The organism is Sphingomonas sp. GV3, from assembly GCF_031082075.1.
Classification (GTDB): domain Bacteria; phylum Pseudomonadota; class Alphaproteobacteria; order Sphingomonadales; family Sphingomonadaceae; genus Sphingomonas; species Sphingomonas beigongshangi.
Genome location: NZ_JARWLE010000001.1, coordinates 3,331,837 through 3,436,925 on the forward strand (window position 1 = coordinate 3,331,837; position 105,089 = coordinate 3,436,925).

Below are 105,089 nucleotides of genomic sequence, written 5' to 3' on the forward strand. Positions count from 1 at the left end.
GCGACGATGCCGAGCTGGACGCGGCCTCGCCGGAGCACGGCAAGCAGGTCGCCCGCCGCGCCGGGGCCCTCGGCGTCGTCATGATCGGTGGCGACCGCCGGAAAGGGCGTGAGGCGGATGAGCAATGCCCAGAACAGCACGCCCAGACCGATGGTCAGATAGGGGATCTGAACCGCGGTCGCGCTATGATCGTCACCGTTCGAAAGGATGAAGGTCCGGCCGATCAGCACGCCCGCGATCGAGCCAAGCGGATTGAACGCCTGCGCGAGATTGAGGCGCCGCGCGGCGCCCTCCTCGTCGCCCAGCCGTGCGATCAGCGGATTGGCGGAGGTTTCGAGGAAACCCAGCCCGCTGGCGATGACGAACAATGCGACGAGGAAAGCCGGGTAGCTCGCCGCCCCCGCCGCTGGCCAGAACAACAGGGCGCCGGCGCCGTAAAGGCACAGACCGAGCAGCACTGCCGCGCGATAGCCGAAGCGGCGCATGAACAATGCCGCAGGGATCGCTAGCGTGAAATAGCCCAGGTAGAAGGCCGACTGCACGAGTCCTGCCTGGAAGTCGCTGAGCGTGAACAGGCGTTTGAAGTGCGCGATCAGCACGTCGTTCAGGTTGTTCGCGACTCCCCACAGGAAGAACAGCGCGACGATCAGGACGAGGGGAGCGAGCGGCGTCGCGGCGGCACGGTTTTTCATCGATCCTCCCCAAGGCATGCTGGCGCGCGCCGCATTCGGCGTCGCAAGGCGAAGTAGCAGAAGCAATCATCATGTGAAACGCGATTTTACGAATGAATTTACTTCCCCTTGCCGCGAGCGGCGTGTGCTCGCTACAGGTGCGGGAGTTTCTGACGGCGACGGATAGGCGAGATGGGACGGTTGAACGGCAAGACGGCGATCGTGACCGGCGCGGCGCAAGGCATCGGCCGGGCCGCGGCGGAACTTTTCGCGCGGGAAGGGGCGGCGGTGATCGCGGTCGATCGCAACGCGGGGGCGCTGGCGACGCTGGTCGGCTGCACCACCCATGTGCTCGATCTTACCGACCGAGCGGCCATTGCGGCGTTCGGCGAGGCGACGGGCGGCGTCGATGTCCTGTTCAACTGCGCGGGCTACGTCGATGCGGGCACGCTTGAGCGGACGGAGGACGCCGGCTACGACCTGTCGTTCGACCTCAACGTCCATGCCATCACCCATATGCTGCGCGCGTTCCTGCCCGCGATGATCGCCAAAGGCGGAGGATCGATCGTCAACATGGCGTCGGTTGCCGGCCCGATGATCGGGGTCGCCAATCGCTATGCCTATTGCGTGACCAAGGCGGCGGTGGCGGGCATCACCCGCTCCGTGGCCGTCGATTACGTGGGTGCAGGGATCCGCTGCAACGCGATCTGCCCGGGAACAGTCCAGTCGCCGAGCCTCGACGAGCGCTTGGCGGCGACGGGCGATGCGGCTGCGGCACGGGCCGCCTTCGTCGCCCGCCAGCCGATGGGCCGGCTCGGCGACGCCAGGGAAGTCGCGCTGCTTGCGCTGTATCTGGCATCCGACGAAAGCGCCTATACGACCGGTCAGCTGCACGCGATCGACGGGGGATGGACGATGGCCTGATCCCGCTCAGACGCGGTGATCGGCGAGCAGCAGCGCGGCCGATATCTCGGCGGTCGCGGCGCGCAGGTGGCGCACCACCGTGTCGATCGGCATCTGCTCCCCGTACGTCTGCACGAAGGGCACGGTCAGCACGGCCGCCGCCGACGTGCCGCGCAGAATCGGTGCGGCAAGGTCCGTGATGCCGGGGGTGAAGCTGCTCTTCGCTTTCTCGAAGCCGCGGAGGCGGACCCGTTCGGCGCGTGCGCGGAATTCCTGCAACCGCGCGCCCTCGCTCGCCTCCGCCTGTGCAAGCCAGTGTTGCCGGTCGAAATCGTCGAGGAAGGCGAAGTGGACGACCGCCGAATTGGACTCGAGCATCGGCCGACGATGGCCGATCCGGACGGAGAAACCGATCTGTTCCGACGATTCGATGCGCGCGACGACGACGATATCCCCGCCCGATCGCATCGTCAGATGGCAGGATTGGCCGATACGCCGCGACAGGTCGCGCATGACCGGCAAGGCGGTTTCGAGCAGCGACTTGACGGGGGGCTGCTCCATGCCGAGCGCGAACAGTCGCTCGGTGGGAACATAGCCGCCGCCCTCGCGCGCCTGCCGGATGAAGCCGCGATATTCGAGCACCTGGATCATGCGAAACAATTCGCTGGTGGACCGACCAAGCCTTTCGCCGATCGCGACCGCGGTGAGCGGGCGGCTTTCGCGGGCGAGCAGTTCGAGGATGTCGAGCCCCTTCTCCAGCGCCGGCGCGCGATAGCGCGGCGTATCGCCGTCGCCGTCCTGCGGCACCGATGGCGGATGTTGCGAGGAGGGAGAGGGGCGCCGAGCCATGGCGCGATGCTAGGCAGCCGTCGGCGCGAAGACAATGGCGCAGCGCGATGCCCCCGATTGACCGCATAGGGGCGTTCTTCTAATGAAATAAGCGTTTACAGGTGAGAGGCGAATGAGCGGCATGCAGGTCGCGACGGCGGGGCAGGAGAGCGGACCGATCGCGCGCCGGCCGATCGGGCGGACCGGCTTGTCGGTCACCGAGCTCGGCTTCGGCGGGGCGTCCCTCGGCAACCTCTACCGTGCGATGTCCGACGCCGACGCGCAGGCGACGCTGCAAGCCGCGCTCGATACCGGCATCCGCCACGTCGATACGGCGCCGCATTACGGACGCGGGCTGAGCGAACGGCGGGTCGGGGATGTGTTGCGCCAGGTCGATGGCGTGGTGCTGTCGACCAAGGTCGGTCGGTTGCTGGCGCCGGATGCGACTGTGGTCGACGATCGGATGCGCGACGGCTTTCGATCGGCCATGCCGTTTGCGGCGCGCTACGACTATAGCCACGACGGCATCCTGCGCAGTCATGCGGACAGTCTGCAGCGGCTGGGGCTGGCGCGCGTCGACCTACTCTACGTCCATGACATCGGAGGCTATGCGCACGGGGACGCCAGCGAGGCCTACTGGCGCCAGCTGACCACCGGCGGCGGCTTTCGGGCGCTGGAGCGCCTGCGGGACGAGGGCGCGATCGCGGGCTTCGGCATCGGCGTGAACGAGGTCGCCGCGTGCCTCGACGCGATGCGCGAGACGCGGCTTGACGTGATCCTGCTGGCGGGGCGCTATACGCTGCTGGAACAGGCGCCGCTCGATGACCTGATGCCGGCGTGCGCGGCATCGGGGACGTCGATCGTCATCGGTGGTCCCTATAACAGCGGTATCCTGGCGACGGGCACGCGCGGCGGCGGCCCTTTGCACTTCGATTATGGCGAGGCGCCTCGGGACGTGGTGCACCGCGTCGCGGCGATCGAGGCGGTGTGCGGGCGCCATGGCGTGCCATTGGCTGCCGCCGCGCTCGCCTTCGTGCTCGCCCATCCGCAGGTGGCCAGCGTCATCCCTGGCATCGACAGTGCCGCGCGCGCCGCAGAGACGCTGGCGCTGTACCGCCACGCCATTCCCCCGGCCTTGTGGGGCGATCTGCGCGAGGCGGGCCTGATCCGCGTCGACGCGCCGGTTCCGGAGACCAGATCATGAGCATAGATGCGGCGATCCGTCTTTCGCCGGAGGACAATGTCGCCGTCTGTCGGCGCCCCGTGACGAAGGGCGAACGAATCGCGGTCGACGGGATCGCCCTGATCGCCGAGGACGATGTGGCGCTGGGCCACAAGCTGGCGCTGGTGCCGCTCGAAACCGGGGACAAGGTGCTCAAGTACGGCATGCCGATCGGGTCGGTGACCTGCGGAGTCAGGCGGGGCGGCTGGGTGCATGTGCACAATATGAAAAGCGACTACATTCCCGCGCATCTGCGCGATGCGCACGGAGATCATGCATGAGCTGGCTGGGGTGGCAGCGGCGCGACGGCCGCAAGGGCATCCGCGACGTGATCCTGGTCGTTTACCTCGTCGAATGCGCGCACCATGTCGCGCGGCGGATCGTCGAGGGGGCGAACGATCCGCGCGTCCAGCTGATCGGTTTTCCCGGCTGCTATCCCAACGATTATGCGCTGGGCATGATGAAGGCGTTGACCACGCATCCCAATGTCGGCGGCATCGTGCTGGTGTCGCTGGGCTGCGAAAGCTTCAACCGCGAGGCGCTGGCCGAGACCCTGTCCGCGGCGGGGCGGCCGCACGACACGGTCGTGATCCAGCGCGCCGGCGGCACGCGGGCGGGCATCGCCGCGGGGCAGGCGGCGGTCGAACGGGTGCGCGCAGCCGCGGATGCGCAGGCGGTGCGCGTGCCGATGGGCGTGGAGGAGCTGGTGGTCGGCACGATCTGCGGCGGCTCGGACGGGACGAGCGGCATCACCGCGAACCCTGCGGTCGGACGTGCGTTCGACGCGCTGGTCGATGCGGGCGCAACCTGCATCTTCGAGGAGACGAGCGAGCTGATCGGCTGCGAAGGGCACATGCGCTCGCGCGCGGCGAGCGCGGAGGTCGGCGCCGCGATCGTCGCATCCGTGGAGCAGGCGGAGCGTTACTATCGCGCGATGGGATACGGCAGCTTCGCACCGGGCAATGCCGAGGGCGGCCTTTCCAGCCAGGAGGAGAAGTCGGCCGGCGCCTATGCCAAGTCGGGCGCGCGCCCGATCAACGGCGTCATCGTGCCGGCGCAGCAGCCGCCGGGCGCCGGCCTCTACCTGCTCGACGTGGTCCCGCCGGGTGACCCCAAGTTCGGGTTCCCCAACATCGTCGACAATGCGGAGATCGGCGAGCTCATGGCGTGCGGCGCGCATGTCACGCTGTTCACGACGGGGCGGGGGTCGGTCGTCGGGTCGGCGATCGCGCCGGTGATCAAGATATGCGCCAATCCGGAGACCTATGCGCGCATGCACGAGGATATGGATGTCGACGCCGGGCGGATCCTCGACGGTGCCGCGACGCTGGATGCGGTCGGTGCGGAGATCGTGTCGCTGATCGAAGCCGTCGCGGGCGGCGCCGAGACCAAGTCCGAGGCGCTGGGCCATCGCGAGTTCGTTCTGACCTACAAGGCGACGGGCCCGGCCGGGCCCTCGTGCCTGGCGGCCTGAGCCGATGGGGCGCCGCGTCTGCTTCGCGCTCGATCTGGTCGACGATGCCGCGCTGATCGCCGCCTATGAATCCGCGCACGCCGCGGGGGCGGTGTGGCCGGAGGTGGTCGAAGGCATCCGCGCGACCGGGTTCGAGGCGATGGAAATCTGGCGTGCCGGCGATCGCATGGTGATGGTGGCGGAGGTCGCGGACGACTGGCCGCGGCCGAAGCCCGCGCGCCTGGCGGCCGCCGACGCGCGCTGGGAAGCGGCGATGGACGGGTTCCAGAAACGGCTGGCCTTCGCGCCGCCGGATCAGAAATGGGTGCCGATGACGCGGCTCTTCGCGCTCGACGAACAGCAAGATCAGGGAGTGACGGATCGATGAAATTGTGTCGCTATGGCGCCGCCGGCGCCGAACAGCCCGGCCTGGTCGACGCCGAAGGGCGCGTGCGCGATCTGTCGGGTCACGTCGCGTCGATCGACGGCGCGCTGCTCGCCGATCCCGTGCGGCTGGCGGCGGTGGCCGCGCTCGACCCGGAGAACCTGCCGCTGGTCGACGGCACGCCGCGCTACGGCGTGCCGGTCGCAGGGACGCGCAAGTTCATCGCGATCGGCCTCAATTACGCCGACCACGCCGCCGAATCGAACCTGCCGATCCCCGACGAGCCGGTCGTCTTCAACAAATGGGTCAGCTGCCTGCAGGGACCGAACGACCCCGTCGTCATACCGCGCGGATCGACCAAGACCGACTGGGAGGTCGAATTGGGCATCGTCATCGGCCGCGGCGGGCACGACATCGCGCAAGCCGACGCGATCGAGCATGTCGCGGGCTACGTCTGCGTCAACGATGTGTCCGAGCGTCACTGGCAGCTCGAACGGGGACCGACCTGGGACAAGGGCAAGGGTTTCCCCACCTTCGGTCCGGTCGGCCCGTGGCTGGTGACGCGCGACGAGGTCCCCGATCCGCGCGCGCTGTCGATGTGGCTGGACGTCAACGGCGAGCGGATGCAGGACGGCTCGACCGCGACGATGATCTTCGGCGTCGAGGAGATCGTCAGCTATTGCTCGCGTTTGATGCAGTTGGAGCCGGGCGACATCATCACGACGGGGACGCCGCCGGGCGTCGGCATGGGGCAAAAGCCCGAGCCGCGGTATCTGAAGGCGGGCGACGTCGTGACGCTGGGGATCGGCGGCCTCGGCGCGCAACGTCAGGACGTCGTGGCGGCAGAGGCGCGGGGCTGAGTCCGCGCATGGGCATGCCGCCGCGCCTGCTCGTCACACGCCGCCTGCCGGAGGCGGTCGAGCGGCGGCTCGCGGCGTCATATCGGGTGACATTGAACCCGGACGACCGCGCGCTCGGCCGTGACGAACTCGCCCGCGCGCTCGTCGAGCAGGACGCCTTGCTCGTGACGATAACCGACCGGATCGACGCCGGCCTGATGGCGGTGCCGGGACGACGGACGCGGATCATCGCGAATTACGGCGCGGGCACCGACCACCTCGATCTCCCCGCCGCCGTGCGCCAGGGCCTGCCCGTCACCAACACGCCCGACGCGCTGACCGACTGTACCGCGGAACTCGCGCTGTTGTTGATGCTGATGGCGATGCGGCGGGCGGGCGAGGGGGAACGCGAGCTGCGGGCCGGCGCATGGACCGGCTGGCGGCCGACGCATCTGATCGGCTCCGGACTTGCGGGCAAGACGCTGGGCCTCGTCGGCTTCGGCCGGATAGCGCGCAGCCTCGCCCGGCAGGCAAGCGCAATGGGCATGCACATCTGCTATCACAGCCGCCGCCGGGCCGACGCGGCGACGGAAACGGCGATGGGCGCGCGCTATGTTCCGATGCTGCACGAGCTCCTCGGCGCTGCCGATGTCGTGTCGCTCCACGTGCCGGGCGGCGACGCGACGCGCCACCTGATCGACCGGGCCGCGCTGCGCGCGATGCGGCCGCATGCGGTGCTGATCAACACCGCGCGGGGCACGGTGGTCGACGAGGCCGCGCTGGCGGAGGCTTTGGCGGAAAAGATCATCGGGGGTGCCGGGCTCGACGTCTATGAGCGCGAGCCGAGCCTGGACGCGCGACTGCTCGATCAGCCGAATGCCGTATTGCTGCCGCACCTCGGCAGCGCGACGATCGAGACGCGCACCGCCATGGGCATGCAGGCCGCGGACAATCTCGACGCCTATTTCGCCGGCCGCGCGCCGCCGAACCGTGTCGCCTGAAACCATCCTCGGCGACCGGATCGCGGCCGCGCTCGCCGCGCGCGTCGGCACACGCCCGCTCGTCGTCGGCGTGTGCGGCGCGCAGGGTAGCGGCAAGACGACGCTCGTCGCCCGCCTGGCGCAGCGGTTTCCCCGCTCTGCGACGCTGTCCCTGGACGACCTCTATCTGTCACGGGCGGCCCGACGGGCGCTGGCCCGGGACATCCATCCGCTGTTCGCGACGCGGGGGGTGCCGGGCACGCATGACGTCGCCCTCGGACAGGAGGTGCTGGCGCGCCTCGGCGCCGGCGAACCGGTACGATTGCCGCGGTTCGACAAGGCCCGTGACGACCGTCTGCCAGAGGAAGATTGGCCGCAGGCGCGCGCGGACTGCGAGCTCGTGCTGTTCGAGGGATGGTGCGTCGGCGCACGGGCGCAGCCGGCGGCAGCGCTCGCGGTGCCCGTGAACGCACTGGAGGCGGAGGAAGACGCTGACGGGAGGTGGCGGGTCCATGTCAATTCGGCACTGAAGGGGGACTATGCGTCGCTGTTCGGTCGGCTCGATCGTCTTGCCCTGCTCGCCGCACCCGATTGGGCGACGGTGCCACGCTGGCGGATGCAGCAGGAAGAAGACCTCCGCCGGCGTGCCGGCGCGGGGGCGGGGATCATGGCCGATGCGGAGATCGCGCGTTTCACGGCCCATTTCGAGCGCTTGACGCGCTGGATCCTGGCGGAGATGCCGGCCCGTGCGCTGACGCTGTACCTCGACGCGCAGCGACGCCCCGTCGCAATGACGGACGGTGTCGGGGAGTGGCCCGAATGATCGACGCACATGTGCATGTCTGGTCGCTTTGCGCACCGGGACACGAATGGCCGACCGCCGCGGAAGCCGCGATCCACCGCGACTTCGACCTCGACGACCTTCGCGCCGTCATCGGCGACCTTCCCGTCGAGGGGGTCGTGCTGGTGCAGTCGCAGCCGAACGACGGCGAGACCGATCGGCTGCTCGACCTGGCGGCGCGCGACACGCTGGTACAGGGCGTCGTCGGCTGGGTCGACCTCGCCGCGCCCGCTGCGGCGGCGCGTATCGGCGACCTGGCGCGGAACGCCAAGCTTCGCGGTCTGCGCCCGATGCTGCAGGGAATAGAGGATACCGACTGGCTCCTCGCACCGGCGCTGGAGCCTGCGATCGCGGCGATGCGCGACCACGGACTGCGGCTCGATGCGCTGGTCCAGCCGCGGCATCTGCCCATGCTCGCGCGCTTCGCGGCGGCCTGGCCGGATCTGCCGATCGTCATCGATCACGGCGCCAAGCCTTATGCGGCGACGGGGACGCTGGACCCCTGGCGGGGCGAGATCGCGGCGCTGGCAGCGCGCGGATTGTGGTGCAAGCTGTCTGGCCTGCGCACCGAGCAGGCAGCCGGCCAGCCGGCCGATGCGCTTCGGCCCTATGTCGCGCATCTCGCCGCTTATTTCGGGGACCGGTTGATGTGGGGCAGCGACTGGCCCGTCATCGGCATGGCGGGCGAACGCTACCGCGACTGGTACGACGCTGCGATACGGCTGGCCGGCGGGCTCGATCGCACGCGGCTGATGCAAGGCGCGGCGCGTGCCTTCTACGGGCTTGCCTGAACGCGGAGAGGTCTGAACGGAGAGAAAAATCGCGCGTCAACTCTGTCGGTTCAGCGTGGCGTAGGCTAGGGATGCGAAAGGGGGCATTCGTCATCTGCCAGCGCAAGAGGGCCTTCATACCGATATGACCGTTTCGTACTTCCCCGTTTCCGGCCGTCCTGCCGCGCGGCTGCTCGCGTCGCTGGCGATCGGCGGGCTTGTTACCGCCCCGCTTGCCGCGCAGGTCGCACCGGCGACGCAGCCCGATACCGCGCGCACAGCGCCCGCGGTGACGCCGCCGGCGGTGGTGCAGACCGTCACGCCAGCCGTCGCGCCGCTGCCGACGCTGACGCCGGAACAGGCCCGCCAGCTCGCCGGGCTCGTCGCGAAAGGGGAAGTGGCGCAAGGCCTGCGGCAGGGCCCCGCGCGAGATCTGTCCGCGCTCGCCCCCGCGGCCCTGGTCCGCACCGCGCTGGATTACGCCCATGCGGTGCATGCCGGGCGGCTGGATACCGTCGACTTCGGCAAGGACTGGGGCATCAGGCCGCAGCCGTACGACCCGCTGCCGGGCTTCGCCGAAGCGGTGCGGCAGGACCGGCTGGCGGCGTGGGCGGCATCGCTGCCGCCGCCCTATGCCGGCTATGACACGCTGGTGAAGGGGCTGGCGCGGTATCGCGACATCGCCGCCGCCGGCGGCTGGGGTAGCTTACCCGCCAATGCGTCGATCCCGTTCGGATCGAGCGGGCCGCTCGTCGCGCAGTTGCGCCGGCGACTGGCCATGGAAGATCCGGCGGTCGCGGCGACGGGGGCGACGTTCGACGAGGGGTTGCTTGCCGGCGTTCGTCGCGCGCAGCGGCGCTACGGCCTCAATCCGGTCGGCACCGTGGGCGCACAGACCATCGCCGCGTTCAACGTGCCGGTCGCGCAGCGTGTGCGCCAGATCATGGCGAACCTGGAACGCTGGCGGTGGCTGCCGCAGCAGCTCGCCGCGAAGCGCGTACAGGTGAATATCGCGGCGGCGGTGCTGACGGTATTCGACGGCGACGAGCCGGTCATGTCGATGAAGGCGGTGACGGGGCGGCCCGGCAACGAGACGCCGATGCTGGTGTCGCAGATCAACAGCATCGTCCTCAACCCGCCGTGGAACGTGCCGAGCTCGATCGCAACCAAGGAACTTTGGCCCAAGGAGCGTGCCAATCCGGGTTATCTGAGGCGCAACGGCTTTCGCGTGATCGACGCGGGCAATGGCGAGAAGCGGCTGCAGCAGGCGTCGGAGAAGAGCGCGCTCGGCCGTTTCAAGTTCGATTTTCCGAACGATTTCGCCGTCTATCTGCACGATACCCCCGCCCAGTCGGGCTTCTCCAAGTTCGACCGGCTGGCGAGCCACGGCTGCGTCCGCCTGGAAAAGCCCGCCGATCTGGCCGCGCTGATGCTGAAGACGACGCCGCAGTGGCAGCCCGAAGCCGTGGATGCCGTGCTGGCGTCCGGCAAGACGGTGCGCGCCACGATGGCGGAGCCTGTGGCGGTCTATCTGCTCTATTGGACGGCATTTGCCGGTTCGGACGGGCAGGTGGGCTTTCGCGAGGATCCCTATGGCTGGGACGCGCAGCTCGCGAGCAAGATCGAGGCGCGCTCCGCCGAGCGTGCCGCCAACCAGCAATGATCCGCCGACGGGGAACGACGATGATGAAGACGTATCGCACGCGCGCGCTGGTGCTTGGCGCTGTCGTGATGGCTCTGCCCGCACTGTCGGGCTGTTCGCGCTCACCGTCGGAGGAACCAGCCGCCGAAACCGTGCAGAACGATGCGAGCGTTACCGAGGTCGCGCCCGCCGACACGATGCCTGCCGCCGCCAACATGGCGGAGCCGGTGCCGGCCGCGAATGCCGCCGCGATCGACGATGCCCCGCCACCGCCGCCCGCGCGCAGCGTCGACCAGCAGATGCTGGACGATGCCTCCGCCACCGGGATGACGGCGCGCGCCCAGCGCGATGCGCCGCCGGCCGATGCGCCGCCCGCCGAGGACGCGCCCGCCGGCAACGGGGAATAGCTTGCGATCCAGCGAGGCTGGATCGGGGGGGGGCGCCGGCCTTCACGTACGTGGAGTGGGCTCTCGCAGTGACGGGGCGGGCGCTGGCCTGTCCCGCCTCCGCCTATCGGCGTGTACCCGGCGTTCAGCGTCCGTCGGTCGCCCAGTCGCCGCGACGGCTGGAATCGGTGTCGCTGGGGGCGACACGGGTCGCCGCGGCCTGAAGATGCAGGATGGTCCAGTCGCCGCGCACGTCGCGCGCCTGTTCCCGCGCACCCTGAGCGACATAGGCGTCCACGACCTTCTGCGCCTGGTTCGAAAGCAGTCCAGCGAGCACGATCGTCGCGCCCGGCGCGGCGATGCCCGCAACCTCCGGCGCCATTGCGATCAGCGGGCCGGCAAGAATGTTGGCGATGACGAGGTCATAGGGCCCTGCCGCCGCGATGGCGGGATCGCGCGTGCCGTCGGCGACGATCAGGCGCACCGCCTCGACGCGGTTGAGCGCCATGTTCTCGCGCGTGACGTCGATCGCGATCGGGTCGATGTCGGTGCCCGTCACGGCGGCGTCGGGCCACAGATGGCGCGCGGCGAAGGCGAGGAGCCCGGTACCCGTGCCCAGGTCGATGATCCGGTCGTAGGAGCGTCCAGCCAGGGCCAGACCATCGAGCATCGCGAGGCAGCCGCTGGTCGTGCCGTGATGACCGGTGCCGAACGCCTGTCCGGCATCGATCAGGAAGGCACGCTCGCCGGCGGCAGTGGCGACCTCGACGGGGTGCGCGCTGGTATGGACGATGAAGCGCCCCTCGCGGATCGGCTCCAGCCCCTGCTGGCTCAACGCGACCCAATCCTCGTCCGACAGCGCCTCGACGACCGGTTCCCGGCCGCTCGCGCTCGGCACCAGCGCGTGGATCGCCGCGATCGTCGCGGCATCGGGTTCGTGGTCGGTATAGGCGTCCAGGCGCCAGCGCTCGACGTCGTCCTCGACTTCCTCGGTGGTCATCAGCACCGCGTCGATCGCCAGGTCCGACGCCGCGTCGATCGCCTCCGCCTCCGCACGGGTACAGGGCAGGGTGATCTTCCAGCTGGTGGGATCAGCGGACATAGCTCGCTCCGTTGACGTCGATCACCGCGCCGGTCATCGATGCGGGCGCTTCCAGCGCGCAATAGCGCGCGACGCTGGCCACCTCGTCCGGCGACGCGACGCGACCTAGCGGAATGTCGGCGAGCAGCCTGTCGCCGCCGCGGCTGGCCAGATAGTCTTCCGCCATGCCGGTCATCGTGAACCCGGGGCAGATGGCGAAGGCGAGTATGCCTTCGCTCGCATAGCCCCGCGCGATCGTCTTGGTCATCGCGACCATGCCCGCCTTCGCGGCGGCATAATGCCAGTGCGCCGGGCTGTCGCCGCGATAGGCGGCGCGGCTCGCGACGTTGACGATCCGGCCGCCGGTGCCGCGCTCCTGCCAGTGCCGCACCGCCAGCCGGCAGAGTTCGGCCGCGGCGGTCAGGTTGATGCGCAGCGTCCGCTCCCAGTCGGCGACCCAATCGTCATGCGCGCGCGACAGCGCGTTCGCCTCGAAGACGCCGGCGTTGTTCACGAGGACGTCGATCGTGCCGCCCGCCTGGTCGAGCGCTGCGTCCCAGAGGGCGCGTGGTGCGGCGGGGTCGGCGAAATCGGCGGCGATGCCGCTGCGCGTGCCGTGCCCGATGACGGCGGCGCCGGTGCCGGCAAGGGCGCTATGGATCGCAGCGCCGATGCCGCGGCTCGATCCGGTGAGAAGGATGGTCATGACCCCGCCTTACGGGCGGGGCATGGACAGGGCAACCGAACCGGACGTCCCTCCCGTGCGCGGGCGGTCCGTGAAAAGGGCCTAGGCGGCCACCTTCGCGACGAAATCGCCGGCGCTCGTCTTCAGGCTCGCGAGTCGTCCGTCGAGGCGGTCGAACCCGCGGCCGACGCCGTCGATCTCGGTGGCGACGGTTTCGGTGTCCTCGCGGATCGCCGCGATCGTCGTCGACATCGAATCGGCGGCCAGCGCGGTCTCGTCGACCGCGGCGGTGATCGCCGTGACGGTCTGCGCCTGGGCCTCCATCGCATAGCGGATGCGATCGGCGGATTCCTGCACCTCGGTGACCGTGGTCTTGATCGACGCGTTGGTGTCCACCGTCGAGCGGGTCGCGGCCTGGATCGACGCGATCTTCGCGGCGATGTCGTCCGTTGCGCGGGCCGTCTGGTTGGCGAGGCTCTTCACCTCCTGCGCGACGACCGCAAAGCCGCGGCCGGCGTCGCCGGCCCGGGCCGCCTCGATCGTCGCGTTGAGCGCGAGCAGGTTGGTCTGGCCCGCGATGTCGCGGATCAGGCCGAGGATCGATTCGATCGACTTGGCGTGATCGGACAGCGCCTCGGACATGCCGACGGCATTCGTCGCCTGCACGCTCGCGCGCTGGGCGATCTCCGCGGCGGCCTCGACCTCGGTGCGCGCATCCTCGATGGCCCGGATCAGGCCGGCCGCGGTCTGGGCGGCCTCGCGCATTGCGACCGCGGATTGCTCCGCCGCCGCGGCGACTTCGCTCGCCTTGCCGAGCATGCCGCGTGCCGAACCGGAACTGCGCTCCGCCTGGGCGCGCAGCGACTGCCCTTCGATCGTCGCGGTCTCCACCGCGCTCGCGATGCCCTCGCGGAACTCGATCGCCAGCCGGTCGCGGGCCTGGCGCTCGCTATAGGCGTTGAACCCCGCGAACAGCTCCACCGTCAGTTCCGTCTCCATGCCGAACATGCGCATCAGCACGTCGACGAGCATCGGTCGGCGCGGATCCTCCGGCGACATGCGGTTCATCAACGCCTTGAGCGCCGCGCGATCGGAAGCGCAGGACATGGCCAGCACCTCCATCGTCGACACGCCTGCGGCATAGGCGGACGCGACCGCGCGCTCGAGCGACTCGACCCATTCCCGGCCGTTCAGGTTGCAGAACCGGTTGCGCAGATAGGTGATGCCGATCGCGACCCGGCGTTCCTTTTCATGGATCGACCATTCGGGCGCGCCGGGGTTTTGCCGGCGCCAATGGTCCCAATACGCCTCGACGACCTCCGCCGCATCCGGCTCGATGATCGACCACAATTCGGCCGCGTGCGACACCAGCGTGTTCTCGCCGCCGTCGAACGCCTTGATGCGGCTGGAGAGATCGATGCTCGCTGAGATCGTCGTGGGCTGGGGAAGGGCGATGTCGGGCAAGGCGAACTCCGGAAGGCCAGAGAAAAATGGGCGATGATCCGCACCGCTACCGCCGATTGGTTAAGGCTCGGTTAGAGGCTTTTCGAAAAGATGGCCTCGCCGCACGGGCCTGTTCAGAGCCTTCGCGCCGCATGCCTTCACCCGCCGCGGCGCCTTCGAGCGGCTTGCATCCCGCGCTTTGCTGCCTAATAGGCAAGGGCAATCGTTACCCGAGGACCGTTTATGGCATCCCGTACACCGGCCCGCCCGAAGAGCCCGCATCTCTTCGCCGGCTTCATGAAGCTCCATTATGCCTGGGGGCCGCACATGCTGGTCTCCATCCTGCACCGCGCCACGGGCACGGTGATGGCGACGCTCGGCACGGTCATGCTGGTCTGGTGGCTGGGCGCGCTCGCCGCCGGCGCGGACGCTTATGCGACGTTCCTCGACGCGTTCACCACGTCGGCAGGCCATCTCAACGTCGTCGGCTGGATCGTCGGCGTCGGTCTGAGCTGGGCCTTCTTCACGCACATGCTCAACGGCATCCGCCACCTGGTGATGGATGCGGGCGCCGCGTTCGAGCTGAAGCGCAACAAGATGTTCAGCCTGGCGGTGCTGGTCGGCGGCGTGCTGCTGACCGTGTTGTTCTGGCTCTATCAGGGGATCAAGTGATGGGTTCGGGCACCAGCATCGGCCGCGTCCGCGGCCTTGGCAGCGCCAAGGAGGGCGCGCATCACTGGTGGCGTCAACGGGTCACCGCGGGGTCCAACCTGTTCCTGATGCTGTGGTTCGTCATCTCGATGGCGCGCCAGCCGGCGTTCGACTACGCCAGCATGCGGATGTGGCTGTCGTCCGCTTGGGTCGCGGTGCCGATGATCCTGCTGGTCGCCTCGGTCTTCTGGCATTTCCGTCTGGGCCTGCAGGTCGTCATCGAGGACTATGAGCATGACGAGCGTCGCGTCGCCGCCCTGCTCGCGCTCAACTTCTTCACGGTGGGCACCGCCGCCGTCGCCATCTTCGCGATTCTCAAGGTCGCTTTCGGAGCTGCCGCATAATGGCTGATGCGTACAAGATCATCGACCACACGTACGACGCCGTGGTCGTCGGCGCGGGCGGATCGGGCCTGCGCGCCGTCATGGAATGCGCGCAGAACGGTCTGAAGACCGCCTGCATCACCAAGGTGTTCCCGACGCGTAGCCATACGGTGGCGGCGCAGGGCGGCATCGCGGCATCGCTGGGCAACATGGGGCCGGATCACTGGACCTGGCACATGTACGATACCGTCAAGGGGTCCGACTGGCTCGGCGACCAGGACGCGATCGAATATATGGTGCGCGAGGCGCCGGCCGCGGTCTACGAGCTGGAGCATGCCGGCATGCCGTTCAGCCGCACGGACGAGGGGCGCATCTACCAGCGCCCGTTCGGCGGCATGATGCAGAACATGGGCGAGGGCCCGCCGGCGCAGCGCACCTGCGCCGCGGCGGACCGTACCGGCCATGCCATGCTGCATACCCTGTATCAGCAGTCGCTACGCTACGACGCGGATTTCTACGTCGAATATTTCGCGCTCGACCTGATCATGGAGAATGGCGCGTGCCGCGGCGTGATCGCGCTGTGCATGGAAGACGGCAGTATCCATCGCTTCCGCAGCCATAACACGGTGTTGGCGACGGGTGGCTATGGCCGCTGCTATTTCTCGGCGACGTCGGCGCATACCTGCACCGGCGACGGCGGCGGCATGGTGCTGCGCGCCGGCCTGCCGCTGCAGGACATGGAGTTCGTCCAGTTCCATCCGACCGGCATCTACGGCGCGGGCGTGCTGATCACCGAGGGCGCGCGCGGCGAGGGCGGCTATCTGACCAATTCCGAGGGTGAGCGCTTCATGGAGCGCTACGCCCCCTCGGCAAAGGACCTGGCGTCGCGCGACGTCGTGTCGCGCTCGATGGCGATGGAGATGCGCGAAGGCCGCGGCGTCGGCCCGCACAAGGACCACATCTTCCTCCACCTCGATCACATCGATCCCAAGGTGCTGCACGAGCGGTTGCCGGGCATCACCGAGACGGGCAAGATCTTCGCGGGCGTCGACCTTACGCGTCAGCCGCTGCCCGTCACGCCGACGGTCCATTACAACATGGGCGGCATCCCGACGAACTTCCACGGCGAGGTCGTCCAGCTCAAGGACGGCAATCCGGACACGGTCGTGCCCGGCCTGTTCGCGGTGGGCGAAGCGGCGTGCGTGTCGGTCCATGGCGCGAACCGTCTGGGATCGAACTCGCTGATCGATCTCGTCGTGTTCGGCCGCGCGACCGGCAAGCGGATCGCCGACATCACCAAGCCGAACACCAGCCACAATCCGCTGCCCAAGGGGTCCGAGGAACTGGCGCTGTCGCGTCTCGACACGTTCCGCCACGCCTCCGGCGGCACGCCGACCGCGGAGATCCGGCTGGAAATGCAGCGCACGATGCAGAAGCATTGCGCGGTGTTCCGCGACAATGCGCTGCTGAGCGAGGGACAGACGCTGATCCACGGCATCTACGATAAGGTCGCTGACGTCGGTATCCAGGATCGCAGCCTTATCTGGAACACCGACTTGGTCGAGACGCTGGAGCTCGACAACCTCATCGCGCAGGCGGTGGTGACGATGGAATCGGCCGCGAACCGCAAGGAGTCGCGTGGCGCCCATGTGAACGAGGATCATCCCGACCGCGATGACGCGAACTGGATGAAGCACACGATCACGACGTTTGACGGCTGGGGCGGCAAGGGCGGTACCACCGAGATCGACTATCGCCCTGTTCACGATTACACGCTCACGGACGAGGTCGAGTACATCAAGCCGAAGAAGCGCGTCTATTGATCGCGTCGCGCCCCCCCGGCGCACCGCGGGGGGGCGCGACGAAAGCGTATCAGGGAAGGTCGGGCAGTTGCTCGGCCAGAGACCGGATCGCCTGACCCTTCAGTTCGACCACCGTTCCGCTGTCGAGCGGGACGGCCCGCTCGGGCGTCAGCACCGCTGCATCCTGCGACGCGGTGTCGAGCGCCAGCCACGTCCGCGCGGCACCTTCCAGGCTGGTCACTTCCGGCAGGTCGCAGTCGCCGCGCGCGACGTTGGCGAGTCTCGCGCTCATCCTCCAGTCGATCTCAGCCAAGGTCGTTCTCGCTGATAACGACCCGTCCCTGATTGGGATCGCGGGCCAATGCCCGGGTCGCGGCGGCGGCGATCTCATCGCCGTGGCGCTGGAATAGCGGAACGGGGTCGGTCGGGATTGTACCGGCCAGTGCTTCCAGAACGTCATATTGCAGGGCGAAATCATACGTTTCGCCGCTTGCCTCCCCGCTGAACTCGATCTGGCGGTTGTCGACGTTGTCGAACGGAGTAGTCGGGTCGATCGTGATCTGCGATTCGGCCATGGTCATTCCTTCTTTCTATGGTCAGGCGCGGCGCCGTATGGCGATCAACGCGCCGACGCTCGCGGCGATGCCGAGCCCGACCGCGGTGATCGCGGCGGGACGGCGTGCCGCCGCGGTATAGAGGCTCACCGCGCGCGCATGATGCTCCCCCGATCGGACGTGCCCTGTACGGACGCTGCCGAACAGGTTGCTCGGTTGCGGCTGTGGTTTGTCGGGATCGACGAAGCCGGCGGCCGCGGCCTTTGGCGCGATCTTGCCGAAGAGGCCGGGGAAGTGTGCGGCGAACAGCGTTTCGGCGCGGCCCACGCCGCCTACGGTGATGGCGCGCCGGGGGCGGACGGCGCAGGCAAGGATCGTCTTTGCCACGAGTTCGGGATCGTAGACCGGCGGCGGCACCTGCGCTTCGCCGCCCGCATGGTTCGCGGCGTGCTGGGCGATCGGCGTATCGATTCCCGACGGCTTCACCAGTGTCACCGATATCGGCAGGCCCGCGTCGGCAACTTCCATGCGCAGCGTATCGACATAGGCATGGACCGCATGTTTCGAAGCAGCATAGGCGCCCATCAGCGGGCTGGGCATGTCGCCCGCGATCGAGCCGACGGTGATCAGCGCGCCGCCGCCCTGCAAATGCGGGATGGCGGCGAGACAACCATGGACGGTCCCGAAATAGTTGGTGCGGAACAGCTGCGTATGCTCGTCGTCCGGTGTGTCGCGCAGGGTGCCGTAGATTGCGACGCCCGCGCAATTGATCCAGGTGTCGATCCTGCCGAATCGCTGGGCGGCATGCGCCGCGGCTGCCCGCAAGGCGTCGGCATCGCCGACATCCGCGGCATAGGCGTCGGCGGTGCCGCCCTCCGTCGTGATCCGTGCGACGATCGGACGGAGATCGTTCTCCTCGCGCGCGACCAGCAACACGCGCGCGCCGGCGCGCGCGGCGGCTTGCGCGGTGGCAAGGCCGATACCGGAGCTTGCGCCGGTGATCACCATCACCTGTTCTTCGATCGGCTTGAGCGATAGGCGCATGCGGACGGTCCAGGACGTTGGTCCGCTCAAGCGCCTCAGGTGGGGTGCGGGTTCCGGCCCGATCGACATGCAAGGGGGTTGCGCGCGGGCGACGAAAGGCATAGCCGCAACTGCAGCATTTCGAAGGAGCGCTGCGGCAATGGCCGACTTCACCCTGCCCAAGAACAGCAAGGTTCGCGCCAAGGGCAAGGTCCATAAAGCGAAAGCGGACGCGAAGCGGGTCAAAAGCTTCAAGGTCTATCGCTACGATCCCGATACCGGCGAGAACCCGCGTTACGACACGTTCGAGATCGATCTGGACACCTGCGGTCCGATGGTGCTCGACGCGCTGATCAAGATGAAGGGCGAGCAGGATTCCTCGCTCACCTTCCGTCGGTCGTGCCGTGAGGGCATCTGCGGATCCTGCTCGATGAACATCGACGGGCGTAACGGTCTGGCGTGCACCACCGCGATCGAGGACATCAAGGGGGAGGTGAAGATCACGCCGCTTCCCTCGATGGACGTGATCAAGGACCTGGTACCCGACTTCACGCATTTCTATGCGCAGTACAGCTCGATCAAGCCGTGGATGCAGACGGTCAGCCCGCCGCCCTCCGGCAAGGAGCGGCTGCAGTCGCCGGAGGACCGCGCCAAGCTGGACGGCCTGTACGAGTGCATCCTGTGCGCCTGCTGCTCCACGTCGTGCCCGAGCTATTGGTGGAATGCCGACAAGTTCCTGGGTCCGGCGATCCTGCTCCAGGCCTATCGCTGGCTGGCAGATAGCCGCGACGAGATGACGGGAGAGCGGCTCGACACGCTCGAGGATCCGTTCCGGCTGTATCGTTGCCACACCATCATGAACTGCGCGAACACCTGCCCGAAGGGTCTCAACCCGGCGAAGGCGATCGCGGAGATCAAGAAGATGGAAGCCGAGCGCATCCTCTGATTACGGTCGGTCTCCCGTTGGGCGAAGGCCGGATCTCGGCCGGTAACGCTGTGCTTGCCTGCAGCAACGTCGCGATGCCGGCCCCTTGCCTGCGCGGGGGAAGGCGCACGGCGGCGTGAGCGACGGGTCGGACGCGCTCTTTTCCTATGGTGACGATCCCGCGCTGCCCGGCTGGAAGCGTTGGAAACTCGGGGACGAGAGTCGTTTCAATGCCGTCTTCGGCGCGATCCATGTGCGCGTCGACGACGGCATGGCGCTTGTCCGCATGACGCCCCGGCGCCAGCACAGCAATCTGCGCGACCAGATGCATGGCGGTGCCCTGCTCGGCTTCATCGACTGCGCGCTGTTCGCCGCCGCGCGAGGGCTCGGCGTGTTGCAGGCCGGCGGTGCGGTGACGCTCGACCTTGCGACACAATTCATCGGAGGGGCCGCGCTCGACCGTCCCGTCGAGGCGCGGGTCGAGTTGCTGCGGGAGACCGGGCGCCTCTTGTTCCTGCGTGGGCTGATCGCGCAGGACGAAACGCCAACGATCGCGAGCTTTTCCGCCACGCTGCGCAAGTCGACGCCGCCGTCCGCTGCCTGACCCTCGAGTGTTCGCTTGACCAGAGTCCTTGCCGCCTATGACGCGCTCATCGCCGCGGGCGAATTGCGCCCCGATGCCGAACAACGCGAGGCGGCCGAATGTCTCGACGCGCTCGCCGCGACGCTGGAGCAGCCTCGCCGCGGCGGCATCTTCGCCCGGCTGACCGGACGCCGGACCGCGCCGCGCGGGGTGTACATGTGGGGCGACGTCGGACGCGGGAAGTCGATGCTGATGGACCTGTTCTTCGCGCACGTCGACGTTGCGGCGAAACGGCGGGTCCATTTTGCCGAGTTCATGCTGGAGGTGCATGGCCGCATCGCGATCGAGCGGCGCAAGGAAGCCGGCGACCCCATCGCGCCGGTCGCGGCGGCGCTTTCCGCCGAAACCAGGCTGCTTGCGTTCGACGAGATGATGGTGACGAACAGTCCGGACGCGATGATCTTGTCCCGGCTGTTCACCGCGCTGATCGCGGCCGGGGTGACGATCGTCACCACGTCCAACCGCGCACCCGCCGATCTCTACAAGAACGGCCTCAATCGCGAGCATTTCCTGCCGTTCATCGCCCTGATCGAAACCCATCTCAACGTCGTCGCACTCAACGGACCGATCGATTATCGCCGCGACCGCCTCGGCCAACAGGATACGTGGCTGGTGCCGAATGGGCCCAAGGCGACCGCGGAGCTGTCGGCCGCCTTCTTCCGTCTCACCGACCATGAGGTCACCGAGCCGATCCCGTCGGAGGATATCGCGGTCCAGGGCCGCGTGTTGCACGTGCCCAAGACACTGAAGGGCGTCGCGGTCTTCTCGTTCAAGAAATTGTGCGGCGAGGCGCGGGGCGCGGCGGATTATCTCGCCGTCGCGCGCCGCTATCACACGGTCATCCTGGTCGGCATCTCCGAACTCGGCCCGGAGAACCGCAACGAGGCCGCGCGGTTCGTCCAGCTGATCGACGCGCTCTATGAGCACAAGGTGAAGCTGCTCGCCGCCGCAGACGCGGAGCCGGACGCGCTCTACCCCGAAGGAGATGGGCGCTTCGAGTTCCAGCGCACGGTCAGCCGGTTGGAAGAGATGCGCTCCGAGGCCTATCTCGCCGAGGGTCATGGCGTGGCGGCCGAGGCGGCTTAGCCGGCGGTCGCGGCCTCCGGCCCCTGGGTGCCACCGCGTCGCCCCGAAATGTTAACGCCCGCGCGCTATCCGCGTGACCATGTTCCCGCGCCGCGACAGCATGCTCGACGTGATCCGTGGCATCGCGATCCTGTGGGTGCTGCTCTTCCACCTGCGCGTCGCGACCGGCTCGGCGACGCTGGACCGATTGCTTCGGCCGATCATCGATGTCGGGTGGGTGGGCGTCGACCTGTTCTTCGTGTTGAGCGGTTTCCTCGTCGGGGGGCTGGTGTTCGACCAGCTCGCATCGCCCGCCGGCTTCTCGCGCCGCCGGTTCTTCGCGCGCCGCGTGCTGCGGCTCTGGCCGGTGCTCTATCTGTATCTCGCGATATTGCTTCTCGCCGGCGGAACGCCGGCCTGGACGATGGTGCTGCCCGTCGTCGTCCACCTGCAGAATTTCGCGACCGGCGTCCCGAACCATCTCTGGTCGCTGGCGGTCGAGGAGCACTTCTATCTGGCCGTCGCGTTGCTGACTCCCTGGTTGTGGCGGCGCGGCGGACCCGGCGGACTGGCGATCGCCTTGTTTGTGCCGCTCGGCGGCTGCCTCCTGCTACGGTTGGGCGCGCTGGCGGCGGGCGCTGCGCCGGTAGCCGTTCAGTGGCAGACGCCCTATCGCATCGACGCGCTCGCCGCGGGGATGCTGGTCGCCTGGGGCGAACGTAACGGCTCGCGGGTCCTCGTCTGGCTGCAGGCGCGTCGCAGCGGATGCCTCGCCATCGCGGCGGCCGCCTTTGCGGGGCTCGCCGCGATCGACGATCCCCGCATCCGGTATGGATGCGGTCTGACCGTCGCGTGGATGGCGGCCGCGCTGGTGATCGTCGCCCTGCGCCGCGTGCCGCTGCCGCGCCGTGCGGGGGCGCTCCGGCTGCTCACCTGGCTGGGCGGGATATCCTATTCCGCCTATGTCTGGCACGTCAGCCTCGGCCGGCTGGCGGACGCGACCGCGCCCTTCGCCGCCGCGCCCGCCGTCACGGCCTGGCGCTACGCCGTCGTTCTGGCCGGCGCCGCGCTGATCGTCAGGCTGGTCGAACGGCCTTTCATGCGCCTGCGACCCGGCGCGACGACGGCAGTCACACCTCGGAAAGCGCGGCTCGGCACAGCCTAACGCTACTGCGAATAATTATCATCAATTATCTTAACGATCCGCCGTTATGCGGTTGTGCCATTGCCCCAATAGGCCTATGCGGCGTGACCAATTCATGCCCTCATCACGGAGAAGGATTGGATGGCTCGCAAGAAGATCGCGCTGATCGGCGCCGGCAACATCGGCGGCACGCTCGCGCACCTCGCCGCCCTGAAGGGGCTGGGCGACATCGTCCTGTTCGACGTCGTCGAGGGCGTGCCGCAGGGCAAGGCGCTCGACCTTTCGCAGTGCGGTCCGGTCGAGGGTTTCGACGCGAGCATCAAGGGCTCGAACGATTATGCCGACATCGCCGGCGCGGACGTGATCATCGTCACGGCCGGCGTCGCGCGCAAGCCCGGCATGAGCCGCGACGACCTGCTGGGGATCAACCTCAAGGTCATGAAGGCGGTGGGTGAGGGCATCAAGGCGAATGCGCCGGACGCGTTCGTGATCTGCATCACCAACCCGCTCGACGCGATGGTCTGGGCGCTGCGCGAATTCTCCGGCCTGCCGGCGAACAAGGTCGTCGGCATGGCCGGCGTGCTTGATTCGGCGCGCTTCAGCCACTTCCTCGCCGAGGAGTTCGGCGTGTCGGTGAAGGACGTGAACACCTTCGTGCTCGGCGGCCACGGCGACACGATGGTGCCGGTGCTCGAATATTCGACGGTCAGCGGCATCCCGGTCAGCGATCTTGTTGAGATGGGTTTCTCCACGAAGGAGAAGGTCGACGAAATCGTCAAGCGCACGCGCGGCGGCGGCGGCGAGATCGTCGCCCTGCTCAAGACCGGCTCGGCCTATTACGCGCCCGCCACCAGCGGCATCGCGATGGCGGAAGCCTATCTGTACGACCAGAAGCGCATCCTGCCGGCCGCGGCGCACCTGTCGGGTGAATATGGCATCGACGATCTCTATGTCGGCGTGCCTGTCGTGATCGGCGCGGGTGGCGTCGAGAAGATCGTCGAGGTCAAGCTGTCGGACGAGGCTAAGGCGAACCTTCAGGTCTCTGTCGACGCGGTCAAGGAATTGCTCGTCGCCTGCAAGGGCATTGACGAGACGTTGAACTAAGGGAGCTTTTGCCACCCCGGCGAACGCCGGGGTCCAGTTGGGACGTCCCCAGCGATGTACGGTGCCGCCTATGTCTACATCATGGCGAGCGCTCGCAACGGGACGCTCTATATTGGTTCGACGGTCGATTTGGTGCGACGCATCTGGGAGCACCGCAATGGCGTCGTCGAAGGCTTTACGAAGCGCTACGGTTGTCATCTGCTCGTCTGGTACGAGGCGCATGAGAGCTGGGAATATGCACGGCAGCGTGAGCTGCAGATGAAGAATTGGAGGCGGAACTGGAAGCTGCAGGAGGTCGAGGGGTTCAATCCCGAATGGGAGGATCTTTACGACCGGATCGCGCTGCCATGACCGCCTTCCCAACTGGACCCCGGCGTTCGCCAGGGTGGTAAGGACGAACAGCGAATGAGCATCCTCGTCAACAAGAACACCAAGGTCATCACCCAGGGCATGACCGGTGAGACCGGCAGCTTCCACACCAAGGCGGCGCTGGATTACGGCACGCAGATGGTCGGCGGCGTGACCCCGGGCAAGGGCGGCACCGAGCATCTCGGCCTGCCGGTGTTCGACACCGTCGCCGAGGCGGTGACCAAGACCGGCGCCGACGCGTCGGTGATCTACGTGCCGCCGCCCTTCGCCGCGGACTCGATCCTGGAGGCGATCGACGCCGAGGTGCCGCTGATCGTGTGCATCACCGAAGGCATTCCGGTGCTCGACATGGTGCGCGTCAAGCGCGCGCTGTCGGCGTCGAAGTCGCGGCTGATCGGCCCGAACTGCCCGGGCGTGCTGACGCCGGGCGAGTGCAAGATCGGCATCATGCCGGGTTCGATATTCAAGAAGGGTTCGGTCGGCGTCGTGTCGCGCTCGGGCACGCTGACCTATGAGGCGGTATTCCAGACGTCGAATGCCGGCCTCGGCCAGACCACCGCGGTCGGCATCGGTGGCGATCCGGTCAACGGCACCAACTTCATCGACGTGCTCGAGCTGTTCCTGGCGGACGACGCGACCGAATCGATCATCATGATCGGCGAGATCGGCGGCTCGGCCGAAGAGGAAGCGGCGCAGTTCCTCCGCGACGAGGCGAAGCGCGGCCGCAGCAAGCCCATGGCCGGCTTCATCGCCGGCCGCACGGCGCCTCCGGGCCGCCGCATGGGCCATGCCGGTGCGATCGTCTCCGGCGGCCAGGGCGGCGCCGAGGACAAGATCGCGGCGATGGAAGCTGCCGGCATCAAGGTCGCGGCGTCGCCGTCGGAGCTGGGCTCGACCCTGCTCGAGGTGCTGAAGGGTTGATGTAACGCCCTCCCTCTCCTGCCGGGAGGGGGAGGGAGCCGCCGACAGGCGGCGGAGGGGTGAGGGTGTGGCGCACCCGTTACCCTTACCCTCCCACCCGCGGATGCGGGCGGGCCCAGTTCTGGGGTGAACATTGCCCCGCAATGTTCAGGCCACGCCGGGGGCATGGCCGACCCCAAAACTCTCTCCCGACGGGAGAGGGAAAAAAGGACGAAGACGATGGGCTACGAAGGCCAGGATTTCAGCGACATCGCGCAGGGCGTCAGCCCGGCGTTCATCGAGGCGCTCTACGCCAGGTTCCAGGCCGACCCGACGTCGGTCGAGGGCGGCTGGCAGACCTTCTTCGAAGGGCTGGAGCGCGGTGCGGGCGGTCCGAGCTGGACCAACAAGCGCTGGCCGCTGACCACGACCGATGACCTGACCGCGGGCCTCGACCCGACGCAGATGGAGCCCGCGCCCAAGCCGGCCAAGGGCGGCGGCAAGCCTGCCGCGGCCGCCGCGGCGACGCCCGCGCCGTCCAAGGAGGACATCATTAAGGCGGCAGGCGACGCGATCCGCGCGCAGCTGCTGATCCGTACCTATCGCGTCCGCGGCCACCTCGCCGCCAACCTCGATCCGCTCGGCCTCGCCAAGCGCGAGATGCCGGAGGACCTGCGCACCGACTATCACGGCTTCACCGATGCCGACATCGACCGGCCGGTCTATCTGGGCGGCACGATGGGCTTCGAATGGGCGACCATCCGGCAGCTCGTCGACACGCTGCGCAAGAACTACTGCGGCAACGTCGGCCTCGAATACATGCACATTGTCGACGTCGAGGAGCGCCGCTTCCTGCAGGAGCGGATGGAGGGCCAGGACAAGGCGATCGAGTTCACCACCGACGGCAAGAAGGCCATTCTCACGAAGGTCATCGAGGGCGAGCAGTGGGAGAAGTTCCTCGGCAAGAAGTACGTCGGGACGAAGCGCTTCGGCCTCGACGGCGGTGAGTCGATGATCCCGGCGCTCGAGTCGGTGATCAAGTACGGCGGCCAATATGGGGTGCGCGAAATCGTGTTCGGCATGGCGCATCGCGGCCGGCTGAACGTGCTCGCCAACGTCATGGGCAAGCCGCTGCGCGTCATCTTCCACGAATTCGCCGGCGGTTCCGCCAACCCCGAGGATATCGGCGGGTCCGGCGACGTGAAATACCATCTCGGCACCTCGTCGGACCGCGAGTTCGACGGCCATACGGTACACATGAGCCTGGTCGCCAATCCCTCGCACCTCGAGGCGGTGAATCCGGTCGTGCTCGGCAAGACACGCGCGATCCAGACGATCGCCGGCGACCTTCAGGACCACAGCGCGTCGCTGCCCGTGCTGATCCACGGCGACGCCGCGTTCGCCGGTCAGGGCATCGTGTGGGAATGCCTCGGCTTCTCCGGCATCCGCGGCTACAATACCGGCGGCTGCGTCCACTTCATCATCAACAACCAGGTCGGCTTCACCACCAGCCCGCAGTTCGCGCGTTCTTCGCCCTACCCGTCGGACGTTGCAAAGGGCGTGCAGGCGCCGGTGTTCCACGTCAATGGCGACGATCCCGAGGCGGTGACCTTCGCGACCAAGATGGCGATGGAGTTCCGCCAGAAGTTCCATCGCGACATCGTCATCGACATGTGGTGCTACCGCCGTTTCGGCCATAACGAGGGCGACGAGCCGGGCTTCACCCAGCCGCTGATGTACAACATCATCCGCAAGCACCCCGGCGTCAGCGAGATCTACGCCAAGCGGCTGATCGCGGAGGGCGTCGTCGACCAGGCCTGGGTCGACCAGAACATCAAGCAGTATGTCACGCGCTGCGAGGGCGAGTTCGAGGCCGGCCAGGGCTACAAGCCCAATAAGGCGGATTGGTTCGCCGGCCGCTGGTCTGGCCTGTCGGCGCCGAAGGAAACCGATCAGGGCCGCCGCAACGTCGAAACGGGCCTTGACCGCAAGCTGTTCGACGCGGTCGGCCGAAAGCTGACGACGGTGCCGGACAGCGTCCAGATCCACAAGACGCTGGCGCGCGTCCTCGACGCGAAGCGGCAGATGTTCGCCAGCGGCGAGAATTTCGACTGGGCGACCGGCGAGGCGCTCGCCTTCGGCTCGCTCCTGTCGGAGGGCTATGGCGTGCGTCTGTCGGGCCAGGATTCGGGCCGCGGCACGTTCAGCCAGCGCCACGCCGTCTGGGTCGACCAGACCGACGAGCACAAGTACGTGCCGTTGCAGACGGTCGAGCACGGCCGGTTCGAGGTGCTGGACAGCCCCTTGAGCGAATATGGCGTGCTCGGCTTCGAATATGGCTATGCGCTTGCCGATCCTAAGACGCTGGTGATGTGGGAGGCGCAGTTCGGCGACTTCGTCAACGGCGCGCAGATCATGATCGACCAGTTCATCACCAGCGGCGAGTCCAAGTGGCTGCGCGCCAACGGCCTGGTGATGCTTCTGCCGCACGGCTACGAAGGGCAGGGGCCGGAGCATAGCTCGGCGCGTCCCGAACGCTTCCTGCAATCGTGCGCCGGCGACAACATCCAGGTCGCGAATTGCACCACGCCGGCGAACTATTTCCACCTGCTGCGCCGACAGATGCACCGCAACTTCCGCAAGCCGCTGGTCGTGTTTACGCCCAAGTCGCTGCTCCGTCACAAGCTGGCGGTGTCGAAGGCGGAGGACTTCCTGGGCGACAGCCATTTCCGTCGCCTGTTGTCCGACACCAATGGTGCGGCCGATGCGGAAACGAAGCGGCTGGTGCTGTGCACGGGCAAGGTCGCCTACGACCTGATCGAGGCGCGCGACGCGGCGGGCGATACCAGCACGCAGATCGTGCGCGTCGAGCAGCTCTATCCCTTCCCGACCGACGCGCTCGCGGAGCGGATCGCCAAGCTGCCTAACCTCGAGGACGTCGTCTGGGCGCAGGAAGAGCCGAAGAACAACGGTTATTGGTTCTTCGTCGAGCCGCTGATCGAAGAGGCGCTGGCCATGGCCAAGGCACGCGTGGCGCGCGCCCGCTATGCCGGCCGCGCGGCGGCCGCTTCGCCGGCAACGGGCCTTATGAAGCGGCACACCGCCGAGCAGGGTGCGCTGGTCGCGGATGCGCTCGGCCATAATGTGCGCGAGGAAATCCGCCGGACGCGTGCCGAGGGCAGCACGACGACCGCGCGGCCCGCGCAGGCGCCGACGAGCTGATAGGGTAGGTACGTAGCACCCCGGCCGTGCCGGGGCCCAGTTGGGAAAGCAGATGTAAACCGCGCAGCGCCTGACCCGGACCGTTGCGCAACTGGGCCCCGGCCATCGCCGGGGTAGAAGGATAGAGACAATGGCGACTGAAGTTACGGTGCCGACGCTCGGCGAATCGATCACCGAGGCCACGCTCGGCGAATGGCTCAAGCAGCCCGGCGACGCGGTCGCGGTGGACGAGCCGATCGCCAGCCTGGAGACCGACAAGGTTTCCGTCGAGGTGCCGAGCCCCGTCGCGGGTGTCATGGGACAGCACGCGGTCCAGGTCGGTGACACGGTCGAGGTCGGTGCGCTGCTCGCGACGATCGAGGCTGGGGACGCTGCGCCGGCCAAGACGCCCGCCGCCGAACCCGCCGCGACCGCGATCCCTGCGGCGCCCGCGCCTGCCGCCGCCGCGCCACAGCCGGCAGGCGATGCGGCGGCTGCCCTTTCGCCGTCCGTGCGTCGCGCGGTGCTCGAGCATGGCGTCGACCCGTCGACGATCCAGGGCACCGGCAAGGACGGCCGCCTGACCAAGGAGGATGTCGCCGCCGCCGCCTCCGCCAAGCCCGCCGCCCAGAGCGCGCCGGCCGCGCAGTCCGCTCCCGCGCCGGTGGCGACCGCGGGCCGCAAGGAAGAGCGCGTCAAGATGACGCGCCTTCGCCAGACGATCGCCAAGCGCCTCAAGGAAGCGCAGAACACCGCCGCGATGCTGACGACGTTCAACGACGTCGACATGACCGCGGTGATCGAGGCGCGCGCCAAGTACAAGGACCTGTTCGAGAAGAAGCACGGCGTCCGGCTCGGCTTCATGGGCTTCTTCGTGAAGGCCGCGACGATGGCGCTGAAGGACATTCCGTCCGTCAACGCCAGCATCGAGGGCGACGAAATCGTTTATCACGATTATGCCGACATCTCGGTCGCGGTGTCTGCGCCGAACGGCCTGGTCGTGCCGGTGATCCGTGACGCGCAGGACCTCTCGGTCGCAGGGATCGAGAAGACGATTGGCGATTTCGGCAAGCGCGCCAAGGACGGCACGCTCAAGATGGACGAGATGAAGGGCGGCACCTTCACCATCTCCAACGGCGGCGTGTTCGGCTCGCTGATGTCGACCCCGATCATCAATCCGCCGCAGTCGGCGGTGCTCGGCCTCCACCGGATCGAGGAGCGCCCGGTGGTCCGCGACGGTCAGGTCGTCGTTCGCCCGATGATGTACCTCGCGCTCAGCTACGACCATCGCCTGATCGACGGCCGCGAGGCGGTGACCTTCCTCGTCGCGCTCAAGAACGCGATCGAGGACCCGACCCGGATCCTGATCGACCTGTAAGCGCATATCCGACGTGCCGGGCCGACGAGGGTCGGGGCGGCACGTGGGGATGCCAGATGTAATCGGGGCTGCGCACTCCCACATCCGCCCCGTAACTGGACCCCGGCGTTCGCCGGGGTGGAGATGATAAAATGGCTGACGAACAGCAGTACGACTATGACGTCCTCGTGATCGGCGCCGGCCCCGGCGGCTATGTCGCCGCGATCCGCGCGGCGCAGCTGGGGCTGAAGACGGCATGCGCCGAGAGCCGCGAGACGCTGGGCGGCACGTGCCTCAACGTCGGCTGCATCCCGTCCAAGGCGATGCTGCACGCCTCAGAATATTTCGACGCCGCGGCCAACGGCGCGATGGCGAAGATGGGCATCAAGGTCACGCCCGAGCTCGACCTGGAGGCAATGCACGGCCAGCGTCGCGACGCCGTCAAGCAACTGACCGGCGGTATCGAATTCCTGTTCAAGAAGAACAAGGTGGAGTGGCTGAAGGGTCGCGCCAGCTTCACGGGCAAGGACAGCGTCGACGTCGCGGGCCGCACCGTCCGCGCGAAGAACATCGTCATCGCGACCGGCTCCAGCGTCACGCCGCTGCCCGGTGTCACCATCGACCAGAAGGTCGTGGTCGACTCGACCGGCGCGCTGGAGCTGCCCAAGGTCCCCGAGCACATGGTCGTGATCGGCGGCGGCGTGATCGGGCTCGAGCTCGGCAGCGTGTGGCGTCGCCTGGGTGCGAAGGTCACGGTCGTCGAATTCCTCGACCAGATCCTGCCCGGCTTTGACGGCGACGTGCGCAAGGAATCCAACAAGATCTTCAAGAAGCAGGGTCTCGAGTTCAAGCTGTCGACGAAGGTCACGGGCGTCGCCGTGAACGGCGACGTCGCGACGCTGACGCTGGAGCCCGCGGCGGGCGGCGAGGCGCAGACGATCGACGCGGATACGGTGCTCGTCTCGATCGGCCGCAAGCCCAATACCGACGGGCTCAACCTGGAGGCGGCCGGCGTTGCGCTCAATGGCCGCGGGCAGGTCGAGATCGACCATGACTTCCGTACCAACGTTCCGGGCGTCTGGGCGATCGGCGACGTCGCGCCGGGCCTGATGCTCGCGCACAAGGCGGAGGACGAAGGCATCGCCGTCGCGGAGAATATCGCGGGCCAGCACGGCATCGTGAATCACGATGTCATTCCGAGCGTCGTCTACACCTGGCCCGAGATCGCCGGCGTCGGCCTGACCGAGGAAGCCGCGAAGGCTAAGGGCGAGGTGAAGGTCGGCAAGTTCCCGATGCTCGCCAATAGCCGGGCAAAGACCAATCACGAGCCCGACGGCTTCGTGAAGATCATCGCCGACGCCAAGACCGATCGCGTGCTCGGAGTCTGGGCGATCGCCTCGGTCGCCGGCACGATGATCGCACAGGCGGCGCAGGCGATGGAATTCGGCGCGACCAGCGAGGATATCGCCTACACCTGCCACGCCCATCCGACGCATTCGGAAGCAATCAAGGAAGCCGCCATGGCGGTGACCGGCAAGCCGATCCACATCTGATGTCCGGCGGCGCGGCGCAGGGTCCCGAACCGGACCGCGCCGCGTTGGAGGCGGCGTGGCTGCGCCTGACGCGCGTCACGCTGCCCGACCTTGCCCGAGAGCGCGGCTGGCCGGTCCGGGTGGACCATTGTTTCCAGCGCATCCTGCTCGACAATGCGGTCGGCGGCCGATGGTATGACGCGGTGGCACGGCGCCCGGCCTATCGCCACATCGCGGCGGCAGCGCTGATCGAGGCCGTCGCGCTCGGCGAGGCGGCGATCGCCGGCACCGTCGATCTCGCGGCACTCAACCGGCAGTCGCTGCGCTGGCGCGGCAAGCGGGCGTAAGCGCGGTACGGAACGCACCGCCGCGCAACGAAGCGGCACGGTCAGAACAGCTTGCGCACGCCGAGCTGCACGGTACGCCCGATGGGGTCGAGATAGCCGGGCTGGAAGCCGTTCGGCGTCGCGCCGTTGCGATCGCGGACGTCGATGCGGTCGTTAAGCCAGTTCTGAACGAGCAGGTTGAGCGACAGGCTCTTCGACCATGGCTTGTGCAGCATCTTGTCGAGGTCGATCTGCGTCCAGCTGCCGATGATCGTCTTGCCGGAGAAGGTGAGATCCGATGTCGCAAGCAGGCTGCGAACCCGCGTCGCGCCCTGCGCCTGGATGAAGGTGCCGATGTTGAGCGCCCCGACGGACAGGCCGGCATTGGCGTTGATCTCCCACCGGGGCCGGCCGCCCGACCCGTTGAGCGTCGCCCCGTCGAGCAGGTCCAGACTGGCCAGCCCGTCCCGCAGCACGGCCCGATCCGACAGGCGCAGCGTGGTGGTGACATAGGAGAAGACGTGGATCGGCTCCTTGGGCGGGGGAGGGGGCGGAGCGTCCTTGGCGGGCACTCCCGGCTGTGCCGCCGCCGGCGCGGGCTTCTTGCCGATCTGCGTCCAGATGGCGGTGACGAATTGCAGCTTGCGCTCGGTCTCCCGCGCGACGTTCACACCGCGCAGGTCGACCTGGGTCAGTCTGCCCGTTCCGTCGCGCAGGAACAGGTCGGGGAAAGCCGCCTGGATCGTGGGCGTCGCGCCGGCGAGGTTCGTCGTCTGGTCGGCGATGCGCGTCTCGATATAGTCGACCGCGAGCCGGATCGAGCCGCGATCGTCGCGCATCGGATGATAGGCGAGGCCAAGCTCCGACACGCGCCGCCGCTCCGGCGTGAGCGCGGGATTGCCGCCGGTGACTGCGGTGACGAGTCCGGATGTTCCGGTCGCGAAGTCGAAGAACGGCACATTGGGTGTCGTCAGCACCGGGTTGGTGAGCAGCGCGATCGCTGGCGCGGTCTGCGTCTCGTTGACCGACGCGTGCAGCTGGAAACGCGGTTTCAGGGACCAGGATACGCCATAAGCCGACTGGAGCAGGCGGCCGTAGCGCGACACGTCCGAGACTGCGAGCGTACCGTTTAGCGACAGGTCGCCGAGGAAGGGGAGCACGCCCTGCTTGGCGGCGGCAACGGGAACGGTCGCGTTGATGCTACCGGATTTCACCGTGCGCGCCAGTGCGGCGGCCGACCCGTCGATCTGATCGTTGCGGTTGGCGGACCGCGTATAATCGGCCGCGGCGGTGATGAGGACATCGCCCGCGGGCAGATGGGCGAGCGGACCGTTCAGCGTCGCCTTGCCGTTGGTCTCGTCCGTCACGCTCTTCTGGCGTTGTGCGATCCGCCGCGACGCTGATGATGCGTCGATTGGTGTCAGCGGGTCGGCACCGGCCAAGACCGCGGCCTGCAACGCGGCGGTCGGTACGCCCTGTTCGGCCAGCCCCGTCGCCCGCAGGCGGTTGTAGCCACCTGTCACCGTCCAGGCCCAACGCCCGATCACGCCCTGCACCGCGCCGCTGCCGGACAGTTTGAGACTGGCGTTGCGTTGGGCGAGAACGACGTCGGGCAGATAGCGGTAGACGAGCGTGTCGCCGGCGAAGGGTAGAATGCCGCCGCCGGGCACGCGTAGCACCGTGGTCGCGAGTCCGTTGCTGCCCGCGCTGCGCGTCGCTTCCATCGACAGGGTCACCGAACCGCTGAGCGTGCGGCCGAGCGGGCCGGCCAGCGTGGTATTGGCGGCCAGCGTGTCGCTGGTCGGCAGCAGGGTGCGGAAACGACCGATATCCGTCACCGCGGGGCGATCGGCGGTGGCGACGTAGCTGCCGAGCTGCTGCCGCGCCGCGCCATCCGCGGGAATGGCGGCGACGGCCACGGGCCTGCCCGCGAGCCGGTCGAGCGCGGCATCGATGCTGCCGCCGCCGATGGCGGCAACATTGCCAGCAAGCGCGTAGAGCGCCGTCGTATCGGGCAGGATGTTCCGCTGGCTCTGCCGTATCGCATCCTGATGCTGGTAGCTGGTGTTGATCGTCAGGCGGCGGGACCCCGAAAGGCGGGTGGTATTGAGGAACAGATAGTCGGTGCCGTTGCCGCCATCGGTCGCGCCGCTGACGGTATTTTCCGCGACGATGGACCGGAAGTTCTTCTTGGTGATGAAATTCACGACCCGCTGGGTCGGTGGATAGCCGAAACGGGCAGCATCCTGCTCGGTAAGGATTTCGGTCCGCTCCATCGCTTCGGGAGGCAAGCCGTAGACATCGTCCATGCTGGCGACGCGGCGACCGTTGAGGAGGAAGACCGGGGGGCCGCCATTGGCGCCGGTCGTCAGCCCCTGCAGCCGCTGCATCAGATCCTTGATGGTGGTCGCGCCGAGCGTCCGGATGGCTGCGGCGTCGAGTACCGCTATCGGCTCCGCGTCGCCGATGGCGGAGCCGGATACGCGGCGCGCACGGACGACGATTTCGCTAGTCCCCTCGGCCGGCGGCGACGCTCCTCCGTCCTGTTGCGCAAGCGCGGGCGCACTGCCCAATAGCGCGGACCATGCGAGCAGGTAGCAAGTCGTGCGCGTCATGAATGAGCGGTCCGATAAAGGGCGGGGGCGTGCGTATCGACCGACGCAGATGCCATCGCCGGAAGATGCTTCATCCTGCGCATGAAAGACGGCGGAATTAAGAACAGTTCGGCCAATAGCACCGACTGTTGCATTTTCATCTCAAATAATACTGGATAAGCGGCGCCCTCGTAGGAACCAGCGAGGCCGGATCGTACGGGCGCCGCCGCTTCCACGCACGTGGATCAGACGCTAAACCGATGTTCCGCCAGTGTTATCGATGCGGACCATGCGGGTTCGCCGATCGACCCGCACCGCCACGCCGCGCGTCTGCAACACGAAGCCGTCCGCATCCGCCCAGGCCGTGTCCGTCATGGGCATGCCCGCCAGGTCGTGCCAGCACGAATCAGGATAAGGTGCTGGGTCGCCCAGGCCGGCTGTCGCCCGCGCCTGCGCGAGGGCGGCGACATGGGCCTCCAGCGCCTGGTCGCGCCCGGCCCAGTCGACCCAGCCGATCGGATTGTCCTGCGCATAGGCATTGTTGTTGCCTTGCTGTGTCCGCCCGAATTCGTCGCCCGCGGTCAGTAGGATCGTGCCGCGCGAGGCGAACAGGGTGCCGAGCAGCGCGCGTCGGTCGGTGTCGCGCGCGGCGCGCACCGCGGGATCGTCGCTCGGTCCCTCGACGCCGTTGTTCCAGCTGTGGTTGTCGCCATGGCCGTCGCGATTGTCCTCGCCATTCGCCTGGTTATGACGCTCGGCATAGGCGACGGTATCGGCGAGGGTGAAACCGTCGTGGGCCGCGATGAAGTTGACGGTCCGCGTGCCCTCCCGGCCGAAGATGTCGTCCGACCCGGCGAGCCGTGTCGCCAGCACGCCCGCGCCCACATCGCCCCGCCAGAAACGCCGGACGTCGTCGCGGAACCGGTCGTTCCATTCGAGCCAGCCGTGAGGGAAATTGCCAAGCTGATAGCCGCCGGGGCCGATGTCCCACGGCTCCGCGATCGTCACCCGTGTCGCCAGAAAAGGGTCGGCCGCGATCTCGTGGAATATCGGCGCGGTCGGCGAAAAGCCCGGACCGCGCGCGAGGACGGTGGCGAGGTCAAAGCGGAAGCCATCGACGCCGAGCGCGGTGAAGTGGCGCAGCGCGTCGAGGATCATCTGCCGTACCTCGGGACGCGCGCAATCAAGGGTGTTGCCGGTGCCCGTGTCGTTGATCAGCGTGCCGTCTGGCGCATGCGCGAAATAGAGCGAGGGTTCGAGCCCGCGCAGCGCCAGCGTCGGACCGTGTACGTCGCTCTCGCCATTATGATTGAAGACGAGGTCGAGGATGACGCCGATCCCCGCCGCTCGCAGCGCCGCGACCGTCTCGCGCAGCTCGGCGACGCCGCCCGGCGCCAGCCGGGGATCAAGCGCCATCGGGACGACGGGATTGTAGCCCCAAGCGTTGCTAAGGCCGAGCGGGGGCAAATGCCGCTCATCGATCCAGGCGACGATCGGCATCAACTCGATGGCGTCGACGCGCAGCGATCGAAGATGCGCGATGATCGCCGGATGCGCCAGCGCGGCGATCGTTCCGCGCTGCGCCTCGGCTATGTCGGGGTGCAGCATGGTGAAGCCGCGGACGTTGAGTTCGTAGATCAATCCGCCGGGGGCGAAGAGCGGCGGACTTAGTTCGTCGGGGAGTGGCAGGGGACTCGGCACGATCGCGCGCGGGACGAGCGCGCCCGTCTCGACGCCGGGGAGGCCCAGACGCGGGTCATGGACGAATGGCCGGTCGAGGATGATCGCATAAGGATCGACGAGCAGCTTTGCCGGATCGGACGCGCAGCGATAGCCGTACCGCTGCCCCGCGCCGACGCCGGGCACGCGCGCACGCCAGATGCCGTCGCCGTCCGGCACCATCGGGACCTGGCGTTCGCCCGTGCCATCGAACAGGCACAGCGTCACCGGCGCGGCGGCGCGCACGGCAAAACGGGTGCAATCGCCCGCGACGACCGCACCGAGCGATGCGGCACTGACCGCCATGTCCGTCACCAACAGGTCCAGCTGCCGCGCCCGGTTGTCGAGCGCCCCATCACGAGCGGGCGGCTTCGGAACCGCGCTGGAGCCGACCCTCGTCGACGCGGGATGCGCGAGCCGTCGGGTTCGTGCAAGGCCATGGGCGACCGTCAGCAGGCAGGAGCGGCGCGGCTCACGTTACCACGTCGGGCGCATGGCGTCCGGTGTGCCGCGCGATCCCGGCGATGGCGTCCGCCGCCGCGACGATGTCCGCCAGCATCGCACCCGTATCGGCGTCGAGGCGGCCGTCCGCCGGCTCGTAACGTTCCAGGTAGACGCGCAGCGTCGCGCCGCTGGTGCCGGTGCCCGACAGGCGGAAGACGACGCGGCTGCCGCCCTCGAACAGGATGCGCACGCCCTGGTTGCGGCTGACCGAGCCGTCGGTCGGGTCCTCATAGGCGAAGTCGTCCGCGCCCGCGATCGTCAGCGGCCCCACGACGCGGCCCGGCAGATCGGCCAGGCCGGCGCGCAATTCCGCCATCAGCGCATCCGCCCGCGCGCTGTCCACGCCCTCGTAATCGTGGCGCGCATAGTAATTGCGGCCATAGGTCGCCCAGTGTTCGCGTGCCAGCGCATCGACCGACTTGCCGCTGGCGGCGAGGATGTTAAGCCACAACAATACGGCCCACAGCCCGTCCTTCTCGCGGACATGGTCGCTGCCGGTGCCGGCGCTTTCCTCGCCGCAGATCGTCGCCATGCCGGCATCGAGCAGGTTGCCGAAGAACTTCCATCCGGTCGGCGTTTCGAAGGCGGGGATGCCCAGCCTGTCCGCCACCCGGTCCGCCGCGGCGCTGGTGGGCATCGATCGCGCGATGCCCTTCAGCCCGGCGGCATAGCCGGGCGCCAGATGCGCATTGGCGGCGAGCATCGCCAGGCTGTCCGACGGGGTCACGAACCGGCCCCGACCGATGATCAGGTTGCGGTCGCCGTCGCCGTCCGACGCCGCGCCGAAATCCGGGGCGTCGGCTCCCATCATCAGGTCGTACAGATCCTTCGCGTGGACCAGATTGGGATCGGGGTGATGGCCACCGAAATCCTCCAGTGGCGTGCCGTTGCGCACGGTGCCCGGCGCGAACCCCAGTCGTCGTTCCAGGATCTCGGTAGCATAGGGACCCGTCACCGCGCTCATCGCGTCGAACGCCATGGTCAGCCCCGCGCCGCGGATCGCGGGAAAATCGAACAGACTTTCCATCAGGGCGGCGTAATCGGCGACGGGATCGACCACCTCGACCGTCATGTCGCCGACCGACACCTCCCCCAGCGCATCGAGGTCGATGTCGTCGGCGTCGATCGTCCGCCATCTGTCGATCGTCTTCGTACGGGCGAAGATCGCGTCGGTGATGCCCTCGGGTGCGGGACCGCCGTTGGCGATATTGTACTTGATCCCAAAATCCTCGGTCGGGCCGCCGGGATTATGGCTCGCGGACAGGACGAGGCCACCCAGCGCCCTGCGGATGCGGATCATGTTGCTGGCCGCCGGCGTCGACAGAAGACCGCCCCGGCCGACGACGACGCGACCGAAGCCGTTCGCCGCGGCGATGCGGATCGCCTTCTGGATCACCTCGCGATTCAGGAAGCGGCCGTCGCCGCCGATCACCAGCGTCGCGCCGTCCTTCCCCTCGATGGCGTCGAACACCGCCTGCACGAAATTTTCGGCATAGTTCGGCTGCTGGAAGACCGTGACCTTCTTGCGCAGGCCGGACGTGCCAGGCTTCTGGTCGGCATAGGGGGTGGAGGTGACGGTACGGATCATGCGATCAGGCTCTTGTAGAGGTCGGCATAGCGGCGGCCGCTCTCGGTCCAGGAAAAGTCCGCGCGCATGCCGTTGCGCTGGATGGTGCACCACAGATCGGGTCGTGCATAGGCCCGGATCGTCCGCATGATCGCGTGCGAGAGGCTGTGATCGCTGACCTCGCCATGCTGGAAGCCGGTCGCGACGCCGGCCGCGAGCGCCGCCTCGTTGGCGTCGATCACCGTGTCGGCGAGGCCGCCGGTCCGGGCGACGACGGGAACGCAGCCATAGGCGAGACCGTAAAGCTGGGTCAGCCCGCATGGTTCGAACCGGGACGGGATGAGGATCGCGTCCGCGCCGCCCTGGAGCAGGTGCGACAGCGGTTCGTCATAGCCGATGCGGACGCCGATCTTGCCCGGGTGACGCGCGGCGGCGGCGAGGAACGCCTGTTCCAGCGGCGCGTCGCCCGACCCCAGGAGCGCCAGCCGTCCGCCCGCCGCGACCAGCATGTCGAGGCAGTGCGCCAGCACATCCATGCCCTTTTGCCACGTCAGCCGGCTGATCACGGTGAATAGCGGGCCGTCGCCGGACGCCAGGCCGAACATCTTTTCCACGGCGCGCTTGTTCGCCCGCCGCCGGCCCAGCGCGCGCACGGTGTAACGCTGCGGCAGAGCGGTATCGATCTCCGGGTTCCACACCGCCGGATCGATACCGTTGACGATGCCGTGGACGCGCGCGCCCCGTGCCTCGATCAGCCCCTCGAGCCCCATGCCGAAGCGGTTCTCGCGGATTTCCGAGGCATAGGTCGGGCTGACCGTCGTGATGGCCTCTGCCGCCTCCAGTCCCGCCTTCAGGAAGCCTACGCCCCCGTAATATTCGACGCCGTCGATTCCCCAGGCGGCGTCCGGCAGGCCCAGCGCCGGGAAGATGTCGGCCCCGAACTGACCCTGGAAGGCGATGTTGTGCACCGTCATCACGCTGCGCACGGCCGTGCCGGCATAGCGCAGATAGGCGGGGGCAAGCGCGGCCTGCCAGTCATGGGCATGCAGCAGGTCGTAGCCGCCGTCCGCCGCGACGTCCGCCGCCGCGCGCGCGAGCGCCGCGAACCGCCGCCAGTCGTCGGCATGGCCGTACAGGCCGCCCGCGCGATTGAACAAGGCCGGCGCATCGAGGACGATCAGATCGTGGTCGCCGATCCGCCCCGCCAGCAGCCGCGCCTCGGTGTCCATCAGATCGGTCCAGCGGCGGACGACCTTAGCCCCCTTCATCGCCTTTCCGACGACGGGATAGCCGGGGATCATCGTCGTCGTCTGGACCCCGTGGGGCGCAAGCGCGTCGGGCAGCGCGCCGACCACATCGGCGAGCCCACCCGTCTTGACCAGCGGAAACGCCTCCGACGCGAGGGAAAGGACGCGCATCAGATTGCCCGCGAAAAGCCGCCGTTCCCAGGCCCAGGCCAGGAAACGGGCAGGAAAGCCTCCGCCGCGGACGCGCTGCAAGCCGGATCGATCACGATTTCAACCGGTCGATCATCGGCTGGGTGATCAGACATACCCCCTTGTCGGTGCGGCGGAAGCGGTGCCCGTCGCTCACCGGATCCTCGCCGACGACGAGATTGTCGGGGATGATGACGCCGCGATCGAGCACCACCTTCTTGAGCCGCGCGCCGCGGCCGATATGGCAATAGGGGAGTACGACGGCCTCATCGAGCATCGAGAAGCTGTGTGCCCGCACGCCGGTCGACAGCAGGCTGCGATGGATCGTCGATCCCGAAACGATGCAATTGCCCGATACGAGGCTGGACACCGCAGACCCGCGCCGCCCGTCGAGATCATGGACAAACTTCGCCGGCGGGGTGATCTCGGAATAGGTCCACAGGGGCCATTCCTTGTCGTACAGGTCAAGCTGCGGGATGACGTCGGTCAGGTCGATATTCGCCTCCCAATAGGCATCGACCGTACCGACATCGCGCCAATAGGCTGCCGGTTCCTCGCTCGACCGCACGCAGCTGGCGGAAAAGCGGTGCGCCTGTGCCTTGCCGTGCTGGACGAGGTAGGGGATGATGTCCTTGCCGAAATCGCGGCTGGACCCAGGCGTGTCCGCGTCGCGGCGCAGTTCCTCGAACAGGAACTTGGTCGCGAAGACGTAGATGCCCAAGCTGGCGAGCGCGACGTCGGGCTGTCCGGGGATCGACGGCGGGTCGGCGGGCTTCTCGACGAAATCGATGATCCGGTCGGTCTCGTCGACGTGCATCACGCCGAACGCCCGGGCCTCCATCCGCGGCACCTCCATGCAGGCGACGGTGACGTCGGCGCCACTGTCGCAATGCTGCTGAAGCATGATTTCATAGTCCATCTTGTAGATATGATCCCCGGCCAGGATCACCATGAACTCGGGACCGTAACTCTCGATGATGTCGATGTTCTGGAAGACGGCGTCGGCCGTGCCCTCATACCATTGAAATTCCGACACGCGCTGGCTGGCGGGCAGGATGTCGAAGCTCTCGTTGCGTTCGTCGCGCAGGAAGTTCCAGCCGCGCTGAAGATGGCGGATCAAGGAATGCGCCTTGTACTGCGTCGCGACGCCGATCCGGCGAATGCCCGAATTGATCGCGTTCGACAGCGCGAAGTCGATGATCCGGCTCTTGCCGCCGAAATAGACGGCAGGCTTGGCACGCGTGTCGGTCAGTTCCATCAGCCGGCTGCCGCGTCCGCCGGCAAGCACATAAGCCATCGCGTCGCGCGACAGCGGGTGGCGTCCTATGCGGTCTACCATCGGCCCCTCTCCATCATCCTTGTCATCGTATCAGCCTTCGAATTCCAGCATCACCGTGGCGAGCGGCGGGAGCGTCACCCAGGCGGCGCCGTCCTTCGCCTCGACCCCGCCTAGGTTGCCCAGGCCCGAGCCCCAATAATCCTGTGCGTCGGAATTGATGATCTCGCGCCAGCGCCCGTCGTGCGGCAGCGGGACGCGATAGGGCGCGCGCGCGACGGGGGTCAGGTTGGCGATCACCGCGACCGGCTTCGCATCCGGTGCCTTGCGCAGCCAGGCGAAGACGGAATTCGCGGCATCGTCAGCGATCAGCCATGCAAAGCCGTCCTGTTCGCAGTCGCGCGCGTGAAGCGCAGGCGTGTTGCGGTAGACGCGATTCAAGTCGCGGACCAGCTTGCGCACGCCTTCGTGCGAATGGGCGCAGCGCAGCCCCCAGTCGAGCGCGCGATCCTCGCTCCATTCGCGCCTCTGCGCGAACTCCTGCCCCATGAACAGCAGCTTCTTGCCCGGATAGCCCCACATGAAGGCATAGAGGCTGCGCAGGTTGGCGAACTTCTGCCAGTCGTCGCCGGGCATCTTTTCCAGCAGCGTGCCCTTGCCGTGCACGACCTCGTCATGACTGAGGGGAAGAACGAAATTCTCGCTGAAGGCGTAGACGAGCCCGAAGTTGATCTCGCCATGGTGATGGCGCCGATGGATCGGCTCCCGCGCGAAATACTGGAGCGTGTCGTGCATCCAGCCCATGTTCCACTTGAACCCGAAGCCGAGGTTGCTGCGGCTCGCCTCGTCGAGCGCGGGCGCGGAGACGCCTGGCCAACTCGTGGACTCCTCGGCGACGGTGAAGATGCCGGGATGCTCGCGGTAGATCGCGCGGTTCATCGCGCGCAGGAAGTCGACCGCCTCCCAGTTCTCGCGACCACCCTCGGCATTGGGGATCCACTCGCCCTGCTTGCGGCTGTAGTCGCGGTACAGCATCGAGGCGACCGCGTCGACGCGAAGCCCGTCGATATGATAACGCTCCGCCCAGAACAGCGCATTGTTGACGAGGAACGCCTCGACCTCGCGCCGCCCGAAATTGTAGATTGCGGTGTTCCAGTCGGGGTGGAAGCCCAGCCGCGGATCCTCGTGCTCGTAGAGCGCGGTTCCGTCGAAGTGATCGAGCCCGTGGGCATCGGTCGGAAAATGCGCCGGCACCCAGTCCAGGATCACGCCGACGCCGGCCTGGTGCGCACCGTCGACGAAGCGGGCGAAGCCCTCATGATCGCCGAAGCGGGCAGAGGGGGCGTAGAGACCGGTCGTCTGATAGCCCCAGGACGGGTCGTAGGGATGTTCGCTGACCGGCAGGAACTCGATGTGCGTGAAGCCCAGGTCGACGACATAGGGGATCAGGCGATCGGCGAGCGCGTCCCAGCTAAGATACCAGCCGTTGTCGTCCCGATCCCATGAGCCGGCATGGACCTCGTAGATGCTGATGGGGGTGCGACGCGGGTCGACTTTCGTCCAGGCTTCGCGGTGCGCCGCATCGTGCCAGACATGCGTCGGTGGCGCAGTGGTGATCGATGCCGTCTTCGGCCGCAGTTCCGCGGCAAAGGCAAAGGGGTCGGCCTTCAACGGCTGCAGCGATCCGTCCGCGGCGACGATCTCGAACTTGTAGGCGCGTCCGGGTCCGATGTCGGGAAGGAAGATTTCCCAAACCCCGACCGCGCCGCGCCGCCGCATGACGTGGCGCGCGCCGTTCCAGTCGTTGAAATCGCCGACCACCGATACACGTCGTGCGTTGGGCGCCCAGACCGCGAAGTGCGTGCCGCGCGCGCCCTCATGCTCGATCCAGTGGGCGCCGACCTTGTCCCACAGGCGCAGGTGCGTGCCCTCCGCCATCAGATAATCGTCGGTGGGGCCTAGCACGGGGCCGAAGCTATAGGGGTCGGTCAGCCACCATTCGGTGCCATAGCCCTGCGCCTTGTAGCGCAAGGGCTGCGGATCGCCGGGCAGGGAGCCTTCGAAAAGCCCTCGATCGTCGACCCGCTCGAGCATGCCGAGCGTGTGGCCGGCGAGATCATGCGCCTCGAGAGTCTCTGCCCCGGGTACCAGCGCGCGCGCGAAGCTCCCCTGCGGCCCGGCGAATACGCCGAGCAGCGAGAAGGGGTCATCGTGGCGACCCTCGACCAGAGCGTCGATCGCGGCGCGCGGCGGCTTCACCTCACGCCCCAGATGTCACGCGCATATTCCCCGATCGTCCGGTCCGACGAGAACCAGCCCATGTTCGCGACGTTGAGGATCGCGGATCGCCCCCATGCGGCCGGATCGCTCCAGCGCGCGTCGACCGCACGCTGGGCGGCCGTGTAGGCGTCGAAATCGGCGGCGACCATGAACCAGTCATGGTCGTACAGGCCGCCCATCAGCCCCTTGTACCGATCCGGGTCGTCGGGAGAGAAGACGCCCGAGGCGATCGCGCTCACCGCCTGCGCGAGTTCGCGCGACCCTTCGATCGCGGCGCGCGGATCATAGCCGGCGGCGCGCCGCTCCGCGACTTCGTCGGCGGTCAGGCCGAAGATGAAGATGTTGTTGTCGCCGACATGGTCCTTGATCTCGATGTTGGCGCCGTCGAGCGTGCCGATGGTCAGCGCGCCGTTGAGCGCGAACTTCATGTTGCCGGTGCCCGACGCTTCCATGCCGGCAGTGCTGATCTGTTCCGACAGATCGGCGGCCGGGATCATCCGTTCCGCGAGGCTGACGTTGTAGTTGGGCACGAAGGCGACCTTCAGCAGGTCGCCGACGGCCGGATCGGCGTTGATCCGCTTCGCAACGTCATTCGCCAGCTTTATGACCAGCTTGGCATTGTGATAGCTCGACGCCGCCTTGCCCGCGAAAAGCTTGACGCGTGGCGTCCAGTCACGCTCCGGATGGCTGCGAATCTGATCATAGAGCGCCACCGTCTCGATGATGTTGAGCAGCTGCCGCTTGTATTCGTGGATGCGCTTGATCTGAACGTCGAAGATCGCGTCCGGATCGGCCCTCAAGCCCATGGTTTCCTTCAGGTAATTGGACAGCATCACCTTGTTCGAACGCTTGGTCGCGGCGAAGCGCTCCCGGAAGGTTGCGTCATCGGCATGCGGCACGAGCGCGGTCAGCGCCTGCGCATCGTCGTGGAAGCCGTCGCCGATCGCTTCGGCAATCAGGGTCGTCAGGCCGGGATTGCATTCCAGCAGCCAGCGGCGCGGGGTGATGCCGTTGGTCTTGTTGTTGATCCGGTCCGGAAACAGGCGATGCAGGTCGGCGAACACCGTGCGCTTCATCAATTCGGTGTGCAGCGCCGCGACGCCGTTGACCGAATGACTGCCCGCAAACGCCAGGTTCGCCATGCGCACGCGGCGTTCGCCACCCTCGTCGATCAGGCTGATCGCGGCGATCGCGCGGTCGTCGACGCCGGCCACCTTGCGCGCGTCGCGCAGCAGCTTCGCGTTGATCTGGTAGACCAGCTGCATGTGCCGCGGCAGGAGCCGTTCGAACAGCGGCAGCGGCCAGCTTTCGAGCGCCTCCGGCAGCAGGGTGTGATTGGTGTAGCCGAAGGTCGCGCGGGTGATGTCCCATGCCTCGTCGAAGCCGATGTCGTGGAAATCGACCAGCAGCCGCATCAGTTCGGCGACGGACACCGCGGGATGCGTGTCGTTCAGCTGGATCGCCGCCTTGTCCGGCAAGGTGCGCACGTCGCCGAAATATTGGACGTGGCGACGCACGATGTCCTGGATCGAGGCGGAGCTGAAGAAATATTCCTGGCGCAGGCGCAGCTCCTGGCCGGCCGGCGTCGAATCGTTGGGATAGAGGACGCGCGTCAGCGTCTCCGCGCGCAGCTGGCCAGCGAGCGCACCCTGGAAATCGCCGGCGTTGAACTGGTCGAGGCGGATCGGGTCGAACGCGCGTGCGCGCCACAGCCGCAGCGTGTTGACGCGCTTGCCGCGCCAGCCGACCATCGGCGTGTCATAGGCGACGGCCTGTACCGCTTCCGCCGGGCTCCAATGGACAAGACCGCTTGCCTTGGTCGTGACTTCGCCGCCGAAGCCGACGAAATAGGCGCTCTCGCGCCGTTCGAATTCCCACGGATTGCCGTGCGCCAGCCAGGTCTCGGGCAATTCGACCTGCCAGCCGTCGTCGATCCGCTGGCGGAACATGCCGTTCACGTAGCGGATGCCATAGCCGTATGCGGGCAGATCGAGGCTGGCGAGGCTCTCCATGAAGCACGCCGCCAGGCGTCCGAGGCCGCCGTTGCCCAGCGCGGCATCGGGCTCGATCTCTTCGATCTCGGCAAGGTCGACGCCGAGCGAGGCGAGCGCGTCCGCCACGTCCTGTGTGTGACGCAGGTTGGACAGCGCGTCGCGCAGCAATCGCCCGATCAAGAATTCGAGGCTGAGGTAATAGACGCGTTTGGCCCCGGCGGCATGTGCGGCCTTGGTGGACGCCATCCATCGCTCGATGATCTCGTTGCGCAAGGTCAGGATCGTTGCGGCCAGCCAGTCATGCGGGCGCGCCGCCTGCGCGTCCTTGCCGATGCGGTGGACCAACGTGTCGACGATGGTCGCCGCGAGCCCGCTGGGCGAAGTGGGGAGGGAGGGGGGCGTGGAGGAATCGTTCACGACAAACCCATGCTGCTGAATGCCAGGCCGTATACTAGAGGGGTGAACGGCCCGTCTGTCACCGCAAAAGCGTCGGTGCGGATCAAAACATGCCCCACAATAAAGTAAGATTGAGGACGACGATGACCGTTGCGATGATCCAGGCGAGCGCCCGGAGCCACGCCGGGCTGGCGAAGCGTCCCATGAGCGAGGCCCGACCCGTGAAGGCGACAAGCGGGATCACCGCGAACGGCAGTTGCAGGCTGAGGATAACCTGGCTGAGGACGAGCAGCCGCGTCGCGCCGCCATCGCCCATCGCCCCCACCACGAGCACGGCAGGCACGATGGCGAGAAGCCGCGTCACCAGTCGCCGCAGCCACACCGGCAGGCGAATGTCGAGGAACCCCTCCATGACGATCTGGCCGGCGAGCGTCCCGGTAACGGTCGAATTCTGCCCCGAGGCGAGCAGGGCGACGCCGAAGACGATGCTCGCCGCGCCAACCCCCATGGTCGGCGCGAGCAGGCGATAGGCCTCGTCGATATCGGCGACACCCGTGCGGCCCGAGGCGTGGAACACCGCGGCCGCGAGGATCAGGATCGCGGCGTTGATGAAGAAGGCGAGCCCGAGCGCCAGCGTGCTGTCGATCGTCGCCAGCCGCACCGCCTCCGTCTTGCCCGCGTCGTCGTGCGCGAAGGCCCGTGTCTGGACGATGGAGGAGTGGAGGTACAGATTGTGCGGCATCACCGTCGCGCCGAGGATGCCGATCGCCAGATACAGTTTGGACGGGTCGGTGACGATACCCGGCGTCGGTACCAGTCCGGCCAACAAACCACTGACGTCCGGTCGCGCGTGGAACAGTTCGAAGGCGAAGCAGCCCGCGATGATCAGCAGCAGCGCGACGATGAACGCTTCTATCTTACGGAAGCCGTACCGTTGCAGCGCCAGGATCAGGAACACGTCGAGCGCGGTGACCAGCACGCCCCAGACCAAAGGCAGGCCGAACAGCAGTTTGAGCGCGATCGCCGTGCCCAGCACCTCCGCCAGGTCGCAGGCGACGATCGCCACCTCGGCCAGCGCCCAGAGCGCGATGGCCACCGGGCGACTGTAATGCGCGCGGCACGCCTGGGCGAGGTCCAGTCCCGCCGCAATGCCCAACCGCGCCGACAGCGCCTGCAGCACCATCGCCATCAGGTTCGACAGCAGGATGACCGACAGCAACGTGTAACCGAACGCCGAACCGCCGGCGATGTCCGTCGCCCAGTTGCCCGGGTCCATGTAGCCGACCGCGACGAGGAATCCCGGCCCCAGGAATGCCGCCAGCCTGCGCCCCTTCGTCCCGCCGACTGGCAGCGCGACGCTGCGATGGCTGCCGATCAGCGAGGGAGTGGAAGCGGGGGGCATCGGCCCGGAGATGTGGCCGATGCGCCGCTCACGGGCAAAGAGAATGTTTTTTCATGGCAAGCGGAACCAAAAGGCAGGAGCGGCGTGCGATCGGACCTGGCCGGGTCGACGCCGTGCCTCGTGATGCCTTCGTCGTTGCGGCCATGCCGCGCGGGGCCACGCCTCAGACCGGCGCCTTGTCGTCCGGTCCCGCGCCATAATGGTGCCAGGTGAAGATCGCCAATGCGCCGCGGTGCGGGCGCCATGCCTCCGCCAGCTCGCGGACCCGCTTCTCCGACGGGCGCGCCTCGTGCCCGAGCAGGCGGCCGACCTCGATCTGGACCGCCAGGTCACCGGCGGGCCAGATGTCCGGTCGACCCTCCGCGAACAGCAGATAGATTTCCGCCGACCAGCGTCCGATACCCTTGACGCGCACCAGATGCGCGATCGCCTCCTCGTCGTCGGCGGGAAGGTTGTCGAGATCGAGCCGCCCGCTCGTCACCTCCTCCGCGAGGCTGCGGGCATAGGATGCCTTCTGCCGCGACAGGCCGGCGGCACGCAGCGTCTCGTCGCTCGCCGCGAGGATCGTGTGCGGGTCGCTGGGATTGCCGACCAGCGCCGCCAGCTTGCGATAGACCGCATTGGCGGACTGCACGCTGACCTGCTGGCCGATGATGGTACGGAGCAGCGTGTCATAACCACGCGCGCGGATCCGCGGCGCTGGATAGCCGACACGGGCGAGACCGGCGGCGAAGGCGGGTTCGACGGCGGCGAGCGCGTCGAGGCCGGCGCGCAATTGTGCCTCGCTCAGCCCCATGCTTGATCCGGGGCGTCGGCCACGGCTAGGGCGCGGGCACGGTTTCTGGAGAAGATCATGGCCAAGCTTATCGTCGTCACGCGATCGGGGGAAGAACGCGCAATCCATGGCGAGGACGGTCTGTCGGTCATGGAGGTGATCCGCGACGGCGGCATCGACGAGATTCTTGCCCTGTGCGGTGGATGCTGTTCGTGCGCGACCTGCCACGTCCATGTCGATCCGGCCTTTGCAGACAAGCTGCCGCCGATGAGCGAGGACGAGAATGACCTGCTCGATTCGGTCGACGACCGCGACGTGACCAGCCGGCTGTCCTGCCAGTTGCCCTTCGGCCCGGCGCTTGACGGAATGCGCGTCACGATCGGCGCGGACGAATAAGCCCGCCGCGCCCCCTCCCGCATGCGGGAGGGGGCCGTGCCTTACCGCGCCGCGACCGCGTACAGGGCGATCGCCGCCGCGTTGGAGACGTTCAGGCTCTCGACCTTGTGGCTGATCGGCAGCTTGGCGAGCTCGTCGCAATGCGCCTCGGTGTTCTGGCGCATGCCTTCGCCCTCGGCACCCAGCACGATGCAGATGCGCTGGTCACCCATCGCCTGCGCCAGCGTCTGACTGGCATGGCCGGTCAGGCCGATCCGCCAGAAGCCGGCCTCCGCGATCTCCTCCAGCGCGCGGGCCAAATTGACGACGCGCACCCAGGGCACCGTCTCGAGCGCACCCGATGCCGATCGGGCGACGGTGCCGCTTTCCGGCGGCGCGTGGCGGTCCTGCGTGACGATGCCGAGCGCGTCGAACGCCGCCGCCGAACGCAGGATCGCGCCGACGTTGTGCGGGTCGGTGACCTGATCGAGCACGACGAGCGGGCGCCGGTCGTCCTGTCCCTCGATCAGCAGGTCGCCGAGCCACATGTCCTCGAGCGGCTCGACCTCTGCGACGAGCCCCTGGTGCGGCGCGTCGGCGGGGACGAGCCTGCCGAGATCGGCGACGTCCGCGAAGGTCACCGGCAACACCGGCGGCAAGTCGAGCGCGGCGAGCGCCTCGCGCGTGCCCCAGACCTTGCGGACGACACGGTTGGGGTTGGCGAGCGCGGCGGTCACCGCATGCCGGCCCCAGAAACGGGGGCGGTTGGCGGTGCCCGTCGACGGGCGATGGCCCCGGCGCGCCATCAGCGGGCGCTCCGGCGAGAGATTTGAGCAAACGGATCAGTCATCATCGTCACTATAGGCAAAGGGATCGGTCGCCACCGGCCTGGTCGGCAGCGGCGGGCGTGGCAGCGCCTTGTCCGCATTGGCGGCGGAGAGCAAGACGCCAGCGAGCACGATCGATCCCTGGCGCATGTCCTCCGCCTTCAGGTGGTCGAACGTATCGATCGAGCTGTGGTGGACCCGGCTGCCGTAATCGAGCGGGTCCTGGATGAACTGGAAACCGGGGACGCCGACCTGCTGCATGAACACGTGGTCGGTCCCGCCCGTCTGCCGTGCGACGACGTTGCCCGCGCCCATCGAGGCAAAGGGGGCGAGCCATTCGCGGAAGATCGGAACCACCGCCGGATTGTTCTCCGCATACAGGCCGCGCAGCTTGCCCGACCCGTTGTCGATGTTGAAATAGGCCGCGAGGTCGTTGTAGCCGGGCAGCGGCGTGATCGGCCAGCGATCGGAAAAGCCGTAGAAGCCCTTCATGCCGCCCGGCATCGCTTCGCCGGGCGCGCCACGGCGGGCCAGATGCGCCTGCACATAGGCCATCGAACCGAGCAGGCCCTGCTCCTCGCCCGCCCAGAGCGCGAAGCGGATCGTGCGCTTCGGTCGGACGCCGCTCGCCGCGAGGATGCGCGCCGCCTCCATCACCTCGGCAGTGCCCGCGCCATTGTCCGCGGATCCGTCGCCGGCCACCCAGCTGTCGAGATGCGCGCCGGCCATGACATAGCCCGCCTTGGGATCGGTGCCGGGAATCTCGGCGAAGACGTTGTACGCCTGGGGATCGGAGTCGTCGAAACGGACGTCGCTGGCGATCTCCAGCGTCGGAGCCGGGCCGGTCCGGGCGAGGCGAGCGAGGCGCAGATAATCCTCCTGCGCGAGCTGTACGCTCGGCAGCGACGCGGTTTCCCCCGTGCCGAACAGATAGCCCTCACCCGACACGAGCTTTCCGTCGCGATACGACATGGTGGCGATGGCGACCGCGCCTTCGCCCTTCAGGAAGGCGTCGAGCTTCTTGGTGAAGTCGAGGCGCTTCAGCCGCCGGTCGGTCGCGGCGGGATCGTAGTTGGGCTGCTGGAACTGGTCGAGCTTGCCGATATCCTCGCCCGACAGACGTCTGAACGGCGGCTCGGTGGCGTCGCCGGCCGCACGGGGCAGGGTGACCATGACGATCTTGCCGGCCAGCTTTCCGCGGAATTTCGCGAAGTCGGACTCCCGCGCGATCGGCGCGACGACGACCGGCGCGGTGATCGTGCCGTTGGTACCCGGCGTCCATGCCACGGGAATCGCGGTGACCTGGACGACGCGCGGCGTCAGCATCCGGACGCTCGCACGCTCGATCGACCAGCCGCGGCCGAAGGCGAAGCCCTCCTTGTGGACGTTCCTGAGCCCCCATTCGCGGAACTTGCCCTGCGTCCATTCCTCCGCGCGGCGCATTCCGGACGAATTGGTCAGGCGCGGCCCGATGACGTCCGACAGATGCTGGGCGATGGGCATGACCTCGCTGTGGTTCGTCCCCTGGTCGATGATCGCGGCGGTGGCCCCACGATCCTGCGCGGTGACCGGCCCGGCAAGGGCAACGACGGAGACGGCGAGCAGAAGGTGACGCATGAATTCCCCCAGAACGGCGTGATCTGCGGTTGCTACGGTCGGGGGGCGGGGGATGCAAGCATGGCCGTTGACAGGCGCGTTTCGCTTCGCCAATAGGCCGCCTCCGCTTCGAGGAAGCGGACACCCCGGAAGGGTGGCCGAGTGGTTAAAGGCAGCAGACTGTAAATCTGCCCACGCAAGTGTACGCTGGTTCGAATCCAGCCCCTTCCACCAATTTCCGCTCCGGCGGTTCCCGATAAAGCTGCAAACGACGTTTTCCGCCCGGCGCATGGCGAAGGCGTTCTGCCGTGCCGGGGCCATGTAATTCAGCTTCCGTCCACCCTTGCGGACTATAGGGCGGCGCATGGCGAGAAGATCGACCAGATCGCGGCCCCGCGGCGTACGACGGCCTGCGCCGCCGCAGCGGCAGACCTGGTGGCAGCGCCTGAAGCGATGGCTTCGCGTGCTGCGGACCGGCTTCTGATCCGGATGCGCGAGGGCGATGCCCCGGCGGCGCGCCATGGACGCCACGCCGGCCCGCGTCGCCGTCCCGCGGTCGAGCGCCTGACGTGCCTCGCGACCGATCGCATTTGTGAACCATTGTTTAGGCGCTGTTTACCAAGTCGCTGTAGCGCCGAGGTGTCGCTCGGAATATCGTAGCGCGTTGTTCAGGGATATGCCGTGTGACGAAGACGCTCAACGCGATCGATATCGACCACCTGATTGCCCGCATAACCGAATGCGTCGGTGACGCGGATGCGGCGGGCCTTGCGGTCGTCGCGGCGCATCTGGAAACCGCGATCCTGTCGATCCCGCGGCAGCCGGCGCGAGCGCCGCTCGAGACGGCTTTCCCCTCGTATCTGCTGAACTGACCTACTGATCGCCCCAGCCGTTCAACTCTCGCTGGGACCTGATGACGTTGGTGATGACCGCGCGCATGCGATCCTGACCTTCCGGACTCAGGGCTGCGCGCCCGTTTCCGATCTCGACAAGCCCTTCCGCGGCCACGGCGGCAAGCCATCGTCTCACCAGGATGGGCGCACTGGCGACTTCCATTTCCAGCTTGGCGAATGGCGCCTCGAAATTCGGCGACAGATACAGAACCAGAAGGCATTCCAGCGCGGCATCATGGATCAACGCAGCGGGCAGGGCACCGTGCAGCGCACGCCGCGCGATCAGCATCGACGTCGCGACGCGTCGCAACTCGACCTCTTCGAAGGGCGGCTGCCGCCCGTCCTCGTGCCAAACGCTAGCCATTCGCAATGTCCCCGTTCCGGACTTTACCTGAACGACTTGTCACAAAGCTTCAAGCCACACGAAAGTTGCTGTGCTTGAATCATTAATAGAGCTGGCTGGTATGCAACGAGGAATGGGCCGGACCGGTATATATTGTCGGGATCGATCCCCCCGGAATCATGATGGCGATGGCTGGTCCCGCCGTCGGTCGATCAGGCCACGCCGGCATTGATCTCGGCCCCGCGCAGGTGCATCGCGGCTGTCATCGACCTGATGATGGAGCATTCATGCGCCTGTTCGCCGCCACCGCCACGATCCTGATGATGTCCTCCTCCGCATTTGCGCAAGGTATCGCACCGACAGTCAAGTCCGTCGGACAGGGCGGGGCGGCCGCGCTGCCCGCGGCCAATCCCTTTGCGCGGCCCAGCGCGTTGCCCTTCGAGGCGCCGCCCTTCGACCGTATCAAGAGCAGCGACTATGGACCGGCGCTGATCGCCGGCATGGCGCAGCAGCGCGCGGAGGTACAGGCGATCACGCGCGCGCGCAGCGCTCCGACGTTCGACAACACGATCGCCGCACTGGAACGATCGGGGCGCCTGCTGGAGCGCGCCAGTCTCGCTTTCTACGGGGTGGTGGGCGCCAATACGGACGACACGTTGCAAAAGACCCAGGCCGATCTTGCGCCGGCGTTCGCCGCGCATCAGGACGCCATCAACCTCGACCCGGCGCTCTTTGCCCGGGTCAAGACGCTGTACGATACGCGGCAGTCGCTTGGCCTGACGCCCGAGCAGCTTCAGGTGTTGACGCTCACCTACCAGAATATGGTGCGCGCGGGCGCGGAACTGTCCCCCGCCGACAAGGTGACGCTCAGCAAATACAATGCACAGCTGTCGACGCTGGAAACGGCCTTCCAGCAAAAGCTGCTTGCCGCGGCAAAGGCTGGTGCGCTGGTCATCGACGACAGGGCCAAGCTCGCCGGACTTTCCGATGCCGAAATCGCCGCCGCCGCGGACGCCGCGAAGGCGCGGGGGCTGCCGGGCAAGTACGTGCTGACGCTGCAGAACACGACGCAGCAGCCCGAGCTCGCGACGATGACGGATCGCGCGACGCGCGAGGCGCTGTTCAACGCCAGCTGGACGCGCGCGGTGAAGGGGGACGCCAACGACACGCGCGACACGATCGCGCAGATCGCGCTCTTGCGCGCGCAGAAGGCGAAGCTTCTCGGCTTCAGGACCTGGGCGGATTACGTGCTCCAGGACCAGATGGCGAAGACGCCGCAGACCGCGCTTGGCTTCATGCAGCAACTCGGCACGCCGGTGGCGGCGGAACAGCGCCGGGAGGCTGCAGAACTGCAGGCGCAGATCCGTGCGACCGGCGGGACGTTCCAGCTCAAGCCTTGGGACTGGGACCATTATTCGGAACAGGTGCGCAAGGCGAAGTACGACCTCAACCAGGACGAGCTGAAGCCTTATTTCGAGATCAACAAGGTCCTCACCGACGGCGTGTTCTACGCCGCCAACCAACTTTACGGGCTGACCTTCAAGCGTCGTACCGACATCCCGGTCTATCAACCGGACGTGATCGTGTACGAAGTGTCGGAGGCGGATGGCACGTCCGTCGGCCTGATGTATTTCGACTATTGGAAGCGCGACAACAAGAATGGCGGCGCCTGGATGTCGAACTTCGTCACCCAGTCGAAGCTGCTCGGCACCAGGCCGGTGATCTACAATGTCGCCAACTTCACCAAGCCGGCAGCCGGCCAGCCCGCGCTGGTCAGCTTCGACGACGTGACGACGATGTTTCACGAATTCGGCCATGCGTTGCACGGGCTGTTCGCGAACCAGGTCTATCCGTCGGTATCGGGTACCAACACGGCGCGCGACTTCGTCGAATTTCCGTCGCAGTTCAACGAACATTGGGCGCTCGATCCGAAGGTGCTGCCGCATTATGCCGTCAACTACCGGACGGGCGCAGTGATTCCGGCAGCGCTCGTCGACAAGATCAAGCGCGCCGGCACCTTCAACTCGGGCTATTCGTTCGGCGAGGCACTCGCGGCGGCGGAAATGGATATGAGCTGGCATTCGCTGACGGCGGCCGACGGCAAACAGGATGCGGATGCGTTCGAAGCCAAGGCACTCGCCGCGACCGGTCTGGATGTCGCCGACGTTCCGCCGCGCTATCGGTCGAGCTATTTCCTGCACATCTGGGGCAACGGCTATTCAGCGGGCTATTACGCCTATAGCTGGACCAAGATGCTCAGCGCGAACGCATTCAACTGGTTCGAGCAGCATGGCGGCATGACCCGCGCGAACGGACAGCGTTTCCGCGACATGATCCTGTCGAAAGGCCATACGGAAGACTACGCGCCCATGTTCCGCGCATTCAACGGCGCCGATCCGCAGGTCGGCCCGCTGCTCAAGGATCTGGGCCTGAACGCCGATGGGTCCCGGATCGCCGGCGACGGCGTGACCGCGCCCGCGGACGGAACGGCCGGCACCTCGGCCAAGGCGGGCAAGTAGGCGTAACGATCGGCCACCTCTCCTTCGGGGGAGGTGGCATTCGTGAAGCCGACGAGGCTCCTCAGGCAGGGTTCCAGGGCCCCTGGCGAAACCACTTGGTGATGACATATTTGGCGCCGCGCAGCACCGGCTTGCCTTGGTGCAGCGTGCGGGGGTTGGGGCGACCATCCGGGGTGAGATTGTTCCAGCACAGCATCGTCCCGAGTTCGGGTGTGAAGCCGTGGTCGAGGTGGTGGAAGAACGTCTCGCCGCCCTCCTCGGGCTCGTTCAAATAGATCATCGCGGTCCACGTCCTCTGGCCGCAGCGGCTGACGTGCGTGATGGCGTCGTCGTGATGCGCCGCGAAATAGTCGGCGTGCAGCTTGAACTCCTGGCCGACGCCATAGCGCTGGCCCTGGTTGGGCTCCCCATTCACCGGGTTGATGCCGAGGAACATCGACAGGCGCAGGTCGAGCAGCTGAACGACGGGCTCGCTGGGATCGAAGGAGCAGGTCTCGCTCGTCCGCCACGCAGCGTCGCCCTCGACGACGGTCGACGGCACGCGATTGCGATCGATGAGCGATACGAGGGCACCGCACTCCGCGGGGTCCAGAAATGCAGGTGCGACGTAGAGCTCGATCTGTTCGTCCGGCCAGCGCGTCGCGCCCTGGAACTTGAACGTCGCGAGTACGTCCGCGTCCAGCGCGGCGAGTGTGCCCGCGATGGAACCCTGTATCGTCATCTGCGCCCCTTTCGTCCTGTGTGCGATCGTCTGGCGATCGATCCCTGAACGAGGTCTAGCGGGATGTGGTAAAGCGCCCGTTAACGGGACGTGGGTGGCGAGGCGGCCTACATCCAAAGCAACTTTCTCATTTATCTAGATAAAGTCAGGGGTGAAACGACAGGAACGGGCCAGGATAGCGGGGGTTGGGAGCGCATCGCCGATGGGAGATGCCGATGACGACCCCCGCAGACGTCGCGCAGGACGACGCGCCCGCAGCCTCCTCGAAACACGATGCCGCCGCTGCCGTCACGGAGGGGCTGGCGGAGGGCAAGGGTAGTTCGGTTGCCGGACGTGCGGTGACGATCAAGCGGCCTGTCGAGGAGGTCTTCGCCTATTTCCGCGACTTCGCGAACCTGCCGCATTTCATGGAGAACGTCGTCTCCATCACCGTGGCCGACCGGCAGCGGTCGCATTGGGTCGTCAAGGCCCCCGGCGGTGCGACGGTCGAATGGGACGCGCGGGTCACCGAGGAAGAGGAGAACCGACTCATCGCCTGGACGTCGGAGCCGGGCGCCGATGTCGCCAATAGCGGCCGCGTCGCGTTCCGTGATGCCGGTGCGCGCGGCACGGTGGTCACCGCGACCATCGCCTATGATCCGCCGGGCGGCCTGATCGGCAAGGTGATCGCCAAGATGTTTCAGCGGGAACCCGCAATCCAGGCGCGACGCGATCTCAGGCGGTTCAAGCAGCTGCTGGAGACGGGCGAGATCGCCACGCCGGCGATGAATCCCAAGCAGTTCGAGGAGATGGGTCTGTGAGAGCTCTGGCCTGGCACGGCAAGCACGACGTGCGCATGGATACGGTCGACGACCCGGAAATCGTCAACCCGCGCGATTGCATCATCAAGGTCACATCGACGGCGATCTGCGGGTCGGACCTCCATCTCTACGACGGCTACATCCCGACGATGCAGGCTGGCGACGTTCTCGGTCACGAATTCATGGGCGAGGTGGTCGAGGTCGGTGCGAAGTCGACGCTGAAGAAGGGGCAGCGCGTCGTCGTGCCGTTCACCATCTCGTGCGGCAGCTGCTATCATTGCAACAAGCACCAATATTCGGCGTGCCCGAACGGCCTGCCTGCCGATAATCAGGACATCGCGATGTCGCTGTACGGGCAGGAGATGTCGGGACTGTTCGGCTACAGTCACATGACCGGTGGCTATGCCGGCGGACAGGCGGAATATGTCCGCGTGCCGTTCAGCGACGTCGGCCCCATCGTCATTCCCGATGGGGTCGACGACGACAAGGTGCTGTTCCTGTCCGACATCCTGCCCACTGGATGGCAGGCGGCGGAATATGCGCAGATCGAGCCCGGCGATACGGTCGCCGTGTGGGGCTGCGGACCCGTCGGCCTGTTCGCCGTCCAGTCCGCCTTCCTGATGGGGGCGGAGCGCGTGATCGCGATCGATCATTTCCCCCACCGGCTCGAGCTGGCCAGGCGGTTCGGCGCCGAGGTCGTCAATTTCGAGGAAAGCGCGACCTACGAGGCGCTGATGGAGATGACCGGCGGCATCGGCCCCGACGCCGTGATCGACGCGGTGGGGCTGGAGGCGCACGGCCTGTTCGTCGACAACGTCATCGACCAGATCAAGGCCTCGACCTTCCTCGGCACCGACCGCCCGCATTCGATCCGCCAGGCGATCATCGCCTGTCGCAAGGGCGGCCGCGTGTCGATGCCGGCGGTCTATGGCGGCTTCGTCGATAAATTCCCGCTCGGCGCGTTCATGGAGAAAGGACTGACGCTCAAGACCGGTCAGACCCATGTGCAGCATTACATGCCCGGGCTGCTCAACGCGATCATGGAAGGCAAGATCGACACCGAATTCCTGATCTCGCACCGACTGCCGCTCGAGGACGCGCCCAAGGGCTACAAGATGTTCCACGACCAGCAGAACGAAGTCACCAAGATCGTGCTGAAGCCGGGCATGGCGACGGCCTGAATCGCCACGCCTGGGCCGGAACGACGAGACGAAAGCGGAGAGGAATACAGCAATGGCCAATGGATTCGCGATCATCACCGGGGCCTCGACGGGCATCGGCTTCGAACTGGCCACGCTGGCGGCCAAGAACGGCTACGACATCCTCGTCGTCGCGGACGAGCCGCTGATCGATGCGGCGGCCGAGGACTTCAAGCAGTTCGGCACCGAGGTGCGGTCGGTACAGGCGGACCTTTCGACGATCGACGGCGTCGACACCCTGCTCGCGGCGACCGAGGGGCGGCAGGTCGACCTGCTCTGCGCCAATGCCGGGCACGGTCTCGGACGCGCCTTCCTCGACCAGGACGTGCGCGACTGGCGTCTCGTCGTCGACACGAACATTACGGGCACCGCCTATCTGTTGCAGAGGGTCCTGCGCGACATGGTCGCGCGCAACCAGGGCAAGGTGCTGGTGACGGGGTCGATCGCGGGCTACATCCCCGGTGCGTTCCAGGCGGTCTACAACGGGACCAAGGCGTTCATCGACAGTTTTGTCGCGGCGATCCAGAACGAGATCAAGGACGCGGACGGCGTCACGTTGACCAACCTGATGCCCGGCCCCACCGACACCGAGTTCTTCGCGCGGGCGGACATGCTGGATACCGATGTGGGCACCGACCCCAAGAAGGCGGATCCGGCGAAGGTCGCGCAGGACGGCTGGGACGCGCTGATGGCCAGCAAGGCCGCCGTCGCGTCCGGCCTGAAGAACAAGCTGCAGTCGGCGATCGCCAACGTCACGCCCAATGCGGTGCTGGCGGAACAGCATCGCAAGATGGCCGAGCCTGGCACCGCCAAGAACTGACGCATCCACAGGAGGAAGACGCATGAGACGCATGTTCATCGCCGCGGCCGTCATCGCCGCGCCCGTCGCCGCCGCCGTCGCACAGGCGCCGACGAGCGGACCCGCCTATGTCGCCAAGGCGGGCGCGGGGGATCAATATGAGCTCCAGTCGAGCCGCCTGCTGCTGCAGACAACGCACAACGCGAAGCTGCGCGACTTCGCCAACATGATGATCCGCGACCACACCAACAGCACCGCGAAGGTGAAGGCGGCGACGCAGCGGGCCGGTATCACCGTGCCACCACCCCATCTGGATGCGATGGGTACCCGCAACGTCGCGGCGTTGCGCGGCGCCAAGGGCGAGGCGCGCGATCGGCTCTACGTCACGCAGCAAAAGGCGGCGCACCAGCAGGCGCTGGCGCTGCACCAGGGTTATGCCGCGCACGGCAGCGTACCGGCACTGAAGGCGGTCGCCGGCGAGATCGCGCCGGTCGTGCAGACGCATCTGACCGCGCTTCAGTCGATGTAGGCACCAGCTGCGCGCGAAGGCGCAGGGAGGCTCGCGACCGGCGCTCCACCGCCGGGAGCGAGCCTTTTTTCGCGACCGGGCGCGCGTATCGGCCTTGGCAGGGTTCCCGTCGTGGCGGCTGTCGCCGGCCGGCCGACCCTTCGGCGATCGTCAGTGGTGCGGACGTGGAGCGGGTAACGGGAATCGAACCCGTGTATTCAGCTTGGAAGGCTGCTGCACTACCATTGTGCTATACCCGCAAACCCGCAGAAAACCGTCGTTTTCTAGGCTTCCGCAGCTTTCATTCCAACATTCATTCCGTTGGAATTCCAACATGCGGTGGCGGGCATCTACCCAAACGATGCCCGCCACGCAAGCTTCAGGCGCTCTTTGTTTCGCGGCCGATCTGCTTCGGCGCGCGGTCGTGCGTCAAATCCATGGCTAGCATCGCCATCCCCGTCGTACGTGGCAGGTATGTCTCCAGGATCTTCTTGACCGTCTCCAGCCGGTGGCCGGTGATCGCCGAGATCAAATGATCGGGGATCCCGCGCTGCCCCATCGTCACCACGCACGTGCGGCGAAAGTCGCGGAACTGGAGGTCGGCGATCTCGGCCGACAGCTCGTCGTCTCCAGCGGCCGTGAGGGTGGCAACCGCATGCGCACGGATATCGCCGAAGCTGCGCTGGAAATAGGCCTGTCTCGTCAGCCGGGTCGCACGCTCGTTGCTGGTCCAGGTCTGGCTGCGTTCCTCGTCGTAGAGGATCGTGGTTAGCTGCAATTTGCGAGCGCCGGCGATCGCCAGCTCGAGCTGCTGTCGGGCCTCGCCGGTGACGGGTACGCCGACCCAGCGGTCCGTCTTGCCCTGGCGCATACGGATGCCCATCACCCGGCCGTCGGGTTCGCGCGCCGCGAGACGGGCGTAGACGGCGGGATCGTCAGCCTCATAGGGCTGGATCTCGTCATACCGGCTCTGGAGCATCTTCAGCAGATCCTCTTCCCGCTGGCCGATCGACCACGCTAGGATCATCGCGGCCGCCATGTTGGGTAGGCCCAGAGCGTTTGCGGCGTCGATCAGTGCCTGGCGCCCGAGCGCACTGGCGAATTGCTGACGTGGTTCCGGCGTCGATACGTCGAGATCGCCGGCCGCCGGGTTCGTCGGGATGTGCTCGTTCCGGTGCGCCCAGTCCCATAGGGTACGAAGCACCTTCAGCGTGTTGTAGGCGGTGGTGGCGCGGACCTTGCCGTCCTTGCGGGGCGCGTAGAGCACGTCGCGCAGCGCGATGATGTTGGCGCGGGTGATCGCGTCCATCCGCTCTTTGCCGGCCCACCTGCTGATCGTCTTAAGCTTGGATGCGTACTCGCTCTGCGTCTTTTCCTTCAGCTTCGGGAAGCGGTGCAGCCGGAATTGAGCGATGACGTGGTCGACGGTGTGCCGTTTGTCCATCTTCCGCACTTCCTGCGGCGAGGCACTACCTTCGCGCCAGGCGGCCACCTCCGCGTTCCGCGCTCGCGCCGCGGCGATCGCGGCGCCCTCCTCTTGGCCCAGGACGAGGGGTTTCCATCCCGCCTTCTTCAGCGTTGCGGAGGGCTGCCAGTAGTAGCGAATGCCGCCGGCTGTCTTTTTGGCGACCAGGCCGGGAATAGAGATTTTCGCCATGGCGGGGGCTCCTGTGGCGGGTGGAAGTTTGCCGCTACGGCGGCAGTTTCATCAAGCGACCTTGCTCAGCGGGATCTGGGCAGCGGCACGCGCAGCTTTCGCCTCGGTACAATTGGAGAGCCACAGCAGGTCGTGCCACTGTTCGATCAGTAGCAACCGTCGCTCCGCCTCGCCGGCCTCCATCTGTCCGGCCGCTACCCGCTGGGGATAGTATTTGCGGCGCAGGGTGATCTCGCGCCGCAAGCAGTGCACCATCTCAGACCAGGTCGCGATCGGAAATCCGGGGCTATGCGGTACGGCACCCCAATCCTCGGCGATCGCCCGCGCCACGCGCAGCTCGCGATCGCAATCAACCCGGGACATGCGACTTTTTGCCACCCGGCCCGGATAGGTAAGCATCCGCTGGTTGAGCGTGTCCAGCGCCTCCTGTTTCATCGCTGACCAAAAATCAGGCTCCGGACTTGTACCGAGCGGGCGATCGTCGCGGAAAAAGGCGAAATCCGCAGCGAAGGTCATGGGTACCCCCAGCTTTCGGAAATCCGCAGCCATTCAGCCCATCCTTCAGGATTGCGGCCAGCGTTCATGGCGTTCCCGTCGGGGCGGATTGCGCCGTTGTCATACCGCCGATCGGCGCAGGCTTGGCAATACGGATGGTCGGCGATCATCTTAACGGTTGCATACCGCTCGCCTTCGCCGCCACCGCAGCCAGCGCACCAAGTAGGATTAGCCATATCGATCTTCCGAAGAGACGATGGTCATGAACTCAGCGTGCGAGATCTGGCGGCCGGTGCCGGCCTCGTACATCAGCTCGCCGCTGCCGATGCAGCTGCCGGCCGGACTATTGAGGCCACCACGGCCGATGCCGCCGCAGGTAGTGCAATTGTCGCCATTGTCGCGAACACCATAGCCGCCACAGTGCGGGCACTGACGGAAGTCTATTCTAGTCACGACCGTATCCCCCATCTGGCTCCATGAGCTTTGCAATTGCGCGCTTCCGCCATGCCGCCAGCAGGCCCTCGTCTTTGGACCAGGTGCAGGTCGCCTGGACGCAGGCGACGCGCAGCGAATTGGTGACGCCAGAGGAGCGAAATAGGGCGCGGTGTTGTCCCACCAATTCGGCAATGATGGTGGCCGCATCCATATGATCGCTTGCTCTGAGAAGAACGTGATCGAACGCCGCCTGGAGGCGGATGCGTGATGCGGGACTCATGCTGCCTCCTCGCCTTCGATCTCAGCCACCGCCTCGGCATAGGCATCGCGGATCGTCGCGACGGCCGCCGCCTGGACGCCGGTTGCGTCCTGGGCGGCACGGGTGCGGAACTCGCTCAGCCATTCGTCCTGAGAGCGCGCGAGGATGTCGGTTAGCAGATGCAGGCTCAGTCGCTCGTCGTGATCGAGCACGACGCCGGCGACGCCCATGAACAGCGAGCCGCTGATCTTGATGACCTGGCCGCGGAAGGCGGTGCCGATCGCGGTCAGCACCACCCGGGTGCGGCGATCGCCATTGCGTTCGTGCCATTTGCGGACGGTGCCGACATTGTTGATCTGGCCCGGCTTCATCCGCTCCGGATCCGCCGCGCCAGTGAAGGCCAGGCCTGCGTCACGCAGCAGGCCGGCGAGGGCGATCGCGCGCTCGTCACCTGATGTCAGTGCAGCGTTATACAGCGCATAAGCGGTCAGCGGCCGCCGGGCTTGGTTCAGCTCGACGAAGACGGCCGCCTCGTCGGCGGGATCGCCGGGGTGGAAGATGACACAAGGCAGCTGGACGATGTCGCCGCGGATCCGCGCCGCTTCTAGGCGGTGCTGGCCGTCGACAACGAACAGCGTGTCGTCCCGCCGGCGAGCGACGACGAGCGGCTGGAACAGGTTCCAGTCCCAGCCGGCCGCGATCCGCGCGATCAGCTGCCGGCTTTTGCCGTCGAGCTCGCGCTGATAGCTGGTGTCGACGGCGAGCTGCGCCGGCGCGCAGAATTGCAGCACCGGCATGGTCCCCTTGGGGCTGGCCAGCGCCTTCATCACAGCACCCAGACGGTAACGGGGTGGCCATCGCGGCGGACGGTGCGGCGCTGATAGCCGGACCGCTCCAACATGCGGCTGGCCACCCGGACCCGGTTCTGCGACTGCCCGCGCTTGATGCGGACGATAACCTTCGTCTTCATGGCAATTTCCTCCGGTAGATGATGTCGCCGGCGTCCGCCGGCAGGTAGCTGCGGTTGAAGCCGCACCGGCGCAGGATCCGCGATGCGATCTGGCCGTCGATCGTCACGCCTGGCGCGACCTGGCCGGCGATCTCGACCGCCTTGGTCAGCGGCATCGAGACGAGGTTGCCCTGCTCGATGTAACCACCGAGGTAGGCGGTCATCAGGTCCAGGTCGTAGACCGTCGGGTAGGTCACCATTGCTGGTTCCACCAGCAGGGGGCGCAGATGCCGTCCGGGTGCTCCTCACAGCGCTGGCAGGGGCGCTGCCAATGTCGAAAGCGGCGTATGAGGCGCCGCACCCATTCGATCGGGGCACTAAAACGGGACGGCATCGTCGTCCTCCAGCGCCTTCGTTGCGTGATCCAGGCCGGCGCAATCGACGAGGTGGGTGATCCCTTCGATCGCCTCGTTGTCGCGGATCCCGTTGCGCTGGATCAGACGCAGCGCCCGCTCTGCCATCGCGGGATAATTGCTGGTGCTGGCGCAGGAATGCCGCACTTCAGGCCTTAGAAGCGCATCGATCATCGTGTCGATTTCGCTGCTGTCGAGATCTAGGCGAAACTTGCCTGCGAGCCGGTTGCTCGGCTCCTGCTGGACGAGCCTGAGGCGCGCCAGAAGATCCTCCCCGCTCATGCCGCGCGATCCAGATCGACCGCGACGCTGGCGCCGGCGGGCAGGTGGTCTAGATAGTCGATCGCTGCCCAGATCAGCGCGGCCGCTTTCACCAGGTTGGCGCGCGCGGTCGGCTCCGGCCGCCAGCCTTCGGCCGGCCACGGGTAGGTCGGTTCGGGCTCTCCTTCCGGCGAGATCCTGATGCCGGCGAGCTGATCGGTTGCCGTATTGGCGTAGCTGATGCCGGCGAGCGCGAGATCCAGCAGCTCGTTCTTCTGATCCGCTGCGATCGTGCGGCCGTGGACGTCGACCTGCTTGACGCGCTCGGCGATCAGGGCGGCCAGGCCGGCGCCGGTGAGTACCGCTATGCCGTCGTGGCTGATCGCGCGATCGACAGGGAAGGGGGCGTGAAACGTTAGGGCGGACATGCTTCTTCCTTCAGCTATGGCCCGACGCCGATCTCCGCGGCGTAGGCTTCGAGTTGCGCCAGCGTGTGGCGGAGATTGGCGATACGGCGGGGGAGCTGGCGCCAGAGGCAGTCGCGAGCCGCCTCGATGCGATGCAGCTCGGCGATCTCGCCGGCAGACATGCGCGCGACCGGCTGGCGGCGAAGCTGCGCCAGACGGCGATCGTGCGCCTGGAGGCGCGCGAGGGTCACAGCAGCCCGGTTTGCCATGCGACCAGGATCCGGATCACCATCATGGCGAACAGACTGGCGGCGCCGACCAGTGCGGCCGCACTCGTCGCATCTTCGCTGCCCTGGGCTGCGCGGATGACGGCGACGACCCAGGCAGGGGCGGGGCGGGGCTCCATCATGACAGCACCGGCGCGATCGAGAGCGCGATCAGGCCGACGAGGATCCAGCCCAGGATGGCCACCCCGACATATGCGCGGATGACATGCCGGCGCGTCATCGCCCGGCCGCCTTGCGAATGGCGGCGTCGGCCGTCTTCGCCGCCTCACGCTCGAACATCGTTGCGATGGCGAGCAACTGGTCGGCGAAGATCCGAAGATGCTCGACGTCGACCGGTACCATCAAAGCTACCGGCATCACGGCGTGCTCGATGACGATCGCGGGCGTCTCCGCTCCCGAATTCAGCAGGATGGTTGCCGCCATCAGATTGCCGCCTGCCGACACGTGGCGCGCCCCGCGGCCGAAATCGGCCACGTGGGGCTTGATCTGCGGTACCATGTCCATGCTGAGCGTCGCGCATTTGCGCGTTACGGGCGTCTCTTTCATGCGACGTCCTCGAACAGGCTGTGGAGGTTCGTGTTGAGGCGGCTATCGACCTCGACGCGCCCGGCGACGGCGCCGGCGTCGCGGGACCCAGGCGGCAGTTGGCCATCGAACCACAGATCGACGGCTGCGCGGCACCAGCGGCTGTCGCGCGTGACGCCGGACGCGAGCTTGCCCGCCTTCAGAACCGGATAGGCCTTCGGGAAACCGGCCTTCTCGATCAGCTGCTCGATGTAGTCGCTCAACCACTTGGGCTTGCGGTGCGCCTGGCCCAGGCGGCCGGCTACGTCGTAGATCCCGCACGTCGCGGCGTTGCGGGGATTGCTACCGGCCAGCGCCGCCCGTGCAAGGGGGGTGGGCAGGATCGCGACTTTTGGCATGATCCGTCTCCGTTCAACAGTGAACGTGACGAATTATTCCCACAGCTTATATTATGTCAATAGCTTATATTTTAGCGCCACCAGCTATTGATAATCGGCGCCGCGCCATAAGCAGCCTCTCGGCGTCCACCCAATCACGCGACGCCATTGGCTGCTCGAATGATGGGTTCCGGCTCCACATCGGGGCAGCGGCAAGTGAGCGCTCCGCTTTCGCCCGATCACGACCGCATTTCGAAAATGTCACAGCTAAGTCGCCGACACGGTACGGCCGGCGTGAACGATCCATCTCGATCGTCCGAGCAATGCAATCCCGGTAAGCTCTATAGGACGAGACGAATTCTCGATCGCCTTTGTAGTCGCCGCCAATCGCATCACCCATGGGAACATCCGCACCCTGAACGGTGGGATCAGACATGGTCCAGCCTAATTTGGCAGCATCGTATGCCCACTCCGCAGCACACAACTCAACAGGCTTAACATCTTCGATGTAAAAGCTTGCGCAGTTGACGCCGCTGGCCGCGAGGAGAGCGGCAAGCACGATCACGCGGCGCGGCGCTCCCCCGCCTCAGCCACATCAACCGGCTGGGCGATCCGCATTATAAGCTCGCGTTGCACGGGATCAGAGGAACGAAATGCCTGGACAAGAGCCCGCTCAACTTCGCTGAGCCGATCGGGATTGTCCTCGTCTGATAGCAGGTCTGCCGGCTTGCAGTGCAGGTCACGAGCTAGCGCTCGCATCCGCGCAATATCAAGTGTCGTAGCAGAGTGATTTTCGACCTGACTGATGTACGGCTGTGACACGCCGCTCTTCTCAGCCAGTTCGGACTGACTGAGGCCTGCTGCTTTGCGCAGCTCACGGAGGCGGTTCGCCGGGTGCATGTAGAGCACGTATGCCATCTGCTTATATTCTGCACCGGCGACCTGCTTATGTCCATTGACTAAATATAAGCCATAGGAATATCCCAGCCCTAGTTGAGTGGGGTGGTTCTGGTGAAACTCGCGGCATGGCGCAAACGAGAGGGTAAGACGCAAGACTGGCTCGCTGGCGAGCTGGGTTGCAGCCAGCCCTACGTCAGCCAGATCGAGCGCGCGGTAAACCCGATCATTCCAGGCCCGGAAATCATGGAACGCATCTTCCAGGTTACGCAGGGTGCTGTCGAGCCCAACGACTTTTACGAATTGCCGCGTTGGCGGCGTGCCCTGAATGCCGCCATGTCCATCGTCACGGGGCGGGCAGCCTGATGGAAACGCCAGCACGTCAGCACTCATGTGAAACCTCCTACGCGGAACGACTCGATCATGACGTTCTTGTTATGTTCCGGTCGTTCTTGCTGCATGTCAACGCGCATTTAGGAAAAAATCCTACGGCGCAGAAATTTTTCTCCCTGGGGCGCGTCCAGCCGGCCGGCCGCGCCGACCTTGCGGGCGGGCTTCGGCTCGCCCGCTCTTCGTGGATTTCTCAGCTTTCCGCCTCCGCCAGCTGGCGTCGAGCGGCACCGGCGGATGCGGGGGCGAACGCATCCGCCGGTGATTGCGCCCCCGTCTTCGCCGCACATCAACCCGAGGGGGAAAGCATCATGCGCGTTGTGTTATGTGGCGCTGCGGCGCTGGCGGCGGCACTGGCGCCGGCGCCAGCGGTCGGCCAGAAATCGTTTCCCAGCGCAGCGACCGGCGTGAGGGTAGGCGGCAGCGTGGCGCTGACCTGCAATGCTTCCGGGGTCGCTTGCCAGCCTGCTTCGGCGACGTCGCCATTGGCGACCCGGCCTACGGGCGGCACCGCGATCGCGACGGCCCAGACGTCTGTCGGTACCACGGCAACCCTGATCGCGGCCGCACGCACCGGGAGGCAGAAGGTCACGATCAGCGTCGGCGCAGCGAATGCGTGCGTCGTCGGGGCCGCCGGCGTGACGGCAGCCACCGGTTTCGCATTGCAGCCGGTCGCCGGCGCCAGCGTGACGGTCGACAGCGCGGCGGACGTCTACGCCGCGTGCTCGGCAACGACGACGATCAGCGTGCTGGAGCAGTACTGATGCGCGCGCTTCTGTTCCTGGCGGCTTCGATTGGTGTGGCCAGAGCCCCGGCGCAGGTGGCCTATCCGCCCGTCGCGCCAACCTGGGTCGCGCAGCAAACCGTCGTCCTCGACGCCAGCGGCAACGCCACGTGGACCTTCGATCCTGCGAACCCGCCGCCCGTAGTGCCAGCCGTCGTGCACATGCCCAGGGCTATGGATACGACCAATCCCGTAACCTGCAACTTCACCGATATCAGCAGGTCCGGCGTGACGGTCCATTGCTGGCGCACGTCGCTGCTGGGGCTGCTGACCAACCTCTACAGCGGCAGCGTTGCCGGCGCCCAGGTCAACCTGGTCGCGCGCGCGATCCCCTGACGGGGCCTTCGTGTCCGCGCACCCCGACCCGCTGATCTCCGTCCGCGAGATCGAGATTCAGGCGCGTAGCCGCGCCGAGGCGATCGGGCGCGACTGCCTGCCTGGCGCGATCAAGGACGGCCAGTATCTTAAGGCGGGGTCGATCGGCGGGGAGCGCGGTACCAGCCTTGTGCTCAACCTTGCCGGCTCGAACCGCGGCATGTGGAAGGATTGGTCGGGCAGCGACCAGGGCGATATGATCGGCCTGGTCGAGCGGACGAAATTCGGCGGTGACCGCGGCAAGGCGGTGCAGTGGCTGAAATCGTTCCTCGGGCTCGACCACCTCGACCCCGGCCGGATCGCGCAGGTCCGCGCGCTGGCGGCCAAGGCCGACGCCGATCTGGAGGCGCAGGCGGCGAAGGAAGCCGAGGCGAAGAAGCGCGGCGCCCGGGCGCTGTGGCTGAACGGCAGCGAATCGATCGAGAACACGCCGGCCGCGCGCTATCTCGATGCACGCGGGATCCGTGTGGCGCAGCTCGGCCACTGGCCCGGTCGCTGCGCTACCACAGCGAGGTGTGGAACCGCGACGCCGGCGTGAAGCTGCCCGCCATGGTGTCGCAGGTCATCCTGCCAACCGGCGAGCATGTCGCGACGCATCGCACCTGGCTCGGCCGCTGTCCCCGGACCCGCGCCTGGGTGAAAGCCGACGCTGCGGATCTCGGCGTCCCGCGGGGCAACGCCAAGAAGATGCTCGGCAAGAGCCGTGGTGGCTTCATTCCGCTGCGCAAGGGCGCGTCTCAGCAGGCCATGGGGCGGATGCGCCGTCCGGAGACGCTCTACGTTACCGAAGGGATCGAGGACGGCCTGACCGTCGCGATGTGCAAGCCAGAGGCACGCGTGATCGCCGCCTACAGCCTCGGCAACCTCGGCGTGATCGAGTTTCCGCCCGCGATCGAGACAATCGTCCTCGTCGCCGATCGCGACGACGGCGTGCAGGAGCAGGAGAAGCTTGAGCGCGCCATCGCCCGTCAACAGGCACGCGGCCACCGCGTGCAGCTCGTCCTGCCCCCGCCCGGGCTGAAGGACGTCAACGCCTGGCTGCTGGCCGGGCTGGAGAACGCAGCGTGATAGCGTTGATGAAGGAATACCCGAGAGGGGTGTGTGGTACGGCTCGCAAGGCCCCCACCGGATCGTTGTTGGGCGATCCCATGCGCGCCACAGGCGGCACCCCGAATAGCGAAGACGGCGCCTCCCTCGCGGGGGCGCCGTCGATCGCGGCACTCCGGTCATGACCAAACCCGCACCCGACAACGTCGTATCGATCGCGGCCGCGCTGGATGCGCCGGTCGACGCGCCGCTGCTGGCGCGCGACGGCGACCAGGCGCCGTTCGGCGGCCGCGACGAGGACGACGATCTCGATCGTCCGCGTGTGCCGCACGATTGCCCGGTCAAGCCGCTCGGCATCGGCACCGACGGACAGACGTGTTTCTACCTCAACATGCTGGGGCAGATGGTGCCGCTCGGTCCGCGCGACCACGGCAAGAACAACCTGCACGCACTGTTTTCGCCGCGCACCGATCTGCTTTCTAAGTATTGGCCGCGGTGGTCGGAAGAAAAGCGCGACCGTCAGGGCAATGTTACGCGCGAGAGCGCGATCGTCGGCTTCAAGCAAGACGACGCGTCCGAGGCGCTGATCGCGGCCTGCGGCTATGCTGGCATCTTCGACGCGCAAGGCCGGGTACGCGGTCGCGGCGCGCATCGTGGGGCCAAGCGGCAGCTGATCGTTCATTACGGCGACACGGTGATGATCGCGACGCCGGCGCCGGCGAACAAGGGCGGCAAAGGCAAGGTCGACTGGTTCCAGACGGGCCTGATCGACAATTACGTCTATCCGGCTGCGGCGCCGATGCCCCGACCCGATCCGCGCAATCCTGGGACGGGCGAGGTCGAGCAGCTCGCCGCGCTGATAAACACCTGGAATTGGCGGCGCGGCCATCGCGACGCGCTGCTGGCACTTGGTTGGCTGGCGCAGACGACGATCTCCGGCGCACTTGGCTGGCGGAGCCATCTGTTCGTGACGGGCGGGGCAGGCACCGGCAAATCGTCGTTCAACGGCAAGGATGGGTTGTGCGATCGCCTGCTGTCGAAGGGCGTGTTGCGCACGGGCGGCGCGACCGAGGCAGCGGTGCGGCAGAAGCTGCGCGCGCAGACGATCCCGGTCATCTTCGACGAGTTCGAGCCCAACGCTTTCAATGCGCAGAAGCTTGCAGCGGTGCTCGAGCTGGCGCGCGTCGCCAGCTCCGGCGACGACATGCACAAAGGCGGCAGCGATCATAACGCGGCCGAGTTCACGCTCAATTCGTGCTTCCAGTTCTCCGCGATCCTGACCCCGCCCATGGAGCCGCAGGATCGCAGCCGCTTCGCGGTACTGGAGCTGGATCCGCTGCCGCCGAACACGGCAAAGCTCGACCTCGACAGCATCGACCTGCCCGGGTTCGGCGCGATGCTCGCACGGCGCATGGTGATCGGCTGGGGTCGGTGGCATGCGACGTTCCTTGCCTATCACGACGCGCTAATGTTGCGCGGCCATACCTCGCGCAGCGCCGATACGTTCGGCACGCTGCTCGCTGCGGCCGACCTGGCGATGTACGATCACCTCAACCACGACACGATCGACGACTTGGTGGTGCAATTCGCGCCGGAGAACCTGGTCGAGATCGCCGAAAGCCTGCCTGATCACCAGCGCTGCCTAAATCACCTGGGTACGACGATGGTGCAATCGCGTGGCGGCGACGCGCGCGAGACGATCGCGACCTGGATCGGCAAGGCAGTTGCCCAAGAGGATCTGGGCGGCGGCAGTGGCGTCACGCGCCAGGACATCACCCTGGCCCGCTCCAAGCTCGGCGAGATCGGGCTGAAGGTCGTCAACGCGCGCTTGCTGGAGGACGACGGCACCGGCCGACCGCGCTACGGCGCGTGCGAGCACGTTCCGGGTCAGCCCTGCTACCTTGCCGTCGCGCTCGATCATCGCGCGCTGACCGGCATATTCGAGGGTACGAAATGGGCAAGCGGCGGCTGGGGGCAGACCCTGGCCCGTTCGCCGGCCGCGATACGAGGGCCGAAGGTCAAGTTCAACCGGCCATCGCTGACTGCGGTGCTGGTGCCGATCGAGTTGATCCTGGACGCTGGCGACGTCGCGGGCTGGGTCGCGTGCCCGCCCGTGGGGGGTGCTGCACAATGACGCGCATGGCCAACGGAGCGCAGCGGAGTGGTGCGGCCATGCTCACTCTCATCTTCACGCACCCGCGCGAAGACTATGTGCGTCCTTCGCGATTACTTGCATCGATCTTTTTTTGCGTCTTCCCGACCCCGGCCCGTTGGCTTCAGGGACGATTGTGGGCAGAGTGGTCAGGCGAGAGTTCGCCCGGTTCTCTGGTTCTGAACGGGACAGGGGGCAGAACCGCTAAACGCCTGAAATCCCTTGGTTCTGTGGTTCTGTTCCGAAACCTCACGCGTGACGCGTGCGCGGACGCGTGTCTGTGCGCGCGTACACGCGAGGGTCAAAAACACGGTTTTACAGAACCGAAGGGTTTTATCATTGTTTGTCAGTCAGTTATTAGTTCTCTAGGAGTTCTATACTGGTTCTGTTCCGGTTCTGACGGAACCGCGCCCTGCGCAGCCGTTGCCACCGCCTTCGCGACACCGGCCGATGGCCGCCGCGCTGCTGCCCGCCGGATTAAAATATCGGGTGAATATGCACCGGCCGTCTTCGCCGCCTCGATCCAGTGCGATCCGGGCCTCAATGGAGCGACTGCCGGCGCAAACTTCCGGCGCCGGGCGCGCGGGGTGGCCGGCCTGGCGGGGGCGGTGGCGGGGTCGATCGAGGTCGGCGCCGCGGCGTGCGGGAATGGCGGAAATCAGCCGTTTCTCGGGGGCGCGATCGGCCATGTTGGAACGCCGATGTTGGAACGCCGCCAGAAAACGTCGGAAAACCGTGCCTCTGCCGCCGTGCTGCGTCAGCCTGCGGGGTTGGCAGGCCTCGGCCTGGCCAGCTGCCAGACCCCCCCGGGGGTCGATGCCGCCAGCCGGGGGGGCACCCCCCCAAGCCGGCCGCGCGTCTTCTCTCGGCCCTGGGCGCAGCCGGTATTTCAGGTTTCGACCAACCTTGAAATTCGCGGCTTGCGGCTGACCGTGATGGATCCGAACAGCCGCCTTTGTTCGAAATCGAAAATGGGGTCGGGGGTTGCTCGCCTCCCTGCCGCGTCAAGCGATCGAAGCGGACACGCGCTCGATGTGAGACAGCAGGATCGGGTCGGGGAGCAGGGGGCGTTCTCTAGCTGGGGGCGTAGCCTGGAAACGGGGACGCTATGGGGAGGGTTGCACGGTGTCAACTGACCTCACCGGCGACGCCGCGATCGGCCGCGCGATCATGACCGACGCGCAGGCACAGCTTGATGCCGAACGCGCCCAGGCCGAGCAGCTCGACCTCCTCGATCCGATCACGCCGGAAGACGTGTGGGCGGTGCGCGAGGATCTCGGTGCCGATGCGTCACCGACCGACGTCACCCGCGAGGCGCGTGCCCGCAAGCGCGGTCGGCCGGCTGGCGCGCGCAACCGACGCACCGACGATCTGGAGCGGTGGCTGCTGTCGCATGGGCAGCATCCGGCGGTCACGCTGATGCAGATCCAGTCGACCGCGCCGGAGGTGCTGATGGAGGCGTCGAAGCGGCGCAAGGTCCACAGCTTCCGCAAGGACGGCACACCCAACGTCGTCGTCGAGCACATGACCTACGAGGCGGCGCAGTCCCTGCGCGCCCGGTGCGCCGACATCCTGATGCCGTACCTGGTCGGCAAGAAGCCGATCACGGTCGACATGAACTTCAGCGGTGTCGCCGACATGTTCATCGAGGGCGTGACGCACTCGGCCGACGAGATGACGGAAATCATGGATGCGGAGTATCTGCCCGTCGACGACGAGGTCGCGGGCTGATGGGCATGACCGCACCCCGTAGGTTGAAGTCGCCCGGGCCTATCGCCGACGCGTTCGTCAAGAGCCGCGCGTTCATCGTTGGCATCATCGGGCCGGTCGGCTCTGGCAAGACCATGGCCGCGTTGCAGAAGGGGTTGCGCGTTGCCGAGCAGCAGCTCGGGACCGTAAATGCCGACGGTGTCATCGTCCGCAAGGCGCGGATCGGCGTCATCCGCGAGAGCTACCCGAGCCTGCAATCGACGACGCTCAAGAGCTGGTTCCGCATCGTTCCGGAGGCAGAGGGCAACTTCAGCTGGAAGGCGCCCTACACCCACACGTTCCGCAAGATCCTGAAGCGCGAGGGCAACCGCAAAGACGGCCGCGTACTGGAGATCCTCGAATGCGAATTCGAATTCCGCGCGATCGGTGACCTGTCGGTGGAGGAGGCCTGCCGCGGCTGGGAAGTCAACGCGGTGATCATCGACGAGGCGGATCTCCAGCCGCACAATCTCGTCGCCTTCCTCACCGGCCGCGTCGGCCGCTTCAGCGATCTCGATCCTTCGACGGTCGTCGATCCGCAGATCATCCTCTCGCTGAACATGCCGGACATCGAGAACCACATCTACACGCTGCTGTTCGACGAGGCTGGAGAGGCGCTCGGCCTGACCGCGGAGGAGGCGGAGATCCTGCAACAGACGCTGGGCGACCGGCGGCTGATCGAGAAATTCGTGCAGCCCGGCGGACGCGAGCCGGACGCGGAAAACCTCCACAACCTGCCGGGCGGGCGCGGGTATTACGTCCTGCAGGTTGCCGCCAACCGCCACACGCCCGGGTACGTCGATCGCATGGTCGACAACAAGCCGGTGCCGATCATGCACGGCCAGGCGGTCAATGCCGGTTTCGTGTACAGCCGACACGTCCAGCAGGTCGCCTGGGACAAGCGGCGCAAGCTGATCGTCGGCGTCGATCAAGGCCTGTTTGCGGCCGCGGTGTTCCTGCAACGCGATTGGGACAATTCGATCCGGACGCTGGGCGAGGTCGTCAACACGACGCGCAGCGAGGCCGGCAAGATCGGCCTGGCGAAGGTAGGCCCGACTGCGTTCGGCAAGCGGGTCAAGCAGCACATCGCCGACCACTTCCCCGACATCGTGGCCGAGAACATCCGCGTGGTCGCCGATCCGGCCGCCTTCGCCGCCAACGATCGGGCCGACAGCGAGCACGACTGGCTGCTGGCGTTCCAGAAGGCGCTGGGGCTGAAGGTCCACAAGGCGAAGTCCAACTCCCCTGGCCTGCGCAACCAGGCGATCTGGACCGCCCAGGGCGAGATCGGCGGCTACACCGTCGACCCGTCGGCGAAGCACCTGATCAAGGCCCATTCCGGCGGCTACCGCTACGCCAAGGCGGAGCTCAGCACCGGCGAGACGCGCGGCCATCTGGAGATCGCCGACACGATCTACACGCACGTCGCCGACGCCGAGCAGTACGCGGCCCTCGAGGGCGAGCATGTGATCGGCGACCTACGCGGTCGCGAGCGCCGGCGCCGCGCCGTGACCAACGATAGCGATTTCGATGTCCACCAGGGGGTGAGGTGAATGGCTCTGTTAAAACCGTTCGGGCAGGCCGTCGGCGGCGTGCTGAAGGCAATCGGGGTGGTGTCCACCCCGGGTAAACCACCGACGCCGCTGCGGCCGGTGACCCGCGACGATGCGGCCGCGGCGATCGCCAGCGACGACGAAATCCGCCGGCGCCAGGGCGCAGCCGCGGACATCATCACCGGCAGCGGGGGCGCCGAGGCCGCCCTGACCGGTGGCAAGCTCACCCTCGGCAGCTGAAGGATCTAAGATGACTGGATTGGAAGCAACCGAAGCGGAGTGCGCAGCCGGCCGCACCGCTCCCCGAGTGTCGCTCGACGACATCAAGGCCAATATCACTTGCGCGGCATACATCACCGGTGACCGCCTCGTCTCGTACGCCGAAGCCACCGGGACCAGTGGCGGTGTCCTCTCTCCGTCGCTGAACGTGCTGACCGTATGCCTGCTGGTGCTCCGTAACGGCTTCACGATCATCGGCAAGTCGGCGCCCGCCGATGCGCGCAATTTCGACCCCGAGCTGGGACAAAAGCTCGCCTATGAGGATGCGGTCCGCCAGATCTGGCCCCTGATGGGCTATGCCCTGCGCGATCGGCTGCGGGTCGCAGACGAGGCGGTCGTTGAGCCCGCGGCTGACATGACGCGGCACATCGGCACGAAGGTTATCAACGCCAAGCCGATGACCCGCCAGGAGTACAACGACCTGCGAGGCTGGACCCTGCCGGCCGACGAAGACGGCAGCGATGCCGGCTATCTCGTCGAATACGCCGATGGCCAGCGGCCAAACGTGTCCGGCTACGACGGCTACGTCTCGTGGTCGCCTGCGGACGTATTCGAGCGGGCTTACGCCCCCGCCTAATCCCCAACCACCACGGAGAGTATCATGAACGACATGACCCGCGACCAGCAGCTGCTGGAGGAATTCAAAGAGGGCCTCGAAAAGGATGGTCCCATCGTTCTTGCCCAGCGCGTCGCCGCGCTGGAGGCCGAGAACAAGCAACTCACCGAGGAGCTGAACCTGCACGAGGAGGAGGGGGCTTCGCACGACGACCAGATCCTCAAGCTGACCCAGGAGCGCGACGAGGCGCTAGCCCGCGCCGACAAGGCGGAGAGCGGCGAGAAGTCGGCCAAGGCGAAGCTGACCAAGGCCACCACCCCGCCGAAGCCGCGCAAGCTCGGCGCGATCGGCGACGACAAGGGTCTGTCCGGCGACGATCTCCGCAAGGCGATCACCGATGCCAAGGAGGTGCAGATCGCATTCTCGGACGGCACGCGCGAGGTCGCCGGCATCCCGCCGATCAATGTCGAGGGCGAAGCGTGGGGCGATCACCAGTTCGGCCTGGTGCTGAAGGAGGCCGCCGAGATCGAAGGGCCCCGCGAGGGCAGCAGCGTGACCATCGACGGCTATGCGCTGATCCTCGATGGCAAGCACGTCGCCTATGCGCGGCGATCGGCGCCGCTCCAGGTCGCACCCGGTCAACGGGTCAACCTGAAGGACGATATCATCTTCTAATCTTCCGGGGCGCCGCCTCCGGGTGGCGCTTCCCTTTCTCGGGGGCGGGCATGGCTGACAACACGATCCAAGACGACGAGCAGGTCCGCAATCACCTGCGCAACCATGACCGCCTGGCGATGTTGCGCGCGCCGTATGAGGCGGTGTGGCGGGAGATCGACGAACGGGTAAACCCGATGGGTGCCGGCACGATCGGCGCCGCGATCGGCGCGGCCGGGCGCATGGCTCGCGCCGGCACCGTGAAGGGCGCGCAGAATTTCGACGTGACGGCGGTGGAAAGCCTCGACCGGTTCTCGGCCGCGATGTCGGCAATCACGGTGCCGCGCAACACCCAATACATCCGGCTGAAGTTCCGCGATCCGGATCTGGACAAGCTGCCCGAGGTGCGGCGCTGGTGCGAGCGCGCGGCCGATCGGCTGCACGCCATCCGCTACGCCCCGCATGCGGCGTTCGCGGTGCAGGCGATCAAGGATTTTCGCCAGCTCGGGCGCTATGGCACCGGGCCGCTGTGGACCGGCGAGCGCAAGGGCGTCGGCCTGTTCTACCGCGCCCTGCACATGGCCGAATGCTACATCGACGAGGATTTCTCCGGCCAGATCGACACCGTCCATCGCCGCTACAGCCGCAACGCCCGCCAGCTGGAACAGGAATACGGCCGCGACGCGCTGACCCCGAAGATGCGCCAGGCGCTAGAAGACAAGAAATACGACACGGAATTCGAGATCCTCCATGTCGTGTGTCCGAATGCCGACGTGCAGCCGGACCGGTTCGACTGGCGGGGCAAGCGCGTCGCCAGCTCGCATATCGCGATCGACGAAAAGACCTTTCTCCGCCGTGCCGGCTACAGCTCGATGCCGATCAGCGTGTCGCGCCACATGTCGGAAGCCGGCGAAATCTATGGCTGGTCGCCAGCGCTGAAGGTGTTGCCGTCGATCCGGTCGGCGAACGTCATGAAACAGACGATCATGCGCTCCGCGCACAAGATGGTCGATCCCGCCCTCGCATTCTACGACGATGACGGCATCACGTCGCTGGTCACCAAGCCCGGCGGCCTCAACCCCGGGCTTGTCGACGACAACGGTCGGCTGCTGGTCCAGCCCCTGCCGACCGGATCGCAGCTGCCGATCGGCATGGAGATGGTCGAGAGCGAGCGCGGCGACATTCGCAGCGCCTTCCTGGAGGATTTCTTCAAGATCCTCACCAACCCCGGCGATCGCATGACCGCGACTCAAGTGCTGGAGATGGTCGGCAAACAGGGCGCGCTCGTTGCGCCGTACGCGGGGCAGTACGAAAGCGAGAAGCAGAACCCGGTCACGCAGCGCGATCTCGATCTCGCCATGGCGGCGGGGCAGGTCGAACCTTTCCCCGACGTCGTCCAGGAGGCGGGCGCCTATCCGCTGGTCGAATATGAGAATCCTCTCACGCGCATGGCGCGCGCCGAGGAAGCGGCAGGCCTGACACGCTGGATCGAGGCGATGACGCCAATGGCGCAGGTCGATGGCGGCGCGGTGTTCGACCATATTGACACCGATGCGGCGGCACCCGGCCTCGCGGACGTGCTGGGCGTGCGGCCGAGTTGGGTCGCAACGCCCGAGCAGGTCGCCGCCAAGCGCAAGGCCCGCGAGGACAGTCAGGCAGCGGCAGCGGGCTCGCAGCAGCTCGCCGACGTCGCCGGTGCTTTCAAGGACATCGCTAGCGCTAATCAGATCACGGAGGCGGCATGATAGAACAGCTTGCAACCGCTCCCACAAGTGGGAGCAGGGCGGCGAAGATGGGGCGAGAGGCGCGCCGGCTGGTGTTGTTCGACCGCGCGAAGGACGCGGTCGGCGGTGCGCGCAGGCTCGGCGAGATCATCGACGTCTGCCGTCGAACCGTCAATCACAAGCTCAACGCCGAGCGGCGGCTGACCGATTGGGAGCTGAAGCTGACGGCCGATGCGATCGAGGCGAAGGCGCGCGAGCTCGACCAGCTGGCCGCAGACATTCGCCAGGTGCTGGCATGAACGAGCGCAACCGCCGACGCATGCGCGCCCTGCGCATCGCCCGCGAGTGGAAAGGGCTGCTGTCGACGGTACGGGCGCCTCTCTGGCTCCGGGCGATCGCGGCGCTGCTGGCGGCGATCGTCGGCCGGCGCTGGGCGTATCGTGCCGCTTTCACGGGAAATGACGGTGCCCTGCGCATCGCATCCCAGCATGTCCTGGCGGACTTACGCGAATTCAGTTTCGCGCGGACGTCCGCCTTCGACCCCGATCCGATCATCATGGCGCGACGGCAGGGCCGGCGCGACGTGTGGCTGCGGATCTCGAACTACCTGAACCTGGACGAGGCCCAGGTGCAAACCCTGATGGAGATAGACGATGGCATTTGAGGGCGGCGAAGACGTGGGCGGGGCCGACGAGCTGCTGGGCGGCGGATCGGGCGGCGCGGGCGGCACGGGCGGTGGCGATGGAGGTGAGGCGGCGGGCGGCGATGGATCGTCCGGCGGTGGCGCCGAGGGCGAAGGGGCTTCCACACCCGACTGGTTCGAAAAGGTATCCGGCACGGCTGGCGAAGGCGAGACGTCGTCGAACCGCGACTGGCTGGCAGCCAAGGGCGTCAAGGATATCGACGGCCTGGTGAAGATCACTCGCGATACCGAGCGCGCCTTGCGCGAAGGTGGCCGGATCAAGGTGCCTGGCGAAGGAGCCAAGCCGGAGGAAATCTCCGCTTACCACAAGGCGATCGGTGTCCCGGAGGCGGTGGACGGCTATGAGGTGAAGGGGCCGGAGGGTGTCCAGCTGAATGAGTCGCTGATCGCCGGTTTGCGGGAAAGCGCCCTGAAGCATGGCGCCCCGAAGGGCGCGTTCGAGGGCCTGGTCGGCGACTTCATCAAGCTCCAGATGGACGAGGCTGCGGCCGAAACGAAGCGGCAGGACGAACTGGCGGCCGGCTGGTTGAAGGACCAGGGCGGCAAGAAGGACGAACAGATCGCGCACATCAACACGGCTGCACGGGCGCTCGGCTTTACCAAGGCCGACATGAGCGGCCTGCGTGCTGGCCTCGGCGCAGATCGCGCGCTCGGGCTGCTGGCCAAGCTCGGCGCCGGCATGGCGGAGGACGTGCTGACCACTGGCGGCAGCAACCGGTTCGGCATCACCGGTTCGGAGGCGCAGGCGGAGCTGGATCGGCTCAAGGGAGATGCCGAATTCCAGAAGAAGAACGTTCCTGGCTCGCCGGAGCGGACACGGTGGGATCGCCTTAACAAGCAGGCGGCGGAATATCAGGCGGCACAAGAAAGCGCATGACGCAAAAATCCGGATTGACCCGCGATTCGCGGTGTGAAATCTAGACGTCTCCGGCGCCGGGGGGAGCCGATGTAATCCCCCCGAACCTAGTGCCCGCCTAGCCTCGTCGCCCGGGTCCCCCTGCTGGAGTGCAGCGCCGATCGCGGGCGTTAAACGATAGAGGGGCCGGACGTCTGACGTCCCTTAGCCAATCGAAATCGGATCAAACCTTTTTCGTGAGGCTGCGATGGCAGACGTCAACACCACTGCAAATTATGAATTCAAGAACAACCTGGAGCTGAAGCTCCAGCAGAAGACGTCGGTCCTCTGGGATACGACGGAAGAGCAGGACTGCACCGGTTCCGAAAAGGAGACGGTCAAGGATCTGCTCGGTACCGCCAAGCCGCAGGAAGCGGACGAGCGCTATGGCGACCTCAAGCGTACGCCGGTCGACCACGATCGCGTCTGGATCGTCAAGCCGAACGAGCTGTACTTCAACGAGTTCGTCGACGGTGCCGACCAGCTCGCGACCAAGATCGCGCTGGAGGGCGGCTATACGATGGCCGCGATGGCGACGATCCATCGCGCCTGGGACAGCCAGATCCTCACCGGCATGTACGGCTCGATGCTGACCGGAAAGGACGGCACGATCACGACGCCGCTTGCGGCCGGCGCGACGGTGCCGGTCACCACGGGCGGTGCCTCGGGCCCGCAGCGCATGAACGCCGCCAAGGTCCGCGCGGCCAAGGTGATGCTCGGCCAGGCGTTCAACGATCCGTCGGACAAGCGCTATCTCGCCCTCAGCGAGGTGCAGGCGGACGATTTGCTGAACGAGGTGCAGGCGACCAGCGGCGACTATGCCAAGGCCTTCGGCATCCGCCTCGACGCCGAGGGCAACCTGATTGGCATCCTCGGCTTCAACATCGTCCGCATCGAGCTGCGCAACCCCGACCTCGGCGTTGTGCAGAAGGGGCTGACCGTCACCGCCCAGGGCTACACCCGCAACCCGTTCTGGGTCCGCTCGGGCGTGCGCAAGGGCGTGTGGCAGAAGGTGCGCACCGCGATCAAGGATCAGCCGACCAAGGTCGACGTCCGCAGCGTCTTCGCCGGCACCACCGTCGCCGCGACCCGCACCCAGGCCGGCAAGGTCGGCATCATCGAAAACAGCGAGGCTTGATCCATGGCTGACCTCTATGCACTCGAATTCGTCGGCGGCCCGGACGGCACCGTCATGCCGCCCAAGAAGCTCGACGGCCGCCTGGTCAGCGCGAAGAAGCGCCGTACCCGCGCCGCCAAGCCGCTGACGATCCTCAATGTCGGCGATCGACTGTACATCGGCAAGCTGCCGCAGGACGCCGTCCTCCAGGCACTGACCGTCAACACCGACACTTCGTTCGGTACCACGACGCTGTCGATCGGCACGACCGCGGTTCCGAACAAGTACGTCAACGGCAAGACGGTCACCACGACCGATCAGCCCACGGCGATCGGTCCGACCGCGGCCGCGGCGCGCAACGGACCGGTGACGGCTGACGAGGATCTGTGGATGACGATCGGCGCTGCCGCGATCCCGGCCGCGGTGCTCGCTACCTTCTACATGGAATATACGATCGCGAACTGACCGGTTCGCCACATCCTTGGGCCGGACCTGCGGGGGCGCAGGACCGGCCCGGGGCCGGGCAGCGCCGTAATCGCTGCCCGGCATTCCCGTTTCCAAGAGGACACCGTCGATGGCCCAGGTCAAGCTCACCGTCACCCGCGGCAAGCCGCACATCAAGGACATCGCGGTCGCCGCAGGCACGCCGATCACTGGATCGGACGCGATGGAACTCAACATCGATCAGACCAAGATGAGCAAGGGCGACGCCCTGGTCATGATCGACGGCCTGCGCGCCAAGATCTTCGCGTCGCCTTGGCCGCTGTCGTAAGCGCGTAGGGTGGCGGACTTCGTCACCATCGCGAACCTGGCGGCCTCGGCACTCGGCGAGGACGATCAGCTGTCGTCGCCTGACGACGATACGCATATCTCCCGGTCGGTACGCGCCGTCTGGGACGTCGAGCGTCGGGCAGCCTTGCGCGACCATAGCTGGAACTTCGCGATGCGTCGGGTCGCGTTGCCCAAGGTCGCAGCCTCCTCGCAGGATCCCTATCCCTTCAGCTTCGCCTATCGCTTGCCGGCGGATTGCGTGCGGCTGATCGAAGTGATGGGTTTCGGCCGGAGCGACTACCAGCTCGAGGCGGACTTCATCCTGGCCAACGCTCCGGCGCCCATGCGGGTGCGGTACCTTGCCGACGTCACCGAGCCCGCCCTGTGGGATGACCTGTTCGTCAAGGCGTTCGCCATGCGGATTGCCTGGCAGATTGCCGATCGCATCACCGGCGATCCCAACCGCGTACAGCTGGCGGAGCGCAAATATCGATCGGCCCTAGCCGAAGCGAAGCGGGTCGATGCGCGCGAGAACCCCCAGATCGCGTTCGAGCCGACCGGCTGGGAAATGGCGCGTACCGCCGCCATCGAACCAACGCGCAGCACGTACCTGCCGCCGGAGCCCTTCAATTCGCCTGCCGTCATTCCGATCGGCGCCGGCGACGAGCAGTGGGATAACGTCGAATGGTAGCTCTGCGCTTCGAGCGGGTGCTGGGTCTGCCTTCCGTTTGCCTGGCGAACACAATCTATTTCGTGCGGCCCGTCGGCGCCGCCTTCGCGCTCATGTATGTCACCGGCAAAGATGCGGTGCCGATCCCGGTAGGCGGATCGCCGACGCCCACGCCGACGCCGACGCCGACACCTACGCCGACGCCGACGCCGACACCTACGCCGACGCCGACGCCGACGCCGACGCCGACACCGACACCTACGCCGACGCCGACGCCGACGCCGACGCCAACGCCGACACCCGCTCCAACGACGATATCGCGGCCGACCATGACGCAGACCAGCGCGCAGACGGCCAATCCGATGACGATCGATCTCCTCACGGACAATACCGTCTTCGCCTATGGCGACGGCGCATCGCCGACCGGTGTCTTCGATTTCATCGATCTGCAGCGTGCGAGCGACGCAGCCTACACAACCGCCTTCGCGCAGGATTTCGTGCAGCTGACGCCGGATCTTCCACTGAATGACAGCACGATCTTTCCGAACGTCCTGGTCAATATGCCCGCGGGCGCGACCCGTATCCGCTCCCGTATCCGGCGTGGATCGGTGGCGAACCGGATCGTCAACATGGGCGACAGCATTACGTTCAACCAATACAACTGGATCTACCGCTATGCTCAGGCAAACCCGAGCAAGCAGGTCCTGCGCAATGCCTATTCGGGCCGCGGCCTCACCAACTACCAGGATGGCAACGATATCGACAGCCACCTAGGCGAGGTCCAGGCGCTTGCGCCTCAGATCGTCATAGGGTTGATCGGCGCCAACGATCTGCCGAATGCTACGGCCGCCGACTTTCAGAACCGCTTGACGTCGACCTGGGCAAAAATTCGCTCGCTCATGCCGAAGTCCCGCATCGTCTGGTGCACTATCCTCCCGGTCAGTGAATCGAAGCTGGGCGGGGCGTATGTCGGCTTCAATGTCAAGCGCGCACCCGTGAACGCGTTCATCCGCAATTCGGTCGGTACCTTGATCGACGACGTCGTCGACTTCGCGGCGGATCCTACCGTCGGCGTGGACAGCGCGGCGGATAATAGCTCGCTGTGGAACCCTGACGGCCTTCATCCGGCTGACGGCGCGCAAAGCTATCTGACGGCGGTGTATACGCCTGTGGTCGATCGGCAGCTCGCCATCCCCCAGTCGTGGATCGACAGCCCCTACTCGGACGAGATCATCGATAATCTGGTCGCCGCAGCCGCCGTTGCGGTGACGACGTTCGACCCCAACCGGAAATCACCGTTCGTCAACATTTCGGATGATCACCGCACGGTGTCTGGTATCCCATCGAACGGCGCAAACAGTCCTGCGATGTCGACGACCAGTCGCAATGCCGGCGTGCTCTACGCCGAGATGACCATCGTCAAGGTCAATGGCTCATTCGGTCACGGGATCGTCAACAACTCGTATGATCCGATCAGCGCGGACCGGTCGCGCTTTCCGCAGGCCGGTGTCGGGACGTGGCTGTATGGCAGCGGGCGCGATGGCCAGGATGGCACGGGCGCGGCGATCGACACCGCCTTCGATGAAAACGGCGGCTACATGGGTATCAACCCGATCTCGTTCGATGGGAACCCGCACATCCTTGGCATCAAGTGCGACTTCAATGCTCGCCGGGTGCAGTTCTACATCGATGGCACGCGATTGGGCGGCAACTACGTCATGCCGGCCGGACCGATCTACTTGTTCGCCGGTCCGGCGCTGAACGGAGACAGTGCCCTCTTGAACACGGGGCAGAGTGCGTTCGCGTACCAACCCTCCAATACGACCGCATGGGGCTGAACATGATCCGCGCATTCATCGCTTCCGCGCTCGCGGCGATCTCTTTCATCGTCACGCCGGCATTGGCCGACACGTGGACGGTAGGACAACAGCCCGTCGTTTACCCGATCGACCGCTTTCCCGTCCTCGGTGACGGATCGACGACTTGGGGAGGGACGCCGCCCTATTATGCCAACATGCCGGCGGACATCAACGATCCGGCTTACCAACTCGCCGACTTCACTGCGCAGGACAGCGAGGTTCAATCGAAGACGCAAGCGCAAGGCGCGCAAGAAGCGAAGATGCGGACCGAGTGCGGTACGCCTAGCCACTTCGGCTATGACGATCCCATCATCTACCCAGGCCAGCAAGGCGCGTCGCACGGGCACCAGTTCTTCGGCAACACCCTGACCGATTATCGGTCCACGTATCGCAGTCTACGCACGACGGGACGTTCCAACTGCGGCGGTGATGTGTTCAACCGCACCGCCTACTGGACGCCTTGGCTGGACGTGAACGGCAAGATCCTGCGCCCGGATCAGTTCGTTCTCTATTACGTCGAAAACCCGATCCAGAATTCGAACCTGCTGGTCGATATCCCCCGGGATTTCGCCTACGTCTCGGGGCCTGACCCGATGACGGGCTACATCAGCCAGACGCAGACCGAGATCGACGCGGCCAATGCCGCCGCTGTCAGTGCGGGCGCGAAGATGCGCTACAAGCTGATAACGAACGGCTTCGTCGGCTGGAAGTGCGAGAACCCGATCGGCAACCCCGCCGGTACGACGGCGGCAAGCCCGAACGTCTACGACGCCAGTACCAACCCGGAACCCCGGCAGCCGTACCTGAAGACGGCCAGCGGCCAGCTTACGCTGAACTGCAACAACAAGATGCCCGACGGTGTGACCAATGCCCGCATCCTCGCCGAATTCAACGGCGCGGATTGCTGGGATGGCGTCAACGGTCATGGCGGTCCGACGGGGCGCGGGCACGTCCGCTTCGCCGTACTCGCGACTGATACCTCGACGGGCGTGACGACGGGCGTATGCCCCGATCACTGGCATCGTCTGCCGCGGCTTATCGAGATCATCTATTACCCATTCCCCGATGGGATGAACGAAGTGATGAGCTGGAGGTGGTCGTCGGACATCAACTCCAACTACAATTACGAGAATGGCAAGACTGGCCACATCGATTGGTTCGGTGCTTGGCAATATGGCACCGAAACGAACAAGGGCGTCATGCTGCGATGGATGCGCAGTATCGGAACCATGGGGAACACGCCCCATGAAATGAATTACAGCACCATCGACAACACTACGCGTCTACTGACCGATAGCCAGATCCCCACGAACCAGCCGAACTACAAGGATTACCCCGGTTCGATTCGCGGCGGACGCATCGTCGACAGCAACCATGATTGGGCGAGCAAAGGAAACGCGCGGTTCGTGGCGCCGCCCAAGGGGCCCTACACGGTCCATATGGGACACGGGATGTGATGCGTTCGCTTCCTGAGCAGAAATCGGTGCGCCGTTCATGACCCTGCAGCGTCCGATCGCAACCAGCTTCAATGGCGGTGAGCTGTCGCCGCGCATGGGCGGCCGGATCGATACCGCGATCTACCAGGTCGCGTTGGCCGAAGCGCTCAACTTCGTGCCGACCGTCGAAGGTGCACTCGTCAAACGCCCGGGGTTCGAGCACATCCGTAGCGCGGCCCCCACCGCGAGCTGGCTGGGCAAGTTCCGTTTCAACCTCACCCAGGATTATGTGATCGAATGGAGCGACGGCAAGCTCCGCTTCTACACCAATGACGTCCGGATCGAGACGGCGCCAGGCGTGCCGTACGAGGTTGCCGTGCCCTACACCGCGGCCGATGCGCCGTACGTGTCGTGCCAGCAGAGTTTCGACCGGCTGTACATGGACCATCCCAGTTACCCGCCGGCGCGACTAACCAGGACGTCGGCGACCACGTTCACCTATGAGGCCTGCGCCTTCCAGAACGGTCCCTTCGCAGACGGCAACACCGACCAGGCCAAGACGATCACCGTGTCCGGTACGACCGGCGTCGTCACGATCACGTCGCCGGCGCCGATCTTTCTGCCTGGCCATGTCGGCGCGCCGTTCCGCATCGAGGCCGCGGATTTCTCCACGATACCGGCCTGGGAAACACAAACCAAGATCAGCATCGGCGACGTGCGCAGATCCGATGGCAAGGCCTATACAGCGGAGACGGGGGGCACGACGGGGACGGTGGTGCTGACGCACACCACCGGATCCGAGTGGGACGGATCCAACACGAAAGACGCGAACGACAAGGGGCCGTTCGGCGTGCGCTGGAGCTATCGGCACGATCGGTTCGGCATGCTGGCAATCACCGCGGTTGCGGCTGATGGCCTTTCCGCGACTGCGACGGTCACCCGCCGGCTGCCCGACAGCGTGACCAGCGTGCCGACCTGGCGCTGGGCGCACGGCGCGTTCTCGGCAGCGGCCGGCTATCCATCCGTGGTGATCGCCTGGGGCAGCCGCCTCTGCCACTTCAAGAACTTCGAGCTGCTCGCGTCCGTCGCCGGCGACTATCTCAATCACGCGACCTATACCGCCAGCGGTGTCCTCGCCGGCGATCTCGCCTTCCGCCGCACCCTTTCGACCGAGGATCCCGTGCTGTGGGCCATGGGCGACCGCCGCCTGATCGTCGGCACGGCCAGCCGGGAGATCGCGATCGGCGCCATCAACCAGGCGCAGGCGGTCAGCGGCGACAACATCGAGGCGGTCCCGCAGAGCTTCTACGGCAGCGAGCAGGTGTTTCCGGCGCAGATCGCGACCACCGGCGTCTTCGTGCAGCGCGGCGGGCGCAAGATGCGCCAGGCCGAATACGACTTCGCGCGCGATCGTTACCAGGCCGAGAACATGACCGTGTGGTGTCGCCACATCACAAAGAGCGGCGTCATCCAGCTGGCGTTCGCCAAGGAACCGGAGGAGCTGCTGGTCGGCGTGCGTCGCGATGGCACCCTCATCGCCCACCCGCACGCACCCGAGCAGGAGACGAAGGGCTTTTCCCGTATCGTCCATGGCGGCGGCCAGATCCTGTCGGCTGTTGCATGTGCCAACACCAAGGGCGATCAGGACACGATCTGGGCGTTGGTGCTGCGCGCCGACGGCTCCCGCAGCGTCGAACGCATGGCGGACTGGCATGAAGACGAGGATCCGATCGTCGACGCTTTCTACGTCGATAGCGGCTCGACCGTAATCGCGTCAGCCGGACAGACGCACTTCACCGGTGCGACCCAACTCGCGGGCCTCCCCGTTGCCGTCCTCGCCGATGGCGGCGTCGTAACCGGCGTCACGGTCGGCGCAGATGGCAGCTTCGATCTCAGCCCCGACGACGTGCCCGCCGATCGAAGCTACCGCCTGACTGTCGGCCTGCCCTATACCGCCCGCGCGACCACGCTCCGCCCCGAGCTGGGCGGCCGGGGCGATACGTCGCAAGGCAAGCGGCAACGCGTCGTCAAGCTGGTCCTGCGCCTGCTGGCGACCGGCGGGATCCGGATCGGCGCCAAGGGTGGTAAGCTCGACAATCTGGTCGACCGCGGCAGCGCCGAGCACATGGACGCCGCGGTGCCGCTCTACTCAGGCGACACCGACAAGCCGGTCAGCGGCGGCTGGGACAAGGATGGCCAGGCCGTGTTCGAGAGCAAGGCGCCGCTGCCGGCGACGATAGTCGCCGCGATGCCCGTCGTGACGGTGACATCATGACAGTCGTAATCGAGGCCATGAAGCCGATCGATATGCTGGTGATCCAGCGCCAGGCCTCACAGCTTGTCCAGCTCGGTATCGAGCGCACGGTCTCCATGGAGGAGGCCGAGGCGATCGCCGAAGGGGAGGGCGAGGCGTGGACGGCTCGCCATCATGGGCGGATCGTTGCCTGCCTTGGGCTGCGCGAAACCTTCCCCGGGCGACAGGCTGTGGCCTGGGCGGTTCTTGCGGAGGGCCTCGGCGCGGCGCACTTGGCGATCACGCGCTTTGCCCGCGCGCGGATCCGCGCGAGCAAGCTCGTCCGGATCGAGGCCATCGTCCGCCAGTCCGTCCCCGCGGAGGCGGCTTGGGCGCAGCTGGTCGGAATTTCGCCGGTGCACGTCATGCGGGGATTTGGCGCGGCAAGCGAGACGCACATACTGTGCGAACGCATTCGGGGGCAGGACTGATGGAGGCGGCGCAGGCGGCCGGGCAGCTGATCGGTGGGGTCGGCGCGTATGAAGCCGGCAAATACAACAAGGCGGTGGCCGAGACGGAAGCGGTCGAGGCGCAGAACGTCGGCGCGGCCGACGAGCTGCGCGTGCGCGAAGCGGCGCGTGCGGCGATCGGGCAGCAGGTGGCGGCGCAGGGCAGCAACGGGTTTGCCATGGGGACGGGCAGCGCGATCGACGCGCTCCAGCAAAGCCAGATCAATGCGGCGCTCGATGCCATGCAGGTCCGCCAAGAGGCCAAGAGCCGGGCTCGCGCGCTGCGCATACAGGGAGCGATCGCCAAGTCGCAGGGCGACAATGCCTTGGTGCAGAGCATGTTTGGCGCGGCGAGCAGCACCTATCGGATGCAGCAGGATTGGGCCTCCGCGCGGCGCGGCTCAACGCCGCGGCCGACGTCGTCGGGCGGCTCCGAGGGTGGCGGCAACGCCTTGTACGAGGGACCGTAAATGCCAGCAGAGGTCGGATACAACCAGCAGGTCGGCACCGCGCGGCCGGCGGCATTGCCCGATGCGAGTGCCGCCGCCTTCGGCGCCGGCATCGGCGCGGCTATCGCGGACGCCGGCGAGACGGTCCACCAGGCGAAGATCCAGGCGTATCGTGCCGATCGCAGGCTCGCAGCCGATCAGGCGTGGGGCGACTTCGCCACCAGGTTCGCCGACACGCGCAGCCAGCTCGACCGCGCCCGCGCCGATGCCCGTGTCAACGCCCAGCCGGGGGGCGCCGGCCATACCGAGCAGATGGAGAAGGCCTTCGACGCGGCCACCGCCAATCTGGCCGATACGCTGACCGAGGACGACCAGCGCGCCCGGGCGCGCGAGATGATCGCCAGCTACCGCCAGCAGGTCACCGACGATGCCTATACCTGGCAACTCGGCGAAGGCGTCAAGAAGTCGGTCGCCGACATCGGCAGCTTAAGCGACAAGGGATCCGCGCGGCTTTACACCAGTGGCGATCCCGCCAGCTACGTGCAGGAAACCAAGATGCTGCGCGACAGCATCGACGGCCTGACCAACGTGCCGGTCGACGTTCGCGACAGGCTGTTTCGGGAAGGCAGCGAGAAGCTGGCCGTCGCTTATGGCAACCACCTGATCGACACCAACCCGAAGCTCGCCAGCGCGGCGATCGACGCCGGCGTCTTCAACGACGTGCTCGACGGTCAGCAGCTCGATCGGCTGCACAACGGCGCTCGCGCGCAGATCCACGCGCAAGAGGCGCAGGCGCGGGCGCAGGCGGCGACCGACAAGGCAGCAGCACGCGATGAGTTGGAGGCACAAGCTGTCACACTCGACGCTGGAGGAGGAACCTACCAAGATCGCCTGAACCAGGCGCAGCGCTATGAACAGATGGGTGACAGATCGAAGGCTGCGCAATGGCACGCCAAGGCGCAGCAGTTCATTACCCGACAGGCTGTTATTGATTGGGACCTGCCGCAGCTCGACCGCCGGATATCTACATTGCAAGGCAAGCAAAACGGCGGTGGCCTATCCGGTGAGGAAGCCAATGAACTTGCCGCTCTCCAAGACGAGCGAGCATCAACCGCCAAGCGTCTCAATCAGGACGGCGGTGCCTTGCTACAGTGGCAATATGCCAACCGTCGCCCAGTCGTGCCGCTCAATCCGGCCGACCCAGCATCCATGCAGCAGCGTGCGCGGGACGCCACGATTGCCGCTCAGCGCTATGGCCGCGCTTCCATCGAGCCGATCCTCCCCAACGAGTTGCCCGCCTTCAAGGATCTGATGGCCAATGGTCCGAACGGGAAGCTCCAGGTCCTCGACCAGATCCGCGGCTTCGGCAATGCCCAGGCAATCGCCGGTGCGGCGCGTCAGGTGGCGGGCGATGACGGCGCGTTCCGTGTCGCCGCCCTGCTGCCGCGCGATGTCGCCCGCGATGTGATCCGTGGGAACGACACGCTGAAGGCGCACCCGCAGGTCTGGAATACCGCAAGGGCCACGGCCGATTTTGCCAAATGGTACGGAAACGCACTCGGCTGGGTCGGTGGCAGCTATCGCAACGACATCATGGATGCGGCCAAATCCTTCTACAGTCAGCGTGCCAGCGATGGCGGGGTGCAGCAATACGATCCCGGCCGGTTCGCACAGGCGATCGAGACGGTGATGGGCCGCAGCAGCGATGGGCGTGGCGGCGTTGCACGAACCTCCCAGGGCATTGTGATCGTCCCCTCATCCATGAAACCGGATCAGCTTCTCCAGACGTTTGCGCGCGCAACGCCGCAGGACTATGGCAAGGCCGCCGGCGGCCGGTATCCGGTTTGGACCGATGGCAAGGGGCTGACCGAACGCGAATTCAAGGGCCTGCTGCCCACCATGGTCGCTGACGGGGTCTATGGCTTCCGAGGCCGCAACGGCCAGCTGATCCACGACAACAAGGGCGACGCGTACACGGTGCCGATCGCGAAGCTGCCCCATCGATGAGCGACCACCGCGGCCTTCTCTCATTCGACGCGCCCACGGTCGACCAGTCGCGCCTTCGCCCTCGCGCTGGCGTCGAGGCACCCAAGCCCGTCCCATCGCTGATAGACCAGTTCTCCGTCGCCGCGCGCGGCGCCGCAGCGAACGACGATCCGGCGGCTGACCAGGCGCGGCAGCAGGAGGCGATCGACAATGCGCTCGCGCCACTCGTCCAGGATCTGAAGGCGCGGGGCATCGATGGCGCCTTCACCGCCCGCCGCGCCCGTGACGGCTTCGCGCTCAGCTACGACCAGGACGCGATCTGGCAGGGCATCGCGCGCGCCCGCCAGGCCGACCCTAAGGCATTCGAGGGGATCGACGGGGACCCAGCCAGCTTCCGGCAGAAGGTCACTGCGCCGATCCGCGCGAGGATCGCCGGCGAACGGGACACCCAGCAGCGCAGCAGTTGGGCACCTTGGCTGGCGGGCCAGTTCGTCGGCGGGGCCAGCGACCCGATCAACCAAGCGGCGATGCTCGCCGGCCTCGGGCCCGCGCGCTCAATCGCGCAGGCGGCGCTCCGCGATGCGGTCGTAAACGTCCAGACCGAAGCCGTACAGGCGCCGGTCCGTGCGATCGCGAAGGCGAAGCAAGGGCAAGCGACGACACCTGGCGAAGTGGCTTCCGATCTTGCCTTAGCGGCAGGTACCGGGGCTGCCTTTGGTGGCGCGGTGCACGGCGCCGGCGAGCTAGTCGGCAAGGTGGCCGCGCGGATCAAGGGGCCGGCTGGGCAGCTCGCGGATCAGATGCGCAGCGCGATCGGCGTCGATCGCATGACGGATACCGAGCGCACCGCCATGGCGGCGCTCGACCGGATCGACGAAACCGCGGCGACCAGTCCGTTCACGGGCGGCGCCGGCGCCGACGGCCACCTGGCCCGCGTCGATCGCGCGATGGATCAGCTGACCAGTCCAGCGACGGACACAGCTCCGGCCGCGGCGCCCGCGCGGTTCGATGGTCAGACCTATGCCAACCGCGTTGCGATCGCCGAGAGCGGCGGCAAGTGGCAGATCCAGGCGCCGACCTCGTCCGCCTATGGCCTCTATCAGATCACCCGCGGCACGTTCCTGCGCGTGGCCAAGACGCTGCCCGGGTTCGACAAGATGGACGAGGCGGCCTTGTGGAACCGCCGTACGAACCCTGCGATGCAGGAGGCGGTGTTCAACGCGATCACGCGCAGCAACCGCGCGGCGCTCGCGCGCGCCGGCGTGCCCGAGACTTACGGCAACCTGTACATGCTGCATTTCGCCGGCGAGGCGGGCGGCACAAAGATCCTGCGCGCGGCCGGCGACACGCCGATCGAGCAGCTGCTCAGTGGCAAGGCGATTGAGGCGAACCCGTGGCTGAAAGGCAAGACGGCCGACGACGTCGTCGCATGGGCGCATCGCAAGATGGGCGAGACGCCGCGCGAGGGGCCGGTGCTGTCACGCGAGGGCTTCGCCGACGATGTCGCGGGCGACGCTGAATGGCATGCCGCGCAAGCCGAGGTCGACGCGGCCGAGGTGGAGCTGGAGCGGGTCAATGCCGAGGAGGCCGGCGCGCGACCGCCGGCGGCCGAGGATGACGTGCCGTTCGACTTGGACGATCCGCGCGGCCGCACGTTCGACGACGCGGGCCGCGATCCCTTCGCCGATATGCCTGAGGATTTCGCGGATGCGACGCCGGCGCGCGTCGATGGCGAGGAAGATGCCGGGCCGCTGCGATCGATGGAGATGGAGGCGGAGCCGGTCCGCTCGACCGTCGCGCCGGACGCTGTCGATGATGCAGTAATCAGCCCGATCATGGTCAGCGAGCGTGGCGCCCCAGGCTTTCACTTGGAACCCGATGCCGAAGGCCATATGGTCAATTCGGTCTACCGCGATGCCGAAGGCGTCGCGCGCGCCGCGGTGCTGTTTCCGGCGACCGACGAGGTCCGCGCGTTTCGAGCCGAAACCGGACACACCGGTGTCTCGGTCTACGTCGCGCCGGAGCTGCGTCGCCAAGGGATTGCGACCCGGCTGTATGACCAGCTGCGCGACGCCGGCTATGATATCGACGTGCTCAGCGGTTCGTCGGATCTGACGCCGGATGGCGCCGCTTTCGTCAACGCACGGCGCACCCGGGCAAACGAGCGGCGGTTGGGCGATCATCGCGCTTCCGAGGGCTCAGGGGCGATCGACGCACCTTCGGCCGCCGACGCCGCGCCGATCGCCGGCTTTGACACCCCCGAAGACGTCGCCGCGGTCCGGCAGATCGACAGCTTGGAGCATGACCTGCGCATGTTCCTGCTGGAGGACGATGCGAAGGGCCTGACGGTGCGGTTGAACGACGAGGGTGACGTAATCAGCGCGGCCGACGCAATGACGGACCTGGACGCGGACGAAGCCGCGATCGCCGCGGCGCGCGCGTGCATGGCGCCGCATGAGGGAGAGATGGCGTGAGTTTGGGCAATTGCATCCCCGGCATGGTCAAGCGGGGCGAGATCGATGCGCAGCGCGGCGCCCGCATGAAGCAGCTGTTCGACGAGCTGGAGGCCTTCTACCGCCGGGACATGGGGCCGGACGCCGCGGCGGCCGAGGCGAGCGAGGCGACGCTCCGCCAGCTCACCAGCGAAGCACGGCTGAAGAAGCGACAGACCCTCCTCCAGATCAACCGCCAGCGCGAGGCGCTGAAGGACATGGACCTGTTCAAGGCAACAATCGCTACGCCGCCTTCAACGCGCTGCTCGACGACGACGATCGAGCGCCCTACCGCGGCGGCAACGTCGCGATCGGCGCGCGCCGGATCGAGCGGCTGGCCCATGCGCGCATGACCGAATTCATCGAACGTCATAAGCGCACGCTCCTCGGCAAGCCGAACGATCCGGAGGGACTGGCCGACGTCGGCCGCGAGCTGTTCGGCGAGAGTACCGGCAACGCGCGGGCCAAGGTCTTCGCCGATGCCATCGAGGGCGCGCGCGAGGATCTCCGCCAGCGGTTCAATGCGGCGGGCGGCGCGATCGCCAAGCTCGACAATTACGGTGTGCCGATGCGCTACGAGCCCGCGCGCGTGCGCGACGCGTCGCCCGAGCGCTGGGTGGAGGTGGTCAGTGCCAGCCTTGATCGATCGCGGATGATCGACGAGCGCACCGGAGTGCCATTCACCGACGAGGGGTTGCGCGCTTTCCTGCTCGATGTCCGCGAGACGATCCGCACCAACGGCATGACCGGCGAGCCGAGCGCGGCGTTCCGTGGCGCGGGCAAGATCGCCAACCGCGGCCAGGAGCATCGCGTCCTCCATTACAAGGACTTCGACGCCTGGCAGCAGGTAGCCCGCGAGTTCGGTACCGGCGACAATCTGTTCAGCGTCATCATGGGATCGATCAGCGGCCGGGCGCGCGACATCGCGATGATGGAGCGGCTTGGCCCTAACCCCGACGCAACGGTCCGCTTCCTCCTCGACGGCATTGCTCACGACAAGGCCAAGGGTGACGAGGCATTCGTGCCCGAGGTTAGCGCCAAGTCGGTGGAGCGATCGCAGTCCGAGAACCTATGGCGATACGTCAAGGGCGAGGCGAGCGCGCAACACGTGTATCCCGATCCGATCCGACGTGGCGTCGTCACCGGCCTGCAAGGCGGCCGCAACCTTATCACCGCAGCCTGGCTAGGGTCCGCGTCACTGTCCTCGATCAGCGACGTCCACACCCAAGCGATGGCGCGCGGCTTCTACGGCCTGCCCGAGACGAACCTGCTGACCCGCACGCTCGCATCACTGCGCGACAACGCCGGCCAGCTCAGCGCCGAGAACCGCGCGGCCGCCGCGCGCCTGGCGCTGGGCATGGAGGATGCCGCACATTCCCTGGGGGAGAGCGCGCGCTATATCGGGGAAGTCAGCGGCCCCGCCTGGACGCAGGTGACGGCGGACGCGGTGCTGCGATTGTCGGCGCTCAATCGGCTGACGGAGAATCGCAAGAGTGCCTTCGGCCAGGCGCTGCTCGGCGCGATCGCCGACGAGCGTGCACGACCATGGGGCGAGATCTCGCCCGGCCTCAGGACGGCGATGGAGCGCAATGGCATCGACCAGCATGACTGGATCCACATTCGGCGCGCGACGACGACGATCCGCGGATCCGAATTCATCGATCCGTCCGCGATCGACGTCGCCGCGATCGGCGGCCGCAAGGCGCAAGACCGTCTACTCGACATGGTAATTCGCGGCCAGGCGATGGCGGTGCAGGAAGCATCGATGACGTCACGCGCGCTGGCCAATCCGGTCGGCTTGGCGAAGGGCAGCATCAGTGGAGAGCTGTGGACCAGCGCCTTGCAGTTCAAGGGCTTCGCCGTGGCGCTAATGGCGAAGCACGCGCGGATCGTCGGCATGCTCGGCCGCGCGGGCGGGGCGGCCTATGCCGCGCAATTCTTCATCGGCCTCACGATGTACGGCGCCGCGGTCATCCAGCTGCGCGAGCTGGCTAAGGGCAACGATCCGCGGCCGATGGACAAGCCCGAGTTCTGGGCGGACGCCGCCCTCCAGGGCGGCGGCATCGGCATCCTGGGTGACCTCGTCGGGGTGTTCAAGAACGACCGCATCGACAGCCTGGGCCAATTCATCGGGGGCCCGATCTACGGCGCGGTTCAAGACGCACGGTCGGCGGTGCGCACGGCGCTGCCGGGCAAGGAACGGAAAGACGGCACTAGCCGCGAGGGCAATCCCGGCAAGGGCGCAGTCCGCTTCGCCAGGCGATACGTGCCTGGATCCAACCTCTGGTACGCCCGTCTCGCCTGGGAGCGCATGGTCATCGATCAGCTCGACGCGCAAGTGAACCCCGACCACGACGCCGATGTGAAACAGCGGGTGAAACGAAGCGCCGACAACCACCAGGGCATGTATTGGCAGCCAGGGACAATGGCGCCGCAGCGCGCGCCAAATTGGCGCAACGGCATTGACAGCACCAACATCATCACACCAGGTGTTGGATCGTGAGGGGGCAAACCTCTTCGGCTCTGATCAAGCAAATCCTTCTAGCCGCGATCAGGCCAGTCCATCCGTTGGATCATGTGATCGCAGCAGCGCTTTCTGTCGGCCTCTTGCTCGGCGTGACGCTCGGCGCCCTGGCCGCTCTGGTGCCATCGCCAGAGTTTGGAACGGCGGTTGTGCGACTTCCCCTTCTGACGATTTCTTTTCGCGCAAAAGTGGGTGTGATGGCGGAGCGGCAGCAGGTGAGACGGTGCCGCTCACTGCCGTAATGCCTTGTTCAATCAATCTATTGATATCAACAGTCGCGTTCACACTGCAATTTTTCAGAATGAAAAGCAGCAATGCGACGAGAATAACAGCCGATAAGTTGCGCTTTTTCAGCTTCTCCGCGAGATCAGGACTAAAGCCGGCGACTTCCTGAATGATATCTCTAGCGGATAAATTATCATCACTGGCTTTTTTGGCTATCTTTTGGATGGCTGCGATTGTTTCGCGCGACCAAAGTGGGGCAGATTTGACCTTGACGTCGTCGCCGCTGAGATCAAAGACGCCGTCGATGATTTCAGCTGTGCCGCCGCATTGCGGGCAGCGGGTGTAATTGCCTACCATCGAGATATTTGGACCGAAGAGCCCGAAGCTCGTCTCGGAGATATGGCCACAGGCCGAACATTTTGCAGGTAATGATACCACGCCACAGGCCTCGAATCGTGAACGAGGCTTTGACCGTAACCTAATTGCTTGTTGGCAGCGAATCGCGCTCGGGTTATGGTGCTGCCGCCCTCAAGGGCTCCGGTGATTACGGCACCGGACACCGCCCCCTGATGTAACACCCTGGGGGGACGATTGTGACCGTAGCCGCAAAGCCTGCCCTGGTGGAATATGTCGAGGACGGCATATCGACGTCCTTTGCCGCGCCGTTCCGCTACGAGGCAGCAACCGATCTCATCGTCGAGAGAATATTCGACACCGGCCAGGTAACGCTCCTCGCGATGGGGAGTGATTATACCGTCAGCAGCGGCGCCACTGACGCCGGGGGCACGGTTACGCGGACAACTGCAACCAATGGCGCCACGCTGCGGATCCGACGGGATACCGCCAGGGCGCAGCGAATGGCCTATCCGACTGGTGGTCGCTTTCCAGCGGAAAGCCATGAGGCTGCACTCGATCGTTTGATGTTGATCGCGCAGGAGCAGGACGCCGCGGCGGCAGATATCACGGATCGCGCATTGCTGACAGCCCCCGGGGAGGTTCTAAATCCCCTCAGCGGTTCGCGTCCTGGAAAGGTTATCGGCTTTGGAGCCGACCCGGCACAGCCTCTGATGCTCTCCCCGGGCGGATCGGACGCAGCACTCAGGGAGGATCTGGCGAGCGGCCCTGGCGCTGCATTGGTCAGGTTCGCCCCGGAATTCCCTGGCGCTTCACCACGAGCGCTCGGGCGTAAAGCTGCCGAGGTGGTGTCGGTCATCGATGCCGGTGCCAAGGGTGACGGCATCACCGACGACACCGCCGCCTTCAATGCCGCCATCGCTACCGGCAAGACCGTGATCGTACCGGCGACCGTCTTCGACGGTACGACGATGGTGCGTGCGCGCTACTCCGTGGCTGACATTGATGTCGTCGATCGACTTCATATCCGCGGTGAAAAGGACGGGTGGAATAATGCACCACTGCTGCTGGTGCGTTCGACTGGCGCAGCCGCCTTCCTCAACAGCTCGGATGAAATACGTTTTTACCTGACGATCGAGAACCTTGCTTGTGGCGCGGCCTTGGGGGTTACTGGCGCTTCGTTCTACAAGCAGACAAGGCAGGACCGTTACTCCGCCTACGCAACTTTTCGAAACATTGAAACGATGCTCAGCCTTCAGGTGAGTTATATCATAGCTCCAATCTTTGTCTTGTGGGATCGTTGTCGGGATGGCGGAGAAGGTAGTGCCAGTGATAACCAGCATTGTTTTATTCAGGCACTTGCGCTTTCCTATGGGCAGCGGGACCAGTTCAACGTCATCCGTATCAAGGATTGCATCGTCAACAATGCGTTCGGGACGCAGGGCGCGATTATTGCCTCGTACGGTGTCACCTGGAACATCGAGAATACCGATTTCGAGGCGCTTAAGTGCTCTGCGTTCGTGGGCTATAACATCGACCAGCTGCGTATATCGGGGTGCTGGATCGAGGGCGTGCGTGCCGCGAATACGATCCAGCTTCGTAACTACGCAGGCACCCCGGCATCGTCGCATGCAGTGATCGATACCGTCAATTTCGTCTTCAACGGTACGGGCGGGACGGAGGTGTCAGAGGTGTTGGGCATTGACGAGCTCGGCAGCGCGGTCGTGAAGCACAGCACGTTCAACCTGGTTCCTGCCGGCGCGAAACTCACGACGACGGGCAATCGACTGACCGTCAATGTGGACAACCGTGCGGTGAGCGGTGCTGGTGCAGCCAGCTTCTTCGATGGAACCCACCACGAGTCCTTCGCTGGAGGGCGCCGCCTCTTGCAGGGCGCGGCGGATAACGGCGTGACGGGTATGACACTCCAGACGTCGGGCGGCTTTTCTGCCCCCCTGGGTTTGCTGTCCCGCAGCGGAGTCGATGTTGGGACAGCTTTCGTCAACATCGCGGACAGTCAGACCGGGTTCGGCGGAACCGTAACAATCTCGGGCTTCGACGCTGGCGACGGTTCGATGTTTCGCTTTGTGAAGAATTGGTTGGCAGGCACGATGCAAGACGTTGTTCCACCCATCAATAACACCACGCGTACGATGACCTTCCAAGTCACCGGCAATTCGCTTCAGATGAAGACGGACGCCGGCGCGCTCAAGGTCTCTACGACGATGCAACACTGAGGCTGGCATGTCCGATTTCATCTCGCAGCTCGATGCTAATGTCAGCGCAATCCAGAGCAATAGTGAATTTGGTAGTGGCACTCAGCGAGTCGCCGCGATCACTGTTCATGGCTTACGGGGCTTGGCTCGCGATCAGGCGCTTGGACGACTGCATGCTGCGATGGCAACGGCCGAGGGGCTCTATCGCGAGTGGCTGACAGAGGCACTCGCGATCGTTCATGCCGCGGCGTCGGCCGACGCAGATGCTTGAGGGGCTCACATCAATCATTGGTTCATCGTTTGAGCGGGCGCCTTGGGGATGGGGTCTGCTGCTGACCGTCACCGTGGCTCTGATCCGAGGGTGGCCAGCGATCGTCGACGCGACGACCAAAGCCAAAACGGCGCTGGGTGATCGTCGCCTGTCCCGGATTGAGAAACTCGAAGCAAAGATCGAGGTCCAGAACGCCTCGCATGAGGTCGAGGTCGGTCTTCTCAGGCACCAGTTGAACAATGTCATCGGCTGCCTCGATGCGCTGTTGCTGCTCATCGAGACGGCACCGGACAAGGCGGCCGAGCACGCCGCGCGGATCCGGGCGATGCGCAAAGAGCAGAGCAAAACGGCGGTCGTCGAGAAGGCGACGATCAAAGGCACACGCGTGGCCGTTGCGGAAGCCGCCGCCCTCGTGGCCGAGAAGGGTGTATCATGACAGTTGATCAGGAGATCCAGGCCGTCATCATTCGCGAGGGCGACTACAGCAATCACCCCGCCGATCGCGGCGGCCCGACGCGTTGGGGGGTCACCGAGCAGGTGGCTCGGGCGTACGGTTACGCCGGCGATATGCGAATCTTGCCGCAATCGACGGCTGCGCAGATTTACCGGCGGCAGTACTGGACCGATGTGCTCTTCGATCAGGTCGCGCTGCGTTATGCCCGCGTCGGATCGGAGCTGTTCGATACTGGCATCAACATGGGCCAGGAGATCGCCGGCGGCTTCCTTCAGCGCGCGCTTAACCTGCTCAATGCCGGCGCAACGCTTTGGCCAGATCTGAAGGTCGACGGCCGGATCGGGGCCGTGACGCTCGCGGCGCTCGACAGCTACAAGCAACGCCGCGGCATTGGGGGCGAGGCTGTCCTGCTGAAGGTGCTCGATGGTTTTCAGGTGGCGCGATACGCTGACATAACAGAGGCGCGCCCCGCCAATGAGGCGTTCTTCTATGGTTGGATCGCCAACCGCATCGGGCAGGCCGCATGACCGGGCCCGGCTGGCCCAACGAACGCGGATGGCTGACGATCGGCGCTTGGACGCTGTTCGTCTACATCATCTCGCTGGTGGCGTTCATCCCCGAGCTGGACAAGTCGCAGCTCTTCACCGCGCTCGCGTCCGGCGTCGCCGGCGCCATTCTGCGCGATGTCTATGGCATGTGGACCGCATCGACGAAGGCCGGCGCCGAGCTGGCCGGCAAGGCGATGGACGTGCTGCATCGCCAGTCTGAAATCCCGGCCGGCACTCCTGCCGATCCGGTGTCGACGAAGGAAGTCTCATGAACCTTGGCAAGATCCTGAAGGCCTTTGCGGTCATCGCGAAGCCGACCGCGCAGGCCCTCGCGACCGCTGCGATCACGGCCGCGGCACAGGCCGCGGTGGACAAGCTCAACAAGCCGAAACCCGGCTGATGCCGTTCCAACATCAGTCCCTAGCTGTTGGGTAATTGGAATGATTTCGGCGGCTAAGTATTTGATATTGCATGGCCGCTAAAGCTTGGAAGGCTGCTGCACTACCATTGTGCTATACCCGCCCGCGCCATCGACCACCGTCGGTGGAGCGCCGTTCTAGCGGCTGAGCCGCACGATGCAAGCGTCCAGCCATGGTTCACCGCTTGCTTACCACTGCGCGGTTAGATGGCCGCATGTCCGAAGCCATGCAGCCATCCGCACCTGCGCGCCCCCCGTCGGCCGTCAGCACCGGCGTCGGGGTCGCGGGGGTGGTCGGGCTGATGGCCTGGCTCGTGATCGCCGGGCATGTCGGAATGGACGGGCCCTATGCCGCGCTCGTCGCGCTCGCCTGGACCGCCGTGCCGATGATCGGCTGGTCGCTCGCCGTCGACAAGGTGCATCGACGGGCGAGCACCGGCATCGACTGGACCCTGCGCCGCCGCGGTCGCGAAGCCGTCGACGTCAGCCTGACCAAGATCGCCGGGCTGTTCGCGACCTGGGGCGCGATCGCGCTCGTCTACTTCACCGGGCGGTTCTACTGGCAGGGCAATTTCGCCTTTGCCATGTGGTGCCTGACGTGGAGCGTGCCGGTCGTGGCGCTGCTCGCGCTGCCCTACGTCTTCTGGCTGGACCGCCGCCTTGTCGAGCCACGGGACGGTGCATGGCATTTCGGTGCCTGGCTGACCGGTCAGGCCGGGTGGGAGGCAGCCGCCATCCAGGGCCATCTGCGCGCCTGGGCGGTCAAGGGCTTCTTCCTCGCATTCATGCTCGCGATCGTGCCGGGCGGCTATGGCGCGCTGATCCGCACCGACCTGAGAGCCGCGCTCCACGATCCCGCCGCGCTCGGGCAGTGGCTGATCGCGCTGATGTTCGTGGTCGACGTGATGATCGCGACGGTCGGCTATGTCCTGACGCTGCGTCCGCTCGATTCGCATATCCGCAGCGCCAATCCGTTCGCCGCCGGCTGGACCGCCGCCCTGATGTGCTACCCGCCCTTCATCCTGATGGAGACGGGCGGCCCGTTCGACTATCATCCCGGCACGCAGGAATGGACCGTCTGGTTCCAGTGGCATCCGTGGCTGCTCGCCGGCTGGGGCGGGCTGTTGGTGCTGCTCACCGCCATCTACGCCTGGGCGACGGTGGCGTTCGGCCTGCGCTTTTCCAACCTGACCAACCGCGGCATCCTGACGCACGGCCCCTATGCCCTGTCACGCCATCCGGCCTATCTGTCGAAGAATCTGTTCTGGTGGGCCTCGACCCTGCCGATCCTGTCGACCGGCGGGATCGTCGATGCCGTCCGCGCCACGCTGCTGATGGCCGTGGTCAGCGGCATCTACTACTGGCGCGCGAAGACCGAGGAGCGGCATCTGGGCATGGACCCAGAGTATCAGGCCTATAGCGCCTGGATGACGCGATACGGCGTCGTGCCCCGGTTCTTTCGCTGGCTGACGGGCCGGTAGAAACGAGGTGCGCGGTGGGCGTCGAGCCCAAGCATCGCCAAGGTCGTGCGGGCAGCCGCCATCGTTCCGCGCGAAAAGTCACAAAAGTCGCACAGGTTAGCGGGGTACCGTGAAAGCGGTCGCAACGCCGCTTCGAAGAATTCCCAACGATTACAAAGAGCGTTAACTCTTATAGCATAATCCTGGCCGAAAAGCCAGTTTAGAAGCTCGCCTCTGCATAGACGCGGCTGATGTCGCCCTGCCAGTCTCCACTATAGGCGTCGAGCAGCCGCTGCGCCGGGACCTTGCCGCTGCGAACCACTTCACGAAGCGGATCGAGGAAGCCGGTCTCGTCGTCGCCTGCGGCATTGGTCCGCGCGCGCGCCGAAAGACCCGCGTGGGCGATGTCCAGCACCTGGCCCGCGATATCGGCGAGGCGGCCACCGCCCGGCAGCGGCGCGTCGAGGCCGCGCTTCGGCACGGCATCGCGAAGCGCCTGGCGATCGACGATGTCCCAGTCCTTGACGAGGTCCCACGCCGCATCGAGCGCGCCACCGTCATAGAGCAGGCCGACCCAGAAGGCGGGCAGGGCGCAGATCCTGTTCCACGGACCGCCGTCGGCGCCGCGCATCTCCAGGAAGGTCTTGAGCCGCACCTCCGGGAAGGCGGTGGACAGATGGTCGTTCCAGTCGTCCAGCGTCGGCTTCTCGCCGGGCAGCACGCTGAGTTCGCCCTTCAGAAAGTCGCGGAACGAGAGGCCCGCCGCGTCGATGTACCGGCCGTCGCGATAGACGAAGTACATCGGCACATCGAGCATGTAATCGGCATAGCGCTCGTAGCCGAAGCCGTCCTCGAACACGAAGGGCAGCATGCCCGTGCGCGCCGGATCGGTATCCGACCAGATGTGGCTGCGGTAGGAGAGGAAGCCATTGGGCTTGCCCTCCGTGAACGGCGAATTGGCGAACAGCGCGGTCGCGAGCGGCTGCAGCGCGAGTCCGACGCGAAACTTCTTCGCCATGTCCGCTTCCGAGGCATAGTCCAGGTTCACCTGGATCGTGCAGGTGCGCAGCATCATGTCGAGCCCCATGGTGCCGACCCGCGGCATGTGACGCAGCATGATCGCATAGCGACCCTTGGGCATGATCGGCAGCTCCGCGCGCGCCTTGTCCGGCCACATGCCGAGGCCCAGGAAGCCGAGGCCCAGCCGTTCGCCCGCCTCCTTCACCTGGCGCAGGTGACGGCCAGTCTCCGCGCAGGTCTGGTGCAGATTTTCGAGCGGGGCGCCCGACAGCTCGAACTGTCCCGCCGGCTCCAGGCTGACGCTGCCGTCGGTCCCGGTCAGTGCGATGAGGTTGCCGTTCTCCTCGACCGGTTGCCAGCCGTGGCGCTGCAGGTCGACCAGCAGGTCGCGGATGCCGCCGGCCTCGTCCCAGGCGGGCGCGCGATGATCCGCGGTGCGGTAGACGAACTTCTCGTGCTCGGTGCCGATCCGCCAGCGCTCCGCGGGCTTTTCGCCGCGCGCGAAGCTGGCGATCAACTGGTCGCGCGACTCGATGATCGGCGAGTCCTTCATCGTGGCGGTCTTGGTCGTCATGATCCGCGCCTTACGCGGGGATGAACAGGGGCGCCAGTGATCAAGTTAGCCCGCTTCGGACCAGTCCCCGGCGGCCGCCATCCACACCGATATGGCCGCGGCAGCGGCCGTGTCGGCGCGCAGGATCCGCGGCCCCAGCCCGACGCCGACCGCGGCGGGATGCGCGCGGATCGCGGCGCGCTCCTCTTCGGTGAAGCCGCCTTCGGGGCCGATCAGGATCGCCGCCGGGCCACGCCGCGCGCGCATGGCGTCGAAGGCGGGCTCGCCGCCCGTCTCGTCGGCGAAGAACAGGGCGCGCTCTTGCGGCCAATCGCGCAGCAAAGCGGCAAGCTTGACCGGCTCGACGAGCGAGGGAAGCGCCGTGCGCGCGCATTGCTCCGCCGCTTCGACCATGTGCGCGCGCAGGCGGTCGAGCTTCAGCTTGTCGACCACGGTGCGGCTGGTGAGGACGGGAACGAGGCGATCGACGCCGAGCTCGCACGCCTTTTCCGCCAGCCAGTCGACCCGCCCCTTCTTCAGCGGGGCCGCGACGAGCCACAGGTCGGGCACCGGCTCGCGTGGGCGCAGGCATTCCACGACCTCGACCGTCAGGTCGCGCCGTCCGACGTCGCGCGCGACCGCCAGCCATTCGCCGGTGGCGTCGTCGAACAGCTTGACCGGATCGCCGGGGGCGAAGCGCATAACGGAGACCAGGTAATGGGCGGGGGCGCCATCGATGCGCAGCATGCCCGCGGCCAAGGGGGGGGCGACGAACAGCCGCGGCGTCGATTGCGGCGGCCAGGCGGGGGTAGCGGTCACGGGCGTCTCCGGCGGGCCTGTCGGGCCCAGATCTTGCGGGCGAGGATAAAGGCAAGCAGCGCCGCGGCGGCGACAGCGACCACCGCCACGCTCACCACGCCCGCAACGCGCAGGATCGCCCAAAACAGCGCCTCCACGAAGCGGCCAACCGCCACCGACAATCCGATCATGTCCCCCGCTTGCCCGACATTTGCGGCAAGCGCGAGGCGGGATTCGCCGGCTGGCCGGGATCGTCGTCGCGTGCGGGGCGCCGTCGGCGGAAAGGTGAGGGGTTGCGGTCGTCGCGGCGGCGGGGAAAGGGGTCGGCATGACCACGACCAGCGAAGAGATCGTACCCGACAGCGAGCACAAGGGGCTCGTGGGTCGGCTGCCGCAGCCGCTGCGCGGGCTCGCCCTGCTTGCACGGTTCGACCGGCCGATCGGCTGGTGGCTGTTGTTCTGGCCCGGCGCATGGGCGGTGGCGCTGGCGGGCGGGGCGATCGCGCGCTGGGACCTGATCCTCTGGATCCTCGCGGGCAGCATCGCGATGCGCGGCGCAGGCTGCGTCTACAACGACATCGTCGACCGCGACCTGGATGCGCAGGTGGCGCGGACGCGCAGCCGGCCGATCCCCAGCGGGCAGGTGTCGATCGGCCTCGCCTGGGGCTGGCTGGTCGCGCTGTGTCTCGTCGGGCTGGTGGTGCTGATGCAGCTCCACGGTCTCGCCATCGGCGTCGCACTCGCCAGCCTCGCCCCCGTGGCGGCCTATCCGTTCATGAAGCGCATCACCTGGTGGCCGCAGGCGTGGCTGGGGCTCGTCTTCTCCTGGGCCGCACTGGTCGGGTGGAGCGAGGTGGCGGGCGACCTGTCGGCGCCGATGTGGCTGCTCTATGCCGGTTCGATCGCCTGGGTGATCGGATATGACACGATCTATGCGCTGCAGGATCGCGAGGACGATGCGCTGATCGGCGTGCGCTCGTCGGCGTTGCGGATGGGCACGCACGTGCGCGGCGGCACGGCTACCTTCTATGCCGCCGCGGTGGCGCTGTGGGGCGGGGCGCTGTGGTGCGTCCGCCCCGATCCGCTGGCGCTCGTCGCATTGCTGCCGGTCGCGGGGCATCTGGCGTGGCAGGTGGCGACGCTTCGCCCGGACGACGGTGCCGGCGCGTTGCAGCGGTTTCGCAGCAACCGGTTCGCGGGCCTGTTGATGTTCCTCGCCTGCCTGGTGGTCGGCAGCGCCTGATCGATCGCGGGCGAGGCCGATCGCCCGGGATCAGGCGGCGACGGAACCCGCCCCCCAGCCGCGGCAGGCGAGCGCGCGTGCCTCCTCGACCGGAAGCGGCCGGCCGAAATAATAGCCCTGGACCTTGGTGCAGCCGAGGTCCTGCACCATGCGATGCTCCGTCTCGGTCTCGACGCCCTCGGCGGTGGTCGCCATGCCGAGGCTCTGCGCGAGCGCCACGACGGCGCGGATGATGGCGATCGCCTCCTTCACGCCCTGCGACGCGCCCTGCACGAAGCTGCGGTCGATCTTGATCGAGGAGAATCGCGTGCGCGACAGATAGCCGAGCGACGAATAGCCCGTGCCGAAGTCGTCGAGGCTGAGCCGCACGCCCAGGTCGAGGATGCTCTCCAGCACCTTCGTCGCGCCCAGGCCCTCATGCATGAACACGCTTTCGGTGACCTCGAGCTCGAGCCGCTCGGGCGACAGGCCGGAGCTGGCGAGCGCGCTGGTCACCACCTGCACGAAATTCGGGTTCTGCAGCTGGTCGGGCGAGACGTTTACCGCGACGCGGATGTCCGACGGCCATTGCGCCGCCTCGTGGCAGGCGGTGCGCAGCACCCATTCGCCGATCGGCTGGATCAGGCGCGCCTCCTCCGCCAGCGGGATGAACTTGGCGGGCGAGACATTGCCGAACTGCGCGCTCTGCCAGCGCACCAGTGCCTCGAACCCCTTCAGCCGCGCCGATTCCGCGTCGACGACCGGCTGATAATTCAGGTGCATCTCGCCTTTCTCGATCGCCTGGCGGAGCGCCATTTCGAGGACTCGGCGTTCCTCCGCCTGGACGTGCAGCTCGGGCTCATAGGCGTGGTAGACACCGCGTCCCGCATCCTTGGCGCGGTATAGCGCGAGGTCGGCGGAGCGGATCAGCATCTCCGCCGTCCGCCCGTCGCGCGGCCCGACCGCGAGCCCGACCGACGCGCCGATGTAGAGCGTATGCTGGTCGACCTCATAGGGTTGCGACAGCGTCTCGATGATGCGGCGCGCCAGCGCCTCGATGCGGGTGATGTCCGAACCGTCGCGGACGACGACGGCGAATTCGTCGCCGCCGAGGCGGCCGCACATCTCGCCGCTGCCCATCAGGTGCGCCAACCGTTCCGACACGCGGCCGAGCAGGCGGTCGCCGATCGGATGGCCCAAAGTGTCGTTGACCGCCTTGAAGCGGTCGAGGTCGATCATCATGAATGCGCAGCGCCCGCCCCATTGTTCGGCGTCGCTCATCGCGCGCTGCAGCGTCTCGTTGACCTGCAGCCGGTTGGGCAGGCCGGTCAGCGTGTCGAACCGCGCCATGCGATCGATGCGGTCTGCCGAGGCGCGCTGTTCGGTGACGTCCGAACCCACCCCCCGGAAGCCGCAGAACGCGCCCGACGGATCGAAGCGGGGCGAGGCGGCGAGTTCCCACCAGCGCTCCTCGCCGCCGACATAGACGGGCAGGCGCAGGTCGCGGAAGCTTTCGCGGCCCTTGAGCTTCTCCGCCAGCGTGCGCAGGCCCGGTGCGAAGGCCCCGGTTTCCCAGCTCGGCCCGGCGAGCACCTGGAGAAAGGGTTTGCCGTTGATCGTCAGCGGGTCGAGACCGCAGGCGAAGGCGAACCGCGGCGAGGCCTTGACGATGTGGCGCATCGCGTCGGTTTCCCACAGCCAGTCCGCGTCGGCCTCCTCGAACTCCCGCAGCAGCAGGCTGACCGTCTCGTCACGCTCCGCCAGCGCGATCTGGCTGGCGCGGATGATGACGAGCGAGCGCGCCCGGTTGAGGCAGGCGAGCACCAGCAGCCCCGTGAACGCCGCCGTCGCTCCCGCCTGCGCATAGGCGCCGACGATCGCCAGCTGCGCGAAGACGATGAACCCCAGGCCGCCGACGAAGGCGATCGTCGCGAGCGCGAGCGGCGCCATCGCGACCGCGCCGGCGGTCATCAGCACCGACAGGATCATCCAGAGCGCATAGGCGGCGCCGGGCGCCCCGCCGGACAGGAACAGGACCGGCGGCACGGAC

At 66.7% G+C, this 105,089-nt stretch carries 109 protein-coding genes and 2 tRNA genes (1 of these 111 running past the window's edge); 69 read left to right on the top strand and 42 right to left on the bottom strand.

Going from position 1 to position 105,089, the window contains the following annotated elements; all coding sequences use genetic code 11:
* A protein-coding gene (locus RF701_RS15770; protein ID WP_308815512.1) for a sugar MFS transporter crosses the window boundary here: on the bottom strand, nucleotides 1-692 show its 5' portion. 514 nt of this gene lie to the left of the window's left edge; 692 of the gene's 1,206 nt are visible here — the first part of the coding sequence; its start codon is at nucleotides 690-692; the stop codon falls past the left edge of the window.
* A 171-nt stretch (nucleotides 693-863) separates the two neighbouring features.
* Between RF701_RS15770 and RF701_RS15775 the strand changes: the two genes are divergently transcribed.
* Nucleotides 864-1,595, top strand: coding sequence for an SDR family oxidoreductase (locus RF701_RS15775; protein ID WP_210356742.1), 732 nt, complete (start codon nucleotides 864-866; stop codon nucleotides 1,593-1,595).
* Nucleotides 1,596-1,601: 6 nt separating this feature from the next.
* On the opposite strand, the gene RF701_RS15780 is transcribed toward RF701_RS15775, so the two are convergent.
* Nucleotides 1,602-2,423, bottom strand: coding sequence for an IclR family transcriptional regulator (locus RF701_RS15780; protein WP_308815513.1), 822 nt, complete (start codon nucleotides 2,421-2,423; stop codon nucleotides 1,602-1,604).
* Between the two features lie 112 nt (nucleotides 2,424-2,535).
* On the opposite strand from RF701_RS15780, the gene RF701_RS15785 reads away from it, so the two are divergent.
* The 10 genes from RF701_RS15785 to RF701_RS15830 all read left to right on the top strand — a co-directional run bounded on the left by RF701_RS15785 (nucleotide 2,536) and on the right by RF701_RS15830 (nucleotide 10,941).
* A complete protein-coding gene (locus RF701_RS15785; RefSeq protein ID WP_308815514.1) occupies nucleotides 2,536-3,606 on the top strand; it encodes an aldo/keto reductase in 1,071 nt (356 codons plus the stop codon).
* Nucleotides 3,603-3,905, top strand: a complete 303-nt coding sequence (locus tag RF701_RS15790; protein WP_238941049.1) for a UxaA family hydrolase — start codon at nucleotides 3,603-3,605, stop codon at nucleotides 3,903-3,905. The genes RF701_RS15785 and RF701_RS15790 overlap by 4 nt, the downstream gene beginning before the upstream one ends.
* Nucleotides 3,902-5,098: a UxaA family hydrolase gene (locus RF701_RS15795; protein ID WP_308815515.1), complete on the top strand. Its 1,197-nt coding sequence runs from the start codon at nucleotides 3,902-3,904 to the stop codon at nucleotides 5,096-5,098. The genes RF701_RS15790 and RF701_RS15795 overlap by 4 nt, the downstream gene beginning before the upstream one ends.
* Before the next feature lie 4 nt (nucleotides 5,099-5,102).
* Entirely contained in the window at nucleotides 5,103-5,465 is a 363-nt protein-coding gene (locus tag RF701_RS15800; RefSeq protein WP_203310675.1) for an L-rhamnose mutarotase, read from the top strand.
* Nucleotides 5,462-6,322: a fumarylacetoacetate hydrolase family protein gene (locus RF701_RS15805; RefSeq protein WP_210356740.1), complete on the top strand. Its 861-nt coding sequence runs from the start codon at nucleotides 5,462-5,464 to the stop codon at nucleotides 6,320-6,322. Before RF701_RS15800 ends, RF701_RS15805 begins: the two co-directional genes overlap by 4 nt.
* An 8-nt stretch (nucleotides 6,323-6,330) precedes the next feature.
* A complete protein-coding gene (locus tag RF701_RS15810; protein ID WP_210356739.1) occupies nucleotides 6,331-7,302 on the top strand; it encodes a D-glycerate dehydrogenase in 972 nt (323 codons plus the stop codon).
* Nucleotides 7,292-8,104 (top strand): kinase, encoded by an 813-nt coding sequence (locus RF701_RS15815; RefSeq protein WP_210356738.1) that lies wholly within the window; start codon nucleotides 7,292-7,294, stop codon nucleotides 8,102-8,104. The genes RF701_RS15810 and RF701_RS15815 overlap by 11 nt, the downstream gene beginning before the upstream one ends.
* On the top strand, nucleotides 8,101-8,913 hold the full coding sequence (locus tag RF701_RS15820) for an amidohydrolase (protein ID WP_210356737.1): 813 nt from the start codon (nucleotides 8,101-8,103) through the stop codon (nucleotides 8,911-8,913). Before RF701_RS15815 ends, RF701_RS15820 begins: the two co-directional genes overlap by 4 nt.
* 124 nt (nucleotides 8,914-9,037) lie before the next feature.
* Nucleotides 9,038-10,555 carry a L,D-transpeptidase family protein gene (locus RF701_RS15825; RefSeq protein WP_308815516.1) on the top strand — a complete coding sequence of 506 codons (1,518 nt, stop codon included), beginning with the start codon at nucleotides 9,038-9,040 and terminating at the stop codon, nucleotides 10,553-10,555.
* A gap of 20 nt (nucleotides 10,556-10,575) precedes the next feature.
* Nucleotides 10,576-10,941 carry a hypothetical protein gene (locus RF701_RS15830; RefSeq protein WP_246847953.1) on the top strand — a complete coding sequence of 122 codons (366 nt, stop codon included), beginning with the start codon at nucleotides 10,576-10,578 and terminating at the stop codon, nucleotides 10,939-10,941.
* Nucleotides 10,942-11,065: 124 nt separating this feature from the next.
* Here RF701_RS15830 and RF701_RS15835 read toward each other — a convergent pair whose 3' ends face one another.
* The 3 genes from RF701_RS15835 to RF701_RS15845 form a co-directional block, all read right to left on the bottom strand.
* Entirely contained in the window at nucleotides 11,066-12,022 is a 957-nt protein-coding gene (locus tag RF701_RS15835; RefSeq protein ID WP_210356735.1) for a 50S ribosomal protein L11 methyltransferase, read from the bottom strand.
* Entirely contained in the window at nucleotides 12,012-12,707 is a 696-nt protein-coding gene (locus tag RF701_RS15840) for an SDR family NAD(P)-dependent oxidoreductase (protein WP_210356734.1), read from the bottom strand. Before RF701_RS15840 ends, RF701_RS15835 begins: the two co-directional genes overlap by 11 nt.
* An 81-nt stretch (nucleotides 12,708-12,788) precedes the next feature.
* Nucleotides 12,789-14,150, bottom strand: a complete 1,362-nt coding sequence (locus tag RF701_RS15845) for a methyl-accepting chemotaxis protein (RefSeq protein WP_210356733.1) — start codon at nucleotides 14,148-14,150, stop codon at nucleotides 12,789-12,791.
* Between the two features lie 222 nt (nucleotides 14,151-14,372).
* On the opposite strand from RF701_RS15845, the gene sdhC reads away from it, so the two are divergent.
* The 3 genes from sdhC to sdhA are packed head-to-tail and all read left to right on the top strand — an operon-like array spanning nucleotide 14,373 to nucleotide 16,986.
* Nucleotides 14,373-14,801, top strand: a complete 429-nt coding sequence (gene sdhC, locus RF701_RS15850; protein WP_308815517.1) for a succinate dehydrogenase, cytochrome b556 subunit — start codon at nucleotides 14,373-14,375, stop codon at nucleotides 14,799-14,801.
* A complete protein-coding gene (gene sdhD / locus RF701_RS15855; RefSeq protein ID WP_210356732.1) occupies nucleotides 14,801-15,184 on the top strand; it encodes a succinate dehydrogenase, hydrophobic membrane anchor protein in 384 nt (127 codons plus the stop codon). Before sdhC ends, sdhD begins: the two co-directional genes overlap by 1 nt.
* Nucleotides 15,184-16,986: a succinate dehydrogenase flavoprotein subunit gene (gene sdhA, locus RF701_RS15860; RefSeq protein ID WP_210356731.1), complete on the top strand. Its 1,803-nt coding sequence runs from the start codon at nucleotides 15,184-15,186 to the stop codon at nucleotides 16,984-16,986. Before sdhD ends, sdhA begins: the two co-directional genes overlap by 1 nt.
* 49 nt (nucleotides 16,987-17,035) lie before the next feature.
* Here sdhA and RF701_RS15865 read toward each other — a convergent pair whose 3' ends face one another.
* The 3 genes from RF701_RS15865 to RF701_RS15875 are packed head-to-tail and all read right to left on the bottom strand — an operon-like array spanning nucleotide 17,036 to nucleotide 18,563.
* The gene (locus RF701_RS15865) at nucleotides 17,036-17,257 is read right to left on the bottom strand and encodes a hypothetical protein (RefSeq protein WP_210356730.1); all 222 of its coding nucleotides are present in this window, start codon (nucleotides 17,255-17,257) and stop codon (nucleotides 17,036-17,038) included.
* 13 nt (nucleotides 17,258-17,270) lie between these two features.
* Nucleotides 17,271-17,540 (bottom strand): hypothetical protein, encoded by a 270-nt coding sequence (locus RF701_RS15870; RefSeq protein WP_308815518.1) that lies wholly within the window; start codon nucleotides 17,538-17,540, stop codon nucleotides 17,271-17,273.
* A 21-nt stretch (nucleotides 17,541-17,561) separates the two neighbouring features.
* Nucleotides 17,562-18,563 (bottom strand): SDR family oxidoreductase, encoded by a 1,002-nt coding sequence (locus tag RF701_RS15875; RefSeq protein WP_308815519.1) that lies wholly within the window; start codon nucleotides 18,561-18,563, stop codon nucleotides 17,562-17,564.
* 139 nt (nucleotides 18,564-18,702) lie between these two features.
* Here RF701_RS15875 and RF701_RS15880 point away from each other — a divergent pair, with 139 nt between their 5' ends.
* The 11 genes from RF701_RS15880 to RF701_RS15930 all read left to right on the top strand — a co-directional run bounded on the left by RF701_RS15880 (nucleotide 18,703) and on the right by RF701_RS15930 (nucleotide 31,129).
* Nucleotides 18,703-19,488 carry a succinate dehydrogenase iron-sulfur subunit gene (locus tag RF701_RS15880; protein ID WP_203310660.1) on the top strand — a complete coding sequence of 262 codons (786 nt, stop codon included), beginning with the start codon at nucleotides 18,703-18,705 and terminating at the stop codon, nucleotides 19,486-19,488.
* Nucleotides 19,489-19,603: 115 nt separating this feature from the next.
* Entirely contained in the window at nucleotides 19,604-20,071 is a 468-nt protein-coding gene (locus RF701_RS15885; RefSeq protein WP_210356728.1) for a PaaI family thioesterase, read from the top strand.
* Between the two features lie 15 nt (nucleotides 20,072-20,086).
* Nucleotides 20,087-21,196 (top strand): cell division protein ZapE, encoded by a 1,110-nt coding sequence (gene zapE, locus RF701_RS15890; protein WP_308815520.1) that lies wholly within the window; start codon nucleotides 20,087-20,089, stop codon nucleotides 21,194-21,196.
* A 79-nt stretch (nucleotides 21,197-21,275) separates the two neighbouring features.
* Nucleotides 21,276-22,340: an acyltransferase gene (locus tag RF701_RS15895; RefSeq protein ID WP_308815691.1), complete on the top strand. Its 1,065-nt coding sequence runs from the start codon at nucleotides 21,276-21,278 to the stop codon at nucleotides 22,338-22,340.
* A 120-nt stretch (nucleotides 22,341-22,460) separates the two neighbouring features.
* A complete protein-coding gene (gene mdh, locus RF701_RS15900) occupies nucleotides 22,461-23,423 on the top strand; it encodes a malate dehydrogenase (protein ID WP_308815521.1) in 963 nt (320 codons plus the stop codon).
* A 54-nt stretch (nucleotides 23,424-23,477) separates the two neighbouring features.
* Nucleotides 23,478-23,774, top strand: coding sequence for a GIY-YIG nuclease family protein (locus tag RF701_RS15905; RefSeq protein ID WP_210356724.1), 297 nt, complete (start codon nucleotides 23,478-23,480; stop codon nucleotides 23,772-23,774).
* A gap of 54 nt (nucleotides 23,775-23,828) precedes the next feature.
* A complete protein-coding gene (sucD, locus tag RF701_RS15910) occupies nucleotides 23,829-24,713 on the top strand; it encodes a succinate--CoA ligase subunit alpha (protein ID WP_115379064.1) in 885 nt (294 codons plus the stop codon).
* A gap of 219 nt (nucleotides 24,714-24,932) precedes the next feature.
* Nucleotides 24,933-27,914 (top strand): 2-oxoglutarate dehydrogenase E1 component, encoded by a 2,982-nt coding sequence (locus RF701_RS15915; RefSeq protein WP_308815522.1) that lies wholly within the window; start codon nucleotides 24,933-24,935, stop codon nucleotides 27,912-27,914.
* A gap of 130 nt (nucleotides 27,915-28,044) precedes the next feature.
* On the top strand, nucleotides 28,045-29,271 hold the full coding sequence (gene odhB, locus RF701_RS15920; RefSeq protein WP_210356722.1) for a 2-oxoglutarate dehydrogenase complex dihydrolipoyllysine-residue succinyltransferase: 1,227 nt from the start codon (nucleotides 28,045-28,047) through the stop codon (nucleotides 29,269-29,271).
* A gap of 131 nt (nucleotides 29,272-29,402) precedes the next feature.
* Entirely contained in the window at nucleotides 29,403-30,803 is a 1,401-nt protein-coding gene (lpdA, locus tag RF701_RS15925) for a dihydrolipoyl dehydrogenase (protein WP_210356721.1), read from the top strand.
* Nucleotides 30,803-31,129: a GCN5-related N-acetyltransferase gene (locus RF701_RS15930; protein WP_308815523.1), complete on the top strand. Its 327-nt coding sequence runs from the start codon at nucleotides 30,803-30,805 to the stop codon at nucleotides 31,127-31,129. The genes lpdA and RF701_RS15930 overlap by 1 nt, the downstream gene beginning before the upstream one ends.
* Before the next feature lie 41 nt (nucleotides 31,130-31,170).
* On the opposite strand, the gene RF701_RS15935 is transcribed toward RF701_RS15930, so the two are convergent.
* The 9 genes from RF701_RS15935 to RF701_RS15975 form a co-directional block, all read right to left on the bottom strand.
* Complete coding sequence (locus RF701_RS15935; RefSeq protein WP_308815524.1) at nucleotides 31,171-33,723, bottom strand: TonB-dependent receptor domain-containing protein; 2,553 nt, start codon at nucleotides 33,721-33,723, stop codon at nucleotides 31,171-31,173.
* A gap of 231 nt (nucleotides 33,724-33,954) precedes the next feature.
* A complete protein-coding gene (locus RF701_RS15940) occupies nucleotides 33,955-35,727 on the bottom strand; it encodes a glycogen debranching enzyme (protein ID WP_308815692.1) in 1,773 nt (590 codons plus the stop codon).
* 166 nt (nucleotides 35,728-35,893) lie between these two features.
* On the bottom strand, nucleotides 35,894-37,513 hold the full coding sequence (locus RF701_RS15945; RefSeq protein WP_308815525.1) for an alpha-D-glucose phosphate-specific phosphoglucomutase: 1,620 nt from the start codon (nucleotides 37,511-37,513) through the stop codon (nucleotides 35,894-35,896).
* Entirely contained in the window at nucleotides 37,510-38,910 is a 1,401-nt protein-coding gene (gene glgA / locus RF701_RS15950) for a glycogen synthase GlgA (protein WP_287976892.1), read from the bottom strand. Before glgA ends, RF701_RS15945 begins: the two co-directional genes overlap by 4 nt.
* A 91-nt stretch (nucleotides 38,911-39,001) precedes the next feature.
* Nucleotides 39,002-40,267 (bottom strand): glucose-1-phosphate adenylyltransferase, encoded by a 1,266-nt coding sequence (gene glgC / locus RF701_RS15955; protein ID WP_203310647.1) that lies wholly within the window; start codon nucleotides 40,265-40,267, stop codon nucleotides 39,002-39,004.
* 30 nt (nucleotides 40,268-40,297) lie between these two features.
* Nucleotides 40,298-42,463 (bottom strand): 1,4-alpha-glucan branching protein GlgB, encoded by a 2,166-nt coding sequence (gene glgB, locus RF701_RS15960; RefSeq protein WP_308815526.1) that lies wholly within the window; start codon nucleotides 42,461-42,463, stop codon nucleotides 40,298-40,300.
* A complete protein-coding gene (locus tag RF701_RS15965) occupies nucleotides 42,460-44,895 on the bottom strand; it encodes a glycogen/starch/alpha-glucan phosphorylase (RefSeq protein ID WP_203310645.1) in 2,436 nt (811 codons plus the stop codon). Before RF701_RS15965 ends, glgB begins: the two co-directional genes overlap by 4 nt.
* Nucleotides 44,896-44,977: 82 nt before the next feature.
* Nucleotides 44,978-46,276 (bottom strand): Nramp family divalent metal transporter, encoded by a 1,299-nt coding sequence (locus RF701_RS15970; RefSeq protein ID WP_210356712.1) that lies wholly within the window; start codon nucleotides 46,274-46,276, stop codon nucleotides 44,978-44,980.
* Between the two features lie 163 nt (nucleotides 46,277-46,439).
* Nucleotides 46,440-47,072 (bottom strand): DNA-3-methyladenine glycosylase 2 family protein, encoded by a 633-nt coding sequence (locus RF701_RS15975; protein ID WP_308815527.1) that lies wholly within the window; start codon nucleotides 47,070-47,072, stop codon nucleotides 46,440-46,442.
* Between the two features lie 57 nt (nucleotides 47,073-47,129).
* Here RF701_RS15975 and RF701_RS15980 point away from each other — a divergent pair, with 57 nt between their 5' ends.
* A complete protein-coding gene (locus RF701_RS15980; protein WP_308815528.1) occupies nucleotides 47,130-47,447 on the top strand; it encodes a 2Fe-2S iron-sulfur cluster-binding protein in 318 nt (105 codons plus the stop codon).
* Between the two features lie 41 nt (nucleotides 47,448-47,488).
* On the opposite strand, the gene rlmB is transcribed toward RF701_RS15980, so the two are convergent.
* Entirely contained in the window at nucleotides 47,489-48,232 is a 744-nt protein-coding gene (gene rlmB, locus RF701_RS15985) for a 23S rRNA (guanosine(2251)-2'-O)-methyltransferase RlmB (protein WP_203310641.1), read from the bottom strand.
* A 36-nt stretch (nucleotides 48,233-48,268) separates the two neighbouring features.
* A complete protein-coding gene (locus RF701_RS15990) occupies nucleotides 48,269-49,870 on the bottom strand; it encodes a M20/M25/M40 family metallo-hydrolase (RefSeq protein WP_308815529.1) in 1,602 nt (533 codons plus the stop codon).
* Nucleotides 49,871-49,997: 127 nt separating this feature from the next.
* Between RF701_RS15990 and RF701_RS15995 the strand changes: the two genes are divergently transcribed.
* Together RF701_RS15995 and RF701_RS16000 are read left to right on the top strand one after the other, a co-directional pair.
* Nucleotides 49,998-50,083 (top strand) — tRNA-Tyr (locus tag RF701_RS15995).
* A gap of 449 nt (nucleotides 50,084-50,532) precedes the next feature.
* Nucleotides 50,533-50,721, top strand: a complete 189-nt coding sequence (locus tag RF701_RS16000) for a hypothetical protein (RefSeq protein WP_203310639.1) — start codon at nucleotides 50,533-50,535, stop codon at nucleotides 50,719-50,721.
* A gap of 1 nt (nucleotide 50,722) precedes the next feature.
* Here the strand turns inward: RF701_RS16000 and RF701_RS16005 are convergent, their stop codons facing one another.
* Nucleotides 50,723-51,106 (bottom strand): hypothetical protein, encoded by a 384-nt coding sequence (locus tag RF701_RS16005; RefSeq protein WP_203310638.1) that lies wholly within the window; start codon nucleotides 51,104-51,106, stop codon nucleotides 50,723-50,725.
* Nucleotides 51,107-51,372: 266 nt separating this feature from the next.
* Between RF701_RS16005 and RF701_RS16010 the strand changes: the two genes are divergently transcribed.
* Nucleotides 51,373-53,604, top strand: coding sequence for a M3 family metallopeptidase (locus RF701_RS16010; protein ID WP_308815530.1), 2,232 nt, complete (start codon nucleotides 51,373-51,375; stop codon nucleotides 53,602-53,604).
* 61 nt (nucleotides 53,605-53,665) lie between these two features.
* Here the strand turns inward: RF701_RS16010 and RF701_RS16015 are convergent, their stop codons facing one another.
* The gene (locus tag RF701_RS16015; RefSeq protein ID WP_308815531.1) at nucleotides 53,666-54,325 is read right to left on the bottom strand and encodes a 2OG-Fe(II) oxygenase; all 660 of its coding nucleotides are present in this window, start codon (nucleotides 54,323-54,325) and stop codon (nucleotides 53,666-53,668) included.
* A gap of 215 nt (nucleotides 54,326-54,540) precedes the next feature.
* On the opposite strand from RF701_RS16015, the gene RF701_RS16020 reads away from it, so the two are divergent.
* Genes RF701_RS16020 through RF701_RS16035 form a run of 4 tightly spaced genes read left to right on the top strand, consistent with a single transcriptional unit; the run spans nucleotide 54,541 to nucleotide 57,652 of the window.
* Complete coding sequence (locus RF701_RS16020; protein WP_308815532.1) at nucleotides 54,541-55,125, top strand: SRPBCC family protein; 585 nt, start codon at nucleotides 54,541-54,543, stop codon at nucleotides 55,123-55,125.
* A complete protein-coding gene (locus RF701_RS16025; protein ID WP_308815533.1) occupies nucleotides 55,122-56,306 on the top strand; it encodes a zinc-dependent alcohol dehydrogenase in 1,185 nt (394 codons plus the stop codon). The genes RF701_RS16020 and RF701_RS16025 overlap by 4 nt, the downstream gene beginning before the upstream one ends.
* Nucleotides 56,307-56,358: 52 nt before the next feature.
* Entirely contained in the window at nucleotides 56,359-57,144 is a 786-nt protein-coding gene (locus RF701_RS16030; protein WP_308815534.1) for an SDR family NAD(P)-dependent oxidoreductase, read from the top strand.
* A gap of 22 nt (nucleotides 57,145-57,166) precedes the next feature.
* Nucleotides 57,167-57,652, top strand: coding sequence for a DUF4142 domain-containing protein (locus RF701_RS16035; RefSeq protein WP_246847951.1), 486 nt, complete (start codon nucleotides 57,167-57,169; stop codon nucleotides 57,650-57,652).
* Nucleotides 57,653-57,817: 165 nt separating this feature from the next.
* On the opposite strand, the gene RF701_RS16040 is transcribed toward RF701_RS16035, so the two are convergent.
* The 16 genes from RF701_RS16040 to RF701_RS17670 form a co-directional block, all read right to left on the bottom strand.
* A tRNA-Gly gene (locus RF701_RS16040) sits at nucleotides 57,818-57,891 on the bottom strand.
* 119 nt (nucleotides 57,892-58,010) lie between these two features.
* A complete protein-coding gene (locus RF701_RS16045; protein ID WP_308815535.1) occupies nucleotides 58,011-59,123 on the bottom strand; it encodes a hypothetical protein in 1,113 nt (370 codons plus the stop codon).
* A 216-nt stretch (nucleotides 59,124-59,339) separates the two neighbouring features.
* Nucleotides 59,340-59,837, bottom strand: a complete 498-nt coding sequence (locus RF701_RS16050) for a hypothetical protein (protein WP_308815536.1) — start codon at nucleotides 59,835-59,837, stop codon at nucleotides 59,340-59,342.
* Nucleotides 59,838-60,011: 174 nt separating this feature from the next.
* Complete coding sequence (locus tag RF701_RS16055; protein ID WP_308815537.1) at nucleotides 60,012-60,236, bottom strand: hypothetical protein; 225 nt, start codon at nucleotides 60,234-60,236, stop codon at nucleotides 60,012-60,014.
* The gene (locus tag RF701_RS16060; RefSeq protein ID WP_308815538.1) at nucleotides 60,229-60,498 is read right to left on the bottom strand and encodes a hypothetical protein; all 270 of its coding nucleotides are present in this window, start codon (nucleotides 60,496-60,498) and stop codon (nucleotides 60,229-60,231) included. Before RF701_RS16060 ends, RF701_RS16055 begins: the two co-directional genes overlap by 8 nt.
* Nucleotides 60,495-61,304 carry a DUF6551 family protein gene (locus RF701_RS16065; protein WP_308815539.1) on the bottom strand — a complete coding sequence of 270 codons (810 nt, stop codon included), beginning with the start codon at nucleotides 61,302-61,304 and terminating at the stop codon, nucleotides 60,495-60,497. The genes RF701_RS16060 and RF701_RS16065 overlap by 4 nt, the downstream gene beginning before the upstream one ends.
* Nucleotides 61,304-61,447 (bottom strand): hypothetical protein, encoded by a 144-nt coding sequence (locus tag RF701_RS16070; protein ID WP_308815540.1) that lies wholly within the window; start codon nucleotides 61,445-61,447, stop codon nucleotides 61,304-61,306. Before RF701_RS16070 ends, RF701_RS16065 begins: the two co-directional genes overlap by 1 nt.
* Nucleotides 61,444-61,686: a hypothetical protein gene (locus tag RF701_RS16075; RefSeq protein WP_308815541.1), complete on the bottom strand. Its 243-nt coding sequence runs from the start codon at nucleotides 61,684-61,686 to the stop codon at nucleotides 61,444-61,446. Before RF701_RS16075 ends, RF701_RS16070 begins: the two co-directional genes overlap by 4 nt.
* A gap of 117 nt (nucleotides 61,687-61,803) precedes the next feature.
* Complete coding sequence (locus RF701_RS16080) at nucleotides 61,804-62,121, bottom strand: hypothetical protein (RefSeq protein WP_308815542.1); 318 nt, start codon at nucleotides 62,119-62,121, stop codon at nucleotides 61,804-61,806.
* A complete protein-coding gene (locus RF701_RS16085) occupies nucleotides 62,118-62,528 on the bottom strand; it encodes a hypothetical protein (RefSeq protein WP_308815543.1) in 411 nt (136 codons plus the stop codon). The genes RF701_RS16080 and RF701_RS16085 overlap by 4 nt, the downstream gene beginning before the upstream one ends.
* A 14-nt stretch (nucleotides 62,529-62,542) precedes the next feature.
* Nucleotides 62,543-62,758, bottom strand: a complete 216-nt coding sequence (locus RF701_RS16090; RefSeq protein WP_308815544.1) for a hypothetical protein — start codon at nucleotides 62,756-62,758, stop codon at nucleotides 62,543-62,545.
* On the bottom strand, nucleotides 62,755-62,916 hold the full coding sequence (locus RF701_RS16095; protein WP_308815545.1) for a hypothetical protein: 162 nt from the start codon (nucleotides 62,914-62,916) through the stop codon (nucleotides 62,755-62,757). Before RF701_RS16095 ends, RF701_RS16090 begins: the two co-directional genes overlap by 4 nt.
* A gap of 94 nt (nucleotides 62,917-63,010) precedes the next feature.
* A complete protein-coding gene (locus tag RF701_RS16100) occupies nucleotides 63,011-63,340 on the bottom strand; it encodes a hypothetical protein (RefSeq protein WP_308815546.1) in 330 nt (109 codons plus the stop codon).
* Nucleotides 63,337-63,717, bottom strand: a complete 381-nt coding sequence (locus RF701_RS16105; RefSeq protein ID WP_308815547.1) for a hypothetical protein — start codon at nucleotides 63,715-63,717, stop codon at nucleotides 63,337-63,339. The genes RF701_RS16100 and RF701_RS16105 overlap by 4 nt, the downstream gene beginning before the upstream one ends.
* 64 nt (nucleotides 63,718-63,781) lie before the next feature.
* Nucleotides 63,782-64,261, bottom strand: coding sequence for a hypothetical protein (locus RF701_RS16110; protein ID WP_308815548.1), 480 nt, complete (start codon nucleotides 64,259-64,261; stop codon nucleotides 63,782-63,784).
* Nucleotides 64,258-64,614 carry a helix-turn-helix domain-containing protein gene (locus tag RF701_RS17670; protein ID WP_374758641.1) on the bottom strand — a complete coding sequence of 119 codons (357 nt, stop codon included), beginning with the start codon at nucleotides 64,612-64,614 and terminating at the stop codon, nucleotides 64,258-64,260. Before RF701_RS17670 ends, RF701_RS16110 begins: the two co-directional genes overlap by 4 nt.
* Before the next feature lie 93 nt (nucleotides 64,615-64,707).
* Between RF701_RS17670 and RF701_RS17675 the strand changes: the two genes are divergently transcribed.
* The 28 genes from RF701_RS17675 (at nucleotide 64,708) to RF701_RS16250 (ending at nucleotide 93,479) form a co-directional block, all read left to right on the top strand.
* Nucleotides 64,708-64,959: a helix-turn-helix domain-containing protein gene (locus RF701_RS17675; RefSeq protein ID WP_374758642.1), complete on the top strand. Its 252-nt coding sequence runs from the start codon at nucleotides 64,708-64,710 to the stop codon at nucleotides 64,957-64,959.
* Complete coding sequence (locus tag RF701_RS16120; protein ID WP_374758643.1) at nucleotides 64,959-65,747, top strand: hypothetical protein; 789 nt, start codon at nucleotides 64,959-64,961, stop codon at nucleotides 65,745-65,747. Before RF701_RS17675 ends, RF701_RS16120 begins: the two co-directional genes overlap by 1 nt.
* Nucleotides 65,747-66,103 carry a hypothetical protein gene (locus tag RF701_RS16125; protein ID WP_308815551.1) on the top strand — a complete coding sequence of 119 codons (357 nt, stop codon included), beginning with the start codon at nucleotides 65,747-65,749 and terminating at the stop codon, nucleotides 66,101-66,103. The genes RF701_RS16120 and RF701_RS16125 overlap by 1 nt, the downstream gene beginning before the upstream one ends.
* Nucleotides 66,104-66,113: 10 nt before the next feature.
* Nucleotides 66,114-66,680: a hypothetical protein gene (locus tag RF701_RS16130; protein WP_308815552.1), complete on the top strand. Its 567-nt coding sequence runs from the start codon at nucleotides 66,114-66,116 to the stop codon at nucleotides 66,678-66,680.
* On the top strand, nucleotides 66,677-67,210 hold the full coding sequence (locus tag RF701_RS16135; protein ID WP_308815553.1) for a toprim domain-containing protein: 534 nt from the start codon (nucleotides 66,677-66,679) through the stop codon (nucleotides 67,208-67,210). The genes RF701_RS16130 and RF701_RS16135 overlap by 4 nt, the downstream gene beginning before the upstream one ends.
* Before the next feature lie 160 nt (nucleotides 67,211-67,370).
* On the top strand, nucleotides 67,371-69,323 hold the full coding sequence (locus RF701_RS16140) for a hypothetical protein (protein WP_308815554.1): 1,953 nt from the start codon (nucleotides 67,371-67,373) through the stop codon (nucleotides 69,321-69,323).
* A 1,143-nt stretch (nucleotides 69,324-70,466) separates the two neighbouring features.
* The gene (locus tag RF701_RS16145; RefSeq protein ID WP_308815555.1) at nucleotides 70,467-71,072 is read left to right on the top strand and encodes a hypothetical protein; all 606 of its coding nucleotides are present in this window, start codon (nucleotides 70,467-70,469) and stop codon (nucleotides 71,070-71,072) included.
* A 5-nt stretch (nucleotides 71,073-71,077) separates the two neighbouring features.
* Nucleotides 71,078-72,643 (top strand): hypothetical protein, encoded by a 1,566-nt coding sequence (locus RF701_RS16150; protein WP_308815556.1) that lies wholly within the window; start codon nucleotides 71,078-71,080, stop codon nucleotides 72,641-72,643.
* Nucleotides 72,644-72,883 carry a hypothetical protein gene (locus tag RF701_RS16155; RefSeq protein ID WP_308815557.1) on the top strand — a complete coding sequence of 80 codons (240 nt, stop codon included), beginning with the start codon at nucleotides 72,644-72,646 and terminating at the stop codon, nucleotides 72,881-72,883.
* Between the two features lie 10 nt (nucleotides 72,884-72,893).
* Nucleotides 72,894-73,499, top strand: a complete 606-nt coding sequence (locus RF701_RS16160) for a Gp49 family protein (protein ID WP_308815558.1) — start codon at nucleotides 72,894-72,896, stop codon at nucleotides 73,497-73,499.
* 24 nt (nucleotides 73,500-73,523) lie between these two features.
* Nucleotides 73,524-74,153 carry a hypothetical protein gene (locus RF701_RS16165; protein ID WP_308815559.1) on the top strand — a complete coding sequence of 210 codons (630 nt, stop codon included), beginning with the start codon at nucleotides 73,524-73,526 and terminating at the stop codon, nucleotides 74,151-74,153.
* Nucleotides 74,154-74,203: 50 nt separating this feature from the next.
* On the top strand, nucleotides 74,204-75,877 hold the full coding sequence (locus RF701_RS16170) for a portal protein (RefSeq protein WP_308815560.1): 1,674 nt from the start codon (nucleotides 74,204-74,206) through the stop codon (nucleotides 75,875-75,877).
* Nucleotides 75,874-76,155 carry a hypothetical protein gene (locus RF701_RS16175; protein ID WP_308815561.1) on the top strand — a complete coding sequence of 94 codons (282 nt, stop codon included), beginning with the start codon at nucleotides 75,874-75,876 and terminating at the stop codon, nucleotides 76,153-76,155. Before RF701_RS16170 ends, RF701_RS16175 begins: the two co-directional genes overlap by 4 nt.
* Nucleotides 76,152-76,520 (top strand): hypothetical protein, encoded by a 369-nt coding sequence (locus tag RF701_RS16180; protein ID WP_308815562.1) that lies wholly within the window; start codon nucleotides 76,152-76,154, stop codon nucleotides 76,518-76,520. Before RF701_RS16175 ends, RF701_RS16180 begins: the two co-directional genes overlap by 4 nt.
* On the top strand, nucleotides 76,510-77,436 hold the full coding sequence (locus RF701_RS16185; RefSeq protein ID WP_308815563.1) for a hypothetical protein: 927 nt from the start codon (nucleotides 76,510-76,512) through the stop codon (nucleotides 77,434-77,436). The genes RF701_RS16180 and RF701_RS16185 overlap by 11 nt, the downstream gene beginning before the upstream one ends.
* 226 nt (nucleotides 77,437-77,662) lie before the next feature.
* Nucleotides 77,663-78,592 (top strand): phage capsid protein, encoded by a 930-nt coding sequence (locus RF701_RS16190; RefSeq protein WP_308815564.1) that lies wholly within the window; start codon nucleotides 77,663-77,665, stop codon nucleotides 78,590-78,592.
* Between the two features lie 3 nt (nucleotides 78,593-78,595).
* Nucleotides 78,596-79,036, top strand: coding sequence for a hypothetical protein (locus RF701_RS16195; RefSeq protein WP_308815565.1), 441 nt, complete (start codon nucleotides 78,596-78,598; stop codon nucleotides 79,034-79,036).
* A gap of 109 nt (nucleotides 79,037-79,145) precedes the next feature.
* The gene (locus tag RF701_RS16200; RefSeq protein ID WP_308815566.1) at nucleotides 79,146-79,343 is read left to right on the top strand and encodes a hypothetical protein; all 198 of its coding nucleotides are present in this window, start codon (nucleotides 79,146-79,148) and stop codon (nucleotides 79,341-79,343) included.
* A gap of 9 nt (nucleotides 79,344-79,352) precedes the next feature.
* Entirely contained in the window at nucleotides 79,353-80,033 is a 681-nt protein-coding gene (locus RF701_RS16205; protein WP_308815567.1) for a hypothetical protein, read from the top strand.
* A complete protein-coding gene (locus RF701_RS16210; RefSeq protein WP_308815568.1) occupies nucleotides 80,027-81,850 on the top strand; it encodes an SGNH/GDSL hydrolase family protein in 1,824 nt (607 codons plus the stop codon). The genes RF701_RS16205 and RF701_RS16210 overlap by 7 nt, the downstream gene beginning before the upstream one ends.
* 2 nt (nucleotides 81,851-81,852) lie before the next feature.
* Nucleotides 81,853-83,328, top strand: coding sequence for a DUF1996 domain-containing protein (locus tag RF701_RS16215; protein ID WP_308815569.1), 1,476 nt, complete (start codon nucleotides 81,853-81,855; stop codon nucleotides 83,326-83,328).
* Between the two features lie 37 nt (nucleotides 83,329-83,365).
* Nucleotides 83,366-85,582, top strand: coding sequence for a hypothetical protein (locus RF701_RS16220; RefSeq protein WP_308815570.1), 2,217 nt, complete (start codon nucleotides 83,366-83,368; stop codon nucleotides 85,580-85,582).
* A 32-nt stretch (nucleotides 85,583-85,614) separates the two neighbouring features.
* A complete protein-coding gene (locus RF701_RS16225; RefSeq protein WP_308815571.1) occupies nucleotides 85,615-86,031 on the top strand; it encodes a hypothetical protein in 417 nt (138 codons plus the stop codon).
* Nucleotides 86,004-86,519: a hypothetical protein gene (locus tag RF701_RS16230; RefSeq protein ID WP_308815572.1), complete on the top strand. Its 516-nt coding sequence runs from the start codon at nucleotides 86,004-86,006 to the stop codon at nucleotides 86,517-86,519. Before RF701_RS16225 ends, RF701_RS16230 begins: the two co-directional genes overlap by 28 nt.
* On the top strand, nucleotides 86,520-88,505 hold the full coding sequence (locus RF701_RS16235) for a hypothetical protein (RefSeq protein WP_308815573.1): 1,986 nt from the start codon (nucleotides 86,520-86,522) through the stop codon (nucleotides 88,503-88,505).
* Nucleotides 88,502-90,958: a hypothetical protein gene (locus RF701_RS16240; RefSeq protein WP_308815574.1), complete on the top strand. Its 2,457-nt coding sequence runs from the start codon at nucleotides 88,502-88,504 to the stop codon at nucleotides 90,956-90,958. The genes RF701_RS16235 and RF701_RS16240 overlap by 4 nt, the downstream gene beginning before the upstream one ends.
* On the top strand, nucleotides 90,955-91,329 hold the full coding sequence (locus tag RF701_RS16245; RefSeq protein ID WP_308815575.1) for a hypothetical protein: 375 nt from the start codon (nucleotides 90,955-90,957) through the stop codon (nucleotides 91,327-91,329). The genes RF701_RS16240 and RF701_RS16245 overlap by 4 nt, the downstream gene beginning before the upstream one ends.
* The gene (locus RF701_RS16250; RefSeq protein ID WP_308815576.1) at nucleotides 91,326-93,479 is read left to right on the top strand and encodes a hypothetical protein; all 2,154 of its coding nucleotides are present in this window, start codon (nucleotides 91,326-91,328) and stop codon (nucleotides 93,477-93,479) included. Before RF701_RS16245 ends, RF701_RS16250 begins: the two co-directional genes overlap by 4 nt.
* A gap of 48 nt (nucleotides 93,480-93,527) precedes the next feature.
* Here RF701_RS16250 and RF701_RS16255 read toward each other — a convergent pair whose 3' ends face one another.
* Entirely contained in the window at nucleotides 93,528-94,163 is a 636-nt protein-coding gene (locus RF701_RS16255) for a hypothetical protein (RefSeq protein WP_308815577.1), read from the bottom strand.
* A gap of 182 nt (nucleotides 94,164-94,345) precedes the next feature.
* Between RF701_RS16255 and RF701_RS16260 the strand changes: the two genes are divergently transcribed.
* From RF701_RS16260 to RF701_RS16290, 7 genes are all read left to right on the top strand, one after another.
* The gene (locus RF701_RS16260) at nucleotides 94,346-96,316 is read left to right on the top strand and encodes a glycosyl hydrolase family 28-related protein (RefSeq protein ID WP_308815578.1); all 1,971 of its coding nucleotides are present in this window, start codon (nucleotides 94,346-94,348) and stop codon (nucleotides 96,314-96,316) included.
* Nucleotides 96,317-96,323: 7 nt separating this feature from the next.
* On the top strand, nucleotides 96,324-96,566 hold the full coding sequence (locus RF701_RS16265) for a hypothetical protein (RefSeq protein ID WP_308815579.1): 243 nt from the start codon (nucleotides 96,324-96,326) through the stop codon (nucleotides 96,564-96,566).
* The gene (locus RF701_RS16270) at nucleotides 96,559-97,002 is read left to right on the top strand and encodes a hypothetical protein (RefSeq protein WP_308815580.1); all 444 of its coding nucleotides are present in this window, start codon (nucleotides 96,559-96,561) and stop codon (nucleotides 97,000-97,002) included. Before RF701_RS16265 ends, RF701_RS16270 begins: the two co-directional genes overlap by 8 nt.
* Nucleotides 96,999-97,547, top strand: a complete 549-nt coding sequence (locus RF701_RS16275; RefSeq protein WP_308815581.1) for a glycosyl hydrolase 108 family protein — start codon at nucleotides 96,999-97,001, stop codon at nucleotides 97,545-97,547. The genes RF701_RS16270 and RF701_RS16275 overlap by 4 nt, the downstream gene beginning before the upstream one ends.
* Nucleotides 97,544-97,840, top strand: coding sequence for a hypothetical protein (locus RF701_RS16280; protein WP_308815582.1), 297 nt, complete (start codon nucleotides 97,544-97,546; stop codon nucleotides 97,838-97,840). The genes RF701_RS16275 and RF701_RS16280 overlap by 4 nt, the downstream gene beginning before the upstream one ends.
* Nucleotides 97,837-97,968, top strand: coding sequence for a hypothetical protein (locus RF701_RS16285; protein WP_308815583.1), 132 nt, complete (start codon nucleotides 97,837-97,839; stop codon nucleotides 97,966-97,968). The genes RF701_RS16280 and RF701_RS16285 overlap by 4 nt, the downstream gene beginning before the upstream one ends.
* 245 nt (nucleotides 97,969-98,213) lie before the next feature.
* Entirely contained in the window at nucleotides 98,214-99,467 is a 1,254-nt protein-coding gene (locus RF701_RS16290) for an isoprenylcysteine carboxylmethyltransferase family protein (RefSeq protein WP_374758660.1), read from the top strand.
* 199 nt (nucleotides 99,468-99,666) lie between these two features.
* Here the strand turns inward: RF701_RS16290 and RF701_RS16295 are convergent, their stop codons facing one another.
* Genes RF701_RS16295 through RF701_RS16305 form a run of 3 tightly spaced genes read right to left on the bottom strand, consistent with a single transcriptional unit; the run spans nucleotide 99,667 to nucleotide 102,008 of the window.
* Complete coding sequence (locus tag RF701_RS16295; protein ID WP_308815585.1) at nucleotides 99,667-101,040, bottom strand: glutamate--cysteine ligase; 1,374 nt, start codon at nucleotides 101,038-101,040, stop codon at nucleotides 99,667-99,669.
* 45 nt (nucleotides 101,041-101,085) lie between these two features.
* The gene (locus RF701_RS16300) at nucleotides 101,086-101,838 is read right to left on the bottom strand and encodes a 16S rRNA (uracil(1498)-N(3))-methyltransferase (protein ID WP_210356702.1); all 753 of its coding nucleotides are present in this window, start codon (nucleotides 101,836-101,838) and stop codon (nucleotides 101,086-101,088) included.
* Complete coding sequence (locus RF701_RS16305) at nucleotides 101,835-102,008, bottom strand: hypothetical protein (RefSeq protein ID WP_308815586.1); 174 nt, start codon at nucleotides 102,006-102,008, stop codon at nucleotides 101,835-101,837. The genes RF701_RS16300 and RF701_RS16305 overlap by 4 nt, the downstream gene beginning before the upstream one ends.
* Before the next feature lie 137 nt (nucleotides 102,009-102,145).
* On the opposite strand from RF701_RS16305, the gene ubiA reads away from it, so the two are divergent.
* Nucleotides 102,146-103,060 (top strand): 4-hydroxybenzoate octaprenyltransferase, encoded by a 915-nt coding sequence (gene ubiA / locus RF701_RS16310; protein WP_308815587.1) that lies wholly within the window; start codon nucleotides 102,146-102,148, stop codon nucleotides 103,058-103,060.
* 30 nt (nucleotides 103,061-103,090) lie between these two features.
* Here the strand turns inward: ubiA and RF701_RS16315 are convergent.
* A partial coding sequence (locus tag RF701_RS16315; protein WP_308815588.1) for an EAL domain-containing protein occupies nucleotides 103,091-105,089 on the bottom strand: 1,999 nt, incomplete at its 5' end.

Coding starts and splice junctions, on each gene's coding strand:
- RF701_RS15775 (WP_210356742.1), top strand. CDS start 864: ATGGGACGGTTGAACGGCAAGACGGCGATCGTGACCGGCGCGGCGCAA.
- RF701_RS15780 (WP_308815513.1), bottom strand. CDS start 2,423: ATGGCTCGGCGCCCCTCTCCCTCCTCGCAACATCCGCCATCGGTGCCG.
- RF701_RS15785 (WP_308815514.1), top strand. CDS start 2,536: ATGAGCGGCATGCAGGTCGCGACGGCGGGGCAGGAGAGCGGACCGATC.
- RF701_RS15790 (WP_238941049.1), top strand. CDS start 3,603: ATGAGCATAGATGCGGCGATCCGTCTTTCGCCGGAGGACAATGTCGCC.
- RF701_RS15795 (WP_308815515.1), top strand. CDS start 3,902: ATGAGCTGGCTGGGGTGGCAGCGGCGCGACGGCCGCAAGGGCATCCGC.
- RF701_RS15800 (WP_203310675.1), top strand. CDS start 5,103: ATGGGGCGCCGCGTCTGCTTCGCGCTCGATCTGGTCGACGATGCCGCG.
- RF701_RS15805 (WP_210356740.1), top strand. CDS start 5,462: ATGAAATTGTGTCGCTATGGCGCCGCCGGCGCCGAACAGCCCGGCCTG.
- RF701_RS15810 (WP_210356739.1), top strand. CDS start 6,331: ATGGGCATGCCGCCGCGCCTGCTCGTCACACGCCGCCTGCCGGAGGCG.
- RF701_RS15820 (WP_210356737.1), top strand. CDS start 8,101: ATGATCGACGCACATGTGCATGTCTGGTCGCTTTGCGCACCGGGACAC.
- RF701_RS15825 (WP_308815516.1), top strand. CDS start 9,038: ATGACCGTTTCGTACTTCCCCGTTTCCGGCCGTCCTGCCGCGCGGCTG.
- RF701_RS15830 (WP_246847953.1), top strand. CDS start 10,576: ATGATGAAGACGTATCGCACGCGCGCGCTGGTGCTTGGCGCTGTCGTG.
- RF701_RS15835 (WP_210356735.1), bottom strand. CDS start 12,022: ATGTCCGCTGATCCCACCAGCTGGAAGATCACCCTGCCCTGTACCCGT.
- RF701_RS15840 (WP_210356734.1), bottom strand. CDS start 12,707: ATGACCATCCTTCTCACCGGATCGAGCCGCGGCATCGGCGCTGCGATC.
- sdhC (WP_308815517.1), top strand. CDS start 14,373: ATGGCATCCCGTACACCGGCCCGCCCGAAGAGCCCGCATCTCTTCGCC.
- sdhD (WP_210356732.1), top strand. CDS start 14,801: ATGGGTTCGGGCACCAGCATCGGCCGCGTCCGCGGCCTTGGCAGCGCC.
- sdhA (WP_210356731.1), top strand. CDS start 15,184: ATGGCTGATGCGTACAAGATCATCGACCACACGTACGACGCCGTGGTC.
- RF701_RS15865 (WP_210356730.1), bottom strand. CDS start 17,257: ATGAGCGCGAGACTCGCCAACGTCGCGCGCGGCGACTGCGACCTGCCG.
- RF701_RS15870 (WP_308815518.1), bottom strand. CDS start 17,540: ATGGCCGAATCGCAGATCACGATCGACCCGACTACTCCGTTCGACAAC.
- RF701_RS15875 (WP_308815519.1), bottom strand. CDS start 18,563: ATGCGCCTATCGCTCAAGCCGATCGAAGAACAGGTGATGGTGATCACC.
- RF701_RS15880 (WP_203310660.1), top strand. CDS start 18,703: ATGGCCGACTTCACCCTGCCCAAGAACAGCAAGGTTCGCGCCAAGGGC.
- RF701_RS15895 (WP_308815691.1), top strand. CDS start 21,276: ATGTTCCCGCGCCGCGACAGCATGCTCGACGTGATCCGTGGCATCGCG.
- mdh (WP_308815521.1), top strand. CDS start 22,461: ATGGCTCGCAAGAAGATCGCGCTGATCGGCGCCGGCAACATCGGCGGC.
- RF701_RS15905 (WP_210356724.1), top strand. CDS start 23,478: ATGTACGGTGCCGCCTATGTCTACATCATGGCGAGCGCTCGCAACGGG.
- sucD (WP_115379064.1), top strand. CDS start 23,829: ATGAGCATCCTCGTCAACAAGAACACCAAGGTCATCACCCAGGGCATG.
- RF701_RS15915 (WP_308815522.1), top strand. CDS start 24,933: ATGGGCTACGAAGGCCAGGATTTCAGCGACATCGCGCAGGGCGTCAGC.
- odhB (WP_210356722.1), top strand. CDS start 28,045: ATGGCGACTGAAGTTACGGTGCCGACGCTCGGCGAATCGATCACCGAG.
- lpdA (WP_210356721.1), top strand. CDS start 29,403: ATGGCTGACGAACAGCAGTACGACTATGACGTCCTCGTGATCGGCGCC.
- RF701_RS15930 (WP_308815523.1), top strand. CDS start 30,803: ATGTCCGGCGGCGCGGCGCAGGGTCCCGAACCGGACCGCGCCGCGTTG.
- RF701_RS15935 (WP_308815524.1), bottom strand. CDS start 33,723: ATGACGCGCACGACTTGCTACCTGCTCGCATGGTCCGCGCTATTGGGC.
- RF701_RS15940 (WP_308815692.1), bottom strand. CDS start 35,727: ATGGCGGTCAGTGCCGCATCGCTCGGTGCGGTCGTCGCGGGCGATTGC.
- RF701_RS15945 (WP_308815525.1), bottom strand. CDS start 37,513: ATGATCCGTACCGTCACCTCCACCCCCTATGCCGACCAGAAGCCTGGC.
- glgA (WP_287976892.1), bottom strand. CDS start 38,910: ATGCGCGTCCTTTCCCTCGCGTCGGAGGCGTTTCCGCTGGTCAAGACG.
- glgC (WP_203310647.1), bottom strand. CDS start 40,267: ATGGTAGACCGCATAGGACGCCACCCGCTGTCGCGCGACGCGATGGCT.
- RF701_RS15970 (WP_210356712.1), bottom strand. CDS start 46,276: ATGCCCCCCGCTTCCACTCCCTCGCTGATCGGCAGCCATCGCAGCGTC.
- RF701_RS15975 (WP_308815527.1), bottom strand. CDS start 47,072: ATGGGGCTGAGCGAGGCACAATTGCGCGCCGGCCTCGACGCGCTCGCC.
- RF701_RS15980 (WP_308815528.1), top strand. CDS start 47,130: ATGGCCAAGCTTATCGTCGTCACGCGATCGGGGGAAGAACGCGCAATC.
- rlmB (WP_203310641.1), bottom strand. CDS start 48,232: ATGGCGCGCCGGGGCCATCGCCCGTCGACGGGCACCGCCAACCGCCCC.
- RF701_RS15990 (WP_308815529.1), bottom strand. CDS start 49,870: ATGCGTCACCTTCTGCTCGCCGTCTCCGTCGTTGCCCTTGCCGGGCCG.
- RF701_RS16005 (WP_203310638.1), bottom strand. CDS start 51,106: ATGGCTAGCGTTTGGCACGAGGACGGGCGGCAGCCGCCCTTCGAAGAG.
- RF701_RS16010 (WP_308815530.1), top strand. CDS start 51,373: ATGCGCCTGTTCGCCGCCACCGCCACGATCCTGATGATGTCCTCCTCC.
- RF701_RS16015 (WP_308815531.1), bottom strand. CDS start 54,325: ATGACGATACAGGGTTCCATCGCGGGCACACTCGCCGCGCTGGACGCG.
- RF701_RS16020 (WP_308815532.1), top strand. CDS start 54,541: ATGACGACCCCCGCAGACGTCGCGCAGGACGACGCGCCCGCAGCCTCC.
- RF701_RS16030 (WP_308815534.1), top strand. CDS start 56,359: ATGGCCAATGGATTCGCGATCATCACCGGGGCCTCGACGGGCATCGGC.
- RF701_RS16035 (WP_246847951.1), top strand. CDS start 57,167: ATGAGACGCATGTTCATCGCCGCGGCCGTCATCGCCGCGCCCGTCGCC.
- RF701_RS16050 (WP_308815536.1), bottom strand. CDS start 59,837: ATGGCTGCGGATTTCCGAAAGCTGGGGGTACCCATGACCTTCGCTGCG.
- RF701_RS16060 (WP_308815538.1), bottom strand. CDS start 60,498: ATGAGTCCCGCATCACGCATCCGCCTCCAGGCGGCGTTCGATCACGTT.
- RF701_RS16065 (WP_308815539.1), bottom strand. CDS start 61,304: ATGAAGGCGCTGGCCAGCCCCAAGGGGACCATGCCGGTGCTGCAATTC.
- RF701_RS16070 (WP_308815540.1), bottom strand. CDS start 61,447: ATGAAGACGAAGGTTATCGTCCGCATCAAGCGCGGGCAGTCGCAGAAC.
- RF701_RS16075 (WP_308815541.1), bottom strand. CDS start 61,686: ATGGTGACCTACCCGACGGTCTACGACCTGGACCTGATGACCGCCTAC.
- RF701_RS16080 (WP_308815542.1), bottom strand. CDS start 62,121: ATGAGCGGGGAGGATCTTCTGGCGCGCCTCAGGCTCGTCCAGCAGGAG.
- RF701_RS16085 (WP_308815543.1), bottom strand. CDS start 62,528: ATGTCCGCCCTAACGTTTCACGCCCCCTTCCCTGTCGATCGCGCGATC.
- RF701_RS16095 (WP_308815545.1), bottom strand. CDS start 62,916: ATGATGGAGCCCCGCCCCGCCCCTGCCTGGGTCGTCGCCGTCATCCGC.
- RF701_RS16100 (WP_308815546.1), bottom strand. CDS start 63,340: ATGAAAGAGACGCCCGTAACGCGCAAATGCGCGACGCTCAGCATGGAC.
- RF701_RS16105 (WP_308815547.1), bottom strand. CDS start 63,717: ATGCCAAAAGTCGCGATCCTGCCCACCCCCCTTGCACGGGCGGCGCTG.
- RF701_RS17670 (WP_374758641.1), bottom strand. CDS start 64,614: ATGGCATACGTGCTCTACATGCACCCGGCGAACCGCCTCCGTGAGCTG.
- RF701_RS16120 (WP_374758643.1), top strand. CDS start 64,959: ATGGAAACGCCAGCACGTCAGCACTCATGTGAAACCTCCTACGCGGAA.
- RF701_RS16125 (WP_308815551.1), top strand. CDS start 65,747: ATGCGCGCGCTTCTGTTCCTGGCGGCTTCGATTGGTGTGGCCAGAGCC.
- RF701_RS16140 (WP_308815554.1), top strand. CDS start 67,371: ATGACCAAACCCGCACCCGACAACGTCGTATCGATCGCGGCCGCGCTG.
- RF701_RS16150 (WP_308815556.1), top strand. CDS start 71,078: ATGACCGCACCCCGTAGGTTGAAGTCGCCCGGGCCTATCGCCGACGCG.
- RF701_RS16155 (WP_308815557.1), top strand. CDS start 72,644: ATGGCTCTGTTAAAACCGTTCGGGCAGGCCGTCGGCGGCGTGCTGAAG.
- RF701_RS16160 (WP_308815558.1), top strand. CDS start 72,894: ATGACTGGATTGGAAGCAACCGAAGCGGAGTGCGCAGCCGGCCGCACC.
- RF701_RS16165 (WP_308815559.1), top strand. CDS start 73,524: ATGAACGACATGACCCGCGACCAGCAGCTGCTGGAGGAATTCAAAGAG.
- RF701_RS16170 (WP_308815560.1), top strand. CDS start 74,204: ATGGCTGACAACACGATCCAAGACGACGAGCAGGTCCGCAATCACCTG.
- RF701_RS16175 (WP_308815561.1), top strand. CDS start 75,874: ATGATAGAACAGCTTGCAACCGCTCCCACAAGTGGGAGCAGGGCGGCG.
- RF701_RS16180 (WP_308815562.1), top strand. CDS start 76,152: ATGAACGAGCGCAACCGCCGACGCATGCGCGCCCTGCGCATCGCCCGC.
- RF701_RS16185 (WP_308815563.1), top strand. CDS start 76,510: ATGGCATTTGAGGGCGGCGAAGACGTGGGCGGGGCCGACGAGCTGCTG.
- RF701_RS16190 (WP_308815564.1), top strand. CDS start 77,663: ATGGCAGACGTCAACACCACTGCAAATTATGAATTCAAGAACAACCTG.
- RF701_RS16195 (WP_308815565.1), top strand. CDS start 78,596: ATGGCTGACCTCTATGCACTCGAATTCGTCGGCGGCCCGGACGGCACC.
- RF701_RS16200 (WP_308815566.1), top strand. CDS start 79,146: ATGGCCCAGGTCAAGCTCACCGTCACCCGCGGCAAGCCGCACATCAAG.
- RF701_RS16210 (WP_308815568.1), top strand. CDS start 80,027: ATGGTAGCTCTGCGCTTCGAGCGGGTGCTGGGTCTGCCTTCCGTTTGC.
- RF701_RS16215 (WP_308815569.1), top strand. CDS start 81,853: ATGATCCGCGCATTCATCGCTTCCGCGCTCGCGGCGATCTCTTTCATC.
- RF701_RS16220 (WP_308815570.1), top strand. CDS start 83,366: ATGACCCTGCAGCGTCCGATCGCAACCAGCTTCAATGGCGGTGAGCTG.
- RF701_RS16225 (WP_308815571.1), top strand. CDS start 85,615: ATGCTGGTGATCCAGCGCCAGGCCTCACAGCTTGTCCAGCTCGGTATC.
- RF701_RS16235 (WP_308815573.1), top strand. CDS start 86,520: ATGCCAGCAGAGGTCGGATACAACCAGCAGGTCGGCACCGCGCGGCCG.
- RF701_RS16240 (WP_308815574.1), top strand. CDS start 88,502: ATGAGCGACCACCGCGGCCTTCTCTCATTCGACGCGCCCACGGTCGAC.
- RF701_RS16250 (WP_308815576.1), top strand. CDS start 91,326: ATGACCGAATTCATCGAACGTCATAAGCGCACGCTCCTCGGCAAGCCG.
- RF701_RS16265 (WP_308815579.1), top strand. CDS start 96,324: ATGTCCGATTTCATCTCGCAGCTCGATGCTAATGTCAGCGCAATCCAG.
- RF701_RS16270 (WP_308815580.1), top strand. CDS start 96,559: ATGCTTGAGGGGCTCACATCAATCATTGGTTCATCGTTTGAGCGGGCG.
- RF701_RS16275 (WP_308815581.1), top strand. CDS start 96,999: ATGACAGTTGATCAGGAGATCCAGGCCGTCATCATTCGCGAGGGCGAC.
- RF701_RS16280 (WP_308815582.1), top strand. CDS start 97,544: ATGACCGGGCCCGGCTGGCCCAACGAACGCGGATGGCTGACGATCGGC.
- RF701_RS16285 (WP_308815583.1), top strand. CDS start 97,837: ATGAACCTTGGCAAGATCCTGAAGGCCTTTGCGGTCATCGCGAAGCCG.
- RF701_RS16290 (WP_374758660.1), top strand. CDS start 98,214: ATGCAGCCATCCGCACCTGCGCGCCCCCCGTCGGCCGTCAGCACCGGC.
- RF701_RS16295 (WP_308815585.1), bottom strand. CDS start 101,040: ATGACGACCAAGACCGCCACGATGAAGGACTCGCCGATCATCGAGTCG.
- RF701_RS16305 (WP_308815586.1), bottom strand. CDS start 102,008: ATGATCGGATTGTCGGTGGCGGTTGGCCGCTTCGTGGAGGCGCTGTTT.
- ubiA (WP_308815587.1), top strand. CDS start 102,146: ATGACCACGACCAGCGAAGAGATCGTACCCGACAGCGAGCACAAGGGG.